The sequence below is a fragment of the Curtobacterium sp. AC272 genome, from assembly GCF_979258155.1.
Genome location: NZ_OZ409838.1, coordinates 914432 through 1029774, shown reverse-complemented (window position 1 = coordinate 1029774; position 115343 = coordinate 914432). Strand labels below are relative to the sequence as shown.

The following is a 115343-nucleotide window of genomic DNA, read 5'->3' as shown; positions in this document are numbered from 1 at the left end:
GCAACCCGAAGACGGTGCTGCTCGGGGTCGACCGCCTCGACTACACCAAGGGCATCCGGCACCGCATCAAGGCCTTCGGCGAGCTCGTCGAGGACGGCCGCATCAAGGTCGAGGACGCCGCCCTCATCCAGGTCGCGAGCCCGAGCCGCGAGCGCGTCGACACCTACGCCACGCTCCGCGACGAGATCGAGCTGAGCGTCGGCCGCATCAACGGCGACCTCGGGGTCATCGGCCACCAACCGATCTCGTACCTGCACCACGGCTACCCGCGCGAGGAGATGGTGGCGCTCTACCTGGCCGCCGACATCATGCTCGTCACCGCGCTGCGCGACGGCATGAACCTCGTCGCGAAGGAGTACGTCGCGGCCCGCTTCGACAGCGACGGGGTGCTCATCCTGTCCGAGTTCGCCGGTGCCGCCGACGAACTGAAGCAGGCCGTCATCGTCAACCCGCACGACATCGGCGCGCTGAAGGACAGCATCGAGCGCGCGATCGAGATGCCGCGCCGCGAGCGCTCGACGCGCATGCGTGCGCTCCGCAAGCGCGTGCGTGACAACGACGTGGCGCGCTGGTCGCGCTCGTTCCTCGAGGCGCTCGACCGGCACGCGCCGCGGAACGCCCAGCTCGACCCGTCCGCCACCGACCCGGCGGATCGACACCGTGAGGCGCAGACCGACAACATGTCGATCTTCGACCAGGACGCCCAGTCCGCCAGGGCTGCCGAGGACACCCGGGAGGCACGTGATGACTGAGACCACCACCGACCAGACCGCCATCGACACGGCTCTCGAGACGCTCGCGGCTGCGCCGCGACTCATCGTCGCCCTCGACTTCGACGGCACGCTCGCGCCGTTCGCCGACGAGCCGTCGCAGGTCGGCGCCCTGCCGGGCTCGTGGGCAGCGGTCCTGACCCTGCACCGTGCGAAGGACACCGAGGTCGTGCTCGTCTCCGGTCGTCCGCTCGGCAGCCTCGCGGCCGTGTCGCACGCGCCGCAGGACATGGCGCTGGTCGGGTCGCACGGTGTCGAGTGGCGCGTGGACGGCCACGACGAGGCCGCCCTGACCGACGACGAGGTCGCCCGGGTCGCACGGATCGGTGCGGCGCTCGACGAGGTCGGCGCGCGGTACCCCGGCGTCGTCATCGAGCACAAGCCGGCCGGCCACGGCGTGCACACCCGTCGCGTGAGCGCCGAGGTCGCCGCGCAGGCGAACGCCGACGCGAGCCGTGCGGCGCACGAGGCCGACGCCGACGTGCTCGAGCGCGGTGGCAAGGACATCGTCGAGTTCGCCGTCCGGCACGTCACGAAGGGCGACGCGATCGCCCGGCTGCGCGAGCTCCACGGTGCCGACGCGGTGTTCTTCGCCGGTGACGACGTCACCGACGAGGACGGCTTCCGTGTGCTCGGCGACGCCGACGTCGGCGTGAAGGTGGGCCCGGGGAGACCCGTGCCGGGTACCGCATCGCGGACCCGGCGGCCCTGACGGGTGTCCTGAAGCAGCTCGCCAGGATCCGTGCGACGCGCTGACCAGGGTGATCCGGGCCTCCCGGTCGGACTCCAGAACATGCGAACGCATGTTGTTGTCCAACTGGTATCCCAAAGCGTCCTAGACTCGCTCCATGCCTGATATCGACGTCAAGCCGCGCAGCCGGGTCGTCACCGACGGGATCGAAGCAACCACCTCGCGTGGCATGCTGCGGGCCGTCGGTATGGGAGACGAGGACTGGAGCAAGCCGCAGATCGGCATCGCGTCCTCGTGGAACGAGATCACGCCCTGCAACCTCTCGCTCGACCGCCTCGCACAGGGCGCCAAGGAAGGCGTCCACTCCGGTGGCGGCTACCCGCTGCAGTTCGGCACCATCTCCGTCTCGGACGGCATCTCGATGGGCCACGAGGGCATGCACTTCTCGCTCGTCTCGCGCGAGGTCATCGCCGACAGCGTCGAGACCGTCGTCAACGCCGAGCGCCTCGACGGCACCGTCCTGCTCGCCGGCTGCGACAAGTCCCTGCCGGGCATGCTCATGGCCGCCGCGCGCCTCGACCTGGCGAGCGTGTTCCTGTACGCGGGCTCGGTCATGCCGGGCTACGTGAAGCAGGCCGACGGCACGATGAAGGAAGTCACGATCATCGACTCCTTCGAGGGCGTCGGCGCCTGCAAGGCCGGCACCATGTCCGAGGAAGAGCTGAAGAAGATCGAGTGCGCCATCGTCCCGGGCGAGGGTGCCTGCGGTGGCATGTACACGGCCAACACCATGGCGAGCGTGGCCGAGGCCCTCGGCATGTCGCTGCCGGGCTCCGCCGCCCCGCCGAGCGCCGACCGCCGCCGTGACTACTACGCGCACCGCTCCGGCGAGGCCGTGGTGAACATGCTCGAGCACGGGATCACCGCCCGCCAGATCCTGACGAAGGAAGCCTTCGAGAACGCGATCGCCGTGGCGATGGCCCTCGGCGGCTCCACCAACGTCATCCTGCACCTGCTCGCCATCGCCTACGAGGCCGAGGTCGAGCTGTCGCTGGACGACTTCAACCGCATCGGTTCGAAGGTCCCGCACCTGGCCGACATGAAGCCCTTCGGCAAGTACGTCATGGTCGACGTCGACCGCAACGGCGGCATCCCGGTGATCATGAAGGCGCTGCTCGACGCCGGCCTGCTGCACGGTGACTGCCTCACCGTCACGGGCAAGACCGTCGCCGAGAACCTGGCCGAGATCGACCCGCCGGCGCTCGACGGCGAGGTCTTCCGCACGCTCGACAACCCGATCCACGAGACCGGCGGCCTGACCGTCCTGCAGGGCACCTTCGCCCCCGAGGGCGCCGTGGTGAAGACCGCGGGCTTCGACGCCGAGGTGTTCGAGGGCCCCGCGCGGGTGTTCGACCGCGAGCGCGCCGCGATGGACGCCCTCACCGAGGGGAAGATCCAGAAGGGCGACGTCGTCGTCATCCGCTACGAGGGCCCCAAGGGCGGCCCGGGCATGCGCGAGATGCTCGCCATCACCGCAGCCATCAAGGGCGCGGGCCTCGGCAAGGATGTACTACTCTTGACCGACGGACGATTCTCAGGCGGCACAACCGGCCTGTGCATCGGCCACATCGCACCCGAGGCAGTGGACGCAGGTCCAGTTGCCTTCGTGCGCGATGGCGACCGCATCCGTGTCGACATCGCGGCTCGCTCGCTCGACCTACTGGTCGATCCGACCGAGCTGGAGGCCCGCCGTGACGGCTGGGCCCCGCTGCCCCCGCGCTACACCCGCGGAGTCCTCGCGAAGTACGCCAAGCTCGTGAAGTCCGCCGCCCAGGGCGCGGTCACGGGCCAGCGTTCGACACACGCACCACCGCCACCTCTCCAGGCAAGGACCACCTCATGCCCACGGAAGCAACTCCGCTGTCCGCGGCCGCCGGTGCACGCCGGTCGCCGGAGATCCTGACCGGCTCGGGAGCCGTCCTCCGGACGCTCGAGCACCTCGGGATCACCGACGTCTTCGGCCTGCCGGGCGGTGCCATCATCCCGTTCTACGACGAGCTCATGGCGTCGAAGACGATCCGTCACATCCTCGTCCGCCACGAGCAGGGCGCCGGCCACGCCGCCGAGGGCTACGCCTCGGCGTCCGGCAAGGTCGGCGTCGCCATCGCGACGTCCGGCCCCGGTGCGACGAACCTCGTCACGGCCATCGCCGACGCCTACATGGACTCGGTGCCCTTCATCGCGATCACCGGCCAGGTGTTCTCGACCCTGATGGGGACCGACGCGTTCCAGGAAGCCGACATCGTCGGCATCACGATGCCGATCACGAAGCACTCGTTCCTGGTCACGGACCCGGCCGACGTGCCGGCGACCCTGGCCGCGGCGCACCTCATCGCGACGACCGGTCGGCCCGGCCCCGTGCTGGTCGACATCACGAAGGACGCCCAGCAGAAGTCGGCGCCCTACGTCTGGCCGCCCAAGATCGACCTGCCCGGCTACCGACCGGTCACCAAGGCGCACGGCAAGCAGATCACCGCGGCCGCGCAGCTCCTGTCCGAGGCCGAGCGTCCGGTGCTCTACGTCGGCGGCGGCGTGATCCGCTCCCGCGCGACCGCCGAGCTGCTCCGCTTCGCCGAGGCGACGGGTGCGCCCGTCGCGACGACGCTGATGGCACGCGGTGCCTTCCCGGACTCGCACCCGCAGCACCTCGGCATGCCCGGCATGCACGGCACCGTCCCAGCGGTGCTCGGTCTGCAGGACAGTGACCTGATCATCGCGCTCGGTGCCCGCTTCGACGACCGCGTGACGGGCAAGGCCGACGAGTTCGCGCCGAACGCCAAGGTCGTGCACGTCGACATCGACCCGGCCGAGATCTCGAAGATCCGCTTCGCCGACGTCCCGATCGTGGGCGACGCCCGCGAGGTCCTGGTCGACCTGCTCGACGCGTGGGGCGGCATCGCCGTCGACGACCGCGCCTCGACGGCCGACTGGTGGACGAAGCTCCGCCAGCTCAAGGTCGACTTCCCGCTCGGGTACGCCGAGCCGACCGACGGCCTGCTCGCCCCGCAGGCGATCATCAAGCGCATCGGTGAGCTCTCCGGTCCCGAGGCCGTCTACGCCTCGGTGTCGGGCAGCACCAGATGTGGTCGGCGCAGTTCATCAAGTACGAGCGTCCGAACGCCTGGCTGAACTCCGGCGGCGCGGGCACGATGGGCTACTCCGTCCCCGCGGCGATGGGCGCGAAGGTCGCCCAGCCGGACCGCGTGGTCTGGGCGATCGACGGCGACGGCTGCTTCCAGATGACGAACCAGGAACTCGCGACCTGCGTCATCAACGACATCCCGATCAAGGTCGCGATCATCAACAACTCGTCGCTCGGCATGGTGCGGCAGTGGCAGACGCTGTTCTACGACGGCCGCCACTCGTTCACCGACCTCGAGACCGGCCACGACTCGCGCCGCGTGCCCGACTTCGTGAAGCTGGCGGATGCGTACGGTGCCCTCGGCATCCGCGTCGAGAAGGCCGACGAGGTCGACGCCGCCATCCAGCTCGCACTCGAGACGAACGACCGCCCCGTGGTGATCGACTTCGTCGTGAGCCGTGACTCGATGGTCTGGCCGATGGTCCCGCAGGGAGTCAGCAACTCGTCCATCGAGTACGCCCAGGCCCTCGCACCCACCTGGGACGACGAGGACGCCGACATGACGGGGAAACCGCATGAGCCACGTCCTGTCCCTCCTCGTCGAGGACAAGCCCGGTCTGCTGACCCGCGTCGCCGGCCTGTTCGCCCGTCGCGGGTTCAACATCGAGTCGCTCGCCGTCGGCAACACCGAGGTCGACGGCCTCAGCCGGATCACCGTCGTCGTCGACGTCGAGGACCTCCCGCTCGAGCAGGTGACGAAGCAGCTCAACAAGCTCGTCAACGTCATCAAGATCGTCGAACTGGACTTCTCGCAGTCCGTCCAGCGCGAGCACATGCTCGTGAAGGTCCGTGTCGACAACCAGACACGGTCGGCCGTGCTCGAGGCAGTGAACCTGTTCCGCGCACAGGTCGTCGACGTCGCGAACGACTCGCTCATCGTCGAGGTGACCGGAGACCCCGGCAAGATCCAGGCGATCCTCCGCGTCCTCGAGCCCTACGGCATCAAGGAGCTCGCCCGTGCGGGACTCCTCGGCATGGGCCGCGGACCGAAGAGCATCACCGACCGGGTGCGCTGACCAGCGGTCCGCCACCCCCACAATCCACCAGAACCAAGGAGACACACCCTCGTGACTGACATCGTGTACGACGCCGACGCCGACCTGACGCTCATCCAGGGCAAGAAGGTCGCCGTCATCGGGTACGGCTCGCAGGGCCACGCCCACGCCCTCAACCTCCGTGACTCGGGTGTCGAGGTCAAGATCGGCCTCAAGGAGGGCTCGAAGAGCCGCCAGAAGGCCGAAGAGGCCGGCTTCGAGGTCCTCACCCCGGCCGACGTCACCGCCTGGGCCGACGTCGTCGTCATCCTCGCGCCGGACCAGGTCCAGCGCATCGTCTACGCCGACGACATCCGTCCGAACCTCAAGCCGGGCGCCACGCTCGTCTTCGGCCACGGCTTCAACATCCGCTTCGGCTACATCGAGGCGCCCGAGGGCGTCGACGTGTCGCTCGTCGCCCTGAAGGGCCCGGGTCACACCGTCCGTCGCGAGTACGAGGCCGGCCGTGGCGTCCCCGTGATCGTCGCCGTCGAGGTCGACGCGTCGGGTTCCGCCTGGGACCTCGCCTGGTCGTACTCGAAGGCCATCGGTGGTCTGCGCTCCGGCGGCATCAAGACGACCTTCACCGAGGAGACCGAGACCGACCTGTTCGGCGAGCAGGCCGTCCTGTGCGGTGGTACCTCGCAGCTCATCCAGTACGGCTTCGAGACCCTGGTCGAGGCGGGCTACCAGCCGCAGATCGCGTACTTCGAGGTCCTGCACGAGCTCAAGCTGATCGTCGACCTGATCTGGGAGGGCGGCCTCACCAAGCAGCGCTGGTCGATCTCGGACACCGCCGAGTTCGGTGACTACGTCTCCGGCCCGCGCGTGATCTCGCCCGACGTCAAGGAGAACATGAAGGCGGTGCTCGCGGACATCCAGAACGGTGCCTTCGCGAAGCGCTTCATCGACGACCAGGACGCCGGCGCACCCGAGTTCAAGGCGCTCCGCGCCAAGGGCGAGGGCCACCCGATCGAGGCGACCGGCCGCGAGCTCCGCGCGCTCTTCGCGTGGAAGCAGAACGACGGCGACTACGTGGACGGCTCGGCAGCGCGGTAGTCTTCCGAGGAACACTCGATGACGAGGCGGCGGTGCAGCCCTGCACCGCCGCCTCGCGACGTGACCCGAACGTTATGCAGCAGCTCTTCTCCAGCCCCGACGCCGTGGACCGGCGTCCCGTCGGCGTGCGCCCGGACGATGTGCGACAGCCGTCGTCCGCGGTCCGCACGAGCGGTCAGGGGCGGACCGACCAGCATGGGATGATCATCGGATGGCGGTGACGAAACGAGGCGGTCCACATCGGCGCCGGCAAGATCGGGCGTGGGTTCGTGGGCCAGTTCCTCGTGGCGAGCGGCTACGAGCTCACCTTCGTCGACGTCGACGACCGTGTGGTGTCCGCGTTGAACGAAGCCGGACGCTTCGTGGTGCACGAGGTCGGCGAGATGCCGGTCGAGCACCTCGTCTACGGCTTCCGGGCGCTCAGCAGCAAGACCGACCGCGACCGCGTGATCCAGGCGATCGCCGAGGCGGACGTCGTGACGACCGCCGTCGGTGCCCGGACGCTCCCGCTCGTCGCACCGCTCATCGCCGAGGGACTCGCGGCACGTCCGCTCGAGCGCGGCGACGTCACGATCGTGGCGTGTGAGAACGCGTTCAACGCCACCGACTCCCTGCACGCGAGCATCCGGCGGGCGCCGGTGCTCGAGGACCGCGACATCGCCGCGGTCTTCGCGAACTGCGCCATCGACCGGATCGTCCCCGACCAGTCCGGCGTGCTCGGGCAGTCCGGCGGCCTCGACGTCGTGCTCGAGCCCTTCTACGAGTGGGTCATCGAGCGCACGCCGTTCCTCGGCTCCGACGCCGAACCCCCGACGATCGAGGGCGTCACCTGGGTCGACGACCTGCAGCCCTTCGTCGAGCGCAAGCTCTACACGGTGAACACCGCGCACGCGACGGCCGCCTACCACGGCTACGTCCGGGGCATCCGGCTCATCCGTGAAGCCCTCGAGGACGACGCCGTCCGTGCCGAGGTCGACGGCGTGCTCGCCGAGACCACCGCGCTCCTTGTTGCGAAGCACGGCTTCGACCCGGAGGACCACGCGCGGTACGTCGCGGCGAACCTGTCGCGCATCGCGAACCCGCACCTGCCCGACACCACCGTGCGCGTCGGACGCAACCCGCTCCGCAAGCTCGGCCGACGCGAGCGCTTCGTCGGTCCCGCCGCGCAGCTCGCCGAACGCGGGTTGCCGGTCGAGCACCTGCTCGGGGCTGTCCGCGTCGCGCTCGCGTTCGACGACGAGAACGACCCGGAGTCGATCGAGCTGCACGCGCTGCTCCGCTCCGGCGCGACGGCGCACGCGCTCACCGAGATCCTCACCGGCCTGATGGAGAGCCACCCGCTCTTCCCCGCCGTGCGCGACGTCGTCGCCGAGGTGCTCGCGACGCAGCCCGCCGACGCCTGAGCGCACCTCCCACCGGGAACCCGTGGTCTCCCCGTGCGCCGGTCCCTCGTAGGATCGAGGCATGAACACGGCAGCATCCCCACCCGACGGGTCGGTCGACCCGGACGTGACGAACGCCGTCGACCACGACGACGAGGCGCTCAGCTGGGGTGACGCCGACGACGCCACCCACGTCGACGCCGCGCACAACCCGGTCGCCGTCAAGGACCGTGGCGACCGCGACCCCGAGGCACCGGAGACCTCCGGCGCCCTCGTCGGGTTCGGCGTGTTCGGTGGGCTCTACCTGCTCTACACGGTCGCCTGGCTGCTGACGGCGTCGACCTCGTACGTCTCGGGTGTCGACACCGTCCTGACGGTCTTCGTCGAGGTGCTCCGGTTCCTCGCCATCCTGGCGCCGGCGCTGTGGTTCACGGTGGTGCTGTGGGCCGCCCGCGGCAGCCGGACCCGGACACGACTGCTCTGGATGCTGCTCGGTGCCGTGGTGCTGTTCCCGTGGCCGTTCCTGCTGACGCGGAGCTTCGGGTGACCGCCGCGACGCCGGTCGGCCGCCGGTCGCGCGGTCCGGTCGTCGGCCGCATCGCGGTCTGGCTCGTGTTCGCCGTGCTGTTCGCCTACATGACGGTGCAGGCGGTGGGGAACCTCACGCAGATCTCGCAGCGGGTGGACGAGTTCAACGCGTTCCTCGCGACCACCTCCGGTGGCGAGTCGCTGCAGGCCAGCACGCCCTGGCTGTGGCTGGTCCTGGACATCCTGATCGCCCCGGTCGCCTTCGTGGTCGCCCTGGTGATCACGCGTCGTGCGCGGCTCGCGGTCACCCTCGCCGTGTTCGTCCTCGCCTTCGCGGCGGCGGGCGCCCTCTGGCTCGACCTGCAGCTGTTCGTGCCGAGCCTGCTGCAGTTCTAGGCGCCGCGCGGTCGTAACGGGCCGCGCACGTCGATAGCATGGTGGGATACCAACCGTCTCTCGTGAGGAAACAGCAGCTGTGTCGAAGCCGGTCGTCCTGATCGCCGAAGAACTCTCGCCCGCCACGGTCGACGCCCTCGGGCCCGACTTCGAGATCCGGAACGTGGACGGCACCGACCGCCCCGCGCTCCTGTCGGCCCTCGCCGACGCGGATGCCGTGCTGGTGCGTTCCGCCACCAAGGTCGATGCCGAGGCGATCGCCGCGGCCCCGAACCTCAAGGTCGTCGCCCGTGCCGGTGTCGGCCTGGACAACGTCGACATCAAGGCGGCGACCACCGCCGGTGTCATGGTGGTGAACGCGCCGACGTCGAACATCATCTCCGCCGCCGAGCTCACCGTCGGGCACATCCTGTCGCTCGCCCGCCACATCCCGGCCGCGCACGCGTCGCTGGCCGCCGGTGCGTGGAAGCGTTCGTCATACACCGGTGTCGAGCTCTACGAGAAGACCGTCGGGATCATCGGTCTCGGCCGCATCGGCGCGCTCATCACGCAGCGCCTGCAGGCATTCGGCGTCCAGGTGATCGCGTACGACCCCTACGTCACGACGGCCCGCGCCCAGCAGCTCGGGGTCGAGCTCGTCTCGCTCGACGACCTGCTGCGGCGTGCCGACTTCGTCACGATCCACATGCCGCGCACGCCCGAGACCCTCGGCATGATCTCGGACGACCAGTTCGCGCTCATGAAGCCGACGGCGTTCGTCGTGAACGTCGCCCGCGGCGGCCTGATCGACGAGGACGCCCTGCACCGTGCACTGACCGCGAACACCATCGCGGGTGCCGGTCTCGACGTCTTCGTGTCGGAGCCCCCGAAGGACTCCCCGCTCGTCTCACTGCCCAACGTCGTCGTCACGCCGCACCTGGGCGCCTCGACGGACGAAGCGCAGGAGAAGGCCGGCGTCTCGGTCGCCAAGTCGGTGCGTCTCGCCCTCGGCGGCGAGCTCGTGCCGGACGCGGTCAACGTCGCCGGCGGCGTCATCGACCCGTACGTCCGCCCCGGCATCCCGCTCGTCGAGAAGCTCGGCCAGGTCTTCACGGCCCTCGCGACGTCGCCCGTCACGAGCATCGACGTCGAGGTCCACGGCGAGCTCGCCGGGTACGACGTCAGCGTGCTCAAGCTCGCGGCGCTCAAGGGCGTCTTCACCGACGTCGTCAGCGACCAGGTCTCCTACGTCAACGCCCCGCTCATCGCGGAGCAGCGCGGTGTCACCGTGCGGCTCATCACCGAGACCGACAGCCCCGAGTACCGCAACGTCCTCACGATCCGCGGCGCCCAGTCCGACGGCCCCGCGATCAGCGTCTCCGGCACGCTCACCGGCCCCAAGCAGGTCGAGAAGCTCGTCGAGATCAACGGCCACGACGTCGAGGTCCCGCTCGACCGGCACCACGTCGTCATGGAGTACGTCGACCGCCCGGGCATCGTCGCGGTCTACGGCAAGGAGTTCGGTGAGGCCGGCATCAACATCGCGGCGATGCAGATCTCGCGCGAAGCCGCCGGCGGCCAGGCGCTCAGCGTCCTCACCGTCGACTCGCCGGTGCCCGCCGAGATCCTCGAGCACGTCGGCCGGGCGATCGACGCCTCCTCGCTCCGCGAGATCGACATCACGCTCTGATGGCCGTCCGGACGCTCCAGCTCGCGGTGATCCGCGGGGACGGCATCGGACCAGAGGTCGTCGACGAGGCCCTCAAGGTCCTGCACGCCGTGACCCCGGACGACCTCGTCATCGAGGAGACCCCGTTCGCCCTCGGTGCGACGCGCTACCTCGAGACCGGCGACATCCTCACTGAGGACGACATGTCCGCCATCGCGTCGCACGACGCGATCCTGCTCGGCGCCGTCGGCGGGGACCCCCGCGACCCCCGGCTCGCCGGCGGGATCATCGAGCGTGGGCTCCTGCTGAAGCTGCGCTTCGCGTTCGACCACTACGTCAACCTGCGTCCGACCAAGGTCCACGACGCCGTCGCGACGCCGCTCGCCGACCCGGGTGCGGTGGACTTCGTCGTCGTGCGCGAGGGCACCGAGGGGCCGTACGTCGGCAACGGCGGCGCCATCCGCACGGGTACGGCGCAGGAGATCGCGACCGAGGTCTCGCTGAACACCGCGTTCGGTGTCGAGCGGGTCGTCCGCTACGCCTTCGACCTGGCGAACCGTCGGGTACGGAAGCACCTCACGCTCGTGCACAAGAGCAACGTCCTGGTGCACGCCGGGGCCCTGTGGCAGCGCACGGTCGCGGCCGTCGGAGCGGAGTTCCCGGACGTCACGGTGGACTACCAGCACGTCGATGCGGTCACCATCCACATGGTGCGGGAACCTGCTAGGTTCGACGTCATCGTCACCGACAACCTCTTCGGCGACATCATCACCGACCTGGCCGGCGCGATCAGCGGCGGCATCGGTCTGGCGGCCTCGGGCAACATCAACCCGGACGGCACCTTCCCCAGCATGTTCGAGCCGGTCCACGGCTCCGCGCCGGACATCGCGGGTCAGCAGAAGGCCGATCCCACGGCCGCCATCCTCTCCGTCGCCCTGCTGCTCGACCACATCGGTCGCAGCGACCTCGCGACGGCGGTGACGCGGGCCGTCGAGGCGGACCTGGCAGACCGGGGCACCACGCAGCGTCGCACGGCCGAGATCGGCGACGCCATCGCCGCCGCGGCCACGGCTCGCACCACCACCGCCTGAGAAGGAGCCCTCCCCATGAGCACCGACACCGCCTTCGGACTCGAGTTCGCCACCACCCCGTCGGCGGACCGTCGCGCCGCCGCCGAGCGCGAGGAGATCCTCGCCGACCCGGGTTTCGGCAAGCACTTCACGGACCACATGGCCACCGTCGAGTGGACGCTCGACGACGGGTGGCACGGTGCCTCGGTCCACCCGTACGGGCCGCTCTCGCTCGACCCGAGCGCCAGCGTGCTGCACTACGCGCAGGAGATCTTCGAGGGCCTCAAGGCGTACCGGCACGCGGACGGGTCGGTGTGGTCCTTCCGCCCGGACGCCAACGCACGTCGGTTCCAGCGGTCGGCCCGTCGGCTGGCGCTGCCGGAGCTGCCGGTCGAAGCCTTCGTCGAGTCGATCCGGCAGCTCGTGCAGACCGACGTCGACTGGGTGCCGTCCGCGCCCGAGACGAGCCTGTACCTCCGGCCGTTCATGATCGCGACCGAGTCGTTCCTGGGGGTGCGTGCGGCGCAGGCGGTGGCGTACCACTGCATCGCGAGCCCGGCCGGAGCGTACTTCACCTCGGGCCCGAAGCCGGTCTCGATCTGGCTGTCGACCCAGTACGCCCGCGCCGGCAAGGGCGGGACCGGTGCCGCCAAGACCGGTGGCAACTACGCGTCGTCGCTGCTGCCCCAGCAGGAGGCCTACGAGCACGGGTGCCAGCAGGTCATGTTCCTCGACTCGGTCGAGGGCAAGTACCTCGAAGAACTCGGTGGCATGAACGTCGTGCTCGTGAAGTCCGACGGTACCCTCGTCACGCCGGACTCCGAGTCCATCCTCGAGGGCATCACGCGCGACTCGATCCTGCAGTTGGCAGAGGACCGCGGGCTCACGGTCGAGAAGCGCCGGGTGACCCTCGACGAGTGGCGTGACGGTGTGGCCGACGGCTCCATCACCGAGGCGTTCGCCTGCGGGACGGCAGCCGTCGTGACCCCGATCGCGGAGCTCCGCGGCGAGGGCTTCACGATCGGTTCGCCGACCGAGGGCGCCGGGGAACTCACGATGTCCCTGCGCGACGAGCTCACCGACATCCAGTACGGACGTCGTCCTGACCCGCACGGGTGGATGACGAAGCTGACCGACGCGTCCTGATCGACGTCCGAGCGTGGGTAGGGTCGAACGGTGAAGATCGCACGGTTCAGCAGCAAGGGTGAAGACCCCCGGTACGGCATCCTCGACGAGCGGCACCTGGTGGTGCTCGCCGGAGACCCGATGTACCAGGGGTTCGAGACCACGGGGAGCGTGTCGCACTCGCCGACGCCAAGCTCCTCGCCCCCGTCATCCCGCGGTCGAAGGTCATCGGGGTGGGGCTCAACTACCTCGAGCACGCCTCGGAGATGGACGAGCGCGCCGGCGACGACCCGGTGGTGTTCCTCAAGCCGAACACCTCGGTGATCGGACCCGACGAACCCATCCGTCTGCCGGCGGACATCGGCCGCGTCGACCACGAGGGCGAACTCGCCATCGTGATCGGATCGCTCGCCAAGAACGTCCGGCGCGAGGACTTCGCGAGCGTCGTGCTCGGGTACACGATCGCCAACGACGTGACCGCCCGCGACCTGCAGGCCCGCGACGGCCAGTGGACCCGTTCGAAGGGGTTCGACACCTTCTGCCCGCTCGGTCCGGTGATCGAGACCGAGATCGACCCGTCGGACATCCGCATCGAGACCCGCGTGGACGGCGACCTGCGCCAGGCGGGCTCGACGAACGAGATGGTCCACGACATCCCCTCGCTGGTCGAGTTCGTGTCGTCGATCTGGACCCTGCTGCCCGGTGACGTCATCCTGACCGGTACCCCCGCCGGGGTCGGCCAGATCCGCGACGGCGAGGTCGTCGAGGTGACGATCTCGGGCATCGGCACGCTCAAGAACCCGGTGATCGCGCGCCACTGACCTGGCTCGTCACCACGACGGCCCGTTCCCCCTCGGGGGAGCGGGCCGTTCCGCGTTCGGGGCTGTTCCGGGCGACACGCCCGGGATGCGGCCTGGCTTGGCGCAGCCGTTCGTCCCTGCGTAAAGTAATCACTCGTTGCCACGGCGGCGGAGAACGGAACGGCTGAGACGGTCACTGGGTTTACCCGGGGATCTTGTCCGCCACGGTTCTTCCCCGGGCAGCGGATTCACCAGCCTCTCTGGCGGAGCATCTTCGGGTGTCGAGCGGGGAGTGCGTCTGGTCCTTGAGAACTCAACAGCGTGCACATTGTCAATGCCAATTTATTGATTGACCTCGTGCCTGGCCTTCCTTCGGGTTGGTTGGGTTTGAGACAATTCCTTTTGGATTGAAGATTGTCAGTAGACAGTCAACAGTCAGAATCAACTCGGTCTGACGCCCTTTGGGGTGTTGGGTCTGTATTTTTTTACGGAGAGTTTGATCCTGGCTCAGGACGAACGCTGGCGGCGTGCTTAACACATGCAAGTCGAACGATGATGCCCAGCTTGCTGGGTGGATTAGTGGCGAACGGGTGAGTAACACGTGAGTAACCTGCCCCTGACTCTGGGATAAGCGTTGGAAACGACGTCTAATACTGGATATGATCACTGGCCGCATGGTCTGGTGGTGGAAAGATTTTTTGGTTGGGGATGGACTCGCGGCCTATCAGCTTGTTGGTGAGGTAATGGCTCACCAAGGCGACGACGGGTAGCCGGCCTGAGAGGGTGACCGGCCACACTGGGACTGAGACACGGCCCAGACTCCTACGGGAGGCAGCAGTGGGGAATATTGCACAATGGGCGAAAGCCTGATGCAGCAACGCCGCGTGAGGGATGACGGCCTTCGGGTTGTAAACCTCTTTTAGTAGGGAAGAAGCGAAAGTGACGGTACCTGCAGAAAAAGCACCGGCTAACTACGTGCCAGCAGCCGCGGTAATACGTAGGGTGCAAGCGTTGTCCGGAATTATTGGGCGTAAAGAGCTCGTAGGCGGTTTGTCGCGTCTGCTGTGAAATCCCGAGGCTCAACCTCGGGCTTGCAGTGGGTACGGGCAGACTAGAGTGCGGTAGGGGAGATTGGAATTCCTGGTGTAGCGGTGGAATGCGCAGATATCAGGAGGAACACCGATGGCGAAGGCAGATCTCTGGGCCGTAACTGACGCTGAGGAGCGAAAGCATGGGGAGCGAACAGGATTAGATACCCTGGTAGTCCATGCCGTAAACGTTGGGCGCTAGATGTAGGGACCTTTCCACGGTTTCTGTGTCGTAGCTAACGCATTAAGCGCCCCGCCTGGGGAGTACGGCCGCAAGGCTAAAACTCAAAGGAATTGACGGGGGCCCGCACAAGCGGCGGAGCATGCGGATTAATTCGATGCAACGCGAAGAACCTTACCAAGGCTTGACATACACCGGAAACGGCCAGAGATGGTCGCCCCCTTGTGGTCGGTGTACAGGTGGTGCATGGTTGTCGTCAGCTCGTGTCGTGAGATGTTGGGTTAAGTCCCGCAACGAGCGCAACCCTCGTTCTATGTTGCCAGCGGGTTATGCCGGGGACTCATAGGAGACTGCCGGGGTCAACTCGGAGGAAGGTGGGGATGACGTCAAATCATCATGCCCCTTATGTCTTGGGCTTCACGCATGCTACAATGGCCGGTACAAAGGGCTGCGATACCGTAAGGTGGAGCGAATCCCAAAAGCCGGTCTCAGTTCGGATTGAGGTCTGCAACTCGACCTCATGAAGTCGGAGTCGCTAGTAATCGCAGATCAGCAACGCTGCGGTGAATACGTTCCCGGGCCTTGTACACACCGCCCGTCAAGTCATGAAAGTCGGTAACACCCGAAGCCGGTGGCCTAACCCTTGTGGAAGGAGCCGTCGAAGGTGGGATCGGTGATTAGGACTAAGTCGTAACAAGGTAGCCGTACCGGAAGGTGCGGCTGGATCACCTCCTTTCTAAGGAGCATCTGGCCTCGTGTGCCCTTCGGGGTGGGCGTGGTCCAGGCGCCGAGTAACCCGAACGTGGTTGCCGGTAGCTCATGGGTGGAACATTGACAGTGCAGTTGGGAGTGATGCTTCCGACCTCAGTACGCTCTGCTTGCAGGGTTGGGACGGGTCGGGGGTGGAGCGCTCAGCTGGTGCACGTTGTTGGGTCCTGAGGGACCAGGCTTCCTGATCTGCCGTGAGGTGGGTTGGGGGTTGGGCCTACGGGTCCTTCGCCGGGCCGCATGAAGCACTGTCACTGGACGGTGGGGAGTGTGGTGCCGATCGTATGTTGAGAACTACACAGTGGACGCGAGCATCTTTGATTCGCGTCATCCAATCGACCGGGCACTTTTGGTGTTCGTGTTGTGGGTGATGACGGATCGCAATTTTAATCTTTGTGGTCAAGTTTCTAAGAGCAAACGGTGGATGCCTTGGCATCTGGAGCCGAAGAAGGACGTAGAAATCTGCGATAAGCCTCGGGGAGCTGATAATCGAGCCCTGATCCGAGGATTTCCGAATGGGGAAACCCCGCTGGGCGCTTTTGTGACCTGGTGACTCCCGCCTGAATATATAGGGCGGGTAGAGGGAACGTGGGGAAGTGAAACATCTCAGTACCCACAGGAAGAGAAAACAACATGTGATTCCGTGAGTAGTGGCGAGCGAAAGCGGATGAGGCTAAACCGATCATGTGTGATAGCCGGCGGGCGTTGCATGGTCGGGGTTGTGGGACACGTCACTCAGTTCTGCCGGACTGGGGCGGTTACAGCGCATCATAGTCGAACCGGTTTGAAAGCCGGGCCGTAGTGGGTGCCAGCCCCGTAGACGAAATGGTGTTATGGCCGGATGTGTATCCCAAGTAGCACGGGGCCCGAGAAATCCCGTGTGAATCTGTCAGGACCACCTGATAAGCCTAAATACTCCCAGATGACCGATAGCGGACAAGTACCGTGAGGGAAAGGTGAAAAGTACCCCGGGAGGGGAGTGAAATAGTACCTGAAACCGTTTGCTTACAAACCGTCGGAGCCTCCTTAGTAGGGGTGACGGCGTGCCTTTTGAAGAATGAGCCTGCGAGTTAGTGATATGTGGCGAGGTTAACCCGTGTGGGGCAGCCGTAGCGAAAGCGAGTCTGAATAGGGCGTTTGAGTCGCATGTTCTAGACCCGAAGCGAAGTGATCTATCCATGGCCAGGTTGAAGCGACGGTAAGACGTCGTGGAGGACCGAACCCACTTCAGTTGAAAATGGAGGGGATGAGCTGTGGATAGGGGTGAAAGGCCAATCAAACTTCGTGATAGCTGGTTCTCTCCGAAATGCATTTAGGTGCAGCGTTGCGTGTTTCTCGCCGGAGGTAGAGCTACTGGATGGCCGATGGGCCTCAACAGGTTACTGACGTCAGCCAAACTCCGAATGCCGGTGAGTGAGAGCGCAGCAGTGAGACGGTGGGGGATAAGCTTCATCGTCGAGAGGGAAACAACCCAGACTACCAACTAAGGTCCCTAAGCGTGTGCTAAGTGGGAAAGGATGTGGAGTTGCATAGACAACCAGGAGGTTGGCTTAGAAGCAGCCACCCTTGAAAGAGTGCGTAATAGCTCACTGGTCAAGTGATTCCGCGCCGACAATGTAACGGGGCTCAAGCACACCACCGAAGTTGTAGATTTCGCACACTAGACAAGCCTTCGTGGTTCAGTCGTGCGGAGTGGTAGGAGAGCGTCGTGTGGCGAGTGAAGCGGCGGAGTGATCCAGCCGTGGACGCTACACGAGTGAGAATGCAGGCATGAGTAGCGAAAGACGGGTGAGAAACCCGTCCTCCGAAAAGACCAAGGGTTCCAGGGCCAGGTTAATCCGCCCTGGGTAAGTCGGGACCTAAGGCGAGGCCGACAGGCGTAGTCGATGGACAACGGGTTGATATTCCCGTACCGGCGAACAACCGCCCAAGCTAATCCAGTGGTGCTAAGAGTCCTAACCCGGATCAACCGGATCCCTTCGGGGTGATGGTGGCCGGTCTAACGCTCGACCCCATGCTGGTGCGGTTAGCGTATGAACAGGTGTGACGCAGGAAGGTAGCTGAGCCAGGCGATGGTATCCGTAAGGTGAACCTGGTGTAAGGATGTAGGGCTGACGATAGGCAAATCCGTCGTCTGTACGCCTGAGATCCGACGCGTACCCGTAAGGGGAAATCAGTGATCCTATGCTGCCGAGAAAAGCATCGACGCGAGGTTGCAGCCGCCCGTACCCGAAACCGACTCAGGTGGTCAGGTAGAGAATACCAAGGAGATCGAGAGAATCGTGGTTAAGGAACTCGGCAAAATGCCCCCGTAACTTCGGGAGAAGGGGGCCGGACACGTGACCGGACTTTGCTCCGTGAGCGTTGAAGGCCGCAGAGACCAGTGGGAAGCGACTGTTTACTAAAAACACAGGTCCGTGCGAAGTCGCAAGACGATGTATACGGACTGACGCCTGCCCGGTGCTGGAAGGTTAAGAGGAAGGGTTAGCCTTTGGGCGAAGCTCTGAATTTAAGCCCCAGTAAACGGCGGTGGTAACTATAACCATCCTAAGGTAGCGAAATTCCTTGTCGGGTAAGTTCCGACCTGCACGAATGGCGTAACGACTTCCCAGCTGTCTCAACCGCGAACTCGGCGAAATTGCACTACGAGTAAAGATGCTCGTTACGCGCAGCAGGACGGAAAGACCCCGTGACCTTTACTACAGTTTGGTATTGGTGTTCGGTGTGGCTTGTGTAGGATAGGTGGGAGACTGTGAAGCGGGCACGCTAGTGTTCGTGGAGTCATTGTTGAAATACCACTCTGGTCACTCTGGATGTCTAACGTAGGACCCTGATCGGGTTCATGGACAGTGCCTGATGGGTAGTTTAACTGGGGCGGTTGCCTCCCAAAGAGTAACGGAGGCGCCCAAAGGTTCCCTCAACCTGGTTGGCAATCAGGTGGCGAGTGTAAGTGCACAAGGGAGCTTGACTGTGAGACTGACAGGTCGAGCAGGGACGAAAGTCGGGACTAGTGATCCGGCAGTGGCTTGTGGAAGCGCTGTCGCTCAACGGATAAAAGGTACCTCGGGGATAACAGGCTGATCTTGCCCAAGAGTCCATATCGACGGCATGGTTTGGCACCTCGATGTCGGCTCGTCGCATCCTGGGGCTGGAGTAGGTCCCAAGGGTTGGGCTGTTCGCCCATTAAAGCGGTACGCGAGCTGGGTTTAGAACGTCGTGAGACAGTTCGGTCCCTATCCGCTGCGCGCGTTGGAAATTTGAGAAGATCTATCCCTAGTACGAGAGGACCGGGATGGACGAACCTCTGGTGTGTCAGTTGTTCTGCCAAGGGCACCGCTGATTAGCTACGTTCGGACCGGATAACCGCTGAAAGCATCTAAGCGGGAAGCCGTCTTCGAGATGAGATTTCCATGCACCTTGAGTGTGAGAGGCTCCCAGCAGACTACTGGGTTGATAGGCCGGATGTGGAAGCGGGGACTAACGACCCGTGGAGCTGACCGGTACTAATAAGCCGAAGACTTGATAACACACTGATTTCCGTGCACGTGTTGCACGGGCTCGCGTCCACTTTGTGGTTCCCGACAGACGATCGGGAATCAAACTGAATACACCGCTCTGCCCATTCGTGGGCAGCAGTCGGAGCATGTTTGAGACCAGATCATGGTCGAAAGTGTTCCGGTGGTCATAGCGAGAGGAAACGCCCGGTCACATTCCGAACCCGGAAGCTAAGCCTCTCAGCGCCGATGGTACTGCAAGGGGGACCTTGTGGGAGAGTAGGACGCCGCCGGACTTAACGTAGGCAACACCAGGGAACCCCTGACCAGCACTGGTCAGGGGTTTTCTGCGTTCACGGGTCTGCCGAGCAGGGCGTGACGGTAGCATTGGCGGGTCATGACTGCGCCATTCACCACTGCTTCCGGGTCCGAGATCCGCGTCCGTTTCTGCCCGAGCCCGACGGGGACCCCGCACGTGGGGCTCATCCGCACGGCGCTCTTCAACTGGGCGTACGCACGCCACACCGGCGGCAAGCTCGTGTTCCGCATCGAGGACACCGACGCCGCGCGGGACAGCGAAGAGTCCTACGCGCAGATCCTCGACGGCCTGCGCTGGCTCCGGCTGGACTGGGACGAGGGCGTCGACGCTGGCGGCGAGCACGGACCGTACCGGCAGTCGGAGCGGACCGCGATCTACGACGACGTCATCGCGAAGCTCAAGGCGTCCGGGCACGTCTACGAGTCCTTCGTCACCCCCGAGGAGATGGAGGCGCGCAACAAGGCTGCCGGCCGCGATCCGAAGCAGGGCTACGACAACCACGAGCGGGACCTGTCCGACGACGAGCGCCAGGCGTTCCGCGACCAGGGCCGCGAGCCGGCGCTGCGACTCCGGGTCCCGGACCGTGACCTGAGCTTCGACGACCTCGTCCGTGGCGAGATCACCTTCAAGCAGGGACGTTCCCGGACTTCGTGGTCGTCCGGCCGAACGGCAAGCCGCTGTACACGTTCACGAACCCGGTGGACGACGCCCTGATGGGCATCACGCACGTCCTCCGCGGCGAGGACCTGCTGTCGTCGACCCCGCGGCAGATCGCCCTGTACGAGGCGCTGTACGAGATCGGGCTCGCACCGGCGATCCCGGTGTTCGGTCACCTGCCGTACGTCATGGGCGAGGGCAACAAGAAGCTCTCGAAGCGCGACCCCGAGGCGAACCTGTTCCACCACCGCGACGCCGGCATGATCCCCGAGGGGCTCGTCAACTACCTGGCGCTGCTCGGCTGGTCGATCGGTGCCGACCGCGACGTCTTCTCGATCGACGAGATGGTGGCGGCGTTCGACGTCACCGACGTCAACCCCAACCCGGCGCGCTTCGACCACAAGAAGGCCGAGGCGATCAACGGTGACCACATCCGACTGCTCGACGCGTCGGACTTCCGCTCCCGGCTGCTGCCGTACCTCACCGACCTCGTGGCCGACCCGCCGACCGCGGAGCAGACCGAGGTCCTGACCGAAGGCTGCGCCGCTCGTCCAGGAGCGCATGCAGCTGCTCGGTGAGGCCCCGGCGATGCTCGGGTTCCTGTTCACCGCCGACGCCGACCTGGTGGTCGAGGACGACGCACTGGCATCGCTCAAGGGCGACACCGGCGCCGTGCTCACGGCCGGCATCTCGGCGCTCGAGCAGCTCGAGGACTGGCGCACCGAGGCGATCGAGGGTGCCCTCCGCACGGCGCTCATCGACGACCTCGGGTTGAAGCCCCGGGTCGCGTTCGGTCCGCTGCGCGTGGGGGTCTCCGGGCGCCGGATCAGCCCGCCGCTCTTCGAGTCGATGGAGATCCTCGGCAAGGAGTCCACCCTGACGCGGCTCCGCGCCCTCGCGGCCCGCTGAACGGCGAACGATGAGCACCGCGGGAAGCGCTGCAGGACCACGGGCGTGCCGAGTACCCCGGTCGTCCACGACGTCGCGGTCATCGGCGCCGGACCGGCCGGCCTGAGCGCTGCGCTCAACCTGGTGCGGGCGAAGCGCACGGTGCTCCTCGTCGACGCCAACCGGCCACGCAACGCCGCGACCCTGCGGTCGCACGGCTTCCTGACGCGTGACGGGATCTCCCCCTCGAGCTCCGGAAGCTCGGTCGCGCCGAGGTCGAGGAGTACCCCGAGGCGACGATCGTGCAGGCAGTGGTCGACCTGGTGGCCCTCGACGCCGACGGCTGGCGGCTGCCGACGGACCTGGCGTGGTGCCGAGGTGGACGCGCGGGCGCGGACCGTCGTCGTCGCCACGGGGCTGCGCGAGGAGTTCCCGGCACTGCCGATGCTCCGTGCGTTCTACCGGCACCGCGGTGCACAGCTGCGTCGAGTGCGATGCGTACGAGAAGGCGGGGAGCCCCTCGCGTTCATCTGCGAGACCGACGACGTCGTGGACCGGGCACTGCTCATCGCGGCCTGGGCCGACGACCTCATCGTGTACACGAACGGTGTCGCCCCGCTCGACGACGCGGGGCGAGCCCGGCTGGCACGTGCCAGCGTCGTGGTCGACGAACGGGTGATCGAGGACCTCGAGGGCGACCGGACCGGCATGACCGGGGTCCGGTTGGTCGACGGCCACGTGGAGCCGCGGACGGGCGGGTTCGTCCGACCGACGTGGCACGCCGACCTCGACTGGCTGCGCACCGACACGCCCGGCGCGCCGACGGCCCCGGAGCGCGATGCCCACGGACTCCTCGTCGTCGACCGGGTCGGCCGGACCACGGTTCCCGGGCTGTACGCCGTGGGGGACGTGACCCTCCCGGGCCGGAGCAGCTCATCGTCGCCGCCGGGCACGGTGCCACGACGGCAGCGGCGGTGCACCGAGACCTCGTGGGTGGTCTCGTGGACCTCCGGGATGCTGTACAGTAGTTGATCGTGCCCCGGACAACGGGGACAGAAGGCCAGCAGGCCTTTTGGGGTATGGTGTAATTGGCAACACAGCGGTTTCTGGTACCGTCGTTCTTGGTTCGAGTCCAGGTACCCCAGCACTCGAAGAACAGCCCCGGGATCCCCGGGGGCTGCTCTCGTTCGGACTCGTGCGCCTCCATCGCGTCCATCGGAGATCCACAGGCTCCGGACTGCGCATCCCGAGGTTGCGCGGAACCGCACGATGCTCCGCGCCCACCCGGGCCGCCCCCGGCCCTGGACCGTCCCCGTCCGGGGGCCGGGCACGCTGGCGGAGGTGCGCCGGGCCTCCCGGTCGGGTTGCGTGACCCCGCACCCCGCGCGACACGGCTCGTGGGCGGTACCGCGTCCGGACGTACCGTCGCAGGACCGGCGCGGGACCCGCGGCGGCCCGCCGACGAGCATCCGAGGTGTCATCGTGACCTCCGCCGACCCGCTGACGACGACCGAGCACTGGACCCACCGAGCCGCGATCCCGCTGGCTGACGACCACTCCGTGCTGGACCGCTGGGACCGTGTGGTCGCGCTCCACGGTGACGCCGCTGCGCTCGCCGGGGACGGCCGCCCCTACACGTTCACCGAGGCGGACCGGGCGGCGCGCGACCTCGCGTCGGTGCTCGGGGCCGAGCTCCGACCCGACGACCACAGTGGTGCCGGCGTCGGCGCGGTGGCCGGTGGCGCGTCGAAGCCAGGTCGGCGTCATGGCCGGCCAGACCACCGAGGCCGTCGTCGCGATCCTGGCGCTCGTCCGGGCGGGGCGCACCGTGGTGGTGCTCGACGAGCACCTGCCAGCCGTCCGCCTCGGGCGACGTCGCGCAGCTCGCCGGGGTCGACGAGATCGTGGCGGACGCCGCGCGCGCCGACCTGGCGGCGACCGTCGTCGCCGACCGTGACGGCCGGGTGCACGCACTCGACGAGCTGATCGAACGACGCGGCGAGACCGCGGGCGGCGAAACGGACACGGACACAGCGGCCGAGGCGCCCGGCACCGCAGCGCCCGACGCGCCCGGCACCGCAGCGCCCGACGCGCCCGGCACCGCAGCGCCCGACGCGCCCAGCACCCGCCCGGGCGGCCACGACGCGTTCGCGATCGTGTTCACCTCCGGCTCGACGGGCATGCCGAAGGGTGTCGTCCTGACGCACCGGCAGCAGCTCGCGAACGCCGAGCAGGACGCCGTCGCCCTCGGCACCGGACCCGGCGACCGCCTCGGCGTGGTCCTGCCGCTGTCGTTCGCCGCCGGTCTGCTGTTCTCCTTCGACACCCTGCTGAGCGGCGGCAGCGTCGTGCTCCTCGAACCCCGCGAGCTCGGCGTCGAACGCCTGCTCGCACGGCTCTCCGCCGACGGCGTGAACGTCCTCGTCTGCACCCCGCACCTGCTGCGGTCGATCGTCGGCTCGCAGACGGCTCCCGGGGCGAAGGCGTCCGGGGCGGGTCCCGCGCTCGGCGGCCTCCGCTTCCTGATGACCACCGGCGAGGCGGTGACCGGTGCCGACATCGCCGCTGCTCGACCGCACCTCGACCCGACGACCCTGCTGCTGAACGCCTTCGGGTCGAGCGAGACCGGCTGCGTCGCGTACTGCCCCGTGGAGCCCGGTGCCCCGGTGCCCGAGGGCGTGGTGCCCGCTGGGTGGCCGCTGCCCGGCAAGCAGGTACTCGTGCTGCGCGAGGACGGCAGCCCCGCCGACCCGGGGGAGACCGGCGAACTCGTCATCGTCTCCCAGGGCCTGACCGCCGGGTACTGGGGTGCCCCGGAGAAGACCGCCGAGCGTGCCGGACGCACCGACGACGGCACGCCGACCTGGCGCCAGGGCGACCTCGCCCGGATCGAGCCGGACGGCCGGCTCGTGCTGCTCGGACGCTCCGACGACGCCGTCAAGGTCCGCGGGTACCTCGTGGAACCGAGCGAGGTCGAGGCGGCGCTCCGCGCGATCCCCGAGGTGCAGGACGCCGTCGTCACCGCGCGCAGGTCGACCCGCCCGCCGTCACCCGCCTGGTCGCGTACGTCGTCGGCCGTCCGGGCCAGCGCACGCCCGCGCCCGCGGCCCTGCGCCTGGCCCTGCGGGACCGCCTGCCGGAGTACATGGTGCCGGCGTCGATCGTGCCGATGACCGAGCTGCCGCGGAACGAGCGCGGCAAGGTCGACCGGGCCGAGCTGCCGGGTGCGCCGAGCATCGAGACCGAGATGGTCGAGGGCGAGTACGACCAGTGGGAGCTCGTGGTCGAGCAGATCTGGGCCGAGGTGCTGGGCCTTCGAGGCGTCCACCTCGACGAGGACTTCTCGGCCCTCGGCGGCGACTCGTTGTCGGCGGAGGAGATGCTCGCGCTCGTGCACACCCGTCTCGGCATCGACCTGCGCTCGTCGGACGTCCTGCAGCACCCGACGCTCCGGGCGTTCGCCCGACGGGTACGGAGCGGCACGACGGCGCTGCCGAGCCACCCCGACGTCGTCAAGGTGTCCGGCGCACGCGAGTCCGGCCGCCCGCCGGTGTTCTGCTTCGCCGGCGGTGGTGCGCTCGCCCTGACGTTCCTGCCGTTGTCCCGCTACCTGCCCGAGCACGACGTGTACGCGTTCCAGCAGCACGGCCTCGAGCGTCGGGGCATGCCGGACTGGAGCATCCAGGCCAGTGCCCGCCGGTACGTCGCCCTGATGCGCATCGTGCAGCCGCGGGGACCGTACCTGCTGGTCGGTCACTCGCTCGGCGGGCTGATCGCGCTCGAGATCGCCCGGCTGCTCACCGAGAGCGGCGAGCAGGTCGAGCACGTCGCGCTGCTGGACACCTACCTGCCGAGGACCGGGGCCGAGGGGGTCCGGAAGCACTTCGGACGGCTCGAGCCCCGAGGAACACCGCAACCCCGCAGTCCGTGCCGTCGGCCAGCGCCTCGCCGGGGCCGTCCGGCGGGTCATGCCGTCCGGCATGTCGTGGGGCGAGCACGTCGCGAAGCGCGCGCGAGGCCTACAGCGCTGGTGTGCTGCGGCACGGCGGGCAGAAGGACTTCGACGCCTTCTTCGACCAGGCCGAGCTCGTCACCCGGCGGCACCACCCGACGCCGTTCCACGGACGGGCGACGTACGTGCTCGCCGATGCGAACCCGGACGCGACCGGCTGGTCCGCGCTGCTGCGCGGGCGGACCGAGACCGTGCGGATCGCGGCCGAGCACAGCTCGCTGCTGCGGGAACCGCACGTGGCCGACCTCGCGACGGCGCTGCGTGCGGCGTTCGCGACGGAGGGCGCGGCCCGGGACTGAGCCGGGTGACGGACGGGAGGCGCGGGGCCAGCTGGCACCGCGCCGTCCGTCCGCCTGTCGGTGCGTCCACGGCACGTGGCCGGCGCGCGGTGTTGCGGGTTTCCGTATCCGCGGCCGAGTGTCCGCAATGGACCGCACCGCGCATTGACCGCCTGCCAGCCCGCGACGATGGTTGGACACGCGGGGGAGAGTACCCACTCACCTGCGAAGCCGGCGGCGTCGTACCCGCGTCCCGCTGCTCGACCGACGACGGTCACCGTCGTCGATGCGTCATCCGAGGACGCGCCGCTCGTCACACGAGCCACAACCCGACAGCAACCCTGACCCGACAGGACCGCGCCCATGCCCGCACGTACCGTTCGCCCTGCAGACCCGAGGGTCTCCGTCGTCATCCCGGCGCGGAACGAGGCCCGAAACCTCGAGATCATCCTGCCGAAGCTCCCGCCGGTGTACGAGGTGATCCTGGTCGACGGCAACTCCGTCGACGACACCATCGCCACCGCGCAGCGCGTGATGCCCGACATCCGCGTCGTGCACCAGACCCGCAAGGGCAAGGGCAACGCCCTCGCCTGCGGGTTCGAGGCCGTCACCGGCGACGTCGTCGTCATGTTCGACGCCGACTGCTCCGCCGACCCGGACGAGATCCCGCGCTTCGTGCAGGCGCTCGTCGAGGGCGCCGACGTCGCGAAGGGCACCCGCTACTCGCTCGGCGGCGGCAGCGACGACATCACGATCGTCCGCAACCTGGGCAACCGTGGCCTGAACATGCTCTGCAACATCATCCTCGGCACCCGCTACAGCGACCTCTGCTACGGCTACAACGCCTTCTGGGCGGACGTCCTGCCGGAGATCGGCCTGCTGTCCTCCGAGCTGCCGAAGCCGTCCGACGGCTCGATGCTCTGGGGCGACGGGTTCGAGATCGAGACCGTGCTCACCTGCCGCTGGTCGGCCGCCGAGCTCGCGATCACCGAGGTCCCCAGCCACGAGAAGCTCCGCGTGCACGGCTCGAGCAACCTGAACGCCGTGACCGACGGCATCCGCGTGCTGAAGTCGATCATGCACGAGCGTCGTCGCGCAGCGATCGGCCGCTCCGAGGTCCGTCGTGCCGCGATGAGCGTCGTGCCGCCGGCCGAGCAGCTGGCCGCCACACCGCACGCCGCACCCGCCGCAGCGCACGCCTCGGTCCACGCGGCCGGGCACGCTCCGCTCGGCGCGCACGCCCCGCACGGCGCCCCCGTCGCCGCCGTGGCCAGCCTCGAGGAGAAGTCGCGTGACGACCGTCGCGGTCGTCATCTGCGCCTACACCCAGCAGCGCTGGGGCGACCTGCAGGACAGCGTCGAGTCCGCCAAGCGCCAGCCCGAGGCCCCCGAGGTCGTCGTCGTGATCGACCACGAACCCGAGCTCCTCGTCCGCGCCGCGGCGCGCTGGCCCGAGCTCCGCGTCGTCCCGAACACCGAGGACCGCGGCCTGTCCGGCGCCCGCAACACGGGGGTCGCCCTCACCGACGCCGACGTCGTCGCGTTCCTGGACGACGACGCGACCGCCGACCCGGACTGGCTCGGCCACATGCTCACCGCACTCGAGGACCCGGACGTCGTCGGCGTCGGCGGCCGGGCCACACCGTCCTGGCCCACCGCGACCGGTGCCGGCCCGTACGCCGACGAACTCCTCTGGATCGTCGGCTGCTCCTACCGTGGCCTGCCCGAGACCCCCGGCGACGTGCGCAACGTCATCGGCTCGAGCATGGCGTTCCGCCGTGACGCGATCATGCTCGCCGGCGGGTTCCGCTCCGGCATCGGCCGCGTCGGCAACCAGCCGCTCGGCTGCGAGGAGACCGAACTCTGCATCCGCATCGCCCAGGCCCGTCCGGGTGCGCGCATCCGGCACGAACCGCGCTCGAACGTCTCGCACCGGGTCTCCCCGGACCGCGTGACGATGCGCTACCTGCGCCGTCGCAGCTACTACGAGGGCATCTCGAAGGCCGTCCTGAGCCGACGCGTCGGCACGGGTGACTCGCTCGCCAGCGAGTCGACGTACCTGACGAAGGTCATCCCCGGAGCGGTGCTGCGCGAACTGCGCCACATCGGTCGCGGCGGTGCCCTGCGTGCGCTTCGCGATCGTGCTCTCCGTCGCGTCGACCGTCACGGGCTACGCCGTCGGGCGTGTCCTGGGTGGCGTCGTCGTCCGCACCCCGGCTCCCGTCCCGGTCGCACAACCGGTGGGCACGCGGTGACCCGCGCGACCCTGGCGATGGTCATCTCGCCGATCGTGACCGGGCCGCTGTCCCCGACGTGGGACGGCGCCCTGTGGGTCGGCGAGGTCGACCGCGCCGACGTGCACGCCTCCAGCCACCGTGACGTGGTCGCACTCGAGGGCGCCGCGGGCTACCGGCGCGCCCGACTGCTCGTCCGCGACCACGGCGAGCCGCTCGGCTTCGTCGAGGCGGACATCACCGAGCGTCGCCGCATCGGCGGGACCATCGACGTCCGCACCCTCCAGCGCGCGATCCGGCCGATGCCGGTGCCCGAGCGTCGGCCGGCAGCAGGTCTGGTGCTGCCGTCCGTCACCGTGGTGCTCTGCACGGACGGGGCCGCCGGCACCACCATGCGGTCGGTGCTCGCCAACGAGTACCCCGACTTCGACGTCGTCGTCGTCTCGCACGGCGCCGACGACAGCGGCACCGCGACGGTCGAGATCGGCGGTCGGCGCGTCACCACGATCGCCGCGCCGGCCGGTGGCCTCGCCGCCGCCCGCAACGCCGGACTCCTCGCCGCGAGCGGCGAGGTCGTCGCCTTCGTCGCCGAGGGCGCCGTCGTGGACGGTGACTGGGTCGCCGCGTTGGCCGCCGCCTTCGCCGCGGACCCCGACGTCGCCTGCGTCACCGGGCTCGTCCCCAGCGCCGAACTGCGCACCCCCGCGCAGCGCTGGCACGACGACCGCACCGCGGCCGGCCGCACCGTCCGCCGTCGGGTGTTCCGCCTCGACGACACCGACGACGCGCCCCCGCACCACCCCTTCGCCGCCGCTGCCTACGGCACCGGTGACAACCTCGCCGTGCACCGCGCGACCGCGCTCCGGATCGGCGGCTTCGACACCGCCTTCGGACCGGGCACCCGCGTCGGTGCCGGCGACGACCTCGACCTCTTCACACGACTGCTGTTCGCCGGATCCGCGATCGCCGTCGAACCGGCCGCCATCGCGTGGCAGCGATCGGCGGACGACGTCGCGTCGCTCCGCACCGCTGCAGCCGCGCACGGCCACGGACTCGGAGCCTGGATGACCAAGAACGCCATCGACCGCGAGTCGCTCACCGCATCGGTGGACGCAGCGCCCGAGGCGCTCAGCGCCTTCGCACGACTCGGCCTCGAGCAGGGCGACCGTGCGACGGACATCGCCGGCGACCAGCCCGGTGACGCGGGTCGTGTTCCCGACGCGGTCGATGCCGAGTTCGCCGCCACCCAGCGGCGGCTGCGCGGGGTCGAGCAGCGCTCGGTCCTGACGGCGCCGTTCCTGGCGCTCGTCGAACGCCTGCGTGGCGGCGGCACGATCGACCGGAACGCCCGTGGTCGCCACGAGCTCCGGCACGGCCTGGCCTCGGCCGGTCCCGCTCGCCCGCTCGCGGTGGACGCGATGAGCCCGATCGCACGACTCACCGCAGCGGCGATCGTCGTCCTGACGCTCCTCGTCGCCGGGGTCGCCGCGATCGCCGGACTCCCGGTCCTGCGGGGAGCGCGATCGGCGTGTACCTGTTCGCGCTGCTCGGCGTCGCACCCCTCCTGCTCGTCCGCCCGATGCCGCTGGCACGCTTCAGCGTCTTCGCGGTCACGGCGTCGCTCGTCGGCACGATCGGCATCGGCTACACGATGGCGACGTTCCAGCTCTGGAACCCGACGGTGCCGTTCGTCGGGGTCGTCGTGCTCACCGCCGTCGCCCTCGCGATCGCCGTGCCGCGTGACGTCGCCGAACTGCAGCGCGCCCGCCTCGAGCCGGCCGCCGAGGGCGCCACGGCCCGTCGCTGGACCACCACCGACACCGTCACCGCCGGCTCGGTCGTCGGGCTGCTCGTCATCGTCGTCGCCGCGCTCACGCACATCGGCGACCCGGTGCCGGACGGGCTCTTCGGGTCACTCGGCCCGGGCCTGGTCATCGGACTGGCGCTCGTCGTCGCCGCTGCCGTCGTCGCCCTGGTGCGCGGTCGCGGACTCGCGATCCCGGTCGTCGTGCTCGGCGGGTCGATCCAGCTCGCCCAGGCCATCACCTACGGCATGCCCACCGTGATGGCGGCCGCCCGCCACATCGGCGTGCTCGAGTACATCCGGCGCTGGGGCTCGACGAACCCGGCCGCCGACATCTTCCAGACGTGGTCCGGCCTGTTCGCCGGCGGCGCCTGGGTCGCGGACGTCGGCGGGATCGACAACGCGATGACCATCGCCGCGTGGGTCCCCGTCCTGCTGGCCTTCAGCACGACGATCGCCGTCGGGGTCCTGGCCGCCAACTGGCTGCCGGGCAACCGTCGCCCCTGGATCGCCGCGTTCCTGACCGCGATGACCGGCTCGCTCAACACGACGTACTTCTCGCCGCAGTCGGTGGGCATCCTGATGTCCCTGGTGATCCTCGTGCTGGCCGTCGGCCCGCTGCGACGCACCGCGGTGACCGCCGCGGACGGCGTCCGCACGACGATCCTGCGGGCCCGCCGCGTCGGCCTGTCGCGGATCATCGCCATCACGCTGATCGGCATCGTGCTGGTCGTCACCCACCAGATCTCGCCGTACCTGACGGTCGCCGCACTCGTGACGCTCATCGTGTTCCGACTGCTCCGCCCCTGGTGGCTGCCCGTCGTGGTGCTCGTCCCGGCCGTCGGCTTCGCCCTGCTGAACGACGACATCCTCGGCAAGTTCCTGTCCCTGGGGGCCGTCGGCAAGGTGCTCGACAACGTGCAGCCGCCGTCGCACGACATGACGGTCCTGCCGAAGCCGCTCGTCACGCGGCTCGCGTTCGATATCCCCGCGGCAGCCCTCGTGGTCCTCGGCCTCGTCGCCGTGATCACCGTGCTGATGCGCCGCGACCGCGTGCACTGGGGACTGCTGGCCACGGCGGCGAGCCCGATCTCGCTGCTCGTCGCGACGAACTACGGCCAGGAGGGCATCTTCCGCGTCGTGCTGTTCGCCACACCGTGGATCGCGATCCTGGCGGCGGGGCTCCCGATGCCCAGCGGCCGGCTGGCTCCCGTCGGTCGACTCGTCACCCGTGCGGTGCGGCCCACGGCGGTCAAGGTCGTCGTCGCTGCGGCCGCGGTCGCCGCGATGGTCGGGATCGGCGCGTTCGGCCAGACCGCCCTCGACTGGAACCGCGTCCCGACGCGCAGCCAGTCTGCGGCGACGCAGTTCTACGACGCGAACGCGCCGAAGGGCTCGATGATGCTGCTGACCGGTTCGGCGAACGCCGTCCCGAGCAACACCGGTGCACGCTACTTCGACGTCGGGGCGCTGTCCCGCGAGGTCCTCGGGGCGTACCCGGAGCCGGAGGGCTACGACGCCGACGCCGACGTGTCCACGATGACCCGCCAGCTCGTCCTGGACTGGCCGGCGACGAAGTACTACGCACTGGTCGCCGAGCCCTTCGGCGCCTACGACGAGCGGTACGGGTACCAGACCGACGCCGACTACCAGGAGCTCGCGGCCGCCATGGCCGACTCGCCCTACTGGAAGCGCGTCTTCGGCTCCGGCACCACCGCCGTCTACGAACTGACCCCGGCAGGACTCGCACATGCCACGAACTGAACACCGCACGACCCGGGCACCCCGGCGGACGTGGCGCACGCGCGCCGCGTCCGCCGCGGCGGTCCTGGGGGTCCTGGCGGTCGTCGCCGTCATCGCCGGACCCGGCGGCGCGATGTCGGCCGACGCACGAGGCCGGAGGACACCGCCGCCGAGCACACCGACCAGCACGCCGACGCCGACGCCCACGCCGAGCAGCACACCGACGGGTGGCACGGCCGCCGCGAACGCCGACTGCAGCGCCGGCCGGGTCCTCACGATGGTGGCGCACGCCGACGACGACCTGCTGTTCTCCGGCACCGAGCTCCGCGCCGACATCGACGCCGGCAAGTGCGTCCGCTCGGTCATCGTGACCGCCGGTGACGCCGGCAAGCCCGCCTGGTACTGGCAGGCCCGCGAGAACGGGTTGATGGCGTCGTACGCGTCGATCGCGGGCGTCTCGTCGAACTGGACCGCCGGCCAGCTCCCGGTCGCCGGCCACACGCTCCGCACGGCGACCCTGGCGACGGCCCCGCGGCTCAGCCTGGTGTTCCTCGAGCTGCCGGACGGCAACATCGACGGCTCCGGCTTCGCGGCCACGGGCGGCGAGAGCCTGGAGAAGCTCTACGAGGGCCAGATCTCCACGATCCACACCGTCACCGGGGCAGCCCAACCGACCTCCTTCTCGTTGACCGACCTGCGCGCGACGTTCTCCGGCCTCGTGACCGGGTACGCGCCGACCGAGATCCACACGCTCGACCACGGCGGCACGTACGGCGACGGCGACCACAGCGACCACCACACCGTCGCCTACCTCGCCGACCAGGCGCAGTCCGCGTACACGGCGACACACACGTTCACGGGCTACCTCGGGTACCCGATCGCGGACCGCCCGTCGAACCTGAGTTCCGCGCAGACGGCCGCGAAGGCGGCAGCCTTCTTCGCGTACGCCGCGTACGACGGTGAGACCTGCGGGTCCACCTCGGCCTGCGCGTCGCGCCCGGAGGGCTCCTGGCTGAGCCGGCAGTACGCCGTCGGCTCGTCGGCCCAGCCCCCGACGGACCCGCCGACCTCGCAGGGTACCGACGTCACCGCCGGCGCGACCGTCACCGCGAGCGCCGAGAACCCGGCCGACGGCCAGACCGCCGTGAAGGCCGTCGACGGCGTCGTGAGCGGCTACCCGGACGCCCCGACGGCCGAGTGGGCGGCGCCCGGTGGCCGCGCGGGCACGTGGATCCAGCTGAACTGGTCCGCCGGCACGACCCTGCACGAGATCGACCTCGCGGACCGGCCGAACAGCGACGACCAGGTGACCGGCGGCACGCTGACGTTCTCCGACGGCACCAGCGTCGCCGTCCCGTCGCTCGACAACGGCGGAGCCGTCCAGCGCGTCGCGTTCAGCGCCCGCCAGGTCACCTGGGTGCGGTTCACGGTCGGTTCCGTGAGCAGCACGACCCGAACGTCGGCCTCGCCGAGATCCGGGCGTTCCGGCCGGCGGACACCACGCCGACCCCGACACCCACGCCGACGCCGACCCCACACCCACGCCGACGCCGACGCCGACACTGGCGGACGTCACCGGGTCGGCCACCCCGACCGCCGCGTGGGACGACCAGTCCACCGGGCAGACCGTCGCGAAGGCCGTCGACGGCGTCGTGTCGGGTTACCCCGACAACCCGACGGCCGAGTGGGTCGCCCCGTGGGGCCGGACCGGGGTGTGGATCCAGCTGGACTGGGCCGCCTCGCAGCACCTCGGTCGGATCGTCCTGCACGACCGCCCGAACAGCTCGGACCAGGTCACCAGCGGCACCCTGACGTTCTCGGACGGCAGCCAGGTCGCGGTGGGCACCCTGCCGAACGGCGGCGACGCGCTGACGGTCGACTTCACCCCGCGTGACGTCACCTGGGTGCGGTTCACGGTGACGGGCGTCTCGAACAGCACCGGCAACGTGGGACTCTCCGAGATCCGCGCGTGGACGACCGGGTGACCGGGTGACCGACGAGCAGGGTGACGGCCAGGAGGCCCGCCCCACCTGGGCGGAACACGTCGCCGACGACGCGGCATCGGCCCACGGCGCCCCACCGGCACACGGTCGCGGCCTGCCCCGGCACCGGCCGCCGCGGCGCCCCGGCACCCGCCGGACCGCGTTCGCGGCCGGCGCCCTGCTCGTGGCTGCCGGCATCGTCGCCGGCACCACGACCGCGACCACGACGGCGAACGGTGACGACGTGACCCTCGACGACCCGAGCGGCGTCTCGATGCCGAGCTCCGAGCCCGAGGGGTGGACCCGGGTGTTCGGCGAGGACTTCGCCGACGCCGCCACGAACCGGACCTTCGAGTCCCGGTACTCGGACCGGTTCGTCGCGTACCACGGGTTCGCCGACACCGCGGGGACGGGGCGCTACCAGGCGTCGACCCTGTCGACGCACGACGGCGTGCTCGACGTGCGGCTGCGCACCACGCGCGCCGGGGTGCCGCTGGCGGGCGGCGTCGTGCCGCTCGTCGACGGCGAGTGGGGCGGGCAGACCGCCGGCCGGTACAGCATCCGGATGCGCAGCGACGAGGTCGACGGCTACGGCGTCGCCGTGCTGCTGTGGAGCGACGAGAACCTGTGGTCGGACGGTGAGATCGACTTCCCCGAGGGAGCGCTCGGCGCGCCCGCGTGGCTCAACGTGCACTGCCTGGCCGACCCCGCCGAGAAGTGCATCCACCAGCAGACCGAGGCGTCGCTCAAGGACTGGCACACCTACACGATCGAGTGGACCGCCGACCGGATGTCGTTCCTGGTCGACGACGAGGTCGTCGGCACCACGACGGAGAACATCCCGACCGCCCGGATGCACCTGGTCGTGCAGGCCGGGTCGAACGACGGGAACCCCCGGCGGACGCAGCGGGCTCGCTGCTGATCGACTGGATGACGATCGACGTTCCGGCGGACGGTACCGCGCCGGGCGCGTCGCTGCCGGACGACACCGCGACGACGGTCCCGAACGACTGAGCGGTGCCGACGTCGTCGTCGGCACCGCTCGGTCGTCGTCGTCCGTCAGTGCTCGTCTTCAGTGCTTCGCGTGCGCCTCGAGCGCCCGGAGCAGCGCCGCGACGTGCCGCTCCCGGCCGTACCGGTCCCGCACCCAGGCGCGGCACCGGTCCGCCAGACCGGGTTCCGTCCCGGCCGCGTGCAGCGCCTCGGAGGACCTTGTCGGCCAGCGCGGCGGTCTCGGTGGGGTCGACGGTGAAGCGCGTCCACTCGCCGCTGAGGATCTCGGCGGTGCCGCCCGACGCCGCCGCGACGACGGGGCGTCCGGTGGACATCGCCTCGACGACCACGCGGCCGAACCCTCGGGCTCGATGGAGGGAGCCACCACGACGTCGGCGGCGTGCAGCAGGGGGACGACGTCGTCGCGCTCGGGCACCACGACCACGGAGCCCTCGGGCAACGCGGCGATCGCGCGGTGCACGGCGGGGGCGTCCTGCGGGTACAGCGCACCCGCCAGGACGAGCACCGGAGCCGGGGCGGGCGGTGTGCCGGGCCCCACGAGGACGCGGGCCGACGCGTGGACGCGACCCCACGCCTCCAGGAGGGCCAGGACGCCCTTCGACCGCGTGAGCCGTCCGTAGTAGAGCACCACGGGGCGGTCCTGGTCGAGGCCGAGCGCAGCGCGTGCTCGGCGTGTGCTCGCCGGCGTGGCGGCGGGGAACGCCGCGGTGTCGACGCCGTTCGGGACCACGTCGACGCGGTCCGGGGGCGCACCGACGGCGGTCCAGCCACGTGCCATCGCCGCCGAGACCGCCAGGTACCGGGTCCGGCCGCCGGCGAACGGGCCGAGCCGACGGTAGTTCGGGGCGTGGTGCAGGTGCACGGCCAGGGGGACGCCGGACACGAAGGACACGACGCGGCCCCACGGCAGGAACTCCGGACGGTTCAGCCACAGGACGTCCGGGCGCGACCGGCGGAGGCGCAGGCCCTCACGGACGAAGCGGAACACGTCCGTCGGGGCGGTCCGGATGCCGAAGCGGTAGTCGCGGGCGTGCCGCAGTCGGACACCGAGCCGGTCGAACACCGCGCGGCCCTCGTCCGGGTCGCCGTCCGGTCCGGCGCGGTGCCACACCTCGACCTCGTGGCCGGCCGCGACGAGCTCGCCGACGTCCTCCACGACGCAGCGTTCGACACCGCCGGTGATGGCGAGTCCGTTGGTGGCGACGACGACACGCAGCGGACGGGGGTGGGACGGGTCATGCGGATCCTCCGCGAGCGAGTTTCAGGCGGCGGAAGAACCAGGGCAGGCACGCGGCGACGCCGACGACGCGCACGATGTTCCAGGCGAGGTCCTGCGGGGGCAGGAGCGAGGCCGCGGCGACGACGATCGCGATCGCGATGGCGAGCAGCACTCGGCGTCGGGGGCCGCGCCACTCGCGACGGTCCGGCAGGGAGGCCTGCTGCAGTGCGGCGAGGATGCCGTAGGCGATGACCGTGGCGATGCCCGCGCCGACGATGCCGGTCAGGGGCACCAGCACCAGGTTCGCCGCGATGTTCACGACGCCGGCGACGGCACCGATGACGCCGACCGTCACCCCGCGGCGCTCGACCAGCAGGAGCCGACCGGTCGCACCGCTCGCGACCACCGGGAACGCGGTCAGGGCGACCACGAAGACGACGACGGTGAGGGACTCGACCCGGTACGACGCCGGGGCCAGGATCGGCAGCGCCACCGGCGACACGAGCGTCACGGCGACGAGCACGGGGGCGAGCAGCATGTAGAGCTCGTCCCGCGCGTGCATGGCGAGCCGGCGGCGGGCCACGGCGTCGCGGAGGGCGGCGAAGTGCGGCGCCCAGGCCTGGTTCGTGAAGGTCAGCAGCAGGATGACCGCGGAGCCGACGACGTAGGCGATCTGGTAGCGGGCCACCTCGTCGGCACCGAGCAGGCGCTGCACGACGAGCCGGTCACCGGCGTTCAGGACGAAGTACGACAGGCTGCCGAGCGCGATCGGGACACCGAGCTTGAACGCCCGGATCGTGGTGCGGTGGTCGAACAGACCGCGGACGCGCGGCTTCGTGGCGATGATGCCGATGACCATCGCGGCACCCTGCGCCACGACCCCGCCCCACGCGTACGTGGTCGCGTCGGCGTGCACGGCGGCGAGGAGCCCGAGACCGATGATCGACCCGCCGACGGACGACAGCAGGCTCGTCACGGCGAACACGCGGATGCGGTCCTGGGCGACGAGCAACGCGAGGGACAGCTGCACGATCGCGGCGGGACCGGTCCAGAGCACGGCGACCAGCAGCAGGGGGTGCTGGTCGACGAAGCCCGCGGCGTCGCCCCAGAGCGGGATCGACACCAGGGCGAACACGGTGACGGTGACCGCGGTGACCATGCCGACGAACATCAGGCCGCGGGCACGCCGGTCGTCGCCGTCCTCGGCGCGCTGCAGCACCGACGCCTGGTCGATGCCGCAGACGGCCACGACCACCAGGGCCTGGTACAGCGCGATCGCCGAGGCCAGTACGCCGAACTCGGCCGGTGGCATCAGGTGCGCGAGCACGGGGAGATCAGCGAGCTCACGACGAGCTGCATCGACCAGACGACCACGTAGAGCAGGCCGCGGCCGAACAGGACGGACGAGCCGCGTGCGACGGCGATCGAGTCCGTGTCGGTGGACAGCGCGCCGGGTGCTGCGGGCTGCACGGACGCCTCGAGCTCGTCGTCGTCGGGCTGTGCCGCCAGCGCAGCCGCCTCGGCCGCACGCGCCTCGCGTCGGGTCTGGGGGACGGTCACTGCGCCACCACCACCGGCTGGTCGTCGGCGGACGTGCGGAGCCCGAAGGTCGCGTCGACCACGTCGAGCAGGTCGGTGCTCCGGGACGTCGAGAACTTCCGGGCGAACACGTACGGGGTCGACTGGTCAGCCGCCGTGCGACGCTCCAGCACCCGGCCGGCGTCCTCGATCCCGAGCCACGGCGGGCTCTTCTGCTTCGTGCCGTCCCACCCGATCCACCAGAGCGGTTGCGCCGCGTGGGCGTCCGCGAAGTCCGGGGTGAACGCCGGGGTCAGCAGGACCGACGGCACGAAGGTCTCGTCGCCGATCCACACCCGCTCCCAGAACGCCACCAGGTCGGGGCGCCCGTCGAACACGTCGACGACCCCCTGCGCGTGGTGCCGGGCCAGGACCTTGAGCTGCGAGCCGCCGCCGAACACGACGTCGCGCGGGACCCGACGGGGGACCGGCAGGCGCAGCATGTGCTTCCGCCACGCCCAGTGCCGGAACCGCACGCGCGACCGACCGCCGTCGCGACCCCATGCGGGTGGGGGAGCGGCTTCGCCTCGACGAACGACCGCCCGGGGTTCGCGGTCAGGAGCGCCGAGATCTCGTCGGCGTCGGCCAGCGGGTAGTCGCTGCCGGTCAGCAGCGCCACGTGCGTGGCGTCGGTCTGCGCCAGGGCGGCACGGTAGCCGGCGACCTCGGCCGCGACGTTCTCCCACTTCGCCCATCCGGTGCGCATCCGCGGCAGCACGTGCACCCGTTCGGGCAGGCCGGCGGTCATCGCCTCGAAGACGTCGTCGTCGGTGCTCGCGTCGCAGTGCAGGAACACCGGGAACGGGTCGAGCGCCGCCACGAGCCGACGGACGTGCGTCGGGTCCTCGTGGGCGAGGACGATGCACGCGAGTGGCGTGGGAGTGATGGCCATGTCCGCGACGCTAAGCGGGCCCGGCAGCACCGACAAGGAGGTCGGGACCACCTGCGGGGGAACGGCGGTTTCCCGCAGGCGCCCCCGATCGAGGGGGATCGTGCGGGGGATCTCGAGGGGGAACGCGTCAGCGGGCGCGGCGGAACTTCGGGCAGTCGCAGAGCGCGCAGTCCGTGCCCGGACGGTAGTGCTCGTGTGCCGCCTGGGCGTGCCCGCACGTGCCGCACGCGGCGTCGTCGGCATCGAGGTGCACCACGACGAGGTCGGACGTGTCGGGGTCCGGAACCAGGTGCAACGTCGGGCGCGGACGCCTGGTCAGGCCGAGCCGGTCCATCGTTCGGGCCAGCGGCATGCGTCCTCCTCGTGTCCGGCGGGGACCGGGGTCGCACCGGCGGGTCGACCGGCGTCTCCCGCGAGTCTAGTGGCGGCAAACCGCAGCCTCTCCGCATCCTCCGAGCATCGCGGTTGACCCCCTGTCGACGCGCGCGGAGCATTGCCACGTCCACCCGACCAGACCGGCCCGACGGGACGAACATGACCGACCACACCACCACCGCGGAACGAGCCCTCACGCTCGACCCCGCGATGCCCTCGCCCGACGCCCCCACCTGGGTCGGCGCTGCCTGGGTCGGCGCCGTCGACCGGTCCGCAGCGCTCGCGGCCGACACCGTGCACCTCGCCGGCGCCGGCGGCTTCCGCCGCGCCCGCCTCATGGTGCGCGACGGCCACGACGTCGCGGGGTTCGTCGACGTGCGCGTCGACGACCGCGGGGCGGTGGACCCGGCCGAGCTGGGACCGGCCCTGCGTCGGTTGCCGGCACCGGGCCTCCCGGTCGACGCCCCCGCGGACGGCGCACGCGTCTCCGTCGTCATCGGCACCCGCGAGCGCCCCGTCGCGCTCGCGCGCGCCGTGCGCTCCGTCCTCGAGTCCGCGTACGACGACTTCGAGCTGTTCGTCGTCGACAACGCCCCCGTCACCAGCGGCTCCCGCGACGTCGTGGCCGCCGTCGACGACCCGCGCGTCCACTACGTCCTCGAGGCACGTGCCGGCGTCTCGCGGGCCCGCAACGCCGGACTCGCACTGGCCACCGGCGGCATCGTCGCGTTCATCGACGACGACGTCGTCGTCGACCGCCACTGGATGGCCGCCATCGCCGCCGCCTACGAGCGCGACGCCGACGTCTGGTGCGTCACCGGACTCGTCCCCAGCGGCGAGCTCCGCACCCCACGCAGCGCTTCTTCGACGAGCGGGTGACCTGGGCGCGGAACCTCGAGCGCCGGGTGTACCGCACGTCCGCCCCGCCCGTCGACGAGCCCCTGTTCCCCTTCACCGTCGGCGCGTTCGGCACCGGCGCGAACATGTCCGTGCGCCGCGACGCGGTCCGGCAGCTCGGCGGCTTCGACGTCGCCCTCGGCCCCGGCACCCGTGCCCGAGCCGGTGAGGACCCCGACCTGTTCACCCGCGTCCTGCTCGCCGGTGGGGCGCTCGCCGTGGAACCCTCGGCCGTCGTCTGGCACGAGCACCGCAAGGACCGTGCCGCGTTGCGCTCGCAGGCGATCGGCTACGGCACCGGCCTCGGCGCCTGGGTGACGAAGCTCGTGCTGCGGCCCTCCACGGCGTTCGCGGTGCTGCGACGTGCGGCCGGCGCGCTCCGGCGGCTCGGCGCGCTCGGGCAGGGTGCCGACGAGCGGCCCGTCGACGCGAGCGGTGGCTGGCCCGTCGACGCCGAGTTCACCGAGGCGACGCGCGGGCTCAAGCGCGCCGAGCTGACGGCCGCGCTGGGCGGGCCGTGGCGGTACCTGGCCGGGCGGCTGACCGCGCGCTGAGGGGTGGGGCGGTGGTCCGCCGGCTCTGTCGCTTGTTGCATGCGCAACGGTTGCGGGCGCGTGGGGGCGACATCCTCGACGTCGTACGACAACGCGAGTGTCGCTTGTTGCATGCGCAACGGTTGCGTGCGCGTGGGGGCGACATCCTCGCCGTCGTACGACAACGCGAGTGTCGTACCGCGTCGTGCGGACGCGGCAACGAACGGACGGGAGGCCCGTGGCGACACTGCCACGGGCCTCCCGTCCGTCATGCTGCGCGACTACGGCCGGAAGCGGCCGGCCTCGACGTCGCGCCAGCGGCGTCGGCTGCGGAACCAGGCGGCCGGGCCGGCGGGGAACCCGCGCAGCTCGTGGTACGCCAGGGTCTTCGGGATGCGCGTGGTCGAGGCGTCGTTGGTGACCTCGGTCGCGGCGTCCCGGCGTCCGGCCAGGCGGGAGAGCATCTGCTTCGACTTGACCTTCGCGGCGAGCGGCATCAGGCGGGCGAGGACGGCGACGTGCCGCTTGTCCTTCGCGGCGAGCGCGAACATCAGCGCGGTGAAGCCGACGCCGTTGCCGTGCAGCTGCTTGTGCAGGTCCTCGATGGTCTGGCGGTGCCGGTGGTGCACGACCGCGCGGGGCTCGAAGCCGATCTTCCCACCACGCCACAGCGTCTCGATGAACATCGCCAGGTCCTCGCCACCACGGGCGGGGAGCCGGCGCCGAGGGTGTGGTCGAAGCCGCCGACGGCCTCGATCAGGGTGCGACGGTAGGCCATGTTCGCGCCGGCGCCGTACGCGCCGATGCCGTAGACGGCGAAGTGCTTGAGGACCTCGCCGGACGGGGTGACCGCCGAGACGCGGGCGTGCCGCATGGTGCCCTGGACATCGTCCGGGACGATCGTCACGGGCGAGAAGGTGCGCTCGGCGCTGAAGCCGCCGTAGTACGCCTCGTACCAGATCTGCGCGGGGGTGGTGAGCTCGCTCGGCAGGATCACGCCGGTGACGGCGTCCAGGCCGGGCTCGCTGACGAACCGGGACCCGATGGCGCGTAGCCACTGCGGGTCGACGCGGACGTCGTCGTCGGTGAAGGCGATGACGTCGCCGGTCGCGGCGGCGACACCGGCGTTCCGTCCGGCGGACAGACCGGGGCGGCGTTCCTCGACCAAGCGGACGTTCCGCCCGGCGAGCATCGCGGGCAGCGCGTCGCCGGCGGGGACGCGGACGCGGTTGTCGACGAGGATGACCTCGTGCCGCGGGTAGTCGAGGTGCTCGAGGACGTCGAGCAGCTTGCCGAGGTCCTCGACGCGGTCGACGACGGTGGACACGACGACCGAGATGGTCGGCAGGTCGTCGTCGGACACCGCGGGGACGTCGGCCAGGACGGTCTCCTGCAGCGCTTCGAGGGCGCGGGCCGCATCGGCGGGGTCGTCGGTGAGCAGCACGTCGAGGGTGCCGGTGGGGTGGCCGCCGCGGTAGCCGATCACCATGGCGGACTCGCCGGTCTCGTCGGCGACGAGACGGGGGAGCAGGGCGTCGAGGTCGACGCCGATGACACGGCGCGGTGCGGGCACGGTGTCGGCGGTGTGGAGGGTGGCCATGTCGTGGACGCTACGTCGGGCCGTGGGTACGGACAACGGCGCAGGACCCCAGTGGCGGTGTTCATGCGGAGTTCCGCAGTGGCGCGCAGGGTCCCTCGAACGAGGGTGAGCGCTCACCCAGGAAGTCTCCGGGACTTCCAAGGTCACGCTCAGGTCACGGAACTGATGCAACCGGTTGCGGAACCCCTGCGGCGGGCGTAGCTTCCTCCACCAGCAGGCAGCGGCGCCTGCTCCAGGGCAGTGTCGTCGAACCCGATCGATGCCCCCTGGTGATCTCAATGAGGAGACAACGCTGTGAAGACAACACGCTCCAGGGTGCGGTTCGCATCCGTTGCCGGGGTCGCCGTCATCGGCCTCGTGCTCACCGGCTGCTCGAGCGGGAGCTCCGGCGCCGGCTCGGACGACGCCAAGAGCGGCCAGGACAGCCGCGGGCCCATCACCTACGTGCAGGGCAAGGACAACTCCAACGTCGTCCGCCCGCTGATCGCGAAGTGGAACAAGGCCCACTCCGACGAGAAGGTCACCTTCAAGGAGCAGTCCGACCAGGCCGACCAGCAGCACGACGACCTCGTGCAGCACTTCCAGGCCAAGGACGCCAACTACGACGTCGTCGACGTCGACGTCGTCTGGACCGCCGAGTTCGCCGCGAAGAGCTGGCTGACGCCGCTGACCGGTGACATGAAGATCGACACCTCGAAGCTGCTGCCCGCCACGGTGAAGACCGCGACGTACAACGACACCCTCTACGCCGCCCCGCAGACCTCGGACGGCGCACTGCTCTACTACCGCAAGGACCTCGTCAAGACGCCTCCGACCACGTGGAAGGAGATGATGGCCGACTGCCAGATCGCGAAGGACAAGGGCATCGGCTGCTACGCCGGGCAGTTCGCGAAGTACGAGGGCCTGACGGTGAACGCCTCCGAGGCGATCAACGGCTCCGGTGGTTCGGTGCTCAGCAAGAGCGGGGACCCGGACGTCGACACCGCGGACGCCAAGGCCGGCCTGCAGAACCTGGTCGACGCGTTCAAGGACGGGAACATCCCCGCCGAGGCGATCACGTACCAGGAGGAGCAGGGCCGCACGGCGTTCGAAGCCGGCAAGCTGCTGTTCCTGCGCAACTGGCCGTACGTCTACAACCTGGCGAAGACCGACGGTTCGAGCAAGGTCAAGGACACGTTCGGCATCGCGCCCATCCCGGGTGCAGACGGCACCGGCGCCTCGACGCTCGGCGGCCACAACGCCGCGATCAGCGTGTACTCGAAGCACAAGGCGACGGCGCACGACTTCCTCGAGTTCCTCATCTCGAACGACACGCAGAAGTTCTTCGCGACGCAGGGGTCGCTCGCCCCGGTCGTCGGTGACCTCTACACCGACTCCGAGCTGACGGCGAAGCTGCCGTACCTGCCGACGCTGCTCAAGTCGATCGAATCGGCGGAGCCGCGGCCGGTCACGCCGTTCTACCCGGCGGTGACGAAGGCGATCCAGGACAACACCTACGCGGCGCTCAAGGGATCGAAGTCGGTCGACGAAGCCATGAAGGACATGCAGGACGCCCTCAAGTCGGCGACCAGCAGCTAGCGACACGCGGCGCACGCCGCATCGGACTGGAGGCACGGTGCCATCCCGGCACGTGCCTCCAGTCCGCCCCTACTTGCGTTCCGACACCCCCGGCAAGGAGGCCGACACGTGTCAGCAGCAACCGAGATCCCCGCAGCCATCCCCAACCCGACGGGCATGGAACCGAAGCGCCAACGGCGCAAGGCGGACTCAACGCCGAGCACGGCCGGTGGGCCGTGTACCTCATCGGCCCGACGATCCTGCTCCTCGCGATCGTCATCGGCTACCCGGTCGTCAGCGCGATCATCCAGTCGTTCCAGCTCGACCAGGGCCTCGACAAGGCCACCGGCCTGTTCGTGCAGGGCGGGTTCGCCGGCATCACGAACTACGTGCACTGGCTCGGCCAGCAGTGCGGCAACGTCACCTGCCCGCCCGGCAGCCTCGGTTCCCAGTTCTGGGTGTCGATGGGCAACACGTTCTTCTTCACGGTCGTCACCGTGGCGTTCGAGACGGCCATCGGCGTGTGGATGGCGATCATCATGAACCGCAACTTCAAGGGCCGCGCGCTCGTCCGCGCCGCGATCCTGGTGCCGTGGGCGATCCCGACGGCCGTCACCGCGAAGCTCTGGTACTTCATCTTCGACGCGAACGGCGTCCTGAACCACGTCCTCGGGCAGCAGATCCTCTGGACGAGCGGCGAATGGGCGTCCCGGTGGGCGGTCATCATCGCCGACACCTGGAAGACCACGCCGTTCATGGCACTGCTCATCCTGGCGGGGCTCCAGCTGATCCCGGAGGAGGTCTACGAGGCCGGCAAGATGGACGGCGCGTCGACGTTCCAGCGCTTCGTGCTCATCACCCTGCCGCTCATCAAGCCCGCGCTGATGGTCGCGATCCTGTTCCGCGTGCTCGACGCGCTGCGCATGTACGACCTGCCCGCGATCCTCACCGGCGGTGGCGGTGGTTCCGGCAACGCCACCACGACCCTGTCGATCCTGGTCGTCGAACAGATCCGGCAGGGCTTCAACTCCGCGTCGGCCCTGTCGACCATCACCTTCCTGGTGATCTTCATCGTGGCGTTCGTCTTCGTCCGGTTCCTCGGCGCCAACGTCGTGCAGACGCAGGCCGCCCAGCAGAAGGGTGAACTCAAGTGACCCTCGCAGCAGACCGCCCCCGGTCCACCGCAGCAGCACGCGACCGCGCCGTCGACCGCGCCGACGTCCGGGTCCGCCGCGACACCGGCCCCCGCATCCGCACGGCCGTGCAGGCGATCGTCATCGCCGTGTGGTGCCTCCTGCCGTTCTACTGGATGGTGGTGACGAGCTTCCGCGACGTCGGGTTCACGTTCGACGCCACCCCGTGGCCGACGCACGTCACGCTCGACAACTACGCGACCGCGTTCTCCACGTCGCTCGGCAACCACCTCGGGCGGGCGCTCGCCAACAGCCTGCTCATCGGCGGCGTCGTGACGATCATCGCCCTGCTCGTCGGCACCACGGCGGCGTACGCCCTGGCCCGACTCGAGTTCGGCGGCAAGTCGCTCATCGCCGGCGCGATCCTGGCGGCGTCGATGTTCCCGGGCGTCGCGCTCATCTCCCCGCTGTTCCAGCTCTTCACGGACATCGGGTGGATGGGCACCTACCAGGCGCTCATCCTGCCGAGCATCTCGTTCGTGCTGCCCCTGACGGTCTACACGCTCGCGTCGTTCTTCCGCGAGATGCCGTGGGACCTCGAGGAAGCAGCGCGCATCGACGGCTGCACCCGGGTGCAGGCGTTCCGGCGGATCATCCTGCCCCTCGCCGCCCCCGCGGTGTTCACGACGGCGATCCTGGCGTTCATCTCCAGCTGGAACGAGTACCTGATCTCCTCGCAGCTCTCGAGCGACGCGACGCAGCCGGTGACCGTGGCGATCGCCTCGTTCGCCGGGTCGCAGCCGCACCAGGAGCCGTACACGGCCGTGATGGCGGCGGGCACGATCGTCACGATCCCGCTCGTCATCCTGGTCCTCATCTTCCAGCGACGCATCGTGGCCGGCCTCACCGCCGGTGGCGTGAAGGGGTGACGACCATGGCACAGCGCGGACCCACCCGGCCCACGGCCCGGATCGACGAGGCGATCGGCTTCGTCGGCATGTTCGGCATCCTGTTCCTCGGCGCCACGGTGTTCTGCGAGGTCACCGGTCGCCCGGCACTCGGCTGGGCGCTCACCCTGCTGGTGTGCGTGCTCGGGGTCGTGGCGCTCGACCGGTGGCGGGTCGCGGTCCTCCGCCGCCACGCGGTCGTCGACGGCACTACCGACGGCATCGGTGCCGCTCCTGCCGTCGCCCCCGTCCGCACCGCTCGCGGCGACGACACCCGTCGTCAGCCACGGCCCTCGGCGGACGGGCGGGTGCACCAGCACAGCGGGTGGGACGAGCTCGCACCAGCGGGTCGTCGTGCACCGCACCGGGCGCGCCGGACCGCAGCGGCCGTCGCGCACACCGTCCCCGGCACTGCTGCCGACCGTCCGGCGGGCGTGACACACGGTACGGACGGCTGACGGGCCTCCCGGGTCGCATCGATGGGGATCCAGGAGATCGCGACCGTCACGGGACTGTCGAAGTCCACGGTGTCGCGAGCGCTGCGCGGCATGGAGAACGTGGCGGAGACCACGATCGACGAGGTCCGACGGGTCGCCGACGAGCTCGGGTACGTCCCGAGCTCGGCGGCGGCCGGCCTCGCCACCGGGCGGCAGCGCGCCGTGGGCGTCGTCGTCCCGGTGATCGACCGGTGGTTCTACGTCAAGGCACTCGGCGGCGTCGACGCGGAACTCCGTCGGGCCGGGTACGACCTCGTGCTCTACAACCTGGGCGGGCCGGGCGGCGACCGTGACCGCGCCTTCCGACGCTCGATGCTGCGGCACCGTGTCGACGCCCTCGTCCTGCTGTCCCTGGTGCTCGACGCGACCGAGCGTGCCGAGCTCGAACTCACCCGGCACCCGATGATCGTCATCGGCGGACCCGCACCGGGCCTGCGGAACATCGGGGTCGACGACCGAGCCGTCACCCGGATCGCGGTCGACCACCTGTGCGGACTCGGGCACCGACGGGTTGCCTACGTCGGCGGGCAGGACGAGGCCGGCATGAACGTGGCGGTGCCGCACCTGCGGCGGGACGGGTTCGTCGACGCGATGCGGGCTGCCGGACACGCGGTGCCGGACCGGTGGCTGCTCGACGGACGGTTCTCGTTCGCCGGAGGGCTGGCGGCGGGGAACGCGCTGTTCGGCGGGAGCATGGTCGCGGGTGCGGCGGGCGTCGGGCTCGATCGCCCGACCGCGGTCTTGTGTGCGTCGGACGAGATGGCGCTCGGGGTGCTCCTCGCCGCCGGGCAGGCCGGGCTGTCGGTGCCGGGGGACGTCTCCGTGATCGGGATCGACGGCCACGAGTACGGCGCCACCGTGGGCCTGACGACCGTGGCACAGGACCCGGAGGCGCAGGGGCGGGCAGCGGCGCGGGCAGTGCTGGCCGAGGTCGACGGCGGCGCTGCCGGAGCGATCGTCGCGGCGCCGGCGCACCTGGTGGTGCGCGGGACGACGGGGCCGCCGCCGGGGTGAGGGTGTGCGGTGGTGCGTGGGCGGGATCGACTCGGAACGACGTTCCCGATGTCGTACGACAACGGGAACGTCGTTCCGAGTCGGCGCAGGCCGAGTCGGCCCACGCCCGCCGCGGGTAGCGTCGCCCGCATGGAGGTCACGAAGTACGAACACGCCTGCCAGATCCTGTCGGACGGCGACGCCCGCCTGGTGCTCGACCCGGGCAACTTCACCCGCCCCGTCGACGCGACCGGGGTCGTCGCGGTCGTCATCACCCACGAGCATCCCGACCACGTCACGCCCGAGCAGCTGCACCGGATCCTCGCCGCCAATCCCGACGCCGTCGTGTTCGGCCCCGAGGGCGTCCGTGCGGCGCTCGCCGACTCCGGCATCGCGGTCGAGGTCGTCACGGACGGGGACCACCGCACCGTCGGCCCGTTCGAGCTCGACTTCCACGGCACGCGGCACCAGCTCATCCACTCCTCGGTGCCGATCGTCGACAACACCGGCGTGCTCGTGAACCGCACGCTCTTCCACCCCGGCGACTCGTACACCGACCCGGGCGTCCCCGTCGAGGTCCTCGCCGCACCCGTCGGTGCCCCGTGGCTCAAGGTCGCCGAGATGATGGACTACGTCGCCGCGCTCGCCCCGGCCCGTGCCTACCCGATCCACGAGGCCACGCTCTCCGACGTCGGGTACGGCATGCACACCGGTCGGCTGCGCGAGGCGCTCGCCCCGCACGGCGTGCTCGAGATCCTGCGGCCGGGGGAGTCCCTCACGATCTGACCGGGCGGGACCGCGCCGTGGTCGCTTCGTGAGCAGAAATGGTCGGGTGGGACCGACCGACGCGACCATTCCTGCTCACGGAGTGCGGCTCTGGACGTGCGCGCGGTCGGACGGGAGGCCCGTGGCGGGCCCGCCACGGGCCTCCCGTCCGAGGGGCGGTCGCGTCCACGGCCACGCAACGGATGCGTGTGCAGGTTGCGACAGAACGCGCGTCGTTCGACCGGTTTTCCGTCGGAATCTGCACGTGCAACGAGCGCCGTATGCCGGGCGCGGCATGACGGCACACCCGGGCGACACGCCTCGTTTTGGCGCGATGCGCGGCTTGTGCAATACTTGTCGAGTTGTCGGAACGGCCCCATCGTATAGCGGCCTAGTACGCTGCCCTCTCACGGCGGTAACGCGGGTTCGAATCCCGCTGGGGTCACCACAGGTGACATGCTCCGAGTCCGACAACAGCCGCGGCCCCATCGTATAGCGGCCTAGTACGCTGCCCTCTCACGGCGGTAACGCGGGTTCGAATCCCGCTGGGGTCACCAGCACCACGAAACCCCCGACGAGCTCAGGCTCGCCGGGGGTTTCGTCGTCGTGTGCCAGGCTGCTTCCGTGTCCAGTGCCGTCCAGCTCATCCGGTCCGCAGCGCTCAGCCACGTCGCGGAGTACGCCGACGCGTCCTCCGTGGCGGCCGGGACACGGCTCGTGTTCCTCGCGGGTGCCTGCCCGCTCGACGAGCACGGCGCGACGGTCGCCGTCGGTGACGTGGCCGGCCAGGCCGCGCAGTGCATCGCGAACCTGCGGACGGCGCTCGCAGCCGCCGGCGCGGGTGTCGACGACCTCGTCCAGACGCGGGTGCTCGTCGCGACGACCGAGCAGCAGGACCTCGTCGCCGCCTGGGACGTCGTCCGCGCCGCGATGGGAGACCACGACGTGCCGAGCACGCTGCTCGGCGTGACCGTCCTCGGCTACGACGACCAGCTCGTCGAGGTCGAGGCGATCGCCGCCGTCGCCGACTGAGCAGTACGCTGGACGGGTCGTCAGACCCGGCAGTGGGGCCTGCCGGACCCAACCGCGCACAAGGCGCCAACGGTCCCTATCCCGAGAACACCGCACGCGCGGAGTCGATCCGGCGTGCTCGGCGATAGGGGTACCGATGACCGATGCGCGACCGCCGCACCTCCGCTGGCGCTTCCTCGCCCTCGTCGCGCTCGGTGGCGCGATCGGGACTGCGATCCGCGCACTGCTCGCCGAGGCGTTCCCCGGCCACGACGGCATCAGCTGGGTGATCCTCGTGATCAACGTCGTCGGGGCCTTCTGTCTCGGGCTCCTGCTCGAGGCGCTCGCGCTGCGAGGCCCCGACGTCGGCGGCCGCCGCACGCTCCGGCTGTTCGTCGGCACCGGCGTGCTCGGCGGCTTCACGACGTACAGCACGCTCGCCGACGACACCGCGCAGCTGCTCGACGCCGGCCGGTGGGGTGCGGGCAGCGGGTACGCACTGCTGTCCGTGGTCTTCGGGCTCGGCGCCGTCGCCCTCGGGATCGGGCTTGCCGGGCGGTTCCGACCGGCGTCGACCGGCCCGGACGGAGGCGCGTCGTGAACCCGCTCGACCTGCTGCTCGTCGCCGTCGGCGGGGAGTCGGAGCCGCGCTCCGGTTCCTGCTCGACGGACTCGTCAAGACGCGCACGTCCCGTTCGCGGACTGCCGGGTTCCCGCTCGGGACCGTGCTCATCAACGTGTCCGGATCGCTCGTCCTCGGCCTGCTCACCGGCCTCGGGCAGTCCGGCGCGATCCCGCTCCCGGCGGTCGCGGTGCTCGGGACGGGCATGATGGGTGGGTACACGACGTTCTCGACGGCGAGCGTCGAGACCGTCCAGCTCCTCCGATCCGGCAAGCCCCGGCTCGCCGTCCTGCACGGCCTCGGGATGCTCGTCGTCTCGGTCGGCGCAGCTGCGCTCGGCCTCTGGATCGGAAGGAACTCATGACCTCGGAACGCCCCGGCGAACTCGTCCTCGTCCGTCACGGAGAGACGGAGTGGTCGAAGAGCGGGCAGCACACCGGCCGCACCGACATCCCGCTGACGGACAACGGTGTCGAGCAGGCGAAGCGCGCCGGCCGGTACCTGGCCGACCGCTCGTTCGCGTTGGCCCTGTCGAGTCCGCTGCAGCGTGCCCGCGACACCGCGCACCTAATCGGCGTCGACCCCGAGCTCGACGAGGACCTGTACGAGTGGGACTACGGCGCGTACGAGGGGCTCACCACCCCGCAGATCAAGGTGCTGCGCCACGGGCCGTGGGACCTCTGGACCGACGGAGTACCTGCCGGTGACACACCCGGTGAGAACGCCGCCGAGGTCCGGGTCCGCGTCGAGCGGATCCTGAACCGCGCTCGTCCGGTGCTCGCCGAGGGGCAGGACGCCGTGTTCATCGCGCACGGCCACGTGCTGCGTGCCCTCGGCGCCGCGTGGATCCGGCTCGCGCCGCAGGACGGTGCCGTGCTGAAGCTCGGCACCGCATCGGTCAGCGTCCTCGGCTACGAGCACGGCCGCCCGGTCATCGACGCCTGGAACATCCAGCCCCGCGACTGACGCGCCCGTTCCCTCCCCGAACGCGCGCGATGGTGGGTGGAATCGGGCACACCTGGTCAGAAGAAACGACCAGGTGTGCCCGGAACGACCAGGTACTCAGACCGTACGGATCGCGCTCGTGGCGCCGAGGGCACGGCCGCGCCGCCGCTCGATCGCGCGCCCCACGAACAGCAGCCCGACGCTGACGAGCGCACCGAGGGCGGTCTGCGCGACCCGGTCGAGCGCGAGGAGCTCCGGGGCCTCGGGCAGGCTCAGCCACGACACGGCCAGGGCGAGCGGCGTCAGGAACAGCAGGCAGACGGCGTAGTTCCGGGCGACGAAGATCTCCGCGAAGAACTGCCCCACGACGGCGATGACGACGATCCACCACGCCGACGGCTCGAGCAGCAGGATCCCGACGGCGATCACGGTGCCGCCGATCGTGCCGATGAAGCGCTGGAACGCCCGGATCACGGTGTGCCGCTGGCGGAGGGCCGGAAGGGTCGACACCACCGCGATGACGGCCCAGTACGGGTGCCCGAGCCAGGGGATGGTCGACGCCACCGCGCCGGCGACGAGGGACCCCACGACGTTGAGCGCCACGGTCTCCCACAGCGCGGCCGTGCGGAGGATGCCGAAGCCGCGCTCCTTGAGCGGCGCCAGCGGCCGGAACCGGTGCGGTGCGCGCGGGTGCCACACGTGCCGGATGACGAACCCGGACATCGCGACGAGCCACGCCCAGACGACCGAGCAGACGATGATCGTCGCGACGAGCGGGACGTCCGCGGGCCGGAGCGGCACCAGGGCGGAGACCACGAACGCGAACACGGGGAAGATCGGCTGCGCGGGGATCGTCCGCAGGGTCGACAGGGTGCAGACCGCGATGACGAGCACCACGACGAGTCCGGCCGCCTGCAACCAGAGCGGGGAACCGAGCAAGGCGACGCCGATGCCCGCGAACATGCACAGGGTCTGCAGCGCACCCGCGACGCCGGTGGTGACGGCGCGCTGCCGGTAGGGCTCGGTCGCCCCGAAGATCGCGGTGAAGCCGGCGAACATCGCGAACGCGGCGTAGCCCGGCATCCCGAGGGCGATGAGCAGCGCCAGTGGTGCACCGCCCGCGATCGCTGCGCGTGCCGCGCCCTCGAGGTTGATCGTCCGGGTCGAGTGCGCAGGTGTCGTCATGTCCCGACCATCTTCCCACCGCGACGGGTGTCGTCGAGTCGCCACGGGCCTCCCGGTCGACCGCCGCACCACGCGGCGAACGCGACGACGCGTTGGTATACCAATGGTAGAGTCGCCTGATCGTGCCGCGGTCGCGGCGCAACGACGAGAACGAGGGAGTCGAGCTCATGGGTAGGACGCTCGCCGAGAAGGTGTGGGACGACCACGTCGTGGTCAAGGGTGAGGACGGCAACCCGGACCTCCTCTACATCGACCTCCACCTCGTGCACGAGGTCACGAGCCCGCAGGCGTTCGACGGCCTGCGCCAGGCCGGCCGCCCGGTGCGCCGGCTGGACCTGACGATCGCGACCGAGGACCACAACACCCCGACGCTCGCCATCGACCGCCCCATCGCGGACCCGACGAGTCGGATCCAGATCGAGACCCTGCGCCGCAACTGCGAGGAGTTCGGGGTCCGCCTGCACTCCCTCGGCGACAAGGAGCAGGGGATCGTGCACGTCGTCGGCCCGCAGCTCGGCCTGACGATGCCCGGCATCACCGTCGTCTGCGGCGACTCGCACACCAGCACCCACGGGGCGTTCGGCGCGATGGCGTTCGGCATCGGCACCTCCGAGGTCGAGCACGTGCTGGCGACGCAGACCCTGCCGCTGAAGCCCTTCAAGACGATGGCGATCACGGTCGAGGGCACGCTGCGTCCGGGCGTGACCGCGAAGGACATCATCCTGGCGGTCATCGCGAAGATCGGCACCGGCGGCGGACAGGGCTACGTGCTCGAGTACCGCGGTTCCGCGATCCGTGCGCTCTCGATGGAGGGCCGGATGACGATCTGCAACATGTCGATCGAGGCCGGAGCCCGCGCCGGCATGGTCGCCCCCGACCAGGTCACCTACGACTACGTCCAGGGCCGTGACCACGCCCCGACCGGTTCCGACTGGGACGACGCCGTCGCGTACTGGGACACCCTGGCGACCGACGACGACGCCGTGTTCGACGCCGAGGTCTTCATCGACGCGGACGAGCTCGAGCCCTTCGTCACCTGGGGCACCAACCCCGGCCAGGGTGTCTCGCTGTCCGAGAGCGTGCCCGACCCCGCCGGCTACAGCGACCCGAACGACCAGGCCGCCGCGCAGCGGGCCCTCGACTACATGGACATCGCCGCCGGCACCCCGATGAAGGACATCGCCGTCGACGCGGTCTTCATGGGCTCGTGCACGAACTCCCGGATCGAGGACCTGCGGGCCTTCGCGTCGATCATCCAGGGCCGCAAGAAGGCCGACGGCGTCCGGGTCATGGTCGTGCCGGGGTCCGCCCGGGTCCGGCTCGAGGCCGAGGCCGAGGGGCTCGACGTCGTCATCAAGGAGTTCGGCGCCGAGTGGCGGTTCGCCGGCTGCTCGATGTGCCTCGGCATGAACCCCGACCAGCTCGCACCGGGGAGCGCTGCGCGAGCACGTCGAACCGCAACTTCGAGGGGCGCCAGGGCAAGGGTGGGCGCACCCACCTGGTGTCGCCGCTCGTCGCCGCCGCCACCGCGATCCGCGGCACGCTGTCGAGCCCGTGGGACCTGGAGAACTCCGAAGCGAACACCGTCCTGGAAGGGCAGTCTGATGGACAAGATCACCACCGTCACCGGCATCGCCGCCCCGCTCAAGCGGTCGAACGTCGACACCGACCAGATCATCCCAGCGGTCTACCTCAAGCGCGTCACGAAGACCGGCTTCGAGGACGCCCTGTTCTCCGGCTGGCGCCAGGACCCGTCGTTCGTGCTGAACCAGCCCGAGTACCAGGGCGCGAAGGTGCTCGTCGCCGGTCCCGACTTCGGTACCGGTTCGTCGCGCGAGCACGCGGTGTGGGCGCTCCGTGACTTCGGCTTCGCGGTCGTCATCTCGCCCCGGTTCGCCGACATCTTCAAGGGCAACGCGGGCAAGCAGGGCCTGGTCACCGCGATCGTGACCGAATCGGAAGTCGAGCGGCTCTGGGCCGAGATCGAGCGGAACCCGGGGGTGTCGGCGACCGTGGACCTGGTGGCGCAGCGCGTGTCGCTCGGGGATGTGGACGTCCCCTTCGAGATCGACGCTTACACTCGTTGGCGGTTGATGGAAGGGCTCGACGACATCGGGCTCACCCTCCGTGACGAGACCTCGATCACGGAGTTCGAATCCCGCCGCTCCAGTTGGCGGCCGAAGACATTGCCGGTGAAGTAGTGAACTCTCTCGTACAGGACGCAGCGGCCGCAGGGGCGCGCGTGGGCCTCAAGTCGGACGAGATCGTCATCCGCGGGGGCAAGCCGCTCGTGGGGCGCATCGAGGTCCGCGGGGCGAAGAACCTCGCGACCAAGGCCATGGTGGCGTCGCTGCTCGGTGACACCCCGTCGATCCTCAAGGACGTCCCGGACATCTCCGACGTCAAGGTCGTCCGTGGGCTGCTCGAGGTGCACGGCGTGCGCATCACCGATCCTGCACGAGGCGAGCTCATCCTCGACCCGGCCAACGTCGAGTCGGCGCACTTCGCCGAGATCGACGCCCACGCCGGCTCGAGCCGCATCCCGATCCTGTTCTGCGGCCCGCTGCTGCACAAGCTCGGTGAAGCGTTCATCCCCGACCTCGGTGGCTGCCGCATCGGCGACCGCCCGATCGACTTCCACCTCGACGCGCTCCGCGCCATGGGTGCCGTCGTCGACAAGCAGGTCAACGGCATCCACCTGACGGCTCCGAACGGGCTGAAGGGCGCGTCCATCGAGCTGCCGTACCCGAGCGTCGGCGCGACCGAGCAGGTCCTGCTGTCGTCCGTCCTGGCGACCGGCGTCACGGAGCTGCGGAACGCGGCGATCGAACCCGAGATCATGGACCTCATCGCGATCCTGCAGAAGATGGGCGCGATCGTGTCCGTCGAGCCGAACCGCGTGATCTTCATCGAGGGCGTCGAGTCGCTGCGCGGCTACACGCACCGTGCGATCAACGACCGCAACGAGGCAGCCAGCTGGGCCTCTGCCGCGCTCGCCACCGACGGCGACATCTTCGTCGAGGGGGCGAACCAGCAGGAGCTCATGACGTTCCTCAACGTCTTCCGCAAGGTCGGCGGCGGCTTCGACGTGCAAGAGGACGGCATCCGCTTCTACCGTGAGCGCGACACCCTCAAGCCCGTCGTCATCGAGACCGACGTGCACCCCGGCTTCATGACCGACTGGCAGCAGCCGCTCGTCGTGGCGCTGACCCAGGCCGAGGGGCAGAGCATCGTGCACGAGACCGTGTACGAGAACCGCTTCGGCTTCACCGACGCACTGAACGAGATGGGCGCCGACATCGTCGTCCACAAGGAGGGGCTGCCCGGGCACGACCGCCGTGTCGCCCGTCGCCCGTTCGAGCAGGCCGCGGTCATCACCGGTCCGACGACGCTGCACGCGGCGAACGTCCGGGTCCCCGACCTCCGCGGTGGCTTCAGCCACCTCATCGCGGCGCTGACCGCCGACGGCGAGTCCCACATCACCAACGTCGGCATCATCAGCCGCGGCTACGAGCACTTCATCCCGAAGCTGCGGAAGCTGGGCGCCGACTTCGACTTCGCGGGTTAGTCGCGGTGTCGGTTCCGCAGCCGGGTGACGGTCCGTCGCGTCCGGGTGACGGCCCGTCGCGCCAGGGCGATGGCCGGGAGGCCCGTGGTGCGTCCGCCGTGCAGGTCGCGACCGGCCTGCCGGTGCGTGGACGGCGTTGGAAGCGCGGGGAGCTCAACCCCGCGTTCCGCATCGTGGCGTCGATCGTCATCCCGACGTTCCGGTTCTCGTCGAACTACCACTGGTACGGCCCGAACCGCCTGCCGGCGGACGGTGCCTTCGTGCTCGCGCCGAACCACTTCACGAACATCGACCCGCTGGTCGTCGGCACCGCCGTCTACATCAGTCGGCGGGCCCCGCGGTTCCTGGCCAAGGCCTCGCTGTTCAAGGTGCCCGTCTTCGGCAAGCTCATGTCCGGCATGGGCCAGATCCCGGTCGAGCGCTCCGGCCGCACCCGGCTGAGCGACCCGCTCGGCGGCGGGCGATCGCTCATCGAGCAGGGTGGGGCGATCATCGTCTACCCCGAGGGCACGCTCACCCGCGACCCCGACCTGTGGCCGATGCGCGGCAAGACCGGAGCCGTCCGCATCGCGCTCGAGAACGACGTGCCGCTGATCCCGATGGCCCACTGGGGCACGCAGGGCATCATGGCGCGCTACTCGAACAAGCTCCGCCTGTTCCCGCGGTCGCGCGTGGACGTCATCGTCGGCGACCCCGTCGACCTGTCCGCCTACCGTGGCCGGCCGATCGACCAGCAGATGCTGACCGAGGCCACCGAGCTGCTCATGCAGCGCATCACGGCGCTGCTCGAGCAGCTCCGTGGCGAGCCGGCCCGAAGACCCGCTGGGACCCAGCGGCGAACAACCAGAAGGAGACCGGCCGGTTTGAGTGACCTCCGCCCGCACGACGATCGTCCCGACCCCGTCGCCGCAGCGCCGGGTGCCTTCGACACCGCCGCGATCCGGGTGGTGATGCAGTCGACCGACAAGCCCCGCGTGGCGGTCATCGGTGCCGGCAGCTGGGGCACCACGTTCGCGAAGGTGCTCGCCGAGGGCGGTGCCTCCACGGTCGTGTGGGCCCGCCGTCCCGAGGTCGCCCGCGAGATCACCGAGACGAAGCGGAACTCCGACTACCTGCCCGGCATCAACCTGCCCCGCACCCTCACGGCGTCGACGTCGCTCGCGCAGGTGCTCGACGGCGCCACCCAGGTGTACGTGTCGGTGCCGTCGCAGACCCTGCGCTCGAACCTCGACGCGATCCGCGAGCTCCTGCCCGCCGGTGTTCCCGTCGTCAGCCTGATGAAGGGCGTCGAGAAGAGCACCGGCCTGCGGATGAGCGAGGTCCTGCTCCAGGGACTCGGCATCGACCAGGACCGCATCGCCGTCGCGAGCGGGCCGAACCTGGCGCTCGAGATCGCTCGCCGGCAGCCGACCGCCGCCGTCGTGTCGTCGTCCTCGCTGGAGACTGCCACCGCCGTCGCCGCCGTCGCCACGAACCCGTACTTCCGGTCGTTCATCAACACCGACGTCATCGGCACCGAGTTCGGCGGCGTGCTGAAGAACCTCATCGCCGTCGCGATCGGCATCGTCGACGGCGTCGGTTACGGCGAGAACACCAAAGCGTCGATCATCACGCGCGGGCTTGCCGAGATGACCGAGTTCGCGGTGTCGCTCGGCGCGCAGCCGTCGACCCTGTCGGGACTCGCGGGCCTCGGCGACCTCATCGCCACCTGCCAGTCGCCGCTGTCCCGGAACAACACCGCCGGGCGCCTGCTCGGGCAGGGGTACCGGTTCGACGAGGTCGTGCGGCAGATGAACCAGACCGCCGAGGGCCTGGCGTCCGTCGCACCGATCCTCGAGCTCGCCGCCGCGAACGGCGTCGACATGCCCATCGTCAGCCAGGTCGGCGAGGTCCTCGCCGGTAGGCTCGATCCGCGCAACATCGCGCCGCACCTCACCGAGACCGACGAGCCCCAGGGCGAGTGACCGGTCCCGCACCGAGTCACGAAGGGACTCCCGTGCCCACGATCCCCGAGGGAACCGACGTTCCCACGACCACCGTCGCCGTCCTGTTCGGCGGGCGCTCGAGCGAGCACGAGATCAGCTGCGTGACCGCTGGCGGCATCATGGACGTCGTCGACCGCACCGAGTACGAGATCGTGCCGATCGGCATCACGAAGGACGGCGCGTTCACGCTGCAGTCCGACGACCCCTCGCAGTGGGCGATCCGTGACGGCTCCCTGCCGACCGTGCCCGACAACGGCACGCGTGTGGCGTTCCCGACCTCGCCGGCGACGAACGAACTCGTCGTCTCGCACCCGGACGGCTCGGTCACGACCGTCGCGGTCGACGTGGTGTTCCCGATCCTGCACGGTCCGTTCGGCGAGGACGGCACGATCCAGGGCTTGCTCGAGATCGCTGGTCTGCCGTACGTCGGTGACGGCGTGCTCGCGAGCGCCCTGGCGATGGACAAGCACGTCGCGAAGGCCGTCCTCGAGCACGCCGGTCTGCGAGTCGCTCCCTGGACGACCGTGCTCCGCCGTGAATGGGCGGCCGCCCCGGTCGACGTCGCCGAGACGATCGCGGCGCACGGCTGGCCGCTGTTCGTGAAGCCGGCACGCGCCGGGTCGAGCATGGGCGTCTCGCGCGTCGACGGGCCCGACGAGCTCGGCGCCGCGATGGACCTGGCGTTCGAGCACGACTCCAAGGTGATCGTCGAACCCCGCGTCGTCGGCCGCGAGGTCGAGGTCGCCGTGCTCGAGGGCCGTGACGGTGCGCCGCGCACGAGCCTGCCCGGCGAGATCGTCGTGGCCGAGGACGGCTTCTACGACTTCGCGTCGAAGTACCTCGGTGGCGACGAGTCGCTGCTGTGCCCGGCGCCGCTCACCGAGGCGCAGACCGACGAGATCCGGTCGATCGGTGCCCGTGCGTTCGAGGCCATCGGCGGGTCCGGGCTCGCCCGCGTCGACTGCTTCCTGACCGACGACGGCTTCGTCGTGAACGAGGTCAACACGATGCCCGGGTTCACCCCGCTGTCGATGTACCCGCGCTGCTGGGCGGCGTCGGGTGTGTCCTACGGCGAGCTGGTCAGCGAGCTCATCGAGCTGGGGCGCGCCGCCGTCCGCTGACGCTCAACGGGGTCGGGGCGTGTCAGCCCTGCACGTCGGACGGGTCCAGGCACCGGGTTGGTCGGTGCTGCTCCGTCCTTCGGCTCAGCCCTGCACGTCGGACGGGTCCAGGCACTTGTGGCCGTCCTTCGGCAGCGTCGACACCGCCGTCGCGATGTCCTGCAGCACCGCGCTGCCGGTCTTCGACGTGTCGACGACGACCTGCACCGCCGGGGACCGTCCGAACGTCGTGTAGACGATCTGCTTGCCGCGGTCGTCGCGGATCCAGTCGACCGCCCCGAGCGTGAAGCACGGCAGGTCGGACACGGTCGGCACGGCCACGCCGCAGTGGTACAGCGCGGCCTCGGGCTCGCCCCACGCCGCGGTGGACTGCGCGTTCGTGTTCCGCAGGTCGTACGTCGAGTCGACGGTCGCGGGCAACCGCACCTGTGCCGCCGCGCACGCCGCTGCGTTCGCGGAGGGTGCCGCGCTCATGCCGACGGAGTTGGTGCACCCGGTCAGCCCTGCCGCGAGGGCGATCACGACCCCCGCGATCGCGAGGGTGCGAGGGGTGCGGCGCGCGGTGTCCATCGCGGTCCAGGCTACCGTTCTCGTGTGGACGCGACGTACGACGCCTGGGCCGGACCGACCGTGGGGGAGCTCGGCGAGCTGGTCGTCCTCGACCGGATCACGAGTCGGCTGCCGACGGGCTCGCCGCTCGTGGGGCCCGGGGACGACTGCGCCGTCGTCGCCGCTCCCGACGGCCGGTTCGTCGTGACGACGGACATGATGGTGCACGGCCCGGACTTCCGGTGGGCGTGGTCCTCGCCCGCGGACGTCGGCTGGAAGGCCGCCGCGACGAACCTGTCGGACGTCGCGGCGATGGGGGCGGTGCCGAGTGGCCTCGTCATCGCCCTCGCCGCACCGCAGGACACCCCCGTGGCGGTGCTCGAGGGCATCGCTGACGGCTTCCGCCTCGCCGTCGACGCCCTCGCGCCCGGCTGTGGCGTGGTCGGCGGCGACCTCTCCACCTCGGCGACCTTCACGGTGGCGGTGACGGCGTTCGGCGACCTCGGTGGCCTGGCGCCGGTGCTCCGGTCAGGAGCTCGTGGGGGTGACGTCGTGGCGGTCTCCGGCGAACTCGGTCGCGCTGCCCGCGGGCTCGCACGGCTCTTCCGCGACGGCGTGGACGCGCAGGGCGAGCCGGACCGTGCAGCGACGGTGGCGAGCGGTGCGGACGCCGATCCCGACGTCGACCGCCAGCGCCGACCCGTGCCCCCGATCACGGACGGGCCGCGCGCCGCCGCGGCCGGGGCGACGGCGATGCTCGACCTATCCGACGGCCTGGCGATCGACGCCGGGCGGCTGGCCCGTGCGAGCCGGGTGACGCTCGACCTCGATGCCGACGCCCCGCTCGACGAGGTCGCGCTGCACGGTGGCGAGGACCACGGCCTGCTCGCGACCTTCCCCGCCGAGGCCCCGCTGCCGGGTGGCTTCCGCCGCATCGGAGTCGTGCGCGACCGCAGCGACGCGGACCTGCTGCGCGCCGGAGCCCCGGTGCCGACGACCGGCTGGGACCCCTACGCCGACTGGGACGGTGCCGCCGGCTGACCCGCCCGGCCCGACGTCGGACGGAGGCGACGCGGCGGAGCCGAGCCGGGCCTCCCGGTCAGTGCGCGCGCATCTGTCGACGGAACACGCGTCGATCACCTGGTGTCCTGTCGGAAGTTGCGCACGCATCCGATGCATGCGCATCTTGCGACACGGCACGCGTCGATCAACTCGTGGATCGTCGCGAAACGCGCCCGCCCACCGAGACCCGCGCGGCTCAGCCGCCGGCGGCCACGGCTTCCCACGCCACGGTCTCGCCGTAGCTGCGCTTGCTGAACGGCTCGAGCCCAGCGGGCCACGTCGGTTCGGCGGAACGCTTGCTCCGCTCGACGACCACCACGGCACCGGCGGTCAACCGCGGCACGAGCGTCTCGAGCACCTCGGCGATCTCGTGCTCGGTCACGTCGTACGGCGGGTCGATGAAGACCAGGTCGAACGTGCGCACGGTCCCGCGCAGGTACCCGAGCACCGGCTGTGGCTGCACGTCGATCCGCACCCCGGGGATCCGCTGCTGCACGGCCTTCGCGTTCGCCCGGCACGCCTGCGCCGCGGCCGACGCGCGGTCGACCAGCACGACCTCGACCGCACCGCGCGACGCCGCTTCGAGCCCGAGGGCACCGGTGCCGGCGTAGAGGTCCGCGACGGAGGTGTCGTCGACGAGCCCACGGGCCTCGAGCGACGAGAACAGCGCCTCGCGCACCCGGTCGCTCGTCGGCCGGGTGCCGGACTTCGGCACACGGAGCGTCGTGTTGCCGGCGGCGCCGGCGATGATGCGGGTCATGCAGCCACCGTATCGGCCGACGACACCGTCCACAGGCCGGACGGGAGGCACGTGGCACGTCGGTCGTGCCCGGTACCGTGGTGTCCGTGGTCACCACCGGAACCCCCGCTGCGCCGGCAGCGCCCGACCTCGGTCCGGCGCCCCTCGACGCGCGGCTCGCGAACGTGCTCGGTGGTCGGACCGCGTCCGCGATCGAGAAGGCGTTCGGCCACCGCACGGTGGGCGAGTTCCTCGAGCACGCACCCCGGCGCTACGCCGAGCGTGGTGCCCTGACGGCACTCGACTCCCTGGCGATCGGTGAGCCGGTCACCATCGTGGCCGAGGTGGTCGACGTCCGCGAGCGCACGATGCGTGCCCGTCGCGGATCGATCCTCGAAGCGAAGATCGGCGACGGCAAGGGGCTGCTCACCCTGACGTTCTTCAACCAGGGCTGGCGCACCAAGGACCTGGTGCCCGGTGCCCGCGGCATCTTCTCCGGCAAGGTCAGCGACTACCGCGGTGCCCGCCAGCTCGCCCACCCGGACTACGAGCTCTTCGACCCCGACGACCCCCGCGCCACGGCCGAACCGGGTTCGGACGAAGCGATCCGGTGGTCGCGGCAGCCGATCCCGATCTACCCGGCGACGGCGTCGCTCACCTCGTGGCAGATCGCGAAGTCGATGGGCATCGTGCTCGACACCCTGCCGGACCTGCCCGACCCGGTACCGGCCTCGGCGCGCAGCCGGCTCGACCTCGTCCCGTTCCGTCGGGCACTCGAGCTCCTCCACCGCCCCGAGAAGGTCGCGGACTTCAAGCGCGCGCAGGACGCCCTGCGCTACCGCGAGGCGTTCGTGCTGCAGACCGCCCTGGTGCAGCGCCGGATCCGCGCCCGACGCACCGCGGCGACCCCGCGGGTGGCTGCTCCCGGTGGCATCCTCGAGCGCTTCGACGCCACCCTGCCGTTCACCCTGACCGACGACCAGCGTGCCGTCGGTGCCGAGATCGACACCGACATCGCCCGCACCTGGCCGATGCACCGGCTGGTGCAGGGCGAGGTCGGCTCGGGCAAGACCCTCGTGGCCATCCGCGCCATGCTCACGGTGGCCGAGTCCGGTGGGCAGTCCGCGCTCATCGCCCCGACCGAGGTGCTGGCCGCGCAGCACCTGCGGTCCATCGTGAAGTTCCTCGGACCGGACCTCGCGGCCGAGCTCCGTCCGGTGATCCTGACCGGGTCGCAGTCCACCGACGAACGCCGACGGGCCCTGCTCGCCGCGGCGTCGGGCAGCTCGCGGCTCGTGGTCGGCACCCACGCCCTGCTCGGCGACCGCGTCGACTTCGCCGAGCTCGGGCTCGTGGTCGTCGACGAACAGCACCGATTCGGCGTCGAGCAGCGTGAAGCGCTCCGGACGAAGGGCGCCACCCCGCCGCACGTCCTGGTGCTCACCGCCACCCCGATCCCACGCACCGTCGCGATGACGGTGTTCGGTGACCTCGACGTCTCGACGATCACCGGGCTGCCCTCCGGTCGTGCGGGCGTCGAGACCTTCACCGTCCCGCTGGCGGAGCACCCCGGGTGGGAGTCCCGCATCTGGTCCCGGATGGCAGAGGAGCTCGACAAGGGGCGTCAGGCCTTCGTGGTCTGCCCCGCCATCGACGACGCCCACGCCGAGGACGACGGCGAACCCGCGCCCGCCGAGTCCGAGGACGACGCCCCCAAGCGCGCCCCGGCGACGGTGCTCGCCACCGCCGAGCGGATGCGCACGATGCCCGTGCTCGAAGGCCGACGGATCGCGGTGCTGCACGGCCGGATGACGGCGGAGGAGAAGGACCGCGTGATGACGTCCTTCGCCGCCGGCGACCTGGACGTCCTCGTCGCCACGACCGTGATCGAGGTCGGTGTCGACGTGCCGAACGCCGCGATGATGGCCGTGCTCGACGCCGATCGTTTCGGCGTCTCCCAGCTGCACCAGCTGCGCGGCCGCATCGGCCGTGGGCAGTGGGCGGGCGTCTGCCTGCTCGTCACCACCGCCGAGCTCGAGACCACCTCGCGGGAGCGCGTCGACGCGGTGTCCGCCTCGGACGACGGCTTCGAGCTCGCCCGGGTCGACCTCGAGCTCCGGCGCGAGGGCGACGTGCTCGGCGAGCGGCAGTCGGGCGGCCGGTCGTCACTGAACCTGCTGCGCGTGGTCGAGCACGCCGACCTCATCGTGGACGCCCGTGGCGAAGCCGAGCGGGTCCTCGAACCCGATCCCGAGCTCGACGGGTCCCCGGCCCTGCGCGAGGCACTGGCACGCCGCCTCGACGAGTCCGACGCGGCGTTCCTCGGCAAGAACTGACCCCGGGCCGGATGCACCGGCACGGACCGGTATCGTCGCTGCCATGGCGCAGATCGCGGTGGTCCCCGGTTCCTTCGACCCCGTCACGCTCGGGCACCTCGACGTCATCGGTCGAGCCGCCGGGCTGTTCGACGAGGTGCACGTGCTCGTGGTGCACAACCCGGACAAGAAGCCCGCGATGTTCGAGGCGGTCGACCGCGTCCGGCTCATCGAGGAGTCCCTGGCCGAGGTCGGCACGCCGGGAACGGTCCGGGTCGGGGAGTGGACCTCCGGGCTCCTCGTCGACTACTGCCGGCAGGTCGGGGCGAAGGTGCTCGTCAAGGGCGTGCGATCGGGCGAGGACGTCGCCTACGAGACCCCGATGGCGATCATGAACCGGCACCTCGCCGACGTCGAGACCGTGTTCCTGCTGCCCGACGCCTCGCGCTCCCACGTGTCGAGCTCGCTCATCCGCCAGGTGTCGACGCTCGGCGGCGACGTCACCCCCTACGTGCCGAAGGCCGTGGCGGCAGCCCTCGCCGCACGCTGAGCCGCGACTGAGTCGCGCCTGAGTCGTCCGCCGAGCCGGAAGCCCAGCCGGCCGACGCGCGGACACACCCTGCCTGCCTCGACTCTCGGCTGCGTTCACGCTAGGGTTGACGATCGTGTCTTCCCACGTGAACAGCCCCTACGCCCTGCGCGTGCGCGACCTGGCGCACCGTCCGGGCGAGATGCGCGAGCACTCGCTCGACATCGTGGTGCCGGACGCGCTGGGAGCCGGTGTGATCGCGGTGCGCGAAGGTGCTCCGCTGCGCATCGACCTGCGGCTCGAGGGCCTGCACGAGGGTGTCCTCGTGTCCGGTCACGCCTCGGCCGACGCGACGGGGGAGTGCTCGCGCTGCCTCATCGACATCAGCGAACCCGTCGAGGTCGATTTCGCCGAGCTGTTCGCGTATGATGCCTCGGAGGATTTCGACTTCTTCGTTCGTGATGACCACGTGGACTGCGAACAGGTCGTTCGAGATGCGGTGGTGCTGGCGCTGCCGTTCCAGCCGGTCTGCCGACCGGACTGCCCAGGCCTCGACCCGGTGACGGGCGAGCGACTGGCCGACCTCGATGAGCAGCCCGTTCACGAGACCCTGGACCCGCGCTGGGCAGCCCTGACCGGCATCCAGCTCGAAGCAGCCGAGCGTGCCGCCCACGGCGACACCACCGACACGAAGACCACCGAGGGCGAGGAGCGGGCCGAGGCCGAGTAGGCCCCGACACCGCCAGCCCCCGTACCGACCACCGACCAACCGAAAGAGATTCACCATGGCCGTTCCCAAGCGCAAGCAGTCCCGTGCGAACACGCACGCCCGTCGTTCGCAGTGGAAGGCCACGCCGATCCAGCTCGTCAAGACGATCGAGAACGGTCAGGTCACCTACAGCCTCCCGCACCGCGCGAAGGTCGTCGAGGACTCGGCCGGCACCCCCTGTACATGGAGTACAAGGGCCGCAAGGTCGCCGACGTCTGATCGGACCGAACGCATGACGACGACGTCCGGCGCCACGGGGTCCCGCCCCGTGGGGCCGGACGTCGTTCGTCTGCAGGGCCAGCTCGGGGTCGACATCGACCTCGAGCTGCTCCAGCTCGCCCTGACACACCGCTCCTACGCCTACGAGCACGGGGGCATCAAGCACAACGAGCGCCTCGAGTTCCTCGGCGACTCGATCCTCGGCCAGGCCGTGACCGTGAAGCTCTACCGGTCCTTCCCCGACCTCGACGAGGGTGACCTCGCGAAGCGTCGCGCCAGCCTGGTGTCGACGGTCGCGCTGGCCGAGATCGCCCGGATGATCGGGCTCGGCCAGTACCTGCGCCTCGGCAAGGGCGAGGAGCAGACCGGCGGCCGCGACAAGTCGTCGATCCTCGCCGACACCGTCGAAGCCGTCATCGGTGCCACCTACCTGTCCGCGGGCCCCGATCCGGCGACCGACCTGGTGCTCCGCCTGGTCGAGCCACTGATGATCGACCCCGACCGTTTCGGTGCAGCGATGGACCCGAAGACGAGCCTGCAGGAGCTCGCGGCGAGCCTGTCGCTCGGCAACCCGGCCTACCGCGTCACCGAGACCGGCCCGGACCACGACAAGACCTTCAGCGCGACCGTCGTCCTGCAGGGCGAGGACATCGCCGTCGGCACCGGCTCGAGCAAGAAGGCCGCCGAGATGTCCGCGGCGCTCGATGCCTGGACCCGGCTGTCCGGCCGAGCGGCCTGACCGCGTGCCCGAACTCCCCGAGGTCGAGGTCGTGCGCGCCGGCCTCGAACCCGCGGTCAGCGGCGCTCGGGTGCTGCACGTCGACGTCGTGGACGAGCGGGCGCTCACCCGGCACGACGGCCCGGCCGAGGACTTCGCCGACCGCCTGACCGGTCGCACCATCGCCGCAGCGGTCCGTCGGGGCAAGTTCCTCTGGATGCCGTTGCAGCCCGAGCACGAGGGCGACCGGCCCGAAGCGCTCGTCGCCCACCTCGGCATGAGCGGCCAGATCCTGCTCGGCCGCGGTCGACCGGCGGCGAAGCACCGCCGCATCCTCATCGACGTGCAACCCGTCGGCACCGACCGCGACGGCACCGCCGAACCCGCGGTCGAGCTCGAGTTCGTCGACCAACGCACCTTCGGCTCGATGGCGATCGACGCGATGGTGCCGACGGTGGACGGCGCCCCGGCCGGGTTCGCCGGGCACGTCGACGCATCGGACCCCGACGCCGCGTGGCGCCGGAGCGTACCGCAGCAGGTGTCGCACATCGCCCGCGACCCGCTCGACCCCGCGTTCGACGACAACCGCTTCACCGCCATCGCCCGGAAGCGTTCGAGCGGCATCAAGCGGATCCTGCTCGACCAGGGCGTCGTGAGCGGCATCGGCAACATCTACGCCGACGAGTCCCTCTGGGCTGCGAAGCTGCACTACGACCGACCGGCCGAGCGGCTGACCCGTGCCGACCTCGCACGCCTGCTGCACGAGGTGCGCAGTGTCCTCTTGCGTGCGCTCGAGGACGGCGGGACGAGCTTCGACGCCCAGTACGTCAACGTCAACGGGCAGTCCGGGTACTTCTCGCAGCGTCTGAACGTCTACGGCCAGCAGGGGAAGCCCTGCCCCCGCTGCGGCACGACGATCGTGCGCGAGGCCTTCATGAACCGGTCGAGCCACATCTGCCCCGTGTGCCAACCGCGTCCCCGCGCCCGTACGCGTTAGCCTGGCGCCCAGCAGCACAGCCCAGCAGCGGCCCCGCCGCAGCACGCGTGAGCACACCCGGAGACCGCATGTACTTGAAGAGCCTGACCATCAAGGGGTTCAAGTCCTTCGCCCAGCCGACGACGTTCGCGTTCGAGCCGGGCGTCACGTGCATCGTCGGCCCGAACGGCTCCGGCAAGTCCAACGTCGTCGACGCCCTGGCCTGGGTGATGGGGGAGCAGGGGGCGAAGACCCTGCGCGGCGGCAAGATGGAGGACGTCATCTTCGCGGGCACCTCGACCCGCGGGCCACTCGGCCGTGCCCAGGTGCTGCTGACGATCGACAACACCGACGGGCTGCTGCCGATCGACTACTCCGAGGTGACGATCGCGCGCACCCTGTTCCGCAACGGCGGCAGCGAGTACGCCATCAACGGCGAGAACTGCCGACTGCTCGACGTGCAGGAACTCCTGAGCGACACCGGCCTCGGCCGCGAGATGCACGTCATCGTCGGGCAGGGGCAGCTCGACAAGGTCCTGCACGCCACCCCGGAGGACCGCCGCGGTTTCATCGAGGAAGCGGCAGGCATCCTGAAGCACCGTCGCCGCAAGGAGAAGACCCTCCGGAAGCTCGACGCGATGCAGACGAACCTGACCCGCCTGTCCGACCTCGCGGGCGAGATCCGGCGCCAGCTGAAGCCGCTCGGCCGCCAGGCCGAGGTCGCCCGCAAGGCCCAGTCCGTCGCCGCCGTCGCGCGGGACGCCAAGGCCCGCATCCTCGCCGACGACGTCGTCCGGCTGCGCCGCGAACTGCACGACCACCAAGAGGTCGAGGCGGGCCGCAAGTCCGAGCGCATCGTCCTGACCGAGCGACTCGACCAGACCCGGGTCCGCCAGCAGCACGTCGAGCAGAGCATGGTCGGCGACGACGTCGACCGCGCCCGGACCGTGGTGCACCGCCTGGAGAGCGTGCAGGAGCGTCTGCGCGGGCTGTCCAGCCTGGCGAACCAGCGGCTGATGTTCCTGGCGCAGCAGGCCGACCTCCCGCAGCAGGGCCCCTCGATCACCCCGGAGCGGGTGGCCGGTGTCCGTGCCGAGGCCGATCGGCTCGCCGCCCGCGCCGACGAGATGCAGGGCGGCTCTGCGGAGACCGCCCGTGCGGTGCAGGCCGCACGTGACGCGCTCGACGCCCTCGACGAACGCATCGCCGCGCAGGCCGCCCGCGTCTCGCAGCACGACCTCGAGGCGCAGCGGCTGGCGAACGCCGTCGACGTGGCCCGGTCGAAGCGCGGGTCCACGGTGGCGGACCGTGAGCGTCGCGGGCGGGCCCTCGCCGAGGCGGGCGAACGCGCCGAGCGTGCGACCGCGGCCCTCGCCGAACTCGGCACCGATCCGTCCGAGGGCGTCGACGACGAGGCCCTCGCCGCCACGCTCCAGGCGGCTCGTGCGCAGCTGGAGGCCGCGCAGGCCGCACGCGACGAGCAGCGCGACCGGCTGCACGCCCTCGAGCGCGAGCGGGACGCCCTCGACGCGCGGGTCGCGGCGCTCGGCATGTCGATCGACGTCCGCGACGGTTCGCAGGCGCTCATCGACGCCGGACGCGCGGGCATCGTCGGGCGTCTGGCCGACGCGCTCACGGTGGTGCCCGGGTTCGAGGGCGCCGTCGCCGTCGCGCTCGACGGGCTCGCGGACGCTGTCCTCGCCGACGACCGGTCGGTCGCGCTCGATGCCGTCGACCACGCCCGCTCCGCGGACATCGGACGCATCGACGTCGTCGTCGCGGACGCCGAGGTCCTCCCCACGGACCTGCCGGACACGCTGCCGGCCGGCGTCCGCCGGGCCCTCGACCTGGTGCAGGGCCCGCCGGCGATCGCCGCGATCCTGCGGAACACCCTGATCGCGGACGTCCCGGAGAGCGAGGGCGGGCACGCGGACGCGCACTCCGGCACGCTCGACCTGGAGGCCGTGCTCGCCGCCGCCCCGCACGCGACGGTCGTCACCCGGTCCGGGGACCTCGTGCGCGCCGTCCGCGTCACCGGCGGCGGGGAACGCGTGACCTCGCGGATCGAGCTCGTCGCGGAGCGCGACGACGCCGTGACGCGACGCGACGCCATCAGGGCGGACGCCGAGGACGCAGCCACGGGCCTCCAGGCAGCACGCACCGCCGTCGAGGACGCACGCCGCCGTGTGGACGAGGCCGACGCGGCATCCCGCGCGCACGCGAAGGCGACGGCCGAGTACGACCGGGCCAGCGCCTCGACGCGGGCGAAGGCCGAGAACGCGGCGGCCGAGGTGGAGCGCCTGCGTGCCGCCCTCGCCGAGACCGACGGTGCCGTCGAGCTCGTCGACGCCGCCCTGGCAGAGGCCGAGGCGGCGCACCGCGCGTTCACCGAGCAGGAGCGGCCCGTCGTCGACGCCTCTGAGCGTCCGGGCCTGCAGGACGCACTCGAGGCCGCACGCGCCGCCGAGGTCGAGCAGCGCATCCAGGTGCAGACCGTGCGCGAGCGCGTCCGCGCCGAACGGCACCGCGCCGACCAGCTCGAACGCCAGCTCGAGGCCGAGCGCGCGGCGGCAGAGGAAGCAGCGCGTCGCGCGGTGATCCGACGCGGCCAGATCGAGACCGCCGAAGCCGTCCTCGCCGACCTGCCGGGTGTGCTGGGCGCCGTCGACCGGTCGCTGGCCGAGGCGCGCGTGCAGCTCGCGACCGAGGAGTCCGAACGGTCGAAGCGCAACACCGAACTGCAGGCGATCCGGAACGAGGAGCGCGAGCTCCGCGACCGGCTGCAGACCATCACCGACGGCGTCCACTCGCTCGAGATGGAGATCTACGAGAAGAAACTGCACGTGTCGGGCTTGCTCGACCGGGCGCTGAGCGACCTCGGGTTGACCGAAGCCGTGCTCGTCACCGAGTACGGGCCGACCGTGCCGGTGCCGGTCGACGTGCTGGTGGACCCGCGGGTGCTGGCTCGGAAGCACCGCGACGCCGAGCGCGCGGCGGCTGCCGCGGCGGCTGCCGCTGCGGGCCTCGACGAGCCGGCGGATGCTGACACGGTGCCGGTCGACAGCGACACGGCGCCGGTCGGCGATGCCGACACCGACATCGCCCCCGACGACGGCACGGCGGACCTCGACACCAGCCCCGGCGACGACACCGTGGCGCTCGTCGAGCTCGCGTCGACCCTGCCCGGCGGCCCCGCCCTGCCCGAGTTCGACGTCACCGACGAGGTCGACCCCGACGACGTCGAGACCGTGCCGTACGTCCGCGCCGAGCAGGAGCGCCGCCTGCAGGCCGCCGAACGCGACCTCGGCCGCCTCGGCAAGGTGAACCCGCTCGCGCTCGAGGAGTTCCAGGCGCTCGAGCAGCGGCACGCGTTCCTCGCCGAGCAGCTCGAGGACCTGCAGAAGACCCGCACCGACCTGATGACGATCATCGACGAGCTCGACACGAAGATGCAGACGATCTTCGAGTCGGCGTTCAACGACACGAAGGACGCCTTCGACGTCATCTTCCCGATCCTGTTCCCGGGCGGCTCCGGCTCGATCAACCTCACCGACCCGACCGACCTGCTCGGCACCGGGATCGACGTGCAGGTGAAGCCCGCCGGCAAGAAGATCGACCGCCTGACGCTGCTGTCCGGCGGCGAGCGGTCCCTGGCCGCGGTGGCGTTGCTCGTCGCGATCTTCACCGCGCGCCCGTCGCCGTTCTACATCATGGACGAGGTCGAGGCCGCCCTCGACGACGCCAACCTCGGCCGCCTGCTGACGGTGTTCGAGCGGCTCCGTGAGTCCTCGCAGCTCATCGTCATCACGCACCAGAAGCGCACGATGGAGATCGCCGACGCCCTGTACGGGGTGTCGATGCGGCAGGACGGTGTGTCCGCCGTCGTCGGGCAGCGGGTGCAGAAGCGCGAGCCCGCCGACGCGGTCGCGTAGCCGGCTGGCTGGCCGGCCGGTTGGCTGGCTGGCTGGCTGAGACTCGCGCTGAGCGACAGTTCACGCGCTCCGGAGCGCGTGAACTGTCGCCCAGGCCGAGACTCGGCGCGCGCGGCCCGAGACTCGGGGACGGACAGACGGGAGGCACGGTGCCAGCTGGCACCGTGCCTCCCGTCTGTGTTGCCGCCCGTCCAGGGCGTGACGCTTACTCCGCGTCGGCCGCGACCGACTCCTTCGGCTCGCCCGTCGGGGTGAGCCCGCGCTCCTGGCGCTTCTTCGAGACGACCAGCGAAGCGGTCGTCGCGACCGCGATGGTCAGCAGGATGAAGCCCAGCGAGAACCAGATCGGGATCTCCGGCGCCCACTCGATGTGCTCGCCACCGTTGATGAACGGCAGCTCGTTGACGTGCATGGCGTGGAAGACGAGCTTCACACCGATGAAGCCGAGGATGACCGCGAGGCCCTGACCCAGGTAGATCAGACGCTCGAGCAGCCCGGCGATCAGGAAGTACAGCTGCCGCAGGCCGAGCAGTGAGAACGCGTTCGCGGTGAACACGATGAAGGCGTCCTGGGTGAGCCCGAAGATCGCGGGGATCGAGTCGAGCGCGAACAGCACGTCGGTCAGACCGATCGCGACCATGACGAGGAGCATCGGGGTGAACAGGCGCTTGCCGTCCACCTTGGTGGTCAGGCGGTCGCCGTCGTAGTGGTCCGAGGTCGGGATGATGCGCTTCAGGATGCGGATCAGGCGGGAGTCGCCCTCGTCACCACCGTGGTCGTTGCCGCTGCGGGCCTGCGACCACGCGAGCCAGAACAGCAGCGCGCCGAACAGGTAGAACACCCACGAGAAGTTCTCGATGATCGTGACGCCGAGGGCGATGAAGATGCCTCGGGCGACGAGGGCGATCGCGACGCCGACCAGCAGGACCTTCTGTTGGAACTCCTTCGGCACGGCGAAGCTCGTCATGATGATGAGGAAGACGAACAGGTTGTCGACCGACAACGCCTTCTCGGTGAGCCACCCGGCGAAGTACTCACCGCCGGCCTGTCCGCCGCCGAAGACCAGGATGCCGAAGCCGAACAGGATCGCGAGTCCGATGTAGAACACGGACCAGAACGCGGATTCGCGGATGTGCGGCACGTGCGGGGTGCGCACGTGCGAGTAGAAGTCGAACACCAGCAGGGCGAGGATGCCTGCGATGGTGAGGAGCCAGACGAAGAGTGGGACGTCCACGGTTTCCTTCAGGTAGGGCGCGCCGCTGATGTGCGGGTACGCCGAGGCCTGAAGGTCTCTTCCGCCGTGTCGCACCGGAACCGGTGCTGCACGACCGGCGCCCCGGGTCCGGATCGTTCCGGTCCGTACTGACGGGGTCACCGAGAGGGAATACTCCCCTTCGTGAGACCGAGCATACCGGGTACAGCGGACATGCGCCGCGCTCTAAGCTGGGAGCATGGCGAGTTCCTGGTCACTGTCCTCACGGCTGCGCGGCCTCTTCCAGCGCAAGACGATCGACGAGACCACGTGGGAGGACCTCGAGACCGCGCTGATCGGCGCCGACTTCGGTCCGGACATCTCCGAGGCGATCATCGAGGACCTGCACGCGCGCGTCGACCGCTACGGCACGACCGACCCGGCCGACCTGCAGCGCATGTTGCGTGAGGTGCTCGAGGAGCGGCTGTCGAAGCTCGACACCACGCTCAAGCTCAGCGCACGGCCCGCCGTCGTGCTCGTCGTCGGGGTGAACGGCGTCGGCAAGACCACGACGATCGGCAAGTTCGCCAAGTTCCTGAAGACCTACGACCGCACGGTCCTCGTCGGTGCGGCCGACACCTTCCGTGCTGCCGCGGTCGAGCAGGTCGCGACCTGGGCCGAGCGCGCCGGCGTCGACGTCGTCCGTCCGTCGCAGCCCGGACAGGACCCCGCCTCGGTGGCGTACCAGACCGTCGAGAAGGCGATCCGCGACAACACCGAGATCGTCGTCATCGACACCGCCGGCCGCCTGCACACCAAGGCGGGCCTGATGGACGAACTGACGAAGATCAAGCGCGTCGTCGAGAAGCAGACCGAGATCAGCGAGGTACTGCTCGTCCTCGACGCGACCACCGGGCAGAACGGCCTGGCCCAGGCGCAGGCGTTCATCGAGGGCGCCGGGGTCACCGGCCTCGTCATCACCAAGCTCGACGGCTCCGCGAAGGCCGGGTTCGTCCTCAGCGTGCAGGAGAAGACGGGCATCCCGATCAAGCTCATCGGGCAGGGCGAGGGCATCAACGACCTGACCGGTTTCACCCCGCACGTGTTCGTGCAGAACCTCGTGGGCTGATTCCGGGTACTGTCTCCGCAGTACAGGGATCGTCCAGGTACACCGGAAGGAGCCCTTCAATGCCAGCACTCCTGATCATCGCGATCATCGTCGGCCTCGTCCTGCTCTTCAGCGGCATCTTCGTCGGTGCGCTGAAGTTCCTGCTGTGGGTCGGGATCGTCCTCATCATCCTGGCCGTCATCGGCTGGCTCCTCAGGAGCATCCGCGGTCGCGCATAGCGCTCGCATCGCCCTGAACGGGCGGATGGACGAACGGGAGGCACGGTGCCAGCTGGCACCGTGCCTCCCGTCTGTCCGTGCCCGAGTCTCGGGCCGCGCGTTCCGAGTCTCGGCCTGGGCGACATTTCTCGCGCTCCGGAGCGCGAGAACTGTCGCTGAGCGCGAAACTCGCGCAGTTCCGCGCGAGACTCAGACGGCCTGGCGACCCGGCGCCGCGTCGAGCAGGTGCGACAGGTGCTCGGGAACCGAGCCGCCGCGCGCGACCGTGGCCCGCGCCCACAGGCGTCCGGCGCGGTACGACGACCGGACGAGCGGGCCGGCGAGCACCCCGGCGAAGCCCATCTCCTCGGCGACCTCACGCAACGCGACGAACTCCTCCGGCTTGACCCAGCGCGCCACGGGCAGGTGCCGCGGCGACGGGCGGAGGTACTGCGTCAACGTGATGATGTCCGTGCCGGCGTCGAACAGCCGCTGCAGGGCGTCCTCGATCTCGATGCGCTCCTCGCCCATGCCGAGGATCAGGTTCGACTTCGTGACGAGTCCCGCGTCGCGACCCTGCGTGATGACGTCGAGGGAGCGCTCGAACGTGAACGCCGGTCGGATCCGCTTGAAGATCCGCGGCACGGTCTCGACGTTGTGGGCGAAGACCTCGGGTCGGGCGTCGAACACCTGGCCGAGCTGGTCCGGGCGGCCGTTGAAGTCCGGCACCAGGATCTCGACGCCGGTGCCGGGGGAGTGCTCGTGGATCTGGCGGATGGTCTCGGCGTAGAGCCAGGACCCGCCGTCGGGCAGGTCGTCGCGGGCGACTCCGGTCACGGTGGCGTACTTCAGGCCCATCGACACGACCGAGTCGGCGACCCGGCGGGGCTCGTCGCGGTCGAGCGGCTCGGGCTTGCCGGTGTCGATCTGGCAGAAGTCGCACCGGCGGGTGCACTGCGAACCGCCGATCAGGAAGGTGGCCTCGCGGTCCTCCCAGCACTCGAAGATGTTCGGGCAGCCGGCCTCCTGGCAGACGGTGTGCAGCTGCTTGTCCTTGACCAGGGCGGACAGCTCGCGGAACTCGGGTCCCTGCGTGGCACGGGTCTTGATCCACCCGGGCTTCGTCTCGATCGGGGTCTCGGCGTTGCGGGCCTCGACGCGGAGCATCCGGCGGCCTTCGGGGGCGAGGGTCATACGAGGGTCTCCTGTCGAGCGGGCGCAGTGCTGGTGGCTGCAGTGCTGGTGGCTGCGGTGCTGGTGTCTGCGGTGCTGGTGCTCGCGGCGCTGCGTGCCGCGTGGCTGATCCGATCGCGGCTGCGCATGCCGTGTTCGGCGGCACGGATGCGGTCGACCACGACGTCGGCGAGGTCGGCGACCGTGACGGGACGCCCGGCGGCGGCGCTCAGCGTCGTCACCCCGGCGTCGGCGATGCCGCACGGCACGATCGCGGCGTAGGCGTCGAGCGCGTTGTCGCAGTTGATCGCGATGCCGTGGGTCGTCACGCCCTCGGCGACGTGCAGCCCGATGGCGCCGACCTTGGCGGGCGAAGCGCCGGTCGTCGGCGCCGACCCGGACGTCCACGCGCCGCTCCGGCCGTCGATGCGCCGCGCGTCCACCCCGACGGTCGCCGCCGCGTCGATGATGACCTGCTCGAGGTCGCGCACCCACGCCACGACGTCGATCGGAACGGCCAGTCGGACGATCGGGTAGGCCACGAGCTGCCCCGGGCCGTGCCAGGTGATGCGTCCGCCGCGGTCCGCGTCGACCACCGGGGCACCGTTCGTCGGCAGGTCGGACGGCTCGGTGCGTCGGCCGGCGGTGTACACGGACGGGTGCTCGCACAGCACGAGGGCCCCGGGGGAGCGGCCGGCGACGACGTCGGCGTGGAGGTCCTGCTGCAGCGCGAGTCCCTCGGCGTAGTCGAGCAGCCCGGCAGGCCGCACGATCTCGAGTTCCGGCATGCGAGCGAGCCTACGACGGTTTCTGGACGGAGTACAACAACGCGGACGACCTTGACCTGAACCGTGGTTGAGGGCTTCGGATGGCGAACATGGACATCCGCCAGGCACAGCTCGCCACCCGCTCGCTCGACGACAGCGCCCGGTTCTGGGAACGGCTCGGCTGCCCGGTCGACCGCGCCGACGGAGTGGTCGAGGTCGCGGTGGGGTCCACGCGCCTCCTGTTCCGGGAACTGCCGTCGATGACCGGTGCGCTGCACCTCGCGATCACGATCCCGGCGGGCACGTTCGACGTGGCTGCCGAGTGGATCGCCGGGATCGCGACGGTGCTGGTCGACGCCGACGGGCGTGACGAGTTCGAGGGCCCGCCGAACTGGAACTCGCGGTCGGTGTACTTCGAGGGACCGGACCAGCAGCTGCTCGAGCTCATCGAACGGCGGGACCTCGCCGCGGCCGCACTCGCACCGGCGCCCGTCGCACCCGTGTCGGGGCCGGCTTCCGCCGTTCCGCTCCTGTCCGTCAGCGAGGTCGGCATCGCCGTGCCCGACGTCCTCGGTGCCGTCGGGACACTGCGCCGCGCCGGACTCGAGCCCTACGCAAACCCGGCAGGCGAGGGCTTCGCCGCGGTCGGTGATGTCGACGGTCTCGTCATCCTGGTGGCGCCGGACCGGCGCTGGTTCCCCACCGGTGACCGCCTGCCGTCGACCGCACCGGTGGTCCTCGACGTCGGGCTGGACACCCCGGTCGAGCTCACGCCCGGCGTACTGCTGCGCTGACCGACCGGGACCCGCGCTCCGAGCCTTGTAGAATCGACGGATCATGGCGCAATTCGGTTCACTCTCCGATCGGCTGACCGAGACCTTCCGCAATCTGCGGAGCAAGGGTCGGCTGACTCCGTCCGACGTCGACGGCACCGTCCGCGAGATCCGGCGGGCGCTCCTCGACGCCGACGTCGCGCTCGAGGTCGTCAAGGCGTTCACCGCTTCCGTGCGCGAGCGTGCCCTCTCCGACGAGGTCAACCGCGCGCTGAACCCGGCGCAGCAGGTCGTCCAGATCGTCAACGAGGAGCTCGTCGGCATCCTGGGCGGGCAGCAGCGTCGCCTCGAGTTCGCGAAGAAGCCGCCGACGGTCATCATGCTCGCTGGTCTGCAGGGTGCCGGTAAGACCACCCTCGCCGGCAAGCTCGGCAAGTGGCTCAAGAAGGACGGCCACACCCCGATGCTCGTCGCGGCGGACCTCCAACGTCCGAACGCCGTGCAGCAGCTGCAGGTCGTCGGCGAGCAGGCCGGCGTCCACGTCTTCGCACCGGAGCCCGGCAACGGCGTCGGTGACCCGGTCAAGGTCGCCAAGAACGCCATCAAGGCCGCGGTCGACCAGCAGTACGACACCGTCATCGTCGACACCGCCGGTCGTCTCGGCGTCGATGCCGAGCTGATGAAGCAGGCCGCGAACATCCGCAAGGCCGTCGACCCCGACGAGGTCCTGTTCGTCATCGACGCGATGATCGGTCAGGACGCCGTCGTCACGGCCCGCGCGTTCCAGGAAGGCGTCGACTTCACCGGTGTCGTGCTGTCGAAGCTCGACGGCGACGCCCGCGGTGGTGCGGCCCTGTCGGTCGCCAGCGTCACCGGCCGCCCGATCATGTTCGCCTCCACGGGTGAGGGCCTCGACGACTTCGAGCCGTTCCACCCGGACCGCATGGCGAGCCGCATCCTCGACCTCGGCGACATCATGTCGCTCATCGAGCAGGCCCAGTCGGCCTTCGATGAGGACGAAGCCCGCGCGGTCGCCGAGAAGATCGCGTCCGACTCGTTCACGCTGAACGACTTCCTGCAGCAGATGCAGCAGCTCCGCAAGGCCGGCTCGATCAAGGGCATGCTCGGCATGCTCCCGGGTGCCAAGGGCATGCGCGAGGCGCTCGACAACTTCGACGAGCGCGAGATCGTGCGCACCGAGGCGATCATCCAGTCGATGACGCCGAAGGAGCGCGAACTCCCGAAGCTCCTCAACGGCTCGCGCCGACTCCGCATCGCCAAGGGTGCCGGCTCCACGGTCACCGAGGTCAACGCCCTCGTCAACCGGTTCGAGCAGGCCGCGAAGATGATGAAGACCGTCGCCCGTGGTGGCGTGCCGCAGATGCCGGGCATGGGTCCGATCCCGGGCATGCACGGCGGCAAGAAGCAGCAGCAGGGCGGCAAGAAGAAGTCGAAGGTCGGCAACCCGGCCAAGCGTGCGGCGATCGCCGCCGGGACGGCTGCCGCTCCGCAGCAGGCGCCGAAGGGCTCCGGCCTCGGCCTCGGCGGTGCCGCCAAGGGCGGCAAGGCGCCGACCGAGGAAGAGCTCGCGAGCCTGCAGAAGTTCCTGGGGCGCTAGTCGCGACCCCTGACGGACGGGAGGCCCGTGGCGGATCCGCCACGGGCCTCCCGTCCGTCTGCGCGCACGTCACGACGCTCCTTCCCAGAACGGCCGCGATGGGAAGCTGAATCGGGCGTACCTGGTCGGAAGAAACGACCAGGTACGCCCGATCCGACCAGCGACGCAGAACGGCCCGGGGTCACAGGGACTCGCGGAACTCCGTGACCAGGTGGCGGACGACCTCGCGCAGGTCACCGCCGTTCTCCTGCGCGACCCGGAGCTGCCGCTGGTACGACGCCCCGTTCGCGATCATCGTGTCGAGGTGGTGCAACTCCTGCTGGCAGCCGAGCCGCTCGGCCACCGGGTCGAGCCGCTGCACCAGGTCGTGCACCTCGTCGGTCACGAGCCGCTCGTCGCCGGCGGCGTTCGTGATGATCTCGGCTTCCATGCCGTAGCGAGCGGCGCGCCACTTGTTCTCGCGGATGAACCACGGCTGCATCGTCGGCAGGGTCTCGCCGGCGTCGAGCCGGTCGGACATCGCGGTGACCAGGCACTGCACCAGGGCGGTGACGGCGCCGACCTCGTGCAGGGTCGAGATGCCGTCCGACACCCGGTTCTCGAGCGTGCCCCACTTCGGCGACGGGCGGATGTCCCACCGCAGGTCCTTCACGCTGTCGATGACGCCCGTGTGCGTGAGGTCGCTCACGACCTCTTCGAAGTTCGCCCAGGCGCCGAGTGCCGGCGGCAGGCCTCCGGTGGGGAGCTGCTGGAACATGAGGGCTCGGTTCGAGGCGTACCCGGTGTCGATGCCGGCCCAGAAGGGGCTCGACGCGGTGAAGGCCTGCAAGTGCGGGACGTACGCGAGCATCGCGCCGAGGATCGGCAAGGCCTTGTCGCGGTCGTCGATGCCGACGTGCACGTGGACGCCCCAGATGAGCATCTGCCGACCCCACCAGCGCGTCCGGTCGATCAGGGTCGTGTAGTGCTCGCTGTCCGGGGTGATCTCCTGCTGGTCCCAGACGGCGAACGGATGCGTGCCGGAGCACATGACCTGGGCGTCGAGCGGCTCGGCGGCGTCGATGACCTCGCCGATGATGCCGGACAGCTCGCTCGTGGCGTCGCCGACCCGAGCGTGCACGCTGGAGACGACCTCGACGGTGTTCGTCAGGAGCTCCTCGGTCACCCGCTCGCGATCACCGAGTCGTTCGTGCACGGCCGCGATGACGGCAGGGGCACGGGGCGCGAGGTCGCCGGTCGACAGATCGACCAGCGGGAGCTCCCACTCGACGCCGATGGTCGACGGAGGGGACTCGGTGAAGCGGATGTCCATGCTGTACATCCTGCCCGGAAGGTTGTCGGACACGCACAACGACGGCGGCTTCTGGTCGTGCGGATCCGATTCACAGTAGTTCCACACCGGGCGTACCGTTGATATGTACAGAGCAGGAAGAGGTACGCATGCAGTTGGTCGTGCGCGGCACGTCCGCACCACTCGTCGGTGAACTCGACGTCCCGGTCTCGAAGTACCACGCGCACCGCGCGCTGGTGCTCGCGTCGCTGGCGAAGGGGACGAGCATCGTCTCCGGCATCAGCGCCACCCGCCAGGTCGAGTGGACCGTCGGCACGCTCCGCGCCCTCGGCGTCGACGTGCGGCGTCGAGGGGACGAGTACCACGTCACCGGGCTGGGCGGCCGGTACGAGGCCACCGACGTCGTCGACCACGGGTCCCGTGGCGCCGACGGCATCCTGAACATGGGGTCCTCCGGCACCACGCTCTACTTCATGACGGGTCTGGCGTCGCTCGCCGACGAGCCGATGACGCTCGTCGGCATGAAGTACTTCCAGCGCCGGCCCATCAAGGCACTGCTGACCTCGCTGGCCCAGATGGGCATCGAGCTCGAGGCGACCAACGACTGCCCGCCCGTGACCGTGCAGCCGAAGCGCCCCCGCGGCGGCGACGTCACGATCGCGGGCACCCTGTCGCAGTGGGTCTCCGGCCTGCTCCTCGTGGCGCCGTTCGCCGAGCAGGAGACCCGGATCCACATCACCGGCGACCGGCTCAACGAGCAGCCCTACGTCGAACTGACCGTCCGGATGATGCGAGAGTTCGGCCTGACGGTCGAGGTCTCCGACGACTGGCTCGAGTACCGGATCCCGGCGAACCAGCAGGCCACCCCGCACGACTACGTCATCCCGCCGGACATCGGCTCCGCCGCGTTCGGCATCGCCGCGGCCGGCATCCGCGAGTCGAACCTGCTCCTGCGCGGCATGACGGCCTTCACCACCGCCGAGACCGACCACCCGGAGAGCGAGTTCCTCGACCTCGCGACGGCGATGGGCGTCCCGATGCGGATCGACGAGGAGACCGGGTTCGTGCGCATCGAGCACGACGGTTCCCCGCTGCGACCGCTCGACATCGACTGCCAGCCGATCCCCGACCTGCTACCGGTCCTGTCGACCATGGCCACCTTCGCCGAGGGCACCACCCGGCTCTGGAACGTCGCCCACATCCGGTTGAAGGAGTCCGACCGCGTCGCGGCGATGCTGCAGCTCAACCGCATGGGCGGCCGGGCCGAGCAGGGTGCCGACGAACTCCGCGTCACCGGTGTCGGGGCCGCGGGACTCCACGGCGCGCAGATGTCGTCGTTCAACGACCACCGCGTGCTCATGTCACTCGCCGTCGCCGCCTCGAAGGCGCGCGGCACCTCGGGGCTGACCTACCCGCGGGCCTACCGGATCTCGTACCCGACGTTCCTGGAGGCGATGAACTCCGTCGGCCTCGACATGGAGGTCGGCGACGCCCTCGCCGCGCAGATCGCCCGCGACGACCGGGCCGACGCGGCCGAAGCCGCCGAGATCGCCGACGCACGCACCGACCTCGGCGAGCGCACCGAGGGTGAGCGGGCCGACGGTGAGCGGGCCGACGGTGAGCGGGCCGACGGTGAGCGCACCGACGGTGAGCGCACCGACGGCGGGCAGCAGCCGGTCGCTCCCACGACCCCGGAGCCGCTCGCGGCCGCCGGGGTCGACGCCGACCCCTCGTGCTGAGCGAGAAGGTCCGCACGCTCGCGACGACCGATCCCGACGGCCTCGCGGTCATCGAGGTCGGCGGCGCAGCACCCGTGCACACCACGTGGCGGGAACTGCAGGACGAGGCCGACAAGGTCTCCGCGCTCCTGCTCGAGCTCGGGGTCCGTACGGGTGAGTCGGTCGCCATGCAGCTGCCGAACTGGCGCGAGTTCGTCTCCATCACCCTCGGGGCGATCCAGATCGGGGCCGTCGCGACGCCGATCATGCCGGTGTTCGGTCCGCGCGAGACGACGATGACGCTCGCCCGGTCCCGCGCCCGTGTGGTGTTCCTGCCGAACGTCTTCCGCAAGCGCCGGCCCGCGCTCGAGCTCCTCGACGTCATCGACGAGGCGAAGGCCCAGCAGCGCCGGCTGTCGGTCGAGCACGTGATCGTGCTCCGGTCCGAGGCGCGCGGCCAGGTCGACGCCCCGACGAACCAGCCGCCGCTGCCGGCCGACGCCCTGGACCGGGTGGCCACGAGCGACTGGCACTGGCGGTACTTCGACAACGCCCTCGACGCCGTGCACGTGGACGTCGACGAGATCACCGCTCGTGCGCCGGGCCCCGGCGACGTCTGCCAGTTGCTGTTCACGAGCGGCACGACGGGGGAGCCGAAGGGCGTGCAGCACCCGCACCGCACCCTCGGGCTGGCGACCGCCATGCACGTCGCGCAGTCGGGCTTGACGAGCACGGACCGGATCTACATCCCGTCGCCGCTCGCGCACCAGACCGGGTTCCTGTACGGCATGCTGCTGGCGTTCCGGCTCGGTGCGCCGCAGGTCATCCAGCCGGTGTGGGACGGCACCGTCGCGCTCGAGCAGGCGTTCGGCGTCGCGCAGGCGTCGTTCGTGCAGTGCGCGACCCCGTTCCTGACCGACCTCGTCGACCTGGTCGAAGCCGGTGCCGCCCAGCCCGAGTCGCTGCGCATCTTCGTGCCGACCGGTGCCGCCGTGCCGCGGACCCTCGCCCAGCGGGCCGCGACGGTGCTCGGCACGGCCATCCTCGGCGCGTTCGGCACGAGCGAGACCTGCCTCGGCGCCCTGTCCAGCCCGAGCGACGACCCGGCGGCAGCGTACGGGCACGACGGCCGCGCGCTGCCGGGCATCCGGATCCGGATCGTCGACGACGAGGGCCACGAGCTCCCCGCCGGCACCGAGGGCAACTTCGAGCTGCACTCGCCGACGATGTTCGACGGCTACCTCGACCGCCAGGACCTGACCGACGATGTCTTCACCGACGACGGCTGGTACCGGACCGGCGACCTGGCGAAGGTCGACGCGAACGGCTTCCTGTCGATCACCGGCCGGATCAAGGACGTCATCAACCGCGGCGGCGAGAAGATCCCGGTGGTCGAGATCGAGAACCTGCTCTACCAGCACCCCCTGGTCACCGACGTGGCGATCGTCGCGATGCCGGACGCCCGACTCGGTGAGCGTGCGTGCGCGTTCGTCGTGCCGGCTGCCGGTGCCGAGCGGCTCGACTTCGCGGCGATGCAGCAGGCGCTCGACAAGGCGGGCGTGAGCAAGTACTACTGGCCGGAGCGGCTCGAGTACATCGACGAACTGCCGCGCAACGCCGTCGGCAAGGTCCAGAAGAACGTCCTGCGCGAGCAGGCGGCCGCGCTCGTCGCGACGAAGGAGAACTGAGAGATGACGATGGTCACGGAGCCGGACACCGAGACGGCCTTCCAGCAGCTCAAGGCCGAGGTCACCGAGTGGGTGCGCGGCCGCGGCGAGGAGTGGGCCGACGAGATCGAGCGCACCGGCCAGGTCGCCCCGGAACTCTTCCAGGAGCTCAAGGACAAGGGGTGGCTGTCGCTCGCGGCGCCGACCGAGCTCGGCGGACGGGCCATCCCGTTCTCGCGCTACCTCGAGGTCATGGAGATCGTCTCGCGTTCGCACGCGTCGATCCGCATGCTCGTGCACGTCATCAACGGCACCTGGCGCGCGATGGCCCCCTACGCGACGCCGGAGCAGATCGAGCAGGTCGTCAAGCCGAGCGTCGCGGGCGACAAGCTCGTCGCGTTCACCCTGACCGAGGCCACGGCCGGCACCGGCGCGGACATCCGCACCACCGTCCGCCGCGAGGGCGACACCTACGTCATGAACGGTGAGAAGCACCTCATCACGTTCGGTGTCAAAGCCGACTACTGGCTCATCGCCGCGCGGCTCGAGGGCACCAGCGGTCAGGACGGCACGGTCGCGTTCCTCATGCCGAACAGCGGGCTGCCGGGCGCCGAGGTGATCGACGACTCCGACACCATGGGCATCCGGGGCACCGACCACGCGATCCTGCGCTTCACCGACGTGCCCGTTCCGGCCAGTGCGCTGCTCGGCGCCGAGGGCCAGGGGCTCGAGGTCGCGCTCGGCGGCTTCCTGCTGCCGAGTCGCGTGTCCGTCGCGATGAGCGCCGTCGGCCTGGCCGAGCGTGCGAACGAGCTCGCCGTCGAGTACGCGAACAAGCGCGAGACGTTCGGCAAGCAGCTCTCCAGCCGCCAGGCGATCCAGTTCTACCTGGCCGAGAACTACGCCGACATCGCCGCCGCCCGCGCCCTGGTGCTCGAGGCCGCGCGCGCCTACGAGGAGGACCGCCCGGACGCCGGCACGCTGTCGAGCGCCTCGAAGATGGTCGCGGTCGACATGCTCGCCCGCGTCACCGACAAGGCCCTGCAGGTGCACGGCGGCCAGGGCTACTGGAAGCGCAACGCGATCGAGCGTGTCTACCGCGACGCGCGCGCGCAGCGCTTCGAAGAGGGCACCAACGAGATCCAGAAGCTGGTCGTCGGCCGCGCCGTCGTCACCGGCAAGGCCGGGTTCTAGACAGCAACCACCCACCGGACGGGAGGCCCGTGGCGGGCCCGCCACGCGCCTCCAGTCCGTCCCCACGCACGCAAAGGACCGCAGTGACCGACAACACCAACGCACCCATCGCACTGATCACGGGCGCTTCGCGCGGCATCGGCCGCCTGCTCGCGCAGAAGCTCGGCCAGCGCGGCGTGACCGTCGTGGTCACGTACAAGGGCAACGCCGACCTGGCCGAGGAATCCCTGGCCGACGTCAAGGCCGCCGGCGGCGACGGGATCACCGCGCAGGTCGACATCGAGCAGCCGGAGTCGATCGACGCCCTGTTCGACCTGGTGCGGGACACCTACGGTCGCCTCGACCACTTCGTCGCGAACGCCGCCGCCAGCGCGTTCAAGCCGGTCAAGGAACTGAAGCTGCACCACCTGGACCGCAGCTACGCCACGAACGCCCGCTCGTTCGTGCTCGGGGCGCAGCGTGCCGCCGAGCTGATGGACCGCGGTGGGCGCATCGTCGTCGTGACCTCGTACGGATCGCTCCGCGCGTTCCCGACCTACGCCGCGCTCGGCGCCGCGAAGGCCATGAGCGAGTCGTACATGAAGTACATGGCGGTCGAGTTCGGTCCGCGCCAGATCACGGTGAACGCGGTCAACGGCGGGCTCATCGACACCGACTCGCTCGAGTACTTCTACACGAAGGTCCCGGGCCAGGCGCCGATCGACTCGGTGTTCGAGAAGCTCCCGCTGCAGCGCCCCGGCACCGCCGACGACATGGCCGACGCGGTGGACTTCCTGCTCTCCGACAAGGCCGGCTACATCACCGGGCAGGTACTGTCGGTCGACGGCGGCCTGACCGTGATCGCCCCGCCGTTCTGGGCGGACACGACGTCGCCGCTGCGCGACGCGGTGCTCCTCCGGCAGAGTAGGGGCATGAGCACCGTCGCCCTGCCCGAGCTCGCCGTCGTCTCCTCGCCGTGGACACTCGGCCCCCTGACCCTGCCCAACCGGGTGGTCATGGGGTCGATGCACACCGGACTCGAGGTGCACGACGACGGTGGGGCCGGCATGGCGGCGTTCTACCGCGAACGTGCTGCCGGCGGTGCCGCGTGCATCATCACCGGCGGCATCGCGGTGAACGACGAGGCCCGTGGTGGCCCCGACTTCGCCGTGTTCGGTGTCGGGGGAGCGGACGAGCGGTTCCGCGCCGCGGTCGACGTCGTGCACGAGGAAGGCTCCACGATCCTCGCGCAGCTGTTCCACGCCGGGCGGTACGCGCTCGCCGCGGGGATGGTCGACCGGCACGGGGAGCCCCAGCGCGTGGTGGCACCGTCGGCCCTGCCCTGGGCGGCCGCCCGTGGCGTGGTGCCGACCGAGCTGACGCCGGCCGAGATCGAGCGCACCATCGAGGACTTCGCCGCCGCGGCCCGGTCCGCGCGCGACATCGGGTTCGACGGCGTCGAGATCATGGCGTCCGAGGGCTACCTCATCAACCAGTTCCAGTCACCGCTGACGAACCTCCGTGACGACGAGTGGGGCGGTTCGCCGGAGCGTCGACGACGCTTCACGGTGTCGGTCGTCGAGGCCGTCCGTGCAGCGGTGCCCGACCTGGCCGTGACGATCCGGCTCTCCGGCGCCGACCTGATGCCCGGTTCGTCGACCGAGGACGACGTCGACGCCCTGGTGCACGACCTGCTGCCGCTCGGGCTCGACGGCATCTCGGTGGGGATCGGCTGGCACGAGTCCCGCACCCCGACCGTGCAGGCCGCCGTGCCGCACGGTGCCTGGCTCGCCTACGCCGCGCGCATCGCCGGGGTCGTGCGCGCCTCGTCGTACCCGGACGTCCGGGTGATCGCGTCGAACCGGATGACCGACCTGCGCGACGGTGAGACCGTCCTCGCCGACGGGATCATCGACGCCGTCGCGCTCGCCCGACCGTTCCTCGCCGACCCCGCGCTCGTGAACCGGTCGCTCGCGGGCCGGTTCGCGCTGGTGAACACCTGCATCGGCTGCAACCAGGCGTGCCTCGACCGCTCGATCATCGGTGCGCCGGTGTCCTGCCTGGTGAACCCGCGCGCCGCCCGCGAGGTCGCGTTCCCCGCACGTCCGACCACCGACCCGAAGCGCGTCGACGTCGTCGGCGGGGGACCGGCCGGTCTCGCCGCAGCCGTCGACGCCGCCCGACGCGGCCACCGCGTCACCGTGTGGGAAGCCGCGGACCGGCTCGGCGGCCAGTTCGGCCTCGCCGCGCTCGTTCCCGGCAAGGAGGACTACGCCGCCACCGTGCGGGCTGCCCGCGCCGAGCTCGACGACCGCGGGGCCACGGTGCACCTCGGCCGCCCGGCCACGCCCGCGGACCTGGCCGACAGTGACGCCGTGGTGCTCGCCGCCGGGGTGGTCCCGCGCGACGTCGACGTCCCCGGTGCACACCTGCCGCACGTCCTGTCGTACGAGCGGGCACTGCGCGAGGGCGTGCCCGCCGGCACCGTCGCGATCATCGGCGGCGGCGGCATCGGCGTCGACACCGCAGCGTTCCTGACCGAGTCGCCGGACGAGTCGGTCCGCGCCACCGAGTTCGCGGCGCGCTGGGACCTCGACGTCTCCGAGGAGCTCGTCGGCGACGTCCCCCAGCGGCTGCCCGCCGCGTCGCGCACGATCCGGCCGGGCTCCGACGTCACCGTGCTCCGCCGATCGGGCAAGTTCGGGCAGGGCGTCGGGATCACCTCGCGCTGGGTCGCCATCGGGCGCCTCCGTGACGCGGGGGTGCGCATGGTCGGTGGCGTGCAGGAGTACCTGCGCATCGAGCCCGGTGCCCTCTGGATCCGCGACGAGCACGGCGAGGAGCGTGCGATCCCGGCGGACAACGTCGTGGTCTGCGCCGGGCAGGAACGCGCGATCGACACCGAGGGTGACGTGCGTGACGGACTCGTGACGGGCCTCCAGGCCGCCGGTGTGCCGTTCGCCGTCGTCGGCGGCGCACGCGACGCACGGAGCGTGGACGCGGTCCGCGCGACGTCCGAGGCCCTCGAAGCGGTCCGGCGACTCGCGCCGTAGCGCGTCGGCTCGCATCGCGGCCCGGAATCTGTAAGAATGAACGGTCGAATCGCCGCAGCTCGACCCTCTATCCAGCTGTGAGCGATCTCTCCCGAGCTTTCACCGTGTGTGCCCCCACGCCCGCGGTTCCAGTTCAACCACAACGTAAGCAAACAGGAGCAATTGTGGCTGTCAAGATCCGTCTGAAGCGTCTCGGTAAGATCCGTGCGCCCTACTACCGCATCGTCGTCGCCGACTCGCGCACCAAGCGCGATGGTCGTGTCCTCGAGGAGATCGGTCAGTACCACCCGACCGAGGAGCCCTCGGTCATCAAGATCGAGTCCGAGCGTGCGCTCTACTGGCTCGGCGTCGGCGCGCAGCCGACCGAGCAGGTCGCGGCCCTCCTCAAGCTGACCGGCGACTGGGCCAAGTTCAAGGGCGAGAAGGACACCGCGTCCAAGGTCAAGGTCGCCGAGCCGAAGCAGGCCTTCCAGGTCGACTCCTCGAAGAAGGCCGTCCTCAAGCCGAAGTCGGAGAAGACGGCTCCCGCCGCCAAGACCGACGACGCCGAGACCGCCGACGAGACGACCGAGGCGTAGTCCTTGCTCGAATCCGCGCTGACGCACCTCGTCAAGGGGATCGTCGATCACCCCGACGACGTGCGCGTCGCCAGCTCCACCTCCCGCGGGGCGAGGTCCTCGAGGTGCGCGTGCACCCCGAGGACCTCGGCCGCGTGATCGGTCGTGCCGGGCGGACCGCCAAGGCACTCCGCACCCTCGTCTCGGCCCTGGCCGACGGCAAGCGTGTGCGGGTCGACGTGGTCGACACCGATTCCTAGGGAGACGACCCAGCTCCGGGTGGGTCGAATCACGAAGGCACACGGGCTCAAGGGCGGCATCAAGCTCGAGCTCTACACCGACGACCCGGATCGTCGGTTCACCCCCGGTGCCACGTTCGCGCTCCAGGTCCCCGATGATTCACCGTGGTCGGGCAAGACCCTCGAGCTGGACGAGCTCCGCTGGTACAACGGTCACCCCGTCGCGTTCTTCGCCGGGATCGACGACCGCACCGGCGCCGAGTCGCTCGCCCGGATCATCCTCTGGGTCGAGCAGGACGCCGACGCCGAGACCGGCGAGGACGACGCCTGGTACGACCACCAGCTGGTCGGGCTGAAGGTGCTTCGCGACGGCGTCGAGGTCGGCACCGTCGCCCGGGTCGACCACATGCCGGCGCAGGACCTGCTCGCGATCGACACCCCGTCGCGCGGCGAGGTCCTCGTGCCGTTCGTCGCGGCGATCGTGCCCGCGGTCGACATCGCGTCCGGCACCGTCACGGTCACGCCGCCGCAGGGTCTGTTCGAAGACCCGGAGGACACCTCCCGGCCCGAGACGGTCACGGACTAGCTGCCGTGCGGATCGACATCGTCACGATCTTCCCGGAGTTCTTCTCCGTGCTCGACGTGTCCCTGCTCGGCAAGGCCCGCTCCGGTGGGCTGCTCGACCTGCACGTGCACGACCTGCGCTCCTGGACGACCGACCGGCACCGCACCGTCGACGACACCCCGTACGGCGGTGGCGCCGGCATGGTGATGAAGCCGGAACCGTGGGCGCAGGCGCTGGACGCCCTGCTGCGGCCGGACGGCTCGTCGACCCTCGTGGTCCCGACGCCCGCCGGCACGCCGTTCAAGCAGTCCATCGCGCGCTCGCTCGCGTCGACCTCCGACCACCTCGTGTTCGCCTGCGGGCGGTACGAGGGCATCGACGCCCGCGTCTTCGAGTGGGCGGCGTCACGCTGCTCGGTCGTCGAACTCTCGCTCGGCGACTACGTGCTGAACGGCGGCGAGGTCGCGGCGATGGCCATGATCGAGGCCGTTGGGCGACTCGTCCCCGGCGTCGTCGGCAACCCCGAGTCCTTGGTCGAGGAGTCCCACGAGGACGGCTTGCTCGAGTACCCCTCGTACACGAAGCCCGCTTCCTGGCGCGACCACGACGTGCCCGAGGTGCTGCTCAGTGGCCACCACGGCAAGGTCGCTGCGTGGCGGCACGAGCAGCAGGTGGAGCGGACGCGGCGCGTCCGGCCGGACCTGCTGCCCGACTCGTAGCGCCTTCCTGCCCCCCGAGACTCGGGCTGAGCGACAGTTCTCGCGGTCGCGATCGCGAGAACTGTCGCTGGGCATGAGACTCGGCTCCGCCGTTTCGGACTGGAGGCGCGGGGCGGGCCTGCACCGCGCCTCCAGTCCGTCAGGCGGTCGGGTCGGCGCGCTGGGCGCGACGCAGGGTCAGGACCTCGGGTCCGGCCTCGGTGACCGCCACCGTGTGATCGACGTGCGCAGCACGTGAGCCGTCGACGCTCCGGAGTGTCCAGCCGTCGTCGTCCTGGTACAGCTCGTCGGTGCCCTGCATGAGCCACGGCTCGATCGCGACCACCAGCCCCGGCCGGAGCTTCAGACCGCGACCGGGTCGCCCGTCGTTCGGCACGTGCGGGTCGCCGTGCATCGTGTGACCGACGCCGTGCCCGCCGAACTGCAGGTTGACGCCGTAGCCCGCCTCCTTCGCCACGTGCCCGATCGCGTGCGAGACGTCGCCGAGCTTGTTGCCCGGCGCAGCCTGCGCGATGCCGGCGGCCAGGGCGCGCTCGACGGTCGAGATGAGCGTCTGGTCCTCGTCGCGAGGCGTTCCGACCTGCACCGACACGGCGGAGTCCGCCACCCAGCCGTCGACGCTCGCGGCGAAGTCGAGGCTGACGAGGTCGCCGTCCTGCAGCACGTGGTCGAACGGCAGACCGTGCAGCGCGGCGTCGTTCACCGAGGTGCACAGGTTCTTGCCGAACGGCGACTTGCCGAACGACGGGTGGTAGTCGACGTAGCAGCTCTCGGCACCCCGGTCGGCGATCATCCGCGCGGCGACGCGGTCGAGCTCGAGCAGGTTCACGCCGACGTCGACGGTGTCGAGCAGTTCGTCGAGGACGTCGGCCACGAACCGACCGGCGACGCGCAGGCCGTCGAGTTCCGTGGGGGTTCGCAGTTCGATCATGGGTCCATCCTCGCTGTTTTGCCCCCGGCGTTCCGTGTGGCAGTATGGACCGCTGTGCCCTGGCTGGACTCTGCCACGGGGAGTCGCCGACACCGGGCACGCACCACCACTTCATCAGACATCGATCCGCGGCGACCCGTGTGCGTCCGCAGAGAGTAGAACAGCCATGAGCCAGCTCCTCGACAACGTCGACGCAGCATCGCTGCGGACCGACGTCCCGGACTTCCGCGCCGGTGACACCATCAAGGTGCACGTGAACATCGTCGAAGGCACGCGCTCGCGTATCCAGGTCTTCCAGGGTGTCGTCATCGGCCGCCAGGGCCACGGCATCGGCGAGACCTTCAAGGTCCGCAAGGTGAGCTTCCAGGTCGGTGTCGAGCGCTGGTTCCCGGTGCACTCGCCGATCATCGACCACATCGAGATCGTCACCAAGGGTGACGTCCGTCGCGCGAAGCTCTACTACCTGCGCGAACTGCGCGGCAAGGCGGCCCGCCGCAAGATCAAGGAGAAGCGCGACGCCTGATCGCCTTCACAGTGAGCGCCCGCGAGCCGGACGCCGCTGCTGGCCCCTCGCCGATGTACGGTTGTGCATCGACGGGGGCTTTCCTTGCGCCCGCTGAACCCGGGCGGGCACGGTGTGAACGAGAGCGGAAATGACGGACACGACTGAGGAATCCGGGCGCAGGCCCCGGCCCGAGAAGCAGCGCAACGGGATCCTCACATTCCTCCGCGACCTCGTCATCATCTTCATCGCGGCGCTGCTCGTGTCGTTCTTGGTCAAGACGTTCCTGATCCGCTCGTTCTACATCCCGTCAGCGTCGATGGAGAACACGCTGCAGATCAACGACCGCGTGATCGTCAACGAACTCGTCCCGGGTGTCGTGGCACTGAAACGCGGCGACGTCGTGGTGTTCAAGGACCCGGGCGGATGGCTCGCCGGGTCCGAGGTGCCGAGCGTCACGCCGGACACCCAGCCCGCCAAGGCGATCGACTGGGTCCTGACGCAGATCGGCCTCGGGACGGGCGACAGCGACGACCACCTCATCAAGCGCGTGATCGGTCTGCCGGGCGACAAGGTCTCCTGCTGCAACGACCTCGGGCAGATGTCCGTGAACGGCGTCCCGATCAAGGAGCCGTACCTCAAGCTGCCGGCCGGCGCTCCGCGTCGGCGACGCGACTTCTCCGTCACCGTGCCGAAGGGCACCATCTGGGTGATGGGCGACAACCGGAACGACTCCAAGGACTCCCGCTACAACGGGGACACACCGTCGAAGGGTTCGTGCCGTTGTCCGACGTGACCGGCCGCGCCTTCGTGATCTCCTGGCCGACGAGCCGCTGGACGTGGCTCGACGACCACCCCGAGGTGTTCGCCGGGGTGGAGGAGCGCGACCAGTGACCCCCGTCCGCCCCTCCCTCCGCGTCGAGAAGCGACTGCTGGCCGAAGGCCGTGTCACGGTCATCGGGATGGACGAGGTCGGACGCGGTGCGATCGCCGGTCCCGTCGGCGTCGGCGTCGCGGCCGTGACGATCGATGTCGGGCGGGTCCCGCAGGGTCTGGCCGACTCGAAGCTGCTGTCCGCCACCCGCCGCACGGACCTGGTCCCCGTCGTCACCCGCTGGGCGCGCACCGCCGTCGGCATGGCGTCCGCCGAGTACGTCGACCGGCAGGGGATCGTCCCGGCGCTCGGAGCCGCGGGGGCGCAGGCGCTCGAGTCGCTGGTCGCCGGTGGCCTGTCGCTCGACGGCGCCGTCGTCGTGCTGGACGGGTCCTTCGACTGGCTGACCCGTGCCGTCCCCGCCTCGCTCCGTCCGACGACGGACCCGCTCGAGGTCGTCGTGCAGGTCAAGGCCGACCGGGACTGCGCCTCGGTCGCCGCGGCGTCGATCGTGGCGAAGGTCGCGCGGGACGCCCTGATGATCGCGGCCCACGACGAGGCACCGCACTACGCCTGGGCGTCGAACAAGGGCTACGGCTCGACCGCGCACTACGACGCCATCCGCGCGGTCGGGGCGCACGCCCTGCACCGCAAGTCGTGGTTGCACCAGGCGTCGAGCGTGTCACTCGAGGGCTTCGACGCGCTCGTCAGCTGACCCGGCGCCGTCGACCCCGGCCTGCCCCGCCCTGCCCGCCTCGGCTGTGGCTCGTGAGGTTCCGAAATCTCGGCGTCTCGGCGCACGCCCGGCGCCGCCGCGGAACCTCGGCGGAGCGCACGGCGTGTTGTGGAACCTCGGTGGGCTCGGATCGGGAGCGGACGCCGAGCTTGCTCGCACTTCCGTCTTCGGGTGCATCCCTCGAGCTGCTGTCGCACACTGGTGCGGCTGCCGCCGTAGACTGTGGGCGCAATGGATGAGGACGAATTCGACGACTACGACCGCGAGGTCGAGCTGGCCCTGTACCGCGAGTACCGCGACGTCGTGTCGCAGTTCCGCTACGTGGTCGAGACCGAGCGGCGTTTCTACCTGGCGAACGAGGTCGAACTCGTGCGCCGGGACACCGAACACGATTTCTACTTCGAACTGACGATGAACGACGTCTGGGTGTGGGACGTCTACCGTTCCGACCGGTTCGTGAAGGGCGTCCGCGTCCTCACGTTCAAGGACGTGAATGTCGAAGAACTGACATCGCGAGAACTCGAACTGCCGAAGGAACTCGCACTCGACGAGTGATCGTCAATTCCGGTGCATTCGGTGAATCGCCGGTGATCGGTGACGTGCCGGAATTCCACGCGCTATTCTGGTCGGGATTTCCCGTCCAATGAACAGGAGCCGCGCATGGCACAGAAGGTCACCGTCCAGCTCGTCGACGACCTCGACGATTCCCCCATCACCACCGGTGAAGGACGCACGGTCGAATTCGGTTTCGACGGCTCGTCCTACGAGATCGACCTGACGAACGACAACGTCGACAAGTTCCGCGAAGCGATCTCCGACTACATCGCCGCGGCGCGCAAGGTGTCCGGCCGTCGCACCGGTAGCACGGCCCCCAAGTCGGCCCCGAAGCGCGGGAACTCCGAAGAGCTCGGCAAGATCCGCGAGTGGGCGAAGGAGAACGGCTACGAGGTCTCGACTCGTGGTCGTATCTCGACCCAGGTGCAGGAAGCGTACGCAGCCGCACACTGAGCTGCTGTCGTCGAAGGACCCGGGTGATCGCGATCATCCGGGTCCTTCGTCATTCCTCCCCAAGGGCGATCGTCGTCATCTGATTCCACAGAGCCGTCGTCAGCGCCCATCCGCGCTGCCGTTCCCGCGATCGTTGCCGTGGAGGCAATGACATGGAACAGAAGCTGCACGATCGCCCCGGACGAACACTCCGGAACGGCCGCCTGGGGCGGTTCGGCGAGGACCAGGCCGTGGCGTGGTTGCACGAACGGGGATTCCGGGTCATCGAGCGGAATTGGCGGTGTGCCCGGGGCGAGATCGACATCGTCGCGTGGGATTCCTGCACACTCGTGTTCATCGAGGTGAAGACGCGATCCGGTACGACGACTGGGCATCCGTTCGAGGCGATCACGGCGACGAAGCTCACGCGGATGCGACGACTCGTGGCCGAGTGGTTCGACGCCCATCCGGAGGTGTCGGCACGCGCGATCCGCATCGACGTCGTCGCGGTCCACGTCGACGGTCCCCGGACGGCCGTGCAACACGTGGCGGGTGTGCTGTGACGGGCATCGGTCGTGCTGCGGCCGTCGCGCTGCTCGGCGTGACCGGGCGCCGGATCGAGGTCGAGGCCCACCTGACCAGCCAGCTGCCCGCCTTCAGCATCATCGGACTGCCGGACACCTCGCTCGGCGAGGCGCGCGAGCGGGTCCGTGCCGCCGCTGCGAACGCCGGGTGTCCGTTGCCGGCTCGGCGGATCACGGTGAACCTGACGCCGGCGGCGATCCCGAAACGGGGTTCCGGGTTCGACCTGGCGATCGCGATGGCCGTGCTCGCCGGCGCCGGACTCGCGCCCGACGTCAGTGAGCGCATCGTCTACATCGGGGAGCTCGGTCTGGACGGTCGTGTTCGACCGGTCGCCGGGGTCATCCCGATGCTGCTCGCCGCCCGCGACGCCGGGGCCGACCGGGTCGTGCTGCCGGTCGGGAACCTGCCCGAGGCCCGCGTGGTCGACGGCGTGCGCACCACCGGGGTCGACTCACTCCGAGCGGCCGCGATCGACGCCGGTGCGCTGCTGCCGCCGGTCGAGGTCGAAGCGGTGCTTGCGGCGCCGGTGCCCGCGGTCCAACGCCCGGTGGCCGAACTGTCGGACGTCGTCGGGAACCCGATCGGGGTGCGCGCCGTCGTCGCCGCGGCGGCCGGCGGACACCACGCACTCCTGCTCGGTCCGCCCGGTGCCGGCAAGACGATGCTCGCCGAGCGCCTACCCGGACTCCTGCCCGACCTCGACGACGCGACCGCGCTCGAGGTCGCCGCCGTCCGGTCCGTCGCCGGACTCGGACCGGCGTCGTGGAGCACGAAGCCCCCGTGGGAGGCCCCGCACCACTCGGCGTCGGCGATCTCCCTGATCGGCGGCGGCTCCGGTGTGCTGCGACCCGGAGCAGTGTCGCGGGCGACCGGCGGCATCCTGTTCCTCGACGAAGCACCGGAGTTCCCCCGTGCGGTGCTCGACGCGCTCCGCCAGCCGCTCGAGTCCGGTCGGATCACCATCCACCGGGCTGCGGGCGCCGCCGAGTTCCCGGCGCGGTGCCAGGTCGTGCTCGCTGCCAACCCCTGCCCGTGCGGCAACGCCGGCGGAGCGCACGGCCAACCGTGTGAGTGTCCGCCGAGTGCGGTTCGGCGCTACCTCGGGCGGATGTCCGGACCACTGCTCGACCGGATGGACATCCGGGTGCTCGTGCCCCGGGTGACGACCGGGAAGATGCGTGGTGCCGACGGGAGCACGCCGACGACGGCCGAGGCCCGTGCCGGTGTCGCCGCGGCCCGCGCGCGGATGGCCGAACGCCTCCGAGACACCGGGTGGACGAAGAACGCCGAGGTCACCGGGGCCTGGCTGCGGGCGGACGGTCGGATCGAACCCGGTTCGACCACTGAGCTCGACCGGGCGCTCGACCTCGGCACCTTGACCATGCGGGGTGGGACCGGGTGATGCGGCTCGCGTGGACCCTCGCCGACCTCGAAGCGGTCGACCGTCCGAGCAGAGCACACGTCCGGGGCGCCCTCGCTCTGCGGAGCGCGCTGTGAGCGGCGTGGGGCCCGGCCACGGCAGCGAACTGCTCGCCGCGATCCGTCGGGTCCTCGGGACTGACGGGGCGTCGGACCCGGTCCAGACCGCCGCTCGGGTCGCGTGGTCCGTGATCGTGGAGCCGGGGGACTCCGTCGCCGGTGAGCTCATGGCAGCCCTCGGGTCGGAGCGCGCCCTCGGCTCGGTCCTGCTGGCAGCCGACGGTGCGTTCGACGAACTGCTCGACGGGTGTGTGGAGGCCGGCGTGCCCGGTGCGGAGGACCCCGATGCGTTCGCCGGTGTCCTGCACACGGCCATCGACCGGTGGCGACCGCGCTTGGTCCGGTCCGACGTGGCCGACGTCGTCGCCTCGGCGGAAGCCGTCGGGGCACGACTGCTCGTGCCCGGTTCAGCCGGATGGCCGACGGCGATCGACGACCTCGGCCCCCACGCACCGCTCGTGCTCTGGACGCGCAGCGCCACGTCGGGTGTCGGTGACGGGGCACCCGCCCTGGCCGTGGTCGGGTCGCGGGCGAACACCATCGCCGGGGCTGAAGCAGCCGCCGAGATCACCTCGGCCGCGGCGGACGCCGGCTGCACGATCGTCAGCGGCGGCGCCTACGGGATCGACGCGGTCGCACACCGGGTGGCGATCGCCGCAGGGGCCCCGACGATCGCGGTCCTGGCCGGGGGATCGACCAGCTCTACCCTGCCGGCAACGTCCAGCTGCTCCACAACGTTGCTCGGCAGGGCGCCCTGGTGGCGGAGTCGGCGCCGGGGACCCGCCCGACCCGGTGGCGCTTCCCGGCCCGGAACCGGTTGATCGCCGCCCTCGCCGATGCTGCGGTCGTCGTCGAGGCCGGTGCGCGGTCCGGTGCGCTCAACACCGCGCACCACGCCGGGCAGCTCGGTCGCCCGGTGTTGGCCGTCCCGGGAGCGTTCGCGTCCTCGGCGTCGGTCGGGTGCCACCGGCTCGTGGCGCAGGGCCGCGCGCAGCTCGTCGTGCACCCGGGGGACCTGGTCGCCGCGATGCGTCCCGAGGCCGCATCCGGTTCGACCGCGGCGGCGGACGAACCCCTCGTGTCGGTCCAGCGCGATCCCGAGGTCGTCCGGGTCCTCGACGCGCTCGGCCGTCGTGCCCTGCCGGAGGCCGAGATCGCTCGACGGTCCGGGCTGTCCGGAGCGGCGGTGGCGGACGCCCTTGCGCTCGCGCAGTTGCAGGGGCTCGTGGCGCACAGCAGCGGCGGGTGGGGCCGCGCATGACGTCGGCCAGCCGTACGCTGACGACGTGGCGGACCGAACAGAGCAGCAGGAAGAGCGACTCGTGGCAGCGGTCGACTCGTTCCTCGGGCACGCTCGACACGCCAGGGGGCTCAGCGAGCAGACGCTCCGCGCGTACGCGAACGACCTCGACCAGTTCGTCGGGTTCGCCGCGCGACGCGGCGTCGTCGGCATCGACGGGGTCGACCTCGAACTCCTCCGTGACTGGTTGTGGGAAGCCGACCAGCGGGGGCTCGCACGGTCGACGATCGCCCGCCGGTCGTCGTCGGTGCGGGCTTTCACCCGGTGGGCGAGCGAGACCGGGGTGACCGCGACGGACGCCGGTGTGCGGCTCCGTGCGCCGAAGGGCGGCGCGCACCTGCCGCGGGTGGTGTCGGCCGACCAGGTCCGTGGCATGCTCGACGGCCTCGCGGCCCGTGCGGCGACCGACGACCCCGGGGCGCTGCGTGACCTGGCGCTCGTGGAGCTGCTGTACGCCGCGGCCATCCGGGTGAGCGAGCTCGTCGGCATCGACGTCGCCGACGTCGATCGCGGGCGGCTCACGGTCCGCGTGCTCGGGAAGGGCGGGAAGGAGCGGGTCGTGCCGTTCGGCGTCCCGGCCCGTGATGCACTCGAGGCGTGGACGTCGCGGGGGCGTCCGACCCTCGCGGCGCGGGCCGATGCACCGAGCACGGCACTGTTCCTCGGCGACCAGGGTGGCCGGCTCGGGGTGCGCAGTGCGTACCGCGTGGTGGCTCGGCTGCTCGGGGACCTTCCCGGCGAAGGGCCGAGCGGACCGCACACCTTCCGGCACACCGCGGCGACGCACCTGCTCGACGGGGGAGCTGACCTGCGGGCGGTGCAGGAGATGCTCGGGCACGCGAGCCTCGGGACGACGCAGATCTACACGCACGTGTCCTCGGCACGGCTGCGCGAGGTCTACCGGACGGCTCACCCGCGCGCTTGACGGTGCGATCGCCGGACCGGCGCCGCCCCCGCGTGATCGCCGGACCGGCGCCGATCGACCGCCCGACCTGCGCCGATCGACCGCCCGACCGGCGCCGATCGAACGCCCGACCTGCGCCGAGCGACCGCCGGACCGGCGCCGCGCACTCGTGCGACTGCGAGGCGCCGGAACGTTGGAACGATGCGACCGTGCGACCGTGCGACCGTGCGACCGTGCGACCGTGCGACCGTGCGACCGTGCGACCGTGCGACCGTGCGACCGGCTCGACGCGCCTGACGCGCCTGACGCACGCCCACGCACCCGGTCAGCCAGCGGGCCGACTGACGCCGCACGTCGCACGTCGCACGTCGCCCACCGCTCGTCGCCGACGCTCACCCCGGCCAGGCGGACTCCGGCAACAGCACGGGCCACTCGGCCGCCGGAAGGTACGGCGTCGGGTCCACGTAGCGGCCGTCGATCCGCGCGCCGAGGTGCAGACACGCGGCCGAGGCCGGGCAGTGCCCCACGGACACCCGGCCAACCGGATCACCCTGTCGGACGTCGTCCCCGGCAGCGACGAGTGGCTGCACTGAGTCGAGGGTGCTGACGAGCCCGCCGCCGTGGTCGATGGTCACGACGCTCCTGCCGCCGACGGGTCCGGCGAACGCCACGGTGCCGTCGTCGACCGCCGCCGCAGTCGTGCCGAGCGGTGCCGGGACGTCGAGCCCGCGGTGACCGGCGGCGTAGTCGTCGGACGGTGGCTCCCACCCGCGCTCGACCACCCGCGTTCCGGTCGGCCAGATCCACGGGTCGGCAGCACGAGTCGCCGCCGTGCGGTCTCGCTGGTCGTGCACGTCCTCCGGCGCGGGCCCAGGTGCGGCCAACCACGCGGTGGCCACCCCGAACACCCCGTGCGCCCCGAACGCCCCGGGCGCCCCGAACGCCCCGGGCGCCCCGAACACCCCGAACGTCCCGATCACCACCACCATCGCGACGACCGGGGGGAGCCGAGTGCCGGAGCCGGGGAACAGGACCATGCCGCCACTCTGTCCGCCCCGGACCGGCCACACGACCCAGGTGAGGCGGTCCGTGGAGGGTGGGGCGGGCCTCCCGGCCTGTGGAGGGACGACGGGACCGCAGCGAACACGCATGCGGACGCGTCTTGCGACGAAGCACGAGGTGATCACCGCGTGGACTGTCGGAACGGTCGTGCGCAGGCCCACGCCCCGACCCGAACACCCCGACCCCACGCCCCAACCCGAACCCCGCCCGGCCCCGACACCCGCGCCCGGTTATGACCACATCCGCCACGAGGAGTACAGTCGGGGCCGCTCCGGACCACGCAACGCCGCACGGACGGCGAACGAGCCGACCGCCGGGGCACCGTGCCCACAGCAGCACGGCCGGCAGAACCCAGGAGCATCGTGTCCAACACAGCCACCGGGCACGGCGAGGACCGTGCGTTCAAGGGGAAGGTCACCGCGTTCGCCATCGCAGCAGCGGTGGGCGGTTTCCTCTTCGGTTTCGACTCGTCGGTCATCAACGGCGCCGTCGAGGCCATCAAGGGCGAGTTCGGCCTGTCCGAGGCGGCGAGCGGCTTCGCCGTCGCGTCTGCCCTCATCGGCTGTGCGTTCGGCGCCTACTTCGCCGGTCGACTCGCTGACCGCTGGGGCCGCACCCGGGTGATGTTCTGGGCCGCAGTGCTGTTCCTGGTGAGCTCGATCGGCTCCGGCTTCGCGTTCGCCACGTGGGACTTCGTCCTGTGGCGTCTCGTCGGCGGGCTCGGCATCGGTACGGCGTCGGTGATCGCGCCGGCGTACATCTCCGAGGTCTCGCCGAAGGCGATCCGCGGGCGCCTGGCCTCGTTCCAGCAGCTCGCCATCACGCTCGGTATCTTCGCCGCGCTGCTGTCCGACCAGTTCTTCGCGGTCACCGCCGGTGGCGCCTCCGAGGTCGTCCTCGGCCTGCCGGCCTGGCGCTGGATGTTCCTGGTCGGCGTGATCCCGTCGGTGGTCTACGGCATCCTGGCGATCACGCTGCCGGAGTCGCCGCGGTACCTGCTCGCCAAGGGGCGGACGGAGGACGCCCGCGCGGTCATGACGAAGATCGTCCCGCGCGACACGGTGAACACGAGCCTGGAGGAGATCCAGGACGGCATCAAGAAGGAAGCCAACGAGAAGAAGGGCTCCATCCAGGGCAACCGCTTCGGCCTGCAGCCCATCGTCTGGGTCGGCATCATCCTGGCCGTGCTGCAGCAGTTCGTCGGCATCAACGTGATCTTCTACTACTCGACGACGCTGTGGCAGGCGGTCGGGTTCAAGGAGAGCGACTCGTTCCTCATCTCGACGATCACGTCGGTGGTCAACGTCGCCGTGACCTTCATCGCGATCTTCCTGGTCGACAAGGTCGGTCGGAAGCCGCTGCTCGTCACCGGTTCCGCCGGCATGTTCGTGTCGCTGGCGATGGTCGCGATCGCGTTCTCGCAGTCGACGATCGTGGACGGCAACCCGAGCCTGCCCGGCTCGTGGGGCGTCATCGCCCTCATCTTCGCGAACCTGTTCGTCGTGTCGTTCGGCGCGACGTGGGGTCCGCTCATGTGGGTGCTGCTCGGCGAGATGTTCCCGAACCGCATCCGCGCCACGGCGCTCGGCATCGGCTCGGCCGCCAACTGGGTCGCGAACTTCATCGTCACGATCACCTTCCCGGTGCTGTCCGGCTTCAACCTGACGGTCACGTACGGCATCTACGCGCTGTTCGCGCTCATCTCGTTCTTCTTCGTCATCGCGAAGATCCCCGAGACCAAGGGCCGCTCGCTCGAGGAGATGGGCATCTCCGCCGAGGGCGACACGGTGAACGCGAAGGCGTGATCAGACGCGCCTGACACACCCAGAACACCGGACAGGAGGCCCGGATCACGTCAGCCGGTCGGCGCGCGTGATCCGGGCCTCCTGTCTGCTAGCATTTCTCCAGCAGTGCGCTGATGCGCGCTGACTTCGCGTGTCCACAGGGTCGTCAACGGTTCGCCGTCTCCGACCCGGCACCCGACCACCGGTCCCGCTCTCACGAGCGGGCGGTCGCGTGCCAGGACACCAGGGATCACGACCTCCGGTCGTGCTCGACACAACCGCAACAGGGCACAGCACAGCTGTGCTCCGAGAACACAGAAGGAGGACGGCACATGGCCGTCGTCACCATCCGCCAGCTGCTCGACAGCGGCGTCCACTTCGGACACCAGACCCGTCGGTGGAACCCGAAGGTGAAGCGCTTCATCCTCGCCGAGCGCTCGGGCATCCACATCATCGACCTGCAGCAGTCGCTGGCCTTCATCGACCGCGCGTACGACTTCGTCAAGGAGACGGTCGCGCACGGTGGCACGATCCTCTTCGTGGGCACCAAGAAGCAGGCACAGGGCTCCATCGCCGAGCAGGCGACCCGCGTCGGCCAGCCGTACGTCAACCAGCGTTGGCTCGGCGGTCTGCTCACGAACTTCCAGACGGTCTCCAAGCGCCTCGCGCGCATGAAGGAGCTCGAGGAGATCGACTTCGACGACACGACGAAGGGCTTCACCAAGAAGGAGCTCCTCATCAAGAAGCGCGAGCTGGACAAGCTCCACAAGACCCTCGGTGGTATCCGCAACCTCACGCGGACCCCGAGCGCGCTCTGGATCGTCGACACCAAGAAGGAGCACCTCGCCGTCGACGAGGCGCAGAAGCTCGGTATCCCGATCATCGGCATCCTCGACACCAACTGCGACCCCGACGAGATCACGTACCCGATCCCGGGCAACGACGACGCGATCCGCTCCGTCGGTCTCCTCACCCGCATCGTCGCCGACGCCGCGGCCGAGGGCCTGAAGACCCGCCACAACGGTGGCGACGACGAAGAGGCCGCAGAGCCCCTCGCCGAGTGGGAGCAGGAGCTCCTCGGTGGCGACGCCGCGACGCCGTCCGCCGACGCCGCTCCCGAGGGTGCGACCGTCGAGGAGAACAACGCTGACGCGCAGGTCGCCGCGAAGGAGATCGGCGAGCCGATCGCCGACGACGCGAAGAACGCGGAGCCGACGGCTGAGGCCGAGGCAGCCGCGGAGACCACCCCCGCCGAGTGACCTGTCGCAGGCGCCGGACCCGGTCGGGTCCGGCGCCTGCTTCACCACTCTCCACACACGTACCGTCCAGAAAGGACAGTCAATGGCAAACTTCACCGCTGCTGACGTGAAGAAGCTCCGCGAGGACCTCGGCGCCGGCATGATGGACGCGAAGAACGCGCTCGTCGAGGCCGACGGCGACTACGACAAGGCCGTCGAGCTGCTCCGCATCAAGGGTGCGAAGGCCGTCGCCAAGCGCGACGACCGTGCCACCTCCGAGGGCGTCGTCGTCGCGAGCTCCGAGAACGGCGCCGCCACGGTCGTCGAGCTCGCGAGCGAGACCGACTTCGTCGCGAAGAACGAGAAGTTCACGACGCTGGCCGACAAGGTGCTCGGGGCCGTCGCGGCCGCTGGTGCAGCTGACGTCGCCGCCGCGAACGCCGCCCCCGTCGACGGTAAGACCGTCCTCGAGGTCGTCAACGAGTCGGCCGCCGCACTGGGCGAGAAGCTCGAGGTCCGCACGGTCCGCCGTGTCGAGGGCTCGGCCTTCGAGATCTACCTGCACAAGACCAGCCAGGACCTGCCGCCGCAGATCGCCGTCGTCATCGCGTACGAGGGTGACAACGCTGCCGAGGCCCGCTCGATCGCCCAGCACGTCGCGTTCGCGAACCCGACGTACCTGACCCGCGACGAGGTGCCCGCCGACGAGATCGCCAAGGAGCGTGCGACCGTCGAGGCGATCACGCGCGAGGAGGGCAAGCCCGAGGCTGCGCTCCCGAAGATCGTCGAGGGTCGGGTGAACGCCTACATCAAGCAGGTGTCGCTCCTCGACCAGGACTACGCGAAGGACAACAAGATCTCCGTCGCGAAGGCCGCCGAGAACGCTGGCATCACGATCCAGGGCTTCGCCCGCGTCAAGGTCGGCGCGTAACGAACCCGTGACGGGGTCAGGAACCAACCAGGTTCCTGGCCCCGTTTTTCGTGCCTCCGGGCGCGACACACACGCGACACATCCGCGAGTACATTTCCACGAGACCACGACGAAGGGTGCGATCAGATGACCGACGAGAAGACCGGACGACGCCGCGTACTGCTGAAGCTGTCGGGGGAGGCCTTCGGGGCCGGATCGCTCGGCGTGAACCCTGACGTGATCGGGGCCATCGCCAAGGAGATCGCCGTCGCCGCGCGCGAGGTTGAGATCGCGATCGTCGTCGGCGAGGGCAACTTCTTCCGCGGCGCCGAGCTCTCGCAGCGCGGGATGGACCGCGGCCGTGCCGACTACATGGGCATGCTCGGCACCGTGATGAACGCGCTCGCGCTGCAGGACTTCCTCGAGCAGGCCGGGGCCGCCACGCGCGTGCAGTCGGCCATCGCGATGACCCAGGTCGCCGAGCCGTACATCCCGCGGCGCGCCGAGCGCCACCTCGAGAAGGGCCGCGTCGTCATCTTCGGTGCCGGCGCCGGCCTGCCGTACTTCTCGACCGACACGGTGGCCGCGCAGCGAGCACTCGAGATCAAGGCCGACGAGGTCCTCGTCGCCAAGAACGGTGTCGACGGCGTGTACACGGCGGACCCGAAGAAGGACGCCACGGCCGAGAAGCTGCACCACGTGACCTACCAGGACGCGCTCCTGAAGGGCCTGAAGGTCGTCGACGCCACCGCGTTCTCGCTCTGCATGGACAACGGCATGCCGATGCACGTCTTCGGGATGGAGGGCGAGGGCAACGTCCAGGCCGCCATCCGTGGGGAGCGCATCGGCACGGTGGTCAGCAACTGACCCGCACCGCTGACTAGACTCGACGCCAGTACCGAAGGAGTAACACCGTGATCAGTGATGTCCTGACCGAAGCCACCGAGAAGATGGCGAAGGCTGTCGAGGTCGCCAAGGACGACTTCTCGACCGTCCGCACCGGCCGCATCAACGCGGCGCTCTTCCAGAAGATCCCGGTCGAGTACTACGGCACGCCGACGCCGCTCGCGCAGCTCGCGTCGCTGCAGACGCCCGAGGCCCGCACGCTCATCGTGACGCCGTACGACAAGACGGCGCTCAAGGAGATCGAGCGCGCCATCGCGACCTTCCCGAACCTCGGCGCCAGCCCGACGAACGACGGTGACATCGTCCGCGTGACGATCCCGGAGCTCACCAAGGACCGCCGCAAGGAGTTCGTCAAGCTCGTGCGGACGAAGGGCGAAGACCACAAGGTCGTCATCCGGAACATCCGCCGCAAGGCCAAGGACGACCTCGACGCACTCAAGGGTGAGATCTCGGACGACGAGATCTCGCGCGGCGACAAGGACCTCGAGGCCCTGACGAAGAAGCACGTCGACCAGATCGACGAGTCGCTGAAGAAGAAGGAAGCCGAACTCCTCGAGGTCTGATGCGCCGCCCGGACCAGGGCGGTGAACGCCCCACAGCAGAGCACGGACCCGACCAGACCGGGCCCGTGAAGAAGGGCTCCGCCAGGACTTCGATGCGCGTGCCCGAGCGGCCCGCACCGACTTCGAGGCGCAGCTCCGGCAGCGCAAGGCCGACTTCGGTGCGCGCAACGAGGCCCTGACGGCGCGGACCGGGCGCAACCTGCCGGCGGCGATCGGCATCGCGCTCGCGTTCGCCGTGGTCATGCTCGGCACGCTCCTCATCTGGCCGCCGTCGTTCATGGTCGTGGCGGCGTTCCTGCTCGGCGTCGGCGTCTACGAGCTGACGAGCGCCATGCGCTTCGCCGGCCGTGACGTCCCGCGGATCCCGAGCGTCGCCGTCGCGATCGCGATCGTGCCGGCGGCGTTCCTGCTCGGGCAGGTCGCGGCACTGTTCACGCTGCTCGGTGGAATCGTCCTGATCAGCCTCTGGCGCCTGGTCGAGGTCGCGCTCTCGCGGCAGAAGCCGTCGGCGGGCGACGTGTTCCGCGACGTCACGAACGGCTTGTTCGTGCAGGCGTACATCTCGTTGCTTGGCGCCTGTGTCGTCCTGCTCTCCGCGCAGTCGCAGGGCAACCTCTGGGTGATCGGTTTCATCCTCGTCGTCGTCGCTGTCGACACCGGTGCCTACGCCACCGGGTTGAACCTCGGCAAGCACCCGATGGCGCCGCGGATCAGCCCGAAGAAGACGTGGGAGGGCTTCGCCGGGTCGGTCGCAGCGAGCATCATCGTCGGCATCCTGGTGGCCTGGCTCATGCTCGGTCTGCCGTGGTGGACCGGCGTCGTGCTCGGCGTGCTGATCTCCGGGTCGGCGACCCTGGGCGACCTCACCGAGTCGATGATCAAGCGCGACCTCGGCATCAAGGACATCTCGTCCTTCCTGCCGGGGCACGGCGGATTGCTCGACCGCATCGACAGCATCCTGCCGTCGGCCGCCGTCGCCTACGTGCTGTACCTGATCGTCAACCACTGACCGACCTTGACCGACTTCGTCGGCCCACCCTGAGCGCCGCCCTCAGCGCGTCCAGGTTGTGCCACGGGTCGGGACTGGCAGAATGACGCCGTGGCCACCACCTTCCCGACCGCAGCTCGCTCCGCCCTCGGATACGACGTCGACGAAGTCGAACGTTTCCTCGAGGACGCCCGTCGTGCGTACTCCGCGGACGACAGCGCCCCCGGCATCGAGGCTGCGAAGATCCGCGCCACCGCGTTCTCGATGCGCAAGGGCGGCTACTCCACCTCGCACGTCGACGCAGCGCTGGAGCGCCTCGAGGACGCCTTCGCGGCACGGGAGCGTGAGCGGGAGATCGGCGACGCCGGACAGAAGGCCTGGTACGCCGAGGCCCGCACGAAGGCCTCCGACGTCGTGGCCCGCCTCGAGCGCCCGGACGGTCAGCGGTTCAGTCGGGTGAGCGTGCTCGGCACCGGCTACCACCCGAAGGACGTCGACGCGTTCGCGGCGCGCCTCGGCGGCTACTTCCGCGAGGGCAAGCCGCTGAGCCTCACCGAGGTGCGATCGATCGTGTTCCGCCCGAAGCACGGGGGCTACCGCGAGGGCCAGGTCGACGCGCTGCTCGACGCCGTCGTCGAGGTCATGCTCGCCGTCCGCTGACGACGCGCTGCACCCAGGTGCTTCGCTTTCCGTGATCGTTCCGTTACCCTGGTCCTACTCATGGGCAGGCACACGGCAGACCACAGCTCCGACCGCGATCTCCGCGAGCACCTGAGCCTCCAGGCTTCGGGTGAGCGCCGCGCGGCACTGAACCGAACCCGTACGGCAGACACCTCGGTGCTCCAGGCGAACCCGCAGGTCCTGCCGGAAACCGGTCCGGTCGCGACGCCGAAGTCCGTCGCAGCGAACCGCGTGTCCGACGAACGCATCGCCGCGTTCGCGCACGAGGCCCCCGCGGCCCGGGTCGACCCGCGCGCCGCGAAGCAGCAGAACGCCACGGCGATCCAGCGCACCGCGACGGCGCAGCAGCCGACCCGTGGCGCAGCCGCCGCGGTCAACGCCTTCGCACGAAAGCGTTCCTCGGTTCCGGCGTTCTCGTTCGTCGGGGTCTTCCTCTTCGTGGGGGCGTCGCTCTTCAACCCGCTCCAGGCCGACGTCGCGCAGGCCGCCGTCGACACCCCGGTGCTCGTGAAGACGCCCCAGGCCCCGCAGCAGTACACCGCACACGGCACCTACGGCGACGCCGCTGCCGACCGCGACGGCTACGGCGTGACCGTGCCGGCCCCGAAGGTCGTCAAGCCCGTCGTCGAGGAAGAAGCCGACGACGACGCCACCACCGACGAGACGACCGACGCCGCCGCGACCGAGAGCGTCTCCGCCGCGAACACGCTGGCTGCCGTGGCCGCGACGCCCGACGCGGGCAGCGCACAGGCCATCGCCCTGCAGCTCGTCACGGCCCAGGGCTGGGGCACCGACCAGTACAACTGCCTCGTCTCGCTGTGGAACAAGGAGTCCGGCTGGCGGGTGAACGCCTACAACCCCAGCGGTGCGTACGGCATCCCGCAGGCGCTCCCGGGCAGCAAGATGGCGACCGCCGGTGCCGACTGGCAGACGAACCCCGCAACGCAGATCACGTGGGGTCTCAACTACATCGCCGGTGTCTACGGCACGCCCTGCGGCGCCTGGGGCCACAGCCAGGCGAACAACTGGTACTGATCGGCAGTTGGGGTGCCGCGCAGCAACCGGCCGCGGCGTCCCCGTGGTCGCGACGTCGAGCCTGACGAGGACACCGGCCTCGACCGGCTGATGAGCTCGTGGAAGCGCACCGAGGTGCGTCGCGGGCGAGAGTACCTCGTCCAGCCCGTCTCCGCGGCGTCGGCGCAGAAGGAGTACGTCTGCCCCGGGTGCGGCGGCACGGTCCTGCCCGGTACCGCACACGTGGTGGTCTGGCGTTCCGACGGGGTCCTCGGCGACGCTGCTGACCTGGCATCACGCCGACACTGGCACAACCACTGCTGGAGCATCGCATGACCGACGACGGCGAGATCCGATCCGCCACGCAGCTGCCCGCTCGCCGCACCGACGTCGAGCTCGTCACCGACGACCACCTCACCCTGGTCGGGGAGCTCGCCGAACCGGAGGCGCGCCCGGCACGGGGAACCGTCGTGACGCTGCACCCGCTGCCGACCGCGCACGGCTTCATGGACTCGCACGTGCTCAAGAAGGCCGCCGCGCGTCTGCCGGCCCTGGCGGACATCGCGGTCCTGCGCTTCAACTTCCGGTCGGTGACGTCACCACGCGGCACGTCGAGGGTGTGTTCGGTGAGGGTGTCTCCGAGGGCTTCGACCTGCGCGCCGCCGTCGCCGAGGTGGTCGACCGTGGTCTGCCGACGCCGTGGTTGGTCGGATGGTCCTTCGGTACCGAGGTGATCCTCAAGCACGCGCTGGAACACGTCGAGGCCGGCACCGTGGCGGGCGTGGTCCTGCTCTCGCCGCCGCTGCACCGCACCACGGAGGACGAGCTCGCGCGCTGGGCAGCCGTGGACGTCCCGGTGGTGGCCCTGGTGCCCGAGCACGACGACTTCCTGCAGCCCGACGAAGCGATCGCCCGGTTCGCCGTCGCCCCGAACGTCCGGGTCGTCCCGATCGAGGAGCGAAGCACCTGTGGGTGGGGGAGCGGTACGTCCGGATCGTCCTCGACGCCGTCGCCGACCTCGTCGTGCCGGGCAGCGCGCCGCTGCCGACGCACTGGCCGGTCTGACGGCACTCGCCGGTTCGGCGATCGGTGCGTGCCCACCTCGGTGCGGTGGGCCGACCGGGAGGCGCGACCCGCGCCTCCCGGTCGGCTCGCGTCAGCGTTCGGTCGCGTCCACTGCGTCGTCGCCTGCTCCGGGAGCGGTGCCGGGTGCGGTCCCCAGCAGGCCGGTCGCGTGCGTGAGCACGCCGCGCAGGTTCTCCAGGTAGCCCGCCACTGCCTCGCGCTCGGTGCGGATCGCCGACAGCCGGTCCTCGGCCTCGGCGGTGATCGCAGCCGTGCGCTCCTCGGCATCGGAGACCATGCGGTGCACGCGGTCCTGGGCGTCCGCGACGATGGTGCGGGCGTGCTCCTGCGCGTCGGCGGTGCTGGTGCGCTCGAGGTCGTCGGCTTCCTGCTGGAGCCGTTCGGCGCGCTCACGGGCCTCGGTGGCACGGCGCGTGGCCTCGGCGAGCTGCAGGTTCGCCTCGTCGAGGTACTTCTGCGTCTCGGTGACGGTCTCGTGGTGCTTCTGCAGGTAGTCCTGCTCGGCGTCGTCCCGTCGTGAGGCGAGCTCGGACTCGAGCGTCGTGCGGGCCTCGTCGCGCTCGCGGGCGACCTCGGCTCGGGCCTCGTCACGTTCCTTGGCCAGGTCGGCGCGGGCCGTGTCGATCTCCTGACGGAGGGCGGTGCGCTCGGACTCGAGCGTGTCGAGCTCGGCGGAGCGGCGGTCGGCGATCTCGGTGTCGACCTCGGCGTGCTCGCGTTCGCGGCGGGCAGCCAGGGTGTTCTCGTGCTCGCGGTCCGCGCGTTCGGCGGCGGCATCGGCCTCGGCGCGCTCCCGCTCGATGCGGGTGTCGTGCTCCTCGAGCTCGCGTGCGATGCGGTCGGCGGTCTCCTGCACGAGCCGCTCGTTCTCGACGCGCGTCTGTTCCTCGTCGACGCGCAGCTGCGCACGCAACGCCTCGGCTTCCTGTGCCAGGGCGGTGCGCGCCGAGGCGAGCTCCCGGTCCCACTCGGCACGGGCAGCGGCGAGTTCCTCGTCCACGACACGGCGGCGGTCGGCGAACTCGCCGTCGATCTCGGCGCGGCGTCGGTCGACCTCGGCCTGCAGCTCGGCGCGGCCGGTCTCGATCGCCAGGGCGTGCGCCTGCTGCTGCTCGTCGCGCTCCCGGTGCCACGCAGCACGCCCCTCGGCGACCTCGCGCTCGAGTGCCTGACGGCGGGTGGACTCCTCGTGGTCGAGGTCCTCGACCCGGCGGGCGTGGTCGGCCTCGAACACCGAGCGGCGGTGCTCGGTCTCGCGGTCGAGGTCGGCCGCGGCGGTGCGGAGTCGGCCGACTCCCGCTGGGCGACCTCGCGCAGCTCGGCGACCTCGTGCTCGACCTGGGCGCGCAGGGCGTTCGTCTCACGGATGGCGACGGAGCGGACCTCGGCGGCCTCGGTCACCGCGGCACCCCGGATGGCCGCGGCCTCGTTGCGGGCGTCCTGGGTCAGCAGGCCGGCTTCGGCACGGGCACGCTCGACGGTGTCGGCGGCCTCGGCACGAGCACGGGTGAGTTCGTTGGTGGAGCGGGTGCGGGCGTCCTCGAGGGTGTCGCGGGCTTCTTCCTGTGCCTCGCGCACGGTGCGGTCGGCCTCGGCCCGGCTCGACGCCCGCAGGCGCTGTGCGTCGATGTCCGCCTGGCTGATGAGGCGGGTGGACTGCTCCTCCGCCACGCGCAGGGTCGACTCGAGTCGTGTGCCCAGGCCGCTGTAGGTGGGGTGCCGGCCTCGTCGAGCTCGCCCTGGAGCTCGGAGACGCGGGACTGCAGGAGACGGATCTCCTTGCGCAGCGCGTCGGCACGGTCGGTGTTCGACTTGATGAGCTCACGGCGCAGGTCGTTCAGTGAGCGGTCGACGTCGTCGCGGCGGTACCCGCGCAGCTCGGTCCCGAACTCTGCCTCGTCGTTCGCCACGTGTCGCTCCTGGGTGCTCGGCGGAGGGCCCGATCCGGCCCGCGGTCGATTGTAGTGGTGGCCCGACGGGGTCGTCTGAGTCCGACGACAGCCCGGATGGATGCGCTGCTCAGCCATGCTCGCTATCCTGAGTCGCTGATTCGCGCGCCGACATCCCCACCCCGGCGCGGTAGGGAGAGTGTTCGTGCGATTCGTCCTGGCGATCGTCAGTTTCGTCATCGGCCTGCTGCTCGTCGCGTTGGCGGTCGGACAGCGGACCGTGTTCGCTCCGCCGTCCTCGCTCGTCGCGGACAGCTCGACCACCAGCTCCGCTCCGGTCACCGTGATCCCCGGGTCGACGCTCAACGCGAACCCCGGCTACCAGCGCATCAACGTGTCCGGCTCCGGCAAGGTCTTCGCCGCGTACGGCAAGACGGCCGACGTCGACGCGTGGGTCGGAGACGCCGAGCACCACGCTCGGGTTCGACGCCGAGAGCGCGAAGCTGGTGGGCAAGACCACCGGCTCCGAGGCGTCCGTCCCGTCGCCGAAGGGCAGTGACCTCTGGTACCAGGAGTACGACGGCTCCGGGCAGTTCACAGTCCGTCTGCCGCAGGACGTCTCGGTCCTCATCGTGAGCGACGGCACCGCCGCCGCCCCGAGCGGCGTCTCGGTCACCTGGCCGAAGGACACCGCGACGCCGTCCGTCGGGCCCTGCTGGTCGCCGGTGGCGTCTTCGCACTCGGCGGCATCGTGCTGCTGGTCCTGGCGTTCCTGCACCAGCGCCGCGGTCGTGGGCCGCGTCGTCGCAGCGGCGGCACCCGACCGCCGCGCGTGCGGGCCTCGCGTCGCGCCGCCGCCGCCGGTGCCCAGGTCCCGACCCGGGGCCGCCGCGGATCGCGCGCGTTCATCGCGGTCCCCGTGGTCCTCGTCGGCACGCTCGCCCTGGCCGGCTGCTCGTCCGACTACTGGCCGCAGGGCGGGGACCCCTCGCTCGCGACCCCGACCCCCACGGCCAGCGCGACCGGCGCGGCGGAGACCACCGAACCCACGGCGGCGACCAAGCAGCAGATCACCCGCGTGGTCGAGCGGATCGCAGCCGTCGCCGACAAGGCCGACAGCGCCCGCGACACCGACCTGGCGACGACCCGGTTCACCGGTGCCGCGCTCGACCTGCGGACGGCGAACTACGCCATCCGCGGCAAGGACTCCGAGGTCAAGGCACCGCCGGCGATCTCCGCCGGTCAGGTGTGCGTCGCGCTGCCACAGCAGACCGACACGTGGCCGCGCACGGTCTTCGTGATCGTCGCCGAGGACTGCGACGCCAAGTCGGCACCGCAGGCCTGACGCTCGTGCAGGACACCGCGCGCGACCCGTACAAGGTCGCCTACGACGTCTCGCTCGAGGCCGACGCCAAGATCCCGAGCCTCGCACCGACGTCGATCGGCGCGGCGCTCCTGGCCCCGCAGTCGAAGCTCCTCGCGATCGCCCCGGACCAGGTCGCGACCGCCTACGGCGACATCCTGTCCAAGGACTCGAAGAGCGAGTACGCCGACCTGTTCGCCACCGAGGGTGACGGCCTCCGCACCACCATCGGCAAGGCGTACAAGGACAAGAAGGCGGAGTCCCTGCCGGACACGGCGAAGATCGAGTACTCGTCCGAGGCCCCGGAGGACTCCGCCGTCGCCATCGCGACCGACGACGCCGGCGCGCTCGTCTCCGCCGACCTCAACGAGATCGAGAAGGTGACCCCGACCGCCTCCGGCGCCGAGGTCAACACCGAGGGTGCCGTCAAGGCACTGTCCGGGGTCGGCACGAGCAAGAAGGGCATCAGCGCCACGTACGGCGTCCAGCTGCTCTTCTACGTGCCGCCGGTCGCCTCGGATGACAAAGTGGTCCTGCTCGGGTTCACGCAGGGCCTGACCGCAGCGAGTGAGGTGCAATGAGCAACATCCCCCGACCCCGTCCGGGCTCCGCGGAGCCGTGGACCTGTCGTCCCTCGTCGACCGCGCACAGCGGCCGCCCCAGCCGCCCGCCGGTGCTCCGGCGCAGGCGGGAAGCCCGACCGGTGCAGCAGCGCCGGGCACCGAGACCGGCGGCGACCTGACCGTCCCGTCGCTCGTGCTCGACGTCACCGACGACACGTTCCAGGACGTCCTGGAGCTGTCGTCCGTGGTGCCGGTCATCGTCGACATCTGGGCCGAGTGGTGCGGGCCGTGCAAGCAGCTCTCGCCGATCCTCGAGCAGCTGACCGCCGAGTACGGCGGGCGCGTGCTGCTCGCCAAGGTGGACGCCGACACGAACCCACAGCTCGTGCAGGCGTTCCAGGCGCAGTCGATCCCGACCGTCGCCGCGCTGATCGGCGGACGCCCCTCCGGGCTCTTCGTCGGCGCGCTGCCCGAGGCGCAGGTCCGCGACGTCTACGAGCAGGTGCTCCAGGCAGCCGAGCAGAACGGCGTCTCCGGTCGCGTCACCGTGGACGGTGCCGCCGCGCCGGACGACACCGCCGAGCAGGGCGAGCCGGAGCCGGAAGCGCTGCCGCCACACCACCAGGCCGCGTACGACGCGATCGAGCAGGGCGACTACGCCACGGCGATCACCGAGTACAAGACCGCGATCCTGCAGGACCCGCACGACCAGATGGCCGTCGCGGGGCTCGCGCAGGTGTCGCTCCTGGACCGGCTGAACGGCCACACCGCCGACGAGATCCGTGCGCTGCCGGTGCGGGTCCACGGACGTCCAGGCGCAGCTCGCGGTTGCCGACCTCGACATCTCCGGCGGCCACGTCGAGGACGCCTTCGGGCGCCTGCTCGACCTGGTACCGACGGTGTTCGGCGAGGACCGTGAGGCCCTGCGGGTCCGCCTCGTGGAGTACTTCGAGCTCATCGGGACCGACGACCCGCGCGTGGTCGCGGCCCGCCGTCGCCTGGCGAGCGCTCTGTACTAGCGGTCCGCAACCGACGGACGGGAGGCCCGGTAGCTGGCACCGGGCCTCCGTCCGGCTGTCGGTCGCGTCCAGGACGCGGATGACGCTAGCGCGCGAGCTTGAGCCAGACGGCGCCGAGCGGCGGCACCACGAGGTGCCGCCGACGCGGGGCGGCCGGCCCACGGGGTGTCCTCGGCGGTGACGACGCCGAGGTTGCCGACACCGGAGCCGCCGTACTCCGCGGCGTCGGTGTTGAGCACCTCGTGCCACTCTCCGGCGCTCGGCAGGCCGAACCGGCGCTCGACGGGCACGCCCGAGAAGTTCACGAACACCGCCAGCCGGTCGTCGCCGTCCTTGCGCAGGAACCCGAGTGTCGAGTGGGGGCGTCGCCGCCCTCGATCCACTCGAAGCCGTCGGCCGTGCTCGTGCGTCCAGAGCGCGGGCGTGTCCTTGTAGACCCGGTTCAGGGCGGCGACGAGGTCCTGCACACCGCGGTGCCCGGGCTGGTCGAGGAGCCACCAGTCGAGCCCCTTCGCCTCGGACCACTCTGCGGGCTGGGCGAACTCCTGCCCCATGAAGAGCAGCTGCTTGCCGGGGTGCGCCCACATGAACGCCAGGTAGGCCCGGACGTTCGCGAGCTTCTGCCACTCGTCGCCGGGCATCTTGCCGTAGAGGAACCCTTGCCGTGCACGACCTCGTCGTGGCTGATCGGCAGGGTGAACTGCTCACTGAAGGCGTAGACGAGCGAGAACGTGATCTCGTCGTGGTGGTAGCTGCGGTACGCGGGGTCGCGCTGCACGTACTCGAGCGAGTCGTGCATCCAGCCCATGTTCCACTTCTGGCCGAACCCGAGCCCACCGGCGCTCGTCGGCTGGGTCACGCCGGGCCACGAGGTGCTCTCCTCGGCGATCATCACGATGCCCGGGTAGCGCTTGTACGCGGTGGCGTTCGTCTCCTGCAGGAACGCGACGGCGTCGAGGTTCTCGCGGCCGCCGTGGATGTTCGGCAGCCAGTCGGTGCGGGAGTAGTCGAGGTACAGGATCGAGGCGACGGCGTCGACGCGCAGGCCGTCGATGTGGAACTCCTCCAGCCAGTACAGGGCGTTGGCGACCAGGAAGTTCCGGACCTGCGGCTGCCCGAAGTCGAACACGTACGTGCCCCAGTCGAGCTGCTCGCCGCGGCGGGGGTCCGGTGCTCGAACAGCGCGTGGCCGTCGAAGCGTCCGAGTGCCCACTCGTCCTTCGGGAAGTGTCCGGGGACCCAGTCCATGATCACGCCGATGCCGGCGGAGTGCAGGCGGTCGATCAGGTACCGCAGGTCGTCGGGGGAGCCGTAGCGTGCGGTCGGGGCGTAGTACCCGGTGACCTGGTAGCCCCACGAGCCGCCGAACGGGTGCTCGGCGAGCGGCAGGAACTCCACGTGCGTGAAGCCCGTGTACTGCACGTGCCCGATGAGCTGGTCGGCGACCTCGCGGTACGACAGCCCGGGGCGCCACGAGCCGAGGTGGACCTCGTAGACGCTCATCGGCTGGTCGTGCGTGGTCGTCTCCGCGCGGCGTTCCATCCAGGCGCGGTCGCCCTCGGACCACGTGTAGCTCGACTCGGTGATGACCGAGGCGGTGGCCGGGCGATCTCGGCCTCGCGGGCGAACGGGTCCGCGCGCTCGACCCAGCCGGAGTCGGTGAGGATCTGGAACTTGTACCGCTGCCCGCGACGGCTCCGGGCCAGAACAGCTCCCAGACGCCGAGGTCGCTCAGGCGGCGCATCGCGGTGGTGCGGCCCTCCCAGCCTTCGAAGTCGCCGATGACGCGCACGGCGGTGGCCCAGGGTGCCCACACGGAGAACGCGACGCCGTCGACGCCGTCGATCGTGCGGACGTGCGCGCCGAGGTGGTGCCAGAGCTGCTCGTCGCGGCCCTCACCGAACAGGTGCAGGTCGAGCTCGCCGAGCGTCGGGGCGAACCGGTACGCGTCGTCGGTCGTCCAGGTGGCGTCGTCCTCTTCCGAGGACCCGTCGAAGTCGTAGTCGGCCTCGACCCGGTAGCGCCCGAGCTCCTCGGCGGTGGCACCGGCCCAGAGACCGTCGCCCTCGTGGGTCAGCTCGACGTCGTCGCCGTCGAGCCGGACGAGCCGGACCGCCTGCGCCAGGTGGCGCACCACGCGGACGCTCGTGCCACCGTCGACGGCGTGCGGGCCGAGGACGTCGTGGGGCTGGGACCAGCGGCCCTCGGCGACCTGTTGGCGCAGCCACTGCTCGACCAGGCCGGGCGCGGGCCCGTGCTGTCGGCGGTGGCGGGCTCGGGAGCCGGCGGCGTCGGAGAGGCGGTCGACGGCGCAACGGTGGACGGGCCTCCGGTCGGAGTGCTCGAGGACGCGACGGCGTCGACGGACGGTACCCGCGGGTGCGTCGCGTCGGCGGGGTGCCCCGCCAGGGTGGCGGACTCGGCGACCCCGCGGTCGGGCGCCTCGCGCGGTGCAGCGGGAGCGCCTGGCAGGTCCTCGTCGGGGGCGGAGACCCGCGGCTCGTAGCGCGGCTCCGGCTTCGCGTCGGACGGTGTCCGCGCGGGCACGGGCGGCGGCGGGGGCGGTACAGGCGGTACGGCGGGGCCGCGGCGCGACGGCGGGGTCGGCTGGGGTGCGGTCGGGTCGTTCGTCATCGGTGCAGTCCTTCCACGACGAGCAGGTGCACGGGTTCCTGGAAGGCGTCCAGGCGGACGTAGTTCGACGCGCCCCAGACCCAGCGCTGCCCGGTCACGACGTCGCGGACGTCGAACCGGCTGTCGGCCGGCAGACCGAGCGCAGCGAGGTCCAGGTGCACGGTGGTCTCACGCGCCGAGTGCGGGTCGACGTTCGCGACGACGATCACGGTGTCGGCGTGCCCGGAGCGGATGAACTCGCCGGACAGGTGCTTCGAGTACACGACGGTCGCCGGGTCGTCGGCGGCGTGCACGTGCAGGTTCCGCAGCTGGCGGAGGGCGGGGTGCGCGGCACGGAGCCGGTTGAGCATCGTCACGTACGGAGCGAGCGACGCGCCCTCGGCCTCGGCCAGGGCGAAGTCACGCGGCTTGTACTCGTACTTCTCGTTGTCGATGTTCTCTTCCGAGCCCGGTCGGGCGACGTCCTCGAACAGCTCGTACCCCGAGTACATGCCCCACGTCGGGGCGCCCGTCGCAGCGAGCGCGGCACGCACCTTGTAGCCGGCACGACCACCGAACTGCAGGTACTCGGTGAGGATGTCCGGCGTGTTCACGAACAGGTTCGGGCGCAGGTAGTCGCTCGTCTCGTGCGACAGCTCCTCGAAGTAGGACTCGATCTCTTCCTTCGTGTTCCGCCACGTGAAGTACGAGTACGACTGCTGGAACCCGACCTCTGCCAGTGCGCGCATCATCGCCGGACGGGTGAACGCCTCGGCCAGGAACACTGTGTCCGGGTGCTCGTCGCGGACCTCGCGGATCACGCGCTCCCAGAACCAGAGCGGCTTGGTGTGCGGGTTGTCGACCCGGAAGATCCGGATGCCGAAGTCGATCCAGTGCCGCAGGACGCGCAGGACCTCGGCGACCAGGCCCTCGGGGTCGGAGTCGAACTGGATCGGGTAGATGTCCTGGTAGCGCTTCGGCGGGTTCTCGGCCGTGGCGATCGAGCCGTCGGCGCGCTGCGTGAACCAGTTCGGGTGCTCGGTGACCCAAGGGTGGTCGGGGAGCACTGCAGCGCGAAGTCGAGCGCCACTTCCATGCCGGTGTTCTTCGCGGTCTCGACGAAGTCGCGGAAGTCGTCCTCCGACCCGAGGTCGGGGTGGATCGCGTCGTGCCCGCCCTCGGGGGAGCCGATCGCCCAGGGGCTGCCGGGGTCGTGCGGCCCGGGGTGAGCGTGTTGTTCGGGCCCTTGCGCGCGGTCGTGCCGATCGGGTGGATCGGCGGCAGGTAGACGACGTCGAAGCCCATCCGGGCGACGGCGGAGCGGACGGCGAGCCGAGGTCCGGAAGTCGCCGCTCTTCCACGAGCCGTCCGGGTTCTTCTTCGCGCCTTCGCTGCGGGGGAAGAACTCGTACCAGGCGCCGACGCCGGCGCGGGTGCGCTCGACGTCGAGCAGCTGCGTCGGGGAGTGCGTCCGGAGCGAGGTGAGCAGGGCTTCCTCGACCTCGGCAACGATGCGCGGGTCGTCGACGGCGGCCAGGCGCTCGGCCGGGTCGAGGTCGGTGTCGCGCACCTTCGCCGCCGCGCGGGTGGCGGCGGAGGAGTCGGTCTCGTCGGCGAGCCGGTCGAGCAGCAGGGCGCCGTCGAGGAGCGTCGCCTCGGTGTCCACCCCGGCCGCGATCTTCAGCCGTGCGGCGTGCAGCCGCGTCGCCCAGTCGTCGGAGTAGGACTCGACGTGCCAGGTCCAGACGCCGACGTGGTCGACCTGGACGGTCGCCTCGTACCGGTCGGTCCCGGGCGCGCCGAGGGCCAGGGGGACGGTCCTGGTGCCCCCGTCCGGGCGTTCGAGGACGAGGTCGGCGCCGATGATGCCGTGTCCTTCTCGGAAGACGGTCGCACCGAACGTGATCACCTCGCCGTCGAACGCCTTGCCGGGGAACCCGTTCGGCGTCCTCGGTGCGAGCTCGGTGATCGGGATGCGCCCGATCTTCGGTCGGCGGGGTCGGTCTGCGGTGGCCACGGAGCCGACGCTACCCGGCGAGCGCCTCCGCGTTCCCCGGAATCCGCCCGGACGTTCCCGGAACGCGTGTCGTGTGGACAGCTCGTCGGTCGCTCGTGCCGGTGGAGGGACGGACGGGAG

General features: G+C 70.4%; 89 protein-coding genes, 3 tRNA genes, 3 rRNA genes and 17 pseudogenes (1 of these 112 cut by a window edge). 91 read left to right on the top strand and 21 right to left on the bottom strand.

What is annotated here, in order from left to right; all coding sequences use genetic code 11:
• From otsA to ACZZ0J_RS04955, 27 genes and pseudogenes are all read left to right on the top strand, one after another.
• Positions 1-752 carry the 3' end of an alpha,alpha-trehalose-phosphate synthase (UDP-forming) gene (gene otsA, locus ACZZ0J_RS05085; protein ID WP_123292265.1) on the top strand. The gene continues 841 nt to the left of window position 1, outside the view, so the window shows 752 of its 1593 coding nt (coding positions 842-1593); the start codon falls outside the window, past its left edge; its stop codon occupies positions 750-752.
• The gene (gene otsB, locus ACZZ0J_RS05080; protein WP_463435209.1) at positions 745-1482 is read left to right on the top strand and encodes a trehalose-phosphatase; all 738 of its coding nucleotides are present in this window, start codon (positions 745-747) and stop codon (positions 1480-1482) included. Before otsA ends, otsB begins: the two co-directional genes overlap by 8 nt.
• A 136-nt stretch (positions 1483-1618) precedes the next feature.
• Positions 1619-3424: a dihydroxy-acid dehydratase gene (gene ilvD, locus ACZZ0J_RS05075; RefSeq protein WP_463435207.1), complete on the top strand. Its 1806-nt coding sequence runs from the start codon at positions 1619-1621 to the stop codon at positions 3422-3424.
• Positions 3361-5156, top strand: a pseudogene (locus tag ACZZ0J_RS05070) (acetolactate synthase large subunit); the annotation flags it as partial. The gene ilvD and the pseudogene ACZZ0J_RS05070, both read left to right, overlap by 64 nt.
• 22 nt (positions 5157-5178) lie before the next feature.
• Entirely contained in the window at positions 5179-5679 is a 501-nt protein-coding gene (ilvN, locus tag ACZZ0J_RS05065) for an acetolactate synthase small subunit (protein WP_022907763.1), read from the top strand.
• Between the two features lie 51 nt (positions 5680-5730).
• Positions 5731-6756 (top strand): ketol-acid reductoisomerase, encoded by a 1026-nt coding sequence (gene ilvC / locus ACZZ0J_RS05060; RefSeq protein WP_463435205.1) that lies wholly within the window; start codon positions 5731-5733, stop codon positions 6754-6756.
• A 269-nt stretch (positions 6757-7025) separates the two neighbouring features.
• Positions 7026-8159, top strand: coding sequence for a mannitol-1-phosphate 5-dehydrogenase (locus ACZZ0J_RS05055; RefSeq protein ID WP_463435203.1), 1134 nt, complete (start codon positions 7026-7028; stop codon positions 8157-8159).
• Positions 8160-8220: 61 nt separating this feature from the next.
• Entirely contained in the window at positions 8221-8685 is a 465-nt protein-coding gene (locus ACZZ0J_RS05050) for a hypothetical protein (RefSeq protein ID WP_111085937.1), read from the top strand.
• Positions 8682-9062 carry a hypothetical protein gene (locus ACZZ0J_RS05045; RefSeq protein ID WP_123672212.1) on the top strand — a complete coding sequence of 127 codons (381 nt, stop codon included), beginning with the start codon at positions 8682-8684 and terminating at the stop codon, positions 9060-9062. Before ACZZ0J_RS05050 ends, ACZZ0J_RS05045 begins: the two co-directional genes overlap by 4 nt.
• 79 nt (positions 9063-9141) lie before the next feature.
• Complete coding sequence (gene serA, locus ACZZ0J_RS05040) at positions 9142-10731, top strand: phosphoglycerate dehydrogenase (protein ID WP_463435195.1); 1590 nt, start codon at positions 9142-9144, stop codon at positions 10729-10731.
• Positions 10731-11801, top strand: a complete 1071-nt coding sequence (locus ACZZ0J_RS05035; RefSeq protein WP_463435193.1) for a 3-isopropylmalate dehydrogenase — start codon at positions 10731-10733, stop codon at positions 11799-11801. The genes serA and ACZZ0J_RS05035 overlap by 1 nt, the downstream gene beginning before the upstream one ends.
• Before the next feature lie 15 nt (positions 11802-11816).
• Positions 11817-12926, top strand: a complete 1110-nt coding sequence (locus ACZZ0J_RS05030) for a branched-chain amino acid aminotransferase (RefSeq protein WP_463435191.1) — start codon at positions 11817-11819, stop codon at positions 12924-12926.
• Positions 12927-12956: 30 nt separating this feature from the next.
• Positions 12957-13726: pseudogene (locus tag ACZZ0J_RS05025) on the top strand (fumarylacetoacetate hydrolase family protein).
• A 463-nt stretch (positions 13727-14189) separates the two neighbouring features.
• Positions 14190-15710, top strand: a 16S ribosomal RNA gene (locus tag ACZZ0J_RS05020).
• A 429-nt stretch (positions 15711-16139) separates the two neighbouring features.
• Positions 16140-19269 (top strand): 23S ribosomal RNA (locus ACZZ0J_RS05015).
• 147 nt (positions 19270-19416) lie between these two features.
• Positions 19417-19532: ribosomal RNA gene (gene rrf, locus ACZZ0J_RS05010) — 5S ribosomal RNA — on the top strand.
• Together the 16S, 23S and 5S rRNA genes form the textbook arrangement of a ribosomal RNA operon.
• A 101-nt stretch (positions 19533-19633) precedes the next feature.
• Positions 19634-21121: pseudogene (gene gltX, locus ACZZ0J_RS05005) on the top strand (glutamate--tRNA ligase).
• 45 nt (positions 21122-21166) lie between these two features.
• Complete coding sequence (locus tag ACZZ0J_RS05000) at positions 21167-22132, top strand: FAD-dependent oxidoreductase (RefSeq protein WP_463435189.1); 966 nt, start codon at positions 21167-21169, stop codon at positions 22130-22132.
• A 41-nt stretch (positions 22133-22173) separates the two neighbouring features.
• Positions 22174-22245, top strand: a tRNA-Gln gene (locus ACZZ0J_RS04995).
• Between the two features lie 620 nt (positions 22246-22865).
• Entirely contained in the window at positions 22866-23057 is a 192-nt protein-coding gene (locus ACZZ0J_RS04990; protein ID WP_463435187.1) for a hypothetical protein, read from the top strand.
• Positions 23005-24273, top strand: coding sequence for an AMP-binding protein (locus tag ACZZ0J_RS04985; protein ID WP_463435185.1), 1269 nt, complete (start codon positions 23005-23007; stop codon positions 24271-24273). Before ACZZ0J_RS04990 ends, ACZZ0J_RS04985 begins: the two co-directional genes overlap by 53 nt.
• On the top strand, positions 24156-25559 hold the full coding sequence (locus ACZZ0J_RS04980) for an alpha/beta fold hydrolase (protein WP_463438141.1): 1404 nt from the start codon (positions 24156-24158) through the stop codon (positions 25557-25559). The genes ACZZ0J_RS04985 and ACZZ0J_RS04980 overlap by 118 nt, the downstream gene beginning before the upstream one ends.
• Positions 25560-25753: 194 nt before the next feature.
• Positions 25754-26248: pseudogene (locus ACZZ0J_RS04975) on the top strand (glycosyltransferase family 2 protein); the annotation flags it as partial.
• Between the two features lie 433 nt (positions 26249-26681).
• Positions 26682-29690, top strand: coding sequence for a glycosyltransferase (locus ACZZ0J_RS04970; protein ID WP_463435183.1), 3009 nt, complete (start codon positions 26682-26684; stop codon positions 29688-29690).
• A 1488-nt stretch (positions 29691-31178) separates the two neighbouring features.
• Positions 31179-32615: pseudogene (locus ACZZ0J_RS04965) on the top strand (DUF7402 domain-containing protein); the annotation flags it as partial.
• A 118-nt stretch (positions 32616-32733) separates the two neighbouring features.
• Positions 32734-33156: a DUF7402 domain-containing protein gene (locus tag ACZZ0J_RS04960; RefSeq protein WP_463438140.1), complete on the top strand. Its 423-nt coding sequence runs from the start codon at positions 32734-32736 to the stop codon at positions 33154-33156.
• A gap of 4 nt (positions 33157-33160) precedes the next feature.
• Positions 33161-34075, top strand: coding sequence for a glycoside hydrolase family 16 protein (locus tag ACZZ0J_RS04955; RefSeq protein WP_463435181.1), 915 nt, complete (start codon positions 33161-33163; stop codon positions 34073-34075).
• A gap of 340 nt (positions 34076-34415) precedes the next feature.
• Here the strand turns inward: ACZZ0J_RS04955 and ACZZ0J_RS04950 are convergent.
• The 6 genes and pseudogenes from ACZZ0J_RS04950 to ACZZ0J_RS04925 form a co-directional block, all read right to left on the bottom strand.
• Positions 34416-35350: pseudogene (locus tag ACZZ0J_RS04950) on the bottom strand (glycosyltransferase family 4 protein); the annotation flags it as partial.
• 52 nt (positions 35351-35402) lie between these two features.
• Positions 35403-36713 carry a lipopolysaccharide biosynthesis protein gene (locus ACZZ0J_RS04945; RefSeq protein WP_463435179.1) on the bottom strand — a complete coding sequence of 437 codons (1311 nt, stop codon included), beginning with the start codon at positions 36711-36713 and terminating at the stop codon, positions 35403-35405.
• Positions 36698-36946 (bottom strand): hypothetical protein, encoded by a 249-nt coding sequence (locus tag ACZZ0J_RS04940; RefSeq protein ID WP_463435177.1) that lies wholly within the window; start codon positions 36944-36946, stop codon positions 36698-36700. The genes ACZZ0J_RS04945 and ACZZ0J_RS04940 overlap by 16 nt, the downstream gene beginning before the upstream one ends.
• Positions 36943-37236 carry a hypothetical protein gene (locus ACZZ0J_RS04935; RefSeq protein ID WP_463435175.1) on the bottom strand — a complete coding sequence of 98 codons (294 nt, stop codon included), beginning with the start codon at positions 37234-37236 and terminating at the stop codon, positions 36943-36945. Before ACZZ0J_RS04935 ends, ACZZ0J_RS04940 begins: the two co-directional genes overlap by 4 nt.
• Positions 37218-37856, bottom strand: coding sequence for a beta-1,6-N-acetylglucosaminyltransferase (locus tag ACZZ0J_RS04930; protein ID WP_463435173.1), 639 nt, complete (start codon positions 37854-37856; stop codon positions 37218-37220). The genes ACZZ0J_RS04935 and ACZZ0J_RS04930 overlap by 19 nt, the downstream gene beginning before the upstream one ends.
• A 127-nt stretch (positions 37857-37983) precedes the next feature.
• Complete coding sequence (locus tag ACZZ0J_RS04925) at positions 37984-38208, bottom strand: hypothetical protein (RefSeq protein WP_463435171.1); 225 nt, start codon at positions 38206-38208, stop codon at positions 37984-37986.
• Between the two features lie 182 nt (positions 38209-38390).
• Between ACZZ0J_RS04925 and ACZZ0J_RS04920 the strand changes: the two genes are divergently transcribed.
• Complete coding sequence (locus tag ACZZ0J_RS04920; protein ID WP_463435169.1) at positions 38391-39110, top strand: glycosyltransferase family 2 protein; 720 nt, start codon at positions 38391-38393, stop codon at positions 39108-39110.
• The gene (locus ACZZ0J_RS04915) at positions 39107-39682 is read left to right on the top strand and encodes a glycosyltransferase family 2 protein (RefSeq protein ID WP_463435167.1); all 576 of its coding nucleotides are present in this window, start codon (positions 39107-39109) and stop codon (positions 39680-39682) included. The genes ACZZ0J_RS04920 and ACZZ0J_RS04915 overlap by 4 nt, the downstream gene beginning before the upstream one ends.
• Before the next feature lie 260 nt (positions 39683-39942).
• Here ACZZ0J_RS04915 and ACZZ0J_RS04910 read toward each other — a convergent pair whose 3' ends face one another.
• The gene (locus tag ACZZ0J_RS04910; RefSeq protein ID WP_463435165.1) at positions 39943-40290 is read right to left on the bottom strand and encodes a hypothetical protein; all 348 of its coding nucleotides are present in this window, start codon (positions 40288-40290) and stop codon (positions 39943-39945) included.
• The gene (locus tag ACZZ0J_RS04905; protein WP_463435163.1) at positions 40212-41261 is read right to left on the bottom strand and encodes a glycosyltransferase; all 1050 of its coding nucleotides are present in this window, start codon (positions 41259-41261) and stop codon (positions 40212-40214) included. The genes ACZZ0J_RS04910 and ACZZ0J_RS04905 overlap by 79 nt, the downstream gene beginning before the upstream one ends.
• 294 nt (positions 41262-41555) lie before the next feature.
• Here ACZZ0J_RS04905 and ACZZ0J_RS04900 point away from each other — a divergent pair, with 294 nt between their 5' ends.
• The 12 genes from ACZZ0J_RS04900 to ACZZ0J_RS04845 all read left to right on the top strand — a co-directional run bounded on the left by ACZZ0J_RS04900 (position 41556) and on the right by ACZZ0J_RS04845 (position 49752).
• On the top strand, positions 41556-42839 hold the full coding sequence (locus ACZZ0J_RS04900) for an ABC transporter substrate-binding protein (RefSeq protein ID WP_463435161.1): 1284 nt from the start codon (positions 41556-41558) through the stop codon (positions 42837-42839).
• A 215-nt stretch (positions 42840-43054) separates the two neighbouring features.
• Complete coding sequence (locus ACZZ0J_RS04895) at positions 43055-43972, top strand: sugar ABC transporter permease (RefSeq protein WP_307861004.1); 918 nt, start codon at positions 43055-43057, stop codon at positions 43970-43972.
• Complete coding sequence (locus ACZZ0J_RS04890; RefSeq protein WP_123339855.1) at positions 43969-44880, top strand: carbohydrate ABC transporter permease; 912 nt, start codon at positions 43969-43971, stop codon at positions 44878-44880. Before ACZZ0J_RS04895 ends, ACZZ0J_RS04890 begins: the two co-directional genes overlap by 4 nt.
• A 5-nt stretch (positions 44881-44885) precedes the next feature.
• Complete coding sequence (locus ACZZ0J_RS04885) at positions 44886-45356, top strand: hypothetical protein (protein ID WP_463435159.1); 471 nt, start codon at positions 44886-44888, stop codon at positions 45354-45356.
• Positions 45357-45377: 21 nt separating this feature from the next.
• Entirely contained in the window at positions 45378-46409 is a 1032-nt protein-coding gene (locus ACZZ0J_RS04880) for a LacI family DNA-binding transcriptional regulator (RefSeq protein WP_194647968.1), read from the top strand.
• A 129-nt stretch (positions 46410-46538) separates the two neighbouring features.
• Positions 46539-47174, top strand: coding sequence for an MBL fold metallo-hydrolase (locus tag ACZZ0J_RS04875; RefSeq protein ID WP_463435157.1), 636 nt, complete (start codon positions 46539-46541; stop codon positions 47172-47174).
• Between the two features lie 351 nt (positions 47175-47525).
• Positions 47526-47601: transfer RNA gene (locus ACZZ0J_RS04870), tRNA-Glu, on the top strand.
• A 33-nt stretch (positions 47602-47634) separates the two neighbouring features.
• A tRNA-Glu gene (locus tag ACZZ0J_RS04865) sits at positions 47635-47710 on the top strand.
• Between the two features lie 67 nt (positions 47711-47777).
• Complete coding sequence (locus ACZZ0J_RS04860; protein ID WP_463435155.1) at positions 47778-48185, top strand: RidA family protein; 408 nt, start codon at positions 47778-47780, stop codon at positions 48183-48185.
• Positions 48186-48321: 136 nt separating this feature from the next.
• Positions 48322-48765 (top strand): fluoride efflux transporter FluC, encoded by a 444-nt coding sequence (locus tag ACZZ0J_RS04855; RefSeq protein WP_463435153.1) that lies wholly within the window; start codon positions 48322-48324, stop codon positions 48763-48765.
• Entirely contained in the window at positions 48713-49150 is a 438-nt protein-coding gene (locus ACZZ0J_RS04850; protein WP_463435151.1) for a fluoride efflux transporter FluC, read from the top strand. The genes ACZZ0J_RS04855 and ACZZ0J_RS04850 overlap by 53 nt, the downstream gene beginning before the upstream one ends.
• Entirely contained in the window at positions 49147-49752 is a 606-nt protein-coding gene (locus ACZZ0J_RS04845; RefSeq protein ID WP_123339850.1) for a histidine phosphatase family protein, read from the top strand. The genes ACZZ0J_RS04850 and ACZZ0J_RS04845 overlap by 4 nt, the downstream gene beginning before the upstream one ends.
• Before the next feature lie 96 nt (positions 49753-49848).
• Here the strand turns inward: ACZZ0J_RS04845 and ACZZ0J_RS04840 are convergent, their stop codons facing one another.
• Positions 49849-50916 carry an FUSC family protein gene (locus ACZZ0J_RS04840; protein ID WP_214548425.1) on the bottom strand — a complete coding sequence of 356 codons (1068 nt, stop codon included), beginning with the start codon at positions 50914-50916 and terminating at the stop codon, positions 49849-49851.
• Positions 50917-51083: 167 nt separating this feature from the next.
• Between ACZZ0J_RS04840 and leuC the strand changes: the two are divergent.
• The 6 genes and pseudogenes from leuC to ACZZ0J_RS04810 form a co-directional block, all read left to right on the top strand.
• Positions 51084-52501: pseudogene (gene leuC, locus ACZZ0J_RS04835) on the top strand (3-isopropylmalate dehydratase large subunit); the annotation flags it as partial.
• 19 nt (positions 52502-52520) lie between these two features.
• A complete protein-coding gene (leuD, locus tag ACZZ0J_RS04830) occupies positions 52521-53117 on the top strand; it encodes a 3-isopropylmalate dehydratase small subunit (RefSeq protein WP_123339848.1) in 597 nt (198 codons plus the stop codon).
• Complete coding sequence (gene murA, locus ACZZ0J_RS04825) at positions 53117-54484, top strand: UDP-N-acetylglucosamine 1-carboxyvinyltransferase (RefSeq protein ID WP_123294811.1); 1368 nt, start codon at positions 53117-53119, stop codon at positions 54482-54484. Before leuD ends, murA begins: the two co-directional genes overlap by 1 nt.
• Positions 54485-54489: 5 nt before the next feature.
• Positions 54490-55032 (top strand): annotated as a pseudogene (locus tag ACZZ0J_RS04820) (lysophospholipid acyltransferase family protein); the annotation flags it as partial.
• A gap of 402 nt (positions 55033-55434) precedes the next feature.
• Positions 55435-56448: an NAD(P)H-dependent glycerol-3-phosphate dehydrogenase gene (locus ACZZ0J_RS04815; protein WP_463438139.1), complete on the top strand. Its 1014-nt coding sequence runs from the start codon at positions 55435-55437 to the stop codon at positions 56446-56448.
• 32 nt (positions 56449-56480) lie between these two features.
• Positions 56481-57590, top strand: a complete 1110-nt coding sequence (locus ACZZ0J_RS04810) for a D-alanine--D-alanine ligase family protein (protein ID WP_463435149.1) — start codon at positions 56481-56483, stop codon at positions 57588-57590.
• A gap of 84 nt (positions 57591-57674) precedes the next feature.
• Here the strand turns inward: ACZZ0J_RS04810 and ACZZ0J_RS04805 are convergent, their stop codons facing one another.
• Positions 57675-58160, bottom strand: a complete 486-nt coding sequence (locus tag ACZZ0J_RS04805) for a DUF3515 family protein (protein ID WP_123339847.1) — start codon at positions 58158-58160, stop codon at positions 57675-57677.
• 24 nt (positions 58161-58184) lie between these two features.
• On the opposite strand from ACZZ0J_RS04805, the gene thiL reads away from it, so the two are divergent.
• Positions 58185-59180 carry a thiamine-phosphate kinase gene (gene thiL, locus ACZZ0J_RS04800; protein ID WP_463435147.1) on the top strand — a complete coding sequence of 332 codons (996 nt, stop codon included), beginning with the start codon at positions 58185-58187 and terminating at the stop codon, positions 59178-59180.
• A 217-nt stretch (positions 59181-59397) separates the two neighbouring features.
• On the opposite strand, the gene ACZZ0J_RS04795 is transcribed toward thiL, so the two are convergent.
• Positions 59398-59961 carry an RsmD family RNA methyltransferase gene (locus ACZZ0J_RS04795; RefSeq protein WP_463435145.1) on the bottom strand — a complete coding sequence of 188 codons (564 nt, stop codon included), beginning with the start codon at positions 59959-59961 and terminating at the stop codon, positions 59398-59400.
• An 86-nt stretch (positions 59962-60047) separates the two neighbouring features.
• Here ACZZ0J_RS04795 and ACZZ0J_RS04790 point away from each other — a divergent pair, with 86 nt between their 5' ends.
• The 7 genes and pseudogenes from ACZZ0J_RS04790 (at position 60048) to ACZZ0J_RS04760 (ending at position 69398) form a co-directional block, all read left to right on the top strand.
• The gene (locus ACZZ0J_RS04790) at positions 60048-62276 is read left to right on the top strand and encodes an ATP-dependent DNA helicase RecG (protein WP_194647959.1); all 2229 of its coding nucleotides are present in this window, start codon (positions 60048-60050) and stop codon (positions 62274-62276) included.
• Positions 62277-62319: 43 nt separating this feature from the next.
• A complete protein-coding gene (gene coaD / locus ACZZ0J_RS04785) occupies positions 62320-62805 on the top strand; it encodes a pantetheine-phosphate adenylyltransferase (RefSeq protein ID WP_111086053.1) in 486 nt (161 codons plus the stop codon).
• Between the two features lie 127 nt (positions 62806-62932).
• Complete coding sequence (locus ACZZ0J_RS04780) at positions 62933-63514, top strand: YceD family protein (protein ID WP_111086054.1); 582 nt, start codon at positions 62933-62935, stop codon at positions 63512-63514.
• Between the two features lie 55 nt (positions 63515-63569).
• Positions 63570-63689 (top strand): annotated as a pseudogene (gene rpmF, locus ACZZ0J_RS04775) (50S ribosomal protein L32); the annotation flags it as partial.
• Positions 63690-63785: 96 nt separating this feature from the next.
• Entirely contained in the window at positions 63786-64511 is a 726-nt protein-coding gene (gene rnc / locus ACZZ0J_RS04770) for a ribonuclease III (protein ID WP_228506018.1), read from the top strand.
• A gap of 4 nt (positions 64512-64515) precedes the next feature.
• Positions 64516-65487 (top strand): bifunctional DNA-formamidopyrimidine glycosylase/DNA-(apurinic or apyrimidinic site) lyase, encoded by a 972-nt coding sequence (gene mutM / locus ACZZ0J_RS04765; RefSeq protein ID WP_463435143.1) that lies wholly within the window; start codon positions 64516-64518, stop codon positions 65485-65487.
• Between the two features lie 68 nt (positions 65488-65555).
• Positions 65556-69398: an AAA family ATPase gene (locus ACZZ0J_RS04760; protein WP_463435141.1), complete on the top strand. Its 3843-nt coding sequence runs from the start codon at positions 65556-65558 to the stop codon at positions 69396-69398.
• A 205-nt stretch (positions 69399-69603) separates the two neighbouring features.
• Here ACZZ0J_RS04760 and ACZZ0J_RS04755 read toward each other — a convergent pair whose 3' ends face one another.
• The gene (locus ACZZ0J_RS04755) at positions 69604-70632 is read right to left on the bottom strand and encodes a TerC family protein (protein WP_111086101.1); all 1029 of its coding nucleotides are present in this window, start codon (positions 70630-70632) and stop codon (positions 69604-69606) included.
• 217 nt (positions 70633-70849) lie between these two features.
• On the opposite strand from ACZZ0J_RS04755, the gene ftsY reads away from it, so the two are divergent.
• Together ftsY and ACZZ0J_RS04745 are read left to right on the top strand one after the other, a co-directional pair.
• Positions 70850-71719 carry a signal recognition particle-docking protein FtsY gene (gene ftsY / locus ACZZ0J_RS04750; protein ID WP_111086057.1) on the top strand — a complete coding sequence of 290 codons (870 nt, stop codon included), beginning with the start codon at positions 70850-70852 and terminating at the stop codon, positions 71717-71719.
• Positions 71720-71778: 59 nt separating this feature from the next.
• Positions 71779-71937 (top strand): DUF4175 domain-containing protein, encoded by a 159-nt coding sequence (locus ACZZ0J_RS04745; protein ID WP_139199230.1) that lies wholly within the window; start codon positions 71779-71781, stop codon positions 71935-71937.
• Between the two features lie 189 nt (positions 71938-72126).
• On the opposite strand, the gene lipA is transcribed toward ACZZ0J_RS04745, so the two are convergent.
• Together lipA and lipB are read right to left on the bottom strand one after the other, a co-directional pair.
• Positions 72127-73110, bottom strand: coding sequence for a lipoyl synthase (lipA, locus tag ACZZ0J_RS04740; protein WP_111086058.1), 984 nt, complete (start codon positions 73108-73110; stop codon positions 72127-72129).
• On the bottom strand, positions 73107-73877 hold the full coding sequence (gene lipB / locus ACZZ0J_RS04735) for a lipoyl(octanoyl) transferase LipB (protein WP_463435138.1): 771 nt from the start codon (positions 73875-73877) through the stop codon (positions 73107-73109). Before lipB ends, lipA begins: the two co-directional genes overlap by 4 nt.
• A gap of 89 nt (positions 73878-73966) precedes the next feature.
• Here lipB and ACZZ0J_RS04730 point away from each other — a divergent pair, with 89 nt between their 5' ends.
• Complete coding sequence (locus tag ACZZ0J_RS04730) at positions 73967-74650, top strand: VOC family protein (RefSeq protein ID WP_463435136.1); 684 nt, start codon at positions 73967-73969, stop codon at positions 74648-74650.
• 43 nt (positions 74651-74693) lie between these two features.
• Positions 74694-76247: a signal recognition particle protein gene (gene ffh / locus ACZZ0J_RS04725; RefSeq protein WP_111086061.1), complete on the top strand. Its 1554-nt coding sequence runs from the start codon at positions 74694-74696 to the stop codon at positions 76245-76247.
• A gap of 181 nt (positions 76248-76428) precedes the next feature.
• Here ffh and ACZZ0J_RS04720 read toward each other — a convergent pair whose 3' ends face one another.
• The gene (locus ACZZ0J_RS04720; RefSeq protein WP_214548404.1) at positions 76429-77568 is read right to left on the bottom strand and encodes a glutamate--cysteine ligase; all 1140 of its coding nucleotides are present in this window, start codon (positions 77566-77568) and stop codon (positions 76429-76431) included.
• A gap of 119 nt (positions 77569-77687) precedes the next feature.
• Between ACZZ0J_RS04720 and aroA the strand changes: the two genes are divergently transcribed.
• The 8 genes and pseudogenes from aroA (at position 77688) to trmD (ending at position 87229) form a co-directional block, all read left to right on the top strand.
• Positions 77688-79277, top strand: a complete 1590-nt coding sequence (aroA, locus tag ACZZ0J_RS04715; RefSeq protein WP_463435133.1) for a 3-phosphoshikimate 1-carboxyvinyltransferase — start codon at positions 77688-77690, stop codon at positions 79275-79277.
• Positions 79271-80944, top strand: a complete 1674-nt coding sequence (locus ACZZ0J_RS04710) for an AMP-binding protein (RefSeq protein ID WP_463435131.1) — start codon at positions 79271-79273, stop codon at positions 80942-80944. Before aroA ends, ACZZ0J_RS04710 begins: the two co-directional genes overlap by 7 nt.
• A gap of 3 nt (positions 80945-80947) precedes the next feature.
• Complete coding sequence (locus tag ACZZ0J_RS04705) at positions 80948-82117, top strand: acyl-CoA dehydrogenase family protein (protein WP_194647953.1); 1170 nt, start codon at positions 80948-80950, stop codon at positions 82115-82117.
• Between the two features lie 83 nt (positions 82118-82200).
• Entirely contained in the window at positions 82201-85149 is a 2949-nt protein-coding gene (locus ACZZ0J_RS04700) for an SDR family oxidoreductase (RefSeq protein ID WP_463435129.1), read from the top strand.
• Between the two features lie 164 nt (positions 85150-85313).
• Positions 85314-85727 carry a 30S ribosomal protein S16 gene (gene rpsP / locus ACZZ0J_RS04695; RefSeq protein WP_111086066.1) on the top strand — a complete coding sequence of 138 codons (414 nt, stop codon included), beginning with the start codon at positions 85314-85316 and terminating at the stop codon, positions 85725-85727.
• 3 nt (positions 85728-85730) lie between these two features.
• Positions 85731-85966, top strand: a pseudogene (locus ACZZ0J_RS04690) (RNA-binding protein).
• Positions 85967-85985: 19 nt separating this feature from the next.
• Positions 85986-86531, top strand: a complete 546-nt coding sequence (gene rimM, locus ACZZ0J_RS04685; RefSeq protein WP_463435127.1) for a ribosome maturation factor RimM — start codon at positions 85986-85988, stop codon at positions 86529-86531.
• Between the two features lie 5 nt (positions 86532-86536).
• Positions 86537-87229 (top strand): tRNA (guanosine(37)-N1)-methyltransferase TrmD, encoded by a 693-nt coding sequence (trmD, locus tag ACZZ0J_RS04680; RefSeq protein ID WP_463435125.1) that lies wholly within the window; start codon positions 86537-86539, stop codon positions 87227-87229.
• Positions 87230-87368: 139 nt separating this feature from the next.
• On the opposite strand, the gene map is transcribed toward trmD, so the two are convergent.
• Positions 87369-88160, bottom strand: a complete 792-nt coding sequence (map, locus tag ACZZ0J_RS04675; protein WP_463435123.1) for a type I methionyl aminopeptidase — start codon at positions 88158-88160, stop codon at positions 87369-87371.
• Positions 88161-88326: 166 nt separating this feature from the next.
• On the opposite strand from map, the gene rplS reads away from it, so the two are divergent.
• From rplS to ACZZ0J_RS04625, 10 genes and pseudogenes are all read left to right on the top strand, one after another.
• The gene (rplS, locus tag ACZZ0J_RS04670; RefSeq protein ID WP_123339832.1) at positions 88327-88683 is read left to right on the top strand and encodes a 50S ribosomal protein L19; all 357 of its coding nucleotides are present in this window, start codon (positions 88327-88329) and stop codon (positions 88681-88683) included.
• 130 nt (positions 88684-88813) lie between these two features.
• Positions 88814-89556, top strand: a pseudogene (gene lepB / locus ACZZ0J_RS04665) (signal peptidase I).
• Positions 89553-90251 (top strand): ribonuclease HII, encoded by a 699-nt coding sequence (locus ACZZ0J_RS04660; protein ID WP_123937691.1) that lies wholly within the window; start codon positions 89553-89555, stop codon positions 90249-90251. Before lepB ends, ACZZ0J_RS04660 begins: the two are co-directional and overlap by 4 nt.
• Positions 90252-90503: 252 nt before the next feature.
• Positions 90504-90827, top strand: coding sequence for a DUF2469 family protein (locus ACZZ0J_RS04655; RefSeq protein WP_111086072.1), 324 nt, complete (start codon positions 90504-90506; stop codon positions 90825-90827).
• Between the two features lie 105 nt (positions 90828-90932).
• Entirely contained in the window at positions 90933-91280 is a 348-nt protein-coding gene (locus ACZZ0J_RS04650; RefSeq protein WP_111086073.1) for a histone-like nucleoid-structuring protein Lsr2, read from the top strand.
• Positions 91281-91432: 152 nt separating this feature from the next.
• Positions 91433-91822, top strand: a complete 390-nt coding sequence (locus tag ACZZ0J_RS04645; RefSeq protein ID WP_463435120.1) for a YraN family protein — start codon at positions 91433-91435, stop codon at positions 91820-91822.
• Positions 91819-93341 (top strand): annotated as a pseudogene (locus ACZZ0J_RS04640) (YifB family Mg chelatase-like AAA ATPase). Before ACZZ0J_RS04645 ends, ACZZ0J_RS04640 begins: the two are co-directional and overlap by 4 nt.
• 149 nt (positions 93342-93490) lie before the next feature.
• Positions 93491-94263: pseudogene (locus ACZZ0J_RS04635) on the top strand (DNA-processing protein DprA); the annotation flags it as partial.
• Between the two features lie 87 nt (positions 94264-94350).
• On the top strand, positions 94351-94584 hold the full coding sequence (locus ACZZ0J_RS04630; protein ID WP_463438138.1) for a DprA-like winged helix domain-containing protein: 234 nt from the start codon (positions 94351-94353) through the stop codon (positions 94582-94584).
• Positions 94585-94609: 25 nt separating this feature from the next.
• Positions 94610-95548, top strand: a complete 939-nt coding sequence (locus tag ACZZ0J_RS04625) for a tyrosine recombinase XerC (RefSeq protein ID WP_463435118.1) — start codon at positions 94610-94612, stop codon at positions 95546-95548.
• Between the two features lie 371 nt (positions 95549-95919).
• Here ACZZ0J_RS04625 and ACZZ0J_RS04620 read toward each other — a convergent pair whose 3' ends face one another.
• Complete coding sequence (locus ACZZ0J_RS04620; protein ID WP_463435116.1) at positions 95920-96564, bottom strand: murein hydrolase activator EnvC family protein; 645 nt, start codon at positions 96562-96564, stop codon at positions 95920-95922.
• Positions 96565-96951: 387 nt separating this feature from the next.
• Between ACZZ0J_RS04620 and ACZZ0J_RS04615 the strand changes: the two genes are divergently transcribed.
• From ACZZ0J_RS04615 to ACZZ0J_RS04570, 10 genes and pseudogenes are all read left to right on the top strand, one after another.
• Positions 96952-98394 (top strand): sugar porter family MFS transporter, encoded by a 1443-nt coding sequence (locus ACZZ0J_RS04615; RefSeq protein ID WP_463435114.1) that lies wholly within the window; start codon positions 96952-96954, stop codon positions 98392-98394.
• 311 nt (positions 98395-98705) lie between these two features.
• Positions 98706-99632: a 30S ribosomal protein S2 gene (gene rpsB / locus ACZZ0J_RS04610; RefSeq protein WP_111086086.1), complete on the top strand. Its 927-nt coding sequence runs from the start codon at positions 98706-98708 to the stop codon at positions 99630-99632.
• 82 nt (positions 99633-99714) lie between these two features.
• The gene (gene tsf / locus ACZZ0J_RS04605; RefSeq protein WP_111086087.1) at positions 99715-100542 is read left to right on the top strand and encodes a translation elongation factor Ts; all 828 of its coding nucleotides are present in this window, start codon (positions 99715-99717) and stop codon (positions 100540-100542) included.
• A gap of 126 nt (positions 100543-100668) precedes the next feature.
• A complete protein-coding gene (gene pyrH / locus ACZZ0J_RS04600) occupies positions 100669-101388 on the top strand; it encodes a UMP kinase (protein ID WP_463435112.1) in 720 nt (239 codons plus the stop codon).
• A gap of 47 nt (positions 101389-101435) precedes the next feature.
• Positions 101436-101990: a ribosome recycling factor gene (gene frr, locus ACZZ0J_RS04595; protein WP_111086089.1), complete on the top strand. Its 555-nt coding sequence runs from the start codon at positions 101436-101438 to the stop codon at positions 101988-101990.
• A 175-nt stretch (positions 101991-102165) separates the two neighbouring features.
• The gene (locus tag ACZZ0J_RS04590) at positions 102166-102999 is read left to right on the top strand and encodes a phosphatidate cytidylyltransferase (protein ID WP_461964453.1); all 834 of its coding nucleotides are present in this window, start codon (positions 102166-102168) and stop codon (positions 102997-102999) included.
• Positions 103000-103089: 90 nt separating this feature from the next.
• Positions 103090-103638, top strand: coding sequence for a DivIVA domain-containing protein (locus tag ACZZ0J_RS04585; protein ID WP_123339824.1), 549 nt, complete (start codon positions 103090-103092; stop codon positions 103636-103638).
• A 60-nt stretch (positions 103639-103698) separates the two neighbouring features.
• Entirely contained in the window at positions 103699-104694 is a 996-nt protein-coding gene (locus ACZZ0J_RS04580; protein WP_463435110.1) for an aggregation-promoting factor C-terminal-like domain-containing protein, read from the top strand.
• Positions 104695-104706: 12 nt separating this feature from the next.
• Positions 104707-105009 carry a hypothetical protein gene (locus ACZZ0J_RS04575; RefSeq protein ID WP_235035894.1) on the top strand — a complete coding sequence of 101 codons (303 nt, stop codon included), beginning with the start codon at positions 104707-104709 and terminating at the stop codon, positions 105007-105009.
• Positions 105006-105738 (top strand): annotated as a pseudogene (locus tag ACZZ0J_RS04570) (alpha/beta hydrolase). The gene ACZZ0J_RS04575 and the pseudogene ACZZ0J_RS04570 overlap by 4 nt, the downstream one beginning before the upstream one ends.
• 91 nt (positions 105739-105829) lie before the next feature.
• On the opposite strand, the gene ACZZ0J_RS04565 reads toward ACZZ0J_RS04570, so the two are convergent.
• Complete coding sequence (locus ACZZ0J_RS04565) at positions 105830-106993, bottom strand: coiled-coil domain-containing protein (protein WP_463435108.1); 1164 nt, start codon at positions 106991-106993, stop codon at positions 105830-105832.
• Positions 106994-107204: 211 nt separating this feature from the next.
• Positions 107205-107669 (bottom strand): DivIVA domain-containing protein, encoded by a 465-nt coding sequence (locus ACZZ0J_RS04560; protein WP_463435106.1) that lies wholly within the window; start codon positions 107667-107669, stop codon positions 107205-107207.
• 184 nt (positions 107670-107853) lie between these two features.
• On the opposite strand from ACZZ0J_RS04560, the gene ACZZ0J_RS04555 reads away from it, so the two are divergent.
• The 4 genes and pseudogenes from ACZZ0J_RS04555 (at position 107854) to ACZZ0J_RS04540 (ending at position 110593) form a co-directional block, all read left to right on the top strand.
• Complete coding sequence (locus ACZZ0J_RS04555) at positions 107854-108207, top strand: hypothetical protein (RefSeq protein WP_463435104.1); 354 nt, start codon at positions 107854-107856, stop codon at positions 108205-108207.
• A 192-nt stretch (positions 108208-108399) separates the two neighbouring features.
• A complete protein-coding gene (locus tag ACZZ0J_RS04550; RefSeq protein WP_463435102.1) occupies positions 108400-108993 on the top strand; it encodes a hypothetical protein in 594 nt (197 codons plus the stop codon).
• Between the two features lie 5 nt (positions 108994-108998).
• Entirely contained in the window at positions 108999-109592 is a 594-nt protein-coding gene (locus ACZZ0J_RS04545; protein WP_463435100.1) for a hypothetical protein, read from the top strand.
• Positions 109579-110593, top strand: a pseudogene (locus ACZZ0J_RS04540) (tetratricopeptide repeat protein). The gene ACZZ0J_RS04545 and the pseudogene ACZZ0J_RS04540 overlap by 14 nt, the downstream one beginning before the upstream one ends.
• An 85-nt stretch (positions 110594-110678) precedes the next feature.
• On the opposite strand, the pseudogene glgB reads toward ACZZ0J_RS04540, so the two are convergent.
• Positions 110679-113227, bottom strand: a pseudogene (gene glgB / locus ACZZ0J_RS04535) (1,4-alpha-glucan branching protein GlgB).
• Positions 113224-115190, bottom strand: a pseudogene (locus tag ACZZ0J_RS04530) (maltotransferase domain-containing protein). Before ACZZ0J_RS04530 ends, glgB begins: the two co-directional pseudogenes overlap by 4 nt.
• Positions 115191-115343 lie beyond the last annotated feature (153 nt).

Coding starts and splice junctions, on each gene's coding strand:
- otsB (WP_463435209.1), top strand. CDS start 745: ATGACTGAGACCACCACCGACCAGACCGCCATCGACACGGCTCTCGAG.
- ilvD (WP_463435207.1), top strand. CDS start 1,619: ATGCCTGATATCGACGTCAAGCCGCGCAGCCGGGTCGTCACCGACGGG.
- ilvN (WP_022907763.1), top strand. CDS start 5,179: ATGAGCCACGTCCTGTCCCTCCTCGTCGAGGACAAGCCCGGTCTGCTG.
- ACZZ0J_RS05050 (WP_111085937.1), top strand. CDS start 8,221: ATGAACACGGCAGCATCCCCACCCGACGGGTCGGTCGACCCGGACGTG.
- ACZZ0J_RS05035 (WP_463435193.1), top strand. CDS start 10,731: ATGGCCGTCCGGACGCTCCAGCTCGCGGTGATCCGCGGGGACGGCATC.
- ACZZ0J_RS05030 (WP_463435191.1), top strand. CDS start 11,817: ATGAGCACCGACACCGCCTTCGGACTCGAGTTCGCCACCACCCCGTCG.
- ACZZ0J_RS04990 (WP_463435187.1), top strand. CDS start 22,866: ATGGCCGGCCAGACCACCGAGGCCGTCGTCGCGATCCTGGCGCTCGTC.
- ACZZ0J_RS04930 (WP_463435173.1), bottom strand. CDS start 37,856: ATGGCCATCACTCCCACGCCACTCGCGTGCATCGTCCTCGCCCACGAG.
- ACZZ0J_RS04925 (WP_463435171.1), bottom strand. CDS start 38,208: ATGCCGCTGGCCCGAACGATGGACCGGCTCGGCCTGACCAGGCGTCCG.
- ACZZ0J_RS04920 (WP_463435169.1), top strand. CDS start 38,391: ATGACCGACCACACCACCACCGCGGAACGAGCCCTCACGCTCGACCCC.
- ACZZ0J_RS04905 (WP_463435163.1), bottom strand. CDS start 41,261: ATGGCCACCCTCCACACCGCCGACACCGTGCCCGCACCGCGCCGTGTC.
- ACZZ0J_RS04885 (WP_463435159.1), top strand. CDS start 44,886: ATGGCACAGCGCGGACCCACCCGGCCCACGGCCCGGATCGACGAGGCG.
- ACZZ0J_RS04880 (WP_194647968.1), top strand. CDS start 45,378: ATGGGGATCCAGGAGATCGCGACCGTCACGGGACTGTCGAAGTCCACG.
- ACZZ0J_RS04875 (WP_463435157.1), top strand. CDS start 46,539: ATGGAGGTCACGAAGTACGAACACGCCTGCCAGATCCTGTCGGACGGC.
- ACZZ0J_RS04855 (WP_463435153.1), top strand. CDS start 48,322: ATGACCGATGCGCGACCGCCGCACCTCCGCTGGCGCTTCCTCGCCCTC.
- ACZZ0J_RS04845 (WP_123339850.1), top strand. CDS start 49,147: ATGACCTCGGAACGCCCCGGCGAACTCGTCCTCGTCCGTCACGGAGAG.
- ACZZ0J_RS04840 (WP_214548425.1), bottom strand. CDS start 50,916: ATGACGACACCTGCGCACTCGACCCGGACGATCAACCTCGAGGGCGCG.
- leuD (WP_123339848.1), top strand. CDS start 52,521: ATGGACAAGATCACCACCGTCACCGGCATCGCCGCCCCGCTCAAGCGG.
- ACZZ0J_RS04815 (WP_463438139.1), top strand. CDS start 55,435: ATGCAGTCGACCGACAAGCCCCGCGTGGCGGTCATCGGTGCCGGCAGC.
- ACZZ0J_RS04805 (WP_123339847.1), bottom strand. CDS start 58,160: ATGGACACCGCGCGCCGCACCCCTCGCACCCTCGCGATCGCGGGGGTC.
- ACZZ0J_RS04795 (WP_463435145.1), bottom strand. CDS start 59,961: ATGACCCGCATCATCGCCGGCGCCGCCGGCAACACGACGCTCCGTGTG.
- coaD (WP_111086053.1), top strand. CDS start 62,320: ATGGCGCAGATCGCGGTGGTCCCCGGTTCCTTCGACCCCGTCACGCTC.
- rnc (WP_228506018.1), top strand. CDS start 63,786: ATGACGACGACGTCCGGCGCCACGGGGTCCCGCCCCGTGGGGCCGGAC.
- ACZZ0J_RS04760 (WP_463435141.1), top strand. CDS start 65,556: ATGTACTTGAAGAGCCTGACCATCAAGGGGTTCAAGTCCTTCGCCCAG.
- ftsY (WP_111086057.1), top strand. CDS start 70,850: ATGGCGAGTTCCTGGTCACTGTCCTCACGGCTGCGCGGCCTCTTCCAG.
- ACZZ0J_RS04745 (WP_139199230.1), top strand. CDS start 71,779: ATGCCAGCACTCCTGATCATCGCGATCATCGTCGGCCTCGTCCTGCTC.
- lipA (WP_111086058.1), bottom strand. CDS start 73,110: ATGACCCTCGCCCCCGAAGGCCGCCGGATGCTCCGCGTCGAGGCCCGC.
- lipB (WP_463435138.1), bottom strand. CDS start 73,877: ATGCCGGAACTCGAGATCGTGCGGCCTGCCGGGCTGCTCGACTACGCC.
- ACZZ0J_RS04730 (WP_463435136.1), top strand. CDS start 73,967: ATGGACATCCGCCAGGCACAGCTCGCCACCCGCTCGCTCGACGACAGC.
- ffh (WP_111086061.1), top strand. CDS start 74,694: ATGGCGCAATTCGGTTCACTCTCCGATCGGCTGACCGAGACCTTCCGC.
- ACZZ0J_RS04720 (WP_214548404.1), bottom strand. CDS start 77,568: ATGTACAGCATGGACATCCGCTTCACCGAGTCCCCTCCGTCGACCATC.
- aroA (WP_463435133.1), top strand. CDS start 77,688: ATGCAGTTGGTCGTGCGCGGCACGTCCGCACCACTCGTCGGTGAACTC.
- ACZZ0J_RS04705 (WP_194647953.1), top strand. CDS start 80,948: ATGACGATGGTCACGGAGCCGGACACCGAGACGGCCTTCCAGCAGCTC.
- map (WP_463435123.1), bottom strand. CDS start 88,160: ATGATCGAACTGCGAACCCCCACGGAACTCGACGGCCTGCGCGTCGCC.
- rplS (WP_123339832.1), top strand. CDS start 88,327: ATGAGCCAGCTCCTCGACAACGTCGACGCAGCATCGCTGCGGACCGAC.
- ACZZ0J_RS04655 (WP_111086072.1), top strand. CDS start 90,504: ATGGATGAGGACGAATTCGACGACTACGACCGCGAGGTCGAGCTGGCC.
- ACZZ0J_RS04650 (WP_111086073.1), top strand. CDS start 90,933: ATGGCACAGAAGGTCACCGTCCAGCTCGTCGACGACCTCGACGATTCC.
- ACZZ0J_RS04645 (WP_463435120.1), top strand. CDS start 91,433: ATGGAACAGAAGCTGCACGATCGCCCCGGACGAACACTCCGGAACGGC.
- ACZZ0J_RS04630 (WP_463438138.1), top strand. CDS start 94,351: ATGCGTCCCGAGGCCGCATCCGGTTCGACCGCGGCGGCGGACGAACCC.
- ACZZ0J_RS04620 (WP_463435116.1), bottom strand. CDS start 96,564: ATGGTCCTGTTCCCCGGCTCCGGCACTCGGCTCCCCCCGGTCGTCGCG.
- rpsB (WP_111086086.1), top strand. CDS start 98,706: ATGGCCGTCGTCACCATCCGCCAGCTGCTCGACAGCGGCGTCCACTTC.
- tsf (WP_111086087.1), top strand. CDS start 99,715: ATGGCAAACTTCACCGCTGCTGACGTGAAGAAGCTCCGCGAGGACCTC.
- pyrH (WP_463435112.1), top strand. CDS start 100,669: ATGACCGACGAGAAGACCGGACGACGCCGCGTACTGCTGAAGCTGTCG.
- ACZZ0J_RS04580 (WP_463435110.1), top strand. CDS start 103,699: ATGGGCAGGCACACGGCAGACCACAGCTCCGACCGCGATCTCCGCGAG.